Source organism: Asticcacaulis biprosthecium C19, assembly GCF_000204015.1.
Taxonomy (GTDB): domain Bacteria; phylum Pseudomonadota; class Alphaproteobacteria; order Caulobacterales; family Caulobacteraceae; genus Asticcacaulis; species Asticcacaulis biprosthecius.
Window position 1 is genome coordinate 1,496,789 of record NZ_GL883077.1, and the last position, 113,627, is coordinate 1,610,415.

Below are 113,627 nucleotides of genomic sequence, written 5' to 3' on the forward strand. Positions count from 1 at the left end.
GTTTAGAAAGACCTGCTGCACCTATGGCGCAAAAGCCGACCATCCTCAGTGAACCGTTCAAGAAGGCGCTGATCCATTCGACCCGCGCTCTGGCGGAAGATGCCGAGCTCGAGGTCGTCTTCGGCTCGGATGGACCGCGTCTGGATGGCCAGAAGCTGATCCTGCCGCACCCGCCGCGCGACCTGGCGCCCAAGTTGGCCCAGCGGGTGCGCGGCCAGGCCGACCGCATGGCGCTGCGCCGTGCCCACCATGACGCCGCCGTCGATGCTCGCGCCAGGCCGCGCGATAGCCTGTCCGGTGAAGCCTTCGATGCCCTGGAAGCGGCGCGACTGGACGCCATTGGCGCCCGCGCCATGGCCGGTGTGCGGCTGAATCTCCAGGCGGCGCTGGAGAACGACCTGGAACGGTCGGGCCTCATGCGCAAGGACGACAAGGCCGACCTGGGCCTGCCCGAGATCCTGGGTCTGATGGCGCGCGAGGCCGTCACGGGCGATCCGGTTCCGGCGTCGGTCCAGCGCGTCGTCAACATGCTGCGCCACGAGATCGCCGACAAGACCGGCGACGGTCTGGAGAAGCTGGCGGCCCTGATTCACGACCAGAAGGCCTTCACCCAGCAGGCGCGCAAGGTGTTGACCGCCCTGGACCTTGTCGATGACAGCCTCGATGCCGAGGAGGAAAAGCAGGACGAGGGCGAGGAGGGCGAAAACGACGGTGACAGCCCCCAGGATGACGCCGAACAGGACGAGCAGCCTGACGAAAGCGAGCAACAGCCTGACCAGCCCGAACCCGACCAGCAAGGCCAGGAACAGGCCCAGGAGGGCGAAGACGATTATACCCAGATGTCGGGCGATCCGCAGATGGCGTCCGAAAGCTCGACCGACGAGGTGCCCGATGGCGAGGCCGGCGAGGCTGATGTCCGCGACGAGCCGCCTTTTGCCGACAAGGTCAAGAAAGATTACGACGTCTATACCCGTCAGTTCGACGAGGTCGTCGCGGCCGAAGACCTGTGCGAGCCCGAGGAACTGGAGCGGCTGCGTGGCTTTTTGAACGCCCAACTGGCCAATATGGCGACGGTGGTGTCGCGTTTGGCCAACAAGCTTCAGCGCAAGTTGATGGCGCAGCAGAGCCGGTCGTGGTCGTTCGACCTCGAAGAAGGCGTGCTGGACGCCGCCAAGCTGACCCGGGTCATCGTTGATCCGTCGGCCCCCTTGTCGTTCAAGCAGGAAAAGGACACCGAATTCCGCGACACGGTGGTGACGCTGTTGCTTGACAATTCGGGTTCGATGCGTGGCCGTCCGATCATGGTGGCCGCCATCTGCGCCGACGTGCTGGCGCGGACGCTGGAACGTTGCGGCGTCAAGGTCGAGATTTTGGGCTTCACCACCAAGGCGTGGAAGGGCGGGCTGTCGCGTGAAAAGTGGGTACGTGAAGGCAAGCCGGCCGGTCCGGGGCGGCTGAACGATCTGCGTCACATCATCTACAAGGCGGCGGATTCGCCGTGGCGCCGGACGCACAAGAATCTGGGCCTGATGATGCGTGAAGGCCTGCTGAAGGAGAATATCGACGGCGAGGCGCTGCAATGGGCGCATTCACGACTGGTCAACCGTCCCGAGCAGCGCAAGATCCTGATGGTGATTTCCGATGGCGCGCCGGTCGATGACTCGACCCTGAGCGTCAACAATGGTCACTATCTCGAAAACCACCTGCGTCGCGTGATTGCCGAAATCGAAGGCGGGCCCAAAAAGCAGGCCGATCGCGTCGAACTGGTCGCCATCGGTATTGGCCACGACGTGACGCGCTACTACAAGCGCGCCCTGACCTTGATCGACGTCGAGCACCTTGCCGGTGGGTTAATGGATAAGCTCACCGAGCTCTTTCAAGAAAAATGACGTGTGGCGCCTAAGCGCCCTTGGCGACCAAGCGTTCCTTGGCGCGTTGCGACGCCTTCTGCGCATCCGCCCAGTTGCGTTCAACGCCGGTGGCGACGGGGGTGCCGCCGGCTTTAGGCCAGATCTTCCATTGGCAGCTATTGGGACCGCGCGGATAAAGACCGATTTCGTATTCTGTAGATTCAGTTTGCATCCACACATGATATCAGCAAGCCACACGGATTACAAACTGAGACCGACCATGAGATGGCTGAACCTGACGATCGCCGCACTTTTGCTGGCCTGGCCTGTCCACGCGGAGTTGCGCCCCTATGGTAGCGAGCGCATCGCGCTCGTGCCCTTGCCAGCCGCCGCCGCCGCCAAGCCGCTGAACGCCAAGGTGCGCTATGCCGGTGGCTATCAGGTCGTTGCTCAAGGCACGTCGCAGGTCATGGGTCTGTCGGACCTGGAGATTGCCGACGGCCAGGTTACGGCGCTGAGCGACCTTGGTGCGGTGGTTCGGTTCCCGCTGGACGGGGGAGCAGCGAAGATCGACCTGCTGCGCGATCGTGACGGCAAGACCTCGATCAACCGCGATTTCAACGACGCTGAAGATCTGGCGACCGGTCCGGACGGTACGCGCTATGTCAGCTTTGAGCGCCTGCATCGCGTCATGGTCTATGCCCCCGGTGCCGCCTGGAGCGCGACACCCACGCAGCTTTCGCTGCCGGGCCTGCCGGCCCTGCCCAACAATGAAGGGCTGGAAGGTCTGGCCTGGCTGGATGGGCAATTGTTGGCGGGCGCGGAGTCGGGTGGGTTCTGGCTGTGTGGCGTGGCAAGGCCGGGCTGCAAGGCCGTAGCCGGGCCGTCGGTGCCGGGCTTTATGTACAAGCTGGTGTCGCTGGCGCCGGTGCCGGGGCGCAGCGACGAAGTTCTGGCGCTGTATCGCTTCTATTCGCCGTTCAGCGGGCCGCGTTCAGTGTTGACCCGGCTACGGTTGACGGACGGCGTGCTGGTCAAGGTCGAGGACATGGCGGCTGTGGCGCCACCCCTCGCCGCCGACAATTACGAAGGCGTGGCGGCGGTGAAGACGGACGCCGGCTACCGTCTGTACGTGATCTCCGACAGCCTGGCCGATGACGGCAAGCCGCGGCTGCTGATGTTTGACTGGACGCTCTAAGGTTTTGTTCCAGGCACAGTATAGCCCTTGGTGGCATCGTCCAGGACGAGAACCCAGTCGGGACCGGTGGGCGGGCTTGTCACCTTCAATGTCGGGCCGGTGTGCTCTCCCATCGGACGGGCAAAGCCGGTGCGCGGATCATACCACCAGGCCTTCACGGTTTTCGCCTTCAGTCGGGTTAGGTCGATGGTGGCCGGACGGTCATTGAGCGGGAAATAGACAAAGGCATAGGTGCCGGCGGCGTCTCGCGTCGCCGTCATATGCAGGTTTCCGCTGTCCTGACCTTCGAGGATCAGGCTGTCGTCGGGAATGCGGTCCAGTTGCGGCCGTGATTCGATCAGGTCGCGCAGAAAGACCATTTGGCGGCCACCCGGGCGGTGCAGGGCGGTCACCCAATCCATCCTGGCGTGGTTGATGACGTCGTTGCGCGGGCCGACCATGCCCCATATCGAATGGTGGCCATAGGTGACGCCGGCCGCGCCGGCAAAGACCGAGCGATAGGTTTGTTTGCGGACATCGTAGTCATCGAAATAGCCGGTGGCAGCGTCCCAGCGCGGCCACGAATTGTAAGGATGGTCCTCGTAGTTGGGTTCCAGATCGAGGGTCGGCTTGGGCTTGGGAAGGGCGAAGTCGTGGGCGACCATCTCCCACACTGGGACGTCGTGGCCGCCGCCATGACCGCTTTGCATGCCGTGGATATCCAGCCAGGCGGCATTGGGCAGGGTGTAGGACGTCCCTTGCGGCCCGCCGCTCGGGTGGTAGGCGATCAGCGGGTCGTGGCCACAGGCTGTGGTAATCCCTTTGGCCATGGCGGCCCAGACGGGGCGATAATCGACGCCGTCGTTCTCAGGTGGCCGATCTCCGCCCAGCATCCACACGATATTGTCACGGCATTTCAAATGCCCGGCGAGGAAGCGGCCATAGGCTTCAGCGCGGGCGGGATCGGAAGGCGGGAAGATCTGTGGGCCCAAGCCCCACATGGCGGTGACCTTGTCACCCCAGGTCGGTAGCAGGGCGACATAGAGACCATCGCTTTCGGCGCGTTCCACCACCTGCGCGACGCGGTCGAAATAGGCCAGGTTGGGTTTGGACGGGTCGCCATCCTGAAACGGCGTCAGGCCATCGGGAGTCGGTTTGCGCAGGCCGTCGACCTCGCCCAACACCACCGTTTGGATGATGGTATAGCCCTGTCGGCTGCGGGTCTTGAGGTAGTAGGCCTGTTCATCCGGTGTCGCGGCGTGGATGAGTTCCCAGGCCGTGTCCCCCAGCCAGAAGAAGGGCTTGCCGTCTGGGGTGACGAAGTAATGGCCATTGGGCGAAACTGACAGAGGCGGTAGCGGCTTGGCCGCAGCGGGGACGGCTAAGGCCGCGAGGATGGCGGCGAGGGCGATCAGGCGCATGGTTCTCTCCCGGTGTTTTGGGCGAGCCTATCCGGAATTACGGCAACAAAAAACCCCGGACCTTGCGGGCCAGGGTTCTTTGTGTGTTCGATCAGAAGTCGGAAACTTAAGCCTTGGCGGCCAGCTTGTCCTTGATCTGCTTCTTCAGGCGACGAGCGCGCAGCGACAGATCGGCGTCGTCGGCCTTGACCAGGAAGGCATCCAGGCCGCCACGAAAGTCGAGCGTGCGCAGGGCAGCGTTCGAAATCTTCAGCCGATAGGCCTGACCCAGCGCTTCGGATTGCAGGGCGGTTTGACGCAGAGACGGCAGGAAGCGGCGCTTCGTCTTGACATTTGAGTGGCTCACGCTGTGGCCGACCATGGGACCGACACCGGTGAGTTCGCAACGACGCGACATGGGTTCTACCTTCGAGTAAAGATAATAGGATGCGGCGGCCAGAGGACCTCGGGCCGCCAAGAGGGCCGTTCCATAACGAAAGCCCGCTGACAGGTCAAGGGCTAAACCACTTTTTTGCTGTCTTGGGCTTCTGTTGCTTATACCTCTCACCGCAAGCGCGCTAGACGATTCACACAAGTCCGCGCAGGTTACCTCTCTCTTTTTCCTCCCCGCTTGTCGGGGAGGGGACCGCTCGAACGAGCGGAGCCCGGAGGGCGCAGTGAGAGAGGTGCGGTGGTGGGGTTTCTTACTTTACTTTCAACAGCTTGACTTTATCCGAGTACGCAAAGATACCCCACCACCATTTCGCTGCGCGTCACTTCGCTACGCTGCGTTTTGCTTCGCTCATGGTCCCCCTCCCCAACAAGTGGGGAGGAAAAAGGAAGTTATTACAAGGCATTATCGTGGGTAGAGAGGTCGAGCGGCTTGTCTGCAAACCCTAGAGCGCACGCGGGGAGGTATCAGCTTAGTGAAAAAGCCCCCGGCACATGGGGCCGGGGGCTGGCTCAATGGTTGCGGCAGAAGCAACTCAGAAGAAGCCCAGTTTCTGCGGGGCATAGGAGACCAGCAGGTTCTTGGTCTGCTGGTAGTGACCCAGCATCATCTTGTGGGTTTCGCGGCCGATACCCGACTGCTTGTAGCCGCCAAACGCCGCGTGCGCCGGGTAGGCATGGTAGCAGTTGGTCCACACACGGCCCGCCTGGATGCCGCGGCCGGCGCGGTAGGCCAGGTTCATGTCGCGCGACCACACTCCGGCGCCCAGACCGTAGACCGTGTCGTTGGCTATTTCGATAGCTTCCTCGACCGTCTTGAAGGTGGTTACCGACACGACCGGGCCAAAGATCTCCTCCTGGAAGACGCGCATCTTGTTGTGGCCTTCGAAGACCGTCGGCTGGATGTAGAAGCCGTCATTGAGGTCGCCGCCCAGCCGGGTGATATCGCCGCCGGTCAGGACCCTGGCGCCTTCATTGCGACCGATTTCGAGATAGCGCCGGATCTTGTCGTACTGCTCCTGTGATGCCTGGGCGCCGATCATTGTGCCCATATCCAGCGGATCGCCCTGGGTGATCGCCTTCACCCGGGCCAGGGCCTTTTCCATAAAGCGGTCGTAGATGGATTCGTGCACAAGGGCGCGCGACGGGCAGGTGCAGACCTCACCCTGGTTCAGGGCGAAGAAGGCGAATCCTTCCAGCGCCTTGTCGAGGAAGGCGTCGTCTTCGGCCATGACGTCAGCGAAGAAAACGTTAGGCGACTTGCCGCCCAGTTCGAGGGTGATGTTGGTCACGTTGTCGGCGGCATAGCGCATGATCTCCTTGCCCACCGCCGTCGAGCCGGTAAAGGCGACCTTGGCGATGCGCGGGCTCTGGGCCAAAGGCTTGCCGGCTTCAATGCCGGTACCGTTGACGATGTTGAGCACGCCGGGCGGCAGCAGATCGTGGATCAGTTCAGCCACCACCAGAATCGAGGCCGGGGTTTGTTCAGCCGGTTTCATGATGACGCAGTTGCCAGCGGCCAGGGCGGGCGCCAGCTTCCAAGCCGCCATCAGGATAGGGAAGTTCCACGGAATGATCTGACCGACGACGCCCAGGGGCTCATGGAAATGATAGGCGACGGTGTCGTTGTCGATCTCGCCGATCGAGCCTTCCTGGGCGCGAATGCAGCCGGCGAAGTAGCGGAAATGGTCGATGGCCAGGGGAATGTCGGCGACCGTGGTTTCACGCAACGGCTTGCCATTGTCCCAGGTTTCGGCCTCGGCGATCAGCGGCAGATTGGCTTCGATACGGTCAGCGATTCTGAGCAGGATGTTGGAGCGTTCGGTCACCGAAGTTCGGCCCCAGGCATCCTTGGCGCGGTGGGCGGCGTCCAGGGCGAGGTCGATATCTTCCGACGTGGAGCGCGGGACTTCGCACAGCTTGCGGCCGTTGACCGGGGACAGGTTGTCCATGTAGCGTCCCAGGACCGGCTCGATCCATTCGCCGCCGATATAGTTGCCATATCGCGTGCGGAATGGGGTGCCGGCGTCGATCAGGCGTTCGAACTTGGTCATCTGTGATCCTCCTGCGGGTCAGTGTGGCGGGTTGCGCCCCGTCCAGCTTGGCCATCAGGCTGCGCCCGAATGGCCTGATCCGGCAACAGCGGCAGGAGGTGCGAGCGGCGGATTGACAGGGTTTTTCGCAGGCTTTGCGCCTGGGTGTCGCGCCCCGCGGCGGTTGTCGCGGTGGTGTCGCAAATTGCGACGGTCGGGGCGTGTGTCCGGATCAATCTTGCTGTGATCCCGCTTGATTTGGCTTGCACCGGCGCGCTTATGGGCATTCAATCGGTTGCAATAATCATAAACCAGGGAGGCGGGACTTGATCCCTGCCCAGCCGTCTCAGATCGAAGCCGCCCGCAAGACCTTCTTTGCGGGTAAGGGCCTGCCTGTCGACCAGATTGGCCATGCCATTCTGCGGTCATGGATTCGTTGCGCCGACATGGGGTTGAACGAGTCCGCCACGCCCGATTTTGCCGCGCCGACGCGATCGGAGCTGAAGGTGCTGCAAGAACGTCATGAAGCTTTGCGCCGGATCTGCCGGCCCGAGTTGGACGCCCTGTATGGCGAGGCACGTGAGCTGGCGGGCATGGTCGTTCTGACCAACGCCAAGGGAGAGATCCTCGATGCCGTGGGAGATCCCGCCTTTGCTGGTCGGGCGGCGGAAGTGGCTTTGCGGCCGGGCGCCCAGTGGAGCGAGGACGGCACTGGCACCAATGCCATCGGAACAGCGATCGCCGAACGCCGTGCCGTCGTGGTCAATGGCGCAGAACATTATTTCCGCGGACATCAGAATTTGAGCTGTGCCGCCACGCCGATCATCGATCCGCGCGGCGCGACCCTGGGCGTGCTGGATATCTCGACACCGTCAACCCTGCCGGCGGGACAGATGCTGGGCATGGTGCGCATGGCGGTGGAGCAGATCGAACACCGGCTGTTTCGCGGTGGCTTCGAAGGCTGCCAGACCCTGCGGTTCCAGACCGATCCGGCGCTTCTCGGCGCCGCGCGCGAGGGCATCCTGGTGTTTCGCGACGGCGTCGTGGTAGCGGCCAACCGGCGCGGCCTGTCCCTGGTCGGGCGCAGTTGGGATGGCCTGGACAGCCTGCATCTGGAAGACCTGTTCGACGCTGCGTCCTTAAGCAGCGGCCCGCTGCATGGGCGTGACGGGCGTGAGTTCGTAGCTCGCCTCGATGATGACGGATTGGCCTCTGTGCCGCTTGCTGTGTCGACGTCGTCGCTCGTGGACCTGGAACTGGCCACCATCCGCAATGCTTTGGCTGTCCACAATGGCAGTGTCAGCGCGGCGGCCCGACAACTGGGTATTCATCGCAGTACGATTTACCGCCGGATGGCGGGACAGTGATCCATTATACCTCCCTGCGCTTGCGTGGGGAGGGGGACCGCTCGAATGAGCCAGGCCGTAGGCCGCCAGTGAGTGAGGTGCGGTGGTGGGGCGACTTTCTTTCGAAACGCCGTGGTCCGCAACTTGGACGGCAAGTCGCCCCACCACCATTTCGCTCCACTTCGCTTTGCTCGTTCCCGCTCATGGTTCCCCTCCCCGCTCGCGGGGAGGTATCAAAAAAGCCTCCCAGGTTTCCCCTGAGAGGCTCTTCTCGTATCCGACAATCGGACGGCTTACGCCGCCTTGGTCAGGTTCTTGTTGAGCAGGGCGACGGCGGCGTCACGGTCGATCTTTTCGATCGCGGCGACTTCGCGGGCCATGCGGTCCAGGGCCGACTCATAGAGTTGGCGCTCGGAATAGGATTGTTCCGGCTGGCTGTCCGAACGGTACAGGTCGCGCACGACCTCGGCCAGCGACACCAGGCAGCCCGAGTTGATCTTGGCTTCATATTCCTGGGCGCGGCGCGACCACATGGTGCGTTTGATACGGGCGCGGCCCTTCAGGGTGACCAGGGCCTGCGACATGACGGCTTCGGCGGCCAGGTGGCGCAGACCGGCGGTCTTGGCCTTTTTGGTCGGGACGCGCAGGGTCATTTTCTCGTGGTCGAAGGTGACGACGAAAACTTCCAGAGCGTAACCAGCCACTTCCTGAGTCTCGACCGCCGCGACGGTGCCGACGCCATGCGCCGGATAGACGACCTTGTCGCCTACGGAAAAATCAAAACGGGAGAGGGTGAGGGTGTCTGCGGACATGTGTACGTCCCTTTCGCTCAAGGTTGTGACCGGACGCGGATGTTAACCATAGTCTCAATAGGGTGTCAGAAGCTGGCAGGCCTGCTCCGGGGAGGGGGCAGACATGTCGAGAGCGCACAAGAAATTAGACCGGGAAGGTAGGTCCTTCTGGTCTCTATGTGCGCGTCATTTCCTGACTAAGACAAGGTTGGCATCCGACCTGCGTCGATGGCGCGTCACAGGCCCGAAGGAGAAGCCCGGTTCTGGACGCATAAAACAAAAGAAGATATGCGCGGATCGTGAAGGCCCCGATTATGTCCGCAAAGACATGGGAGAACCCGTTCGACTCTTGCAATACCGAACTTTATATCACAAATTTGCGACAAGATAAAGGCTCTGTAAGTCACGGGTCTTCGCGACCGCAAACAGGCCGGATTCAACCGTTTACACAGATTGCGCGGTATTTATTTACCGTCTCCGGGCTTTTCGGAGAAATATTTTTCGTACTTGCCGGTTTCGCGTTCATACTCTTCACGGTCGGCGGGCGGTGTACCCTTTTCCGAGATGTTCGGCCAGACTGCGGCATATTTCGTGTTGATTTCCAACCACTTGGTGCCTTCATCCTCGGTGTCGGGCTTGATCGCGTCGACGGGGCATTCCGGCTCGCAGACGCCGCAGTCAATGCACTCATCCGGATTGATAACCAGGAAGTTTTCGCCCTCGTAGAAGCAGTCGACCGGGCACACCTCGACGCAGTCCATGAACTTGCACTTCACGCAGGGGTCGGTGACGATGTAGGTCATAACGGGTAAGCCTTTTTGAACAGGTGCGTCATGCAAACTTAAGGTCCTAATGTCAACCCTATCCCGCTGACGGGAAAGCCATTTGTTCTAAACGGAAGCGTTAGCGCGATAGAGTGTCCGGGCTTCTGCTGCCGGGCCGCGCCGTTCACCGGTATCGAGGATTTCGATGTCGATAAGGCGCGCGCCTAGGGCGAAGATCAGCCGGTCGCCGGGTTTGATGGCCTGCGACGATTTGTCCACCCTGTTAACAAGGCCGAAGCGTTCCAGGCGGACATGGCCTGAGTCGCACATTTGAGCCGACAAGGCGCGCGTCTTGAAGAAGCGGGCGCGCCATAACCAGACGTCAAGACGGACGGATTGTGCGGGTTCGGACATGGGCCCGATATGGTTGGCGGTGGCGGAGTTGTAAAGCTGTCGGTGGTCTGTTCAGAAGCTTTTAAAGGGGAACCACGGAAAGCACGGAAACGCCGCTGCGCGGCGGCACGGAAATACTCGGATTTCCGGTCGTTCACTCTCCCGCGCGAAGCGACTTCTTATTGAGACCCGCAGTAAGGCGCTTCGCGCGGCTCAACGCGAATTTCCGTGTCGACGGCCGAAGGCCGGCGTTTCACCGCCTTCCGTGTTAAATCTTACTTCCTTTACGAAAAAGCCCCGCCGAAGCGGGGCTGATCGGGATCGATCTTCAGGCGCCTATTTGGGTGCCAAAATCATGATCATCTGCTTGCCTTCCATCCGAGGCTCGTATTCGACCTTGGTGGTGGGCTCGAAGTCAGCCTTGACCTTGTTGAGCAGTTTCATGCCCAGTTCCGGGTGCGCCATTTCACGGCCACGGAAACGCAAAGTCACCTTGACCTTGTCGCCTTCCTCGAAGAAGCGGGTCATGGCCTTGGCCTTGACCTCGTAATCGTGGATGTCGATGTTCGGGCGAAGCTTGATTTCCTTGATTTCGACGACCTTCTGCTTCTTGCGAGCTTCGGCCTTTTTCTTCTGCTCTTGGAAGCGGAACTTACCGTAGTCGAGAATCTTGCAGACGGGAGGATCAGCGGTGGGAGAGACCTCGACGAGGTCCAGACCTGCTTCTTCTGCGGCTTCGAGCGCGGAAGAAGTGGGCATGATGCCTTGCTTCTCACCGTTCTGGTCAATCAACAATACGCGCGGGACCTTGATGTCCTGATTGATGCGGGGGCCGTCTTTGGGAGGCGGGGCTTGGATCGGGCGACGAATAGGTCGTTCTCCTACGATAGTTAATGGTAACGGGTGAGGCTCTGAAAGAGTCGCGCGGGATTATGCCGAAAGGCAGGCCCGACCGCAATTCCTAATATGCCGAAACGGTTAAATTTTCAGGAATTGCTCCAGGGCACGATGATCTCGCATCATCCCGCCTTGGCAAGGCCAACTGGCCGACCGAGCTTGCGCGAGGAGCCATGCGGCGTTTGAGCTGAAAAAATGCGAATATCAAGCGTCATTCTTCATGACGGTTGATATTCGCTCGGCTGTTGTATTTGCGCGAAGTTAATATAAGCAGCGCCCGATAGACATCAAGGGTGCGTTCGCACATCACATCCAGGCTGAAGTGTGCCTTGACATGGGTGCGGCCGGCCACGCCCATGTCAAAACGTTGCTCATCCGACAATGCCATGGCGGTCTTCATCGCCTCGGCCCAGGCGTTCGCGTCGCCCGGTTTTACCAGCCAGCCCGTTACCCCGTCGGCCACGGTTTCGACCGTGGCGCCATGAGCGGCGGCCAAAGGCGGGCGCTGCATGGCCTGGGGCTCAACGGCTGTGCGGCCGAAAGCTTCGGGGTCCAGCGATGGTGCCAAGGCGAAGTGGCACATACTGTAGGCGCTGGGCATATCGCTGACGTGGCCGACCAGCTTGACCTGGTCCTGAAGGCTATGGGTATCGATCAGCTTTTCGAGTTCGGCGCGGTACTCGGTGCGGCCTTGGTCGTCGCCGGCGATCAGGATGAGGAAGTCGGTTGTGCCCTGTTGTTTCAGCAGGTTGGCCGCTTCGATGATCAAAACCTGGCCCTTCCAACGCGTCAGGCGTGCCGCCAGCAGAAAGCGGTTGCGCGTGTCGTTATCGCCGGTGCCCCAGGCCTCGTCCAGCTTCATGATCTTTCGGACGTCGAAGCCTTCCGGATCAAAGCGCAGCAGATCCACGCCGCGCGGGATGCTGATCACGCGTTCGGGCAGGGCATGGCTGTAGGTCTTCAGGATGTGGTCGCGGGTATAGTCCGAATTGGCGATCGTCATGTCGGCGCGCGTCATCTGGCTATTGTACCAGCGCTTCAGGCCCGATCTAGCGTTGTAGATGCCATGGTAGGTGGCGACGCTGCGGATCTTTTCGGCGCGGGCGGCGCCGATGGCGGCCATGGCCGGTGCGCGCGACCGGACATGGACGATGTCGACCTTTTCGCGCCGGATCAGGTTACGCAGAGCCGAATAGTTCTTGAGTTGTGTGAACGGGTTCTTGCTGTGGACCGGCATCAGCACGACGGTGGCACCAGCCTTTCGCAGGCTATCGACCAGCCGCCCGCCCTTGGTGGCGACGATCGAGCGGCCGCCGGCCTTCAGGATGGCGGCGCTGACGTCGAGTACGGTCTGTTCGACGCCGCCGGTATCCAGTTCGGGGACGACCTGCAAGACGCAGCCAGTGAAGGAGGAGGTGGTCATAATGCCTTGTGTGCCGTCTCCGGGCGTTTTAAGTCAAGACCATGTTGACTCCTTCCTTTTTTGATACGCCCTCTTTTCTTGAGTCGTCTGGGGGCGACCGCATCGCCTATCGTCATCTGCGCGGTGACGGCCCGACCATCCTGTGGCTGGGCGGCTTCCTGTCCGACATGAACGGAAACAAGATTGCCGCAATCAGTACCGTGGCGGCGGCGCGCGGCTGGGATTTTCTTTGTTTCGACTATTTTGCCCACGGTGAGACCGGTGGCGCCTTCGAAGAGGCCCGGGTCGGTAGGTGGCGTGACAATGTCCTGGCCGTGGCGGATAGCCTGACGCAAGGGCCGGTGGTGGCGGTGGGCTCCAGCATGGGCGGGCATATGCTGTCGTTGCTGATCCGTGAACGCCCTGGCAAGGTGCAGGCGGCGGGTTTCCTCGCACCGGCCGCGGATTTCGCCACTAAGTTGATGCTTCCCTCCCTGTCACCGGAGGACAGACAGCAGTTGGAAGCCACAGGCGTCCATATGATGCCGGGTTATGATCGGCCGGTGCCGTTGAGCCAGGCGTTTTTTGATGAGGCCGCAGGGCATGAGGTGCTGAATGCGCCGATCGCTTTCGATGGCCCTGTGCGTGTTCTGCACGGCATGAAAGATGCTCTGGTGCCGTGGCAGCATGGCGTGCGGTTGGCTGAGGCCTTCTCGACATCAGACGCGCAGATCCGGCTGGTCAAGGATGGCGATCACCGGTTGTCGCGTGAGCAGGACCTGGCCTTGTTGGTGCAGATGGTTGGCGAATTGCGGGCAGATTGACATTTTAGAGTAAATTTGTCATGTTGCATCAGAATTGACGATTTGGTGCTGACATGTCCAAGGCATATTCTTTTGGGCCGGGTTTTGATGAGACCCCCTTTACGCCATCAAGCCATTTTCCTGTGCAGATAGGTCCTGATGGCCGGATTCTGATCCCTGTCGAAATACGGCGCGCCATGATGATCGGCGAAGATCGCCGGCTGACCGGAGAACTGGTCGATGGCGAACTGAGGCTGATCTCACCGGCCATGGCCTTGAAAAAGTTGCAGGATATGATCCAGGCCGTCGATACCGGCACGGGCTCGATCGTCGATGAACTGATCGCCGATCGGCGCGCCGAGGCCGCGCGGGAATGACGGCAGTCTTGGATTCGTCCGCGGTCCTGGCGATGCTATGGCGGGAGAAGGGCTGCGACATTGTCGAGACCTATCTCCCGGAAGCCCTGATCAGCAGTATCAACCTGGCTGAAGTCTATACCAAATGCACCGAGCGCGGCATTGATCCCGACGCCGTCGCTGCGGTCGTGGCGAAGCTGCCCGTGACGGTCGTCGATTTCAGCGCGCCCCAGGCCTTGCTGGCCGGCAAGCTGCGCCCGCAAACGAAGGCTCTGGGGTTGTCGCTGGGCGACCGTGCCTGTCTGGCCGTGGCGATGATGGAACGGGCGACGGTGGTGACGGCCGATAAGCCATGGGCCAATGTCGGCCTGAATCTGAAAATCGTCGTCATCCGCTAAGCCAGCGCCCTCAGGCCTTCGCGGTAGGTCGGATAGCGCGGGAACCAACCCAGTTCAGCCTTGGCGCGGGCGTTCGACACGCGTTTGTTGTCACGGTAAAACCGCTGCATAGCCGGATATCGCGGATCGTCCCACGCGGTCGGGTCGGGCAGGGGCAGGCCGGTCAGTTGCGCGGCATACGCCAGCACCTGGTCCGCCGGGGCTGGTTCATCGTCGCACAGGTTATAGGCGCCACCAGGGCGCGGGCGGTTAAGGCTGGCCACCAGGGCACTCGCGCAGTCGTCGTGGTGAAGGCGGGAAAAAACGTGCCCTGGCTTGTGGATGCGCCGGGCGGTGCCGTCCCTCAGTCGCTCGACGACATTGCGGCCGGGACCGTAAAGGCCGGGCAGGCGGAAGACCTGGGCGCCAGCCGACAACCACTGGCTCTCGGCGAGTACGCGGCGCCGGCCTTCGGCGGAGGTCGGGCAAAGTTCGCTATCTTCCCACACCCAGCCGCCGTCACGGTCGCCGTAGACGCCGGTGGTCGAGAGGTAGCCGATCCATTGGCCGCTGCGCACAGGTTGCAGGGCGGCGAAGGCGGGACAGCCGTCGTCGCCGGGCGCCGGCGTAATCAGGACGGCGTCGGCGGCTTCGAAGGCCGAGCGGCTGTCGGCGGGATCGATGGCGATTACACCCTGGCTCTGGAGCCTGGCGCGCTTTTCTGGATCACGGGCGGTGGCGGTAATCCGGGCACCCGGCACGGCAAAGGTAAGGGCTTTGGCAAAGGCCTCACCGATGAAGCCATAACCGAAGACGAGCAGATTCACTCGACGCCGGCGCTGTCGGTGACTTCGGCGACGACGGAGGATACGGTCGCGCTCTCGGTGGCCTGTTCGGCGCGTCGCGCGGCCTTGTCCGCCGCCTCACGCTTCAGGCGGGCGTCGCGTTCCTTGACCATGCGGTAGTAGTCGGGAAGTTGCTCGGCGTGGCCGAACGGTGGCGGCGAGCGCGTGCCCAGGCCCTGCGGCCACGACATGGCAAACGCGATCATGGCGATCGCGATGACGGCAGCCAGGGGGTAGAAAATCTTGTCATCCAGCAACTTCATGCCGGTTTTATAGTCAGATTGTGCGGCGCACGCCAGCGATTTTAGACCTGCGCACTTGTGTGACGTGAATGCCACACCATATCCCGTGACGTGGCGGTTGCTTGTTTGAAAAGGGCCGCTCCAATCATCCGCCGACAGGGGAGCCCCTTATGAATATCGAGAAATATTCCGAAAAAACCCAAAAGCTTATCCAAAGCGCCCAGAGCCTGGCCCAGGCCAGCAGCCACCAGTATTTTACCCCGGTCCATGTGCTGAAGGCCCTGACCGAAGACAAGGACGGGCTCAGTTCGCGTCTGGTCGCCCTGGCCGGCGGCAATGCCGACGCCTTTGCCGGCGCCGTCGATGCGGCGTTTAACAAGATCCCGTCGGTCAGCGGCGGCAATACCCAGCTCTATATGAACAACGACACCGCCAAGCTGTTCAATGAGGCGGAAACCGAGGCGCAAAAGGCGGGGGACAGTTTTGTCACGGCTGACCGCCTGCTGGTCGCCGCGCTGAACACCGGCGACGGCGCCGCGGTGCTCAAGGCGGCCAATCTTAATCTGAAGACGCTCAAGGAAGCGCAGACGGCGTTCCGTAAGGGCAAGACCGCCGATACGGCGTCGGCTGAGAACGGCTTCGATGCTCTGAAGAAATACGCCCGCGACCTGACCGAAGCCGCCGAAAGCGGCAAGATCGACCCGGTGATCGGCCGCGACGAGGAAATTCGCCGCACCATTCAGGTGCTGGCCCGCCGTACCAAGAACAATCCGGTGCTCATCGGCGAACCCGGCGTCGGCAAGACCGCCATCGTCGAGGGGCTGGCCCAGCGTATCGTCAACGGCGACGTGCCGGAATCGCTGAAGAACAAAAAACTCTTCTCGCTCGATATGGGCGCCCTGATCGCGGGCGCCAAGTATCGCGGCGAATTCGAAGAGCGACTGAAGGCCGTTCTGAATGAGGTGACCGCGGCCGAGGGCGAAATCGTCCTGTTCATCGACGAGATGCACACCCTGGTCGGTGCCGGCAAGGCGGACGGCGCCATGGATGCGTCCAACCTGTTAAAGCCGGCTCTGGCGCGCGGTGAGTTGCACTGCGTCGGCGCCACGACCCTGGACGAGTATCGCAAGCACGTCGAGAAGGACGCGGCCCTGGCGCGGCGTTTCCAGCCGGTGTTTGTCTCCGAGCCGACGGTCGAGGACACCATCTCGATCCTGCGCGGCCTGAAGGAAAAGTACGAGGTTCACCATGGCGTGCGGATTTCCGACTCGGCGATCGTGTCGGCGGCGACCCTGTCGAACCGCTACATTGCCGACCGCTTCCTGCCGGACAAGGCGATCGACCTGATCGACGAAGCCGCGTCGCGCGTGCGTATGGCGGTCGACTCCAAGCCGGAAGAGCTGGATGAGTTGGATCGGCGTGTCGTGCAGTTGAAGATCGAGCGTGAAGCGCTGAACAAGGAGACCGATGCGGCGTCGCGGACGCGGCTCGACAAGCTGACCGACGAACTGGAGGACCTGGAAGTCAAGTCGATGGACCTGACGACCAAATGGAAGGCCGAAAAAGACAAGGTCGGTTCGGCGGCGCGGGCGCGTGAAGCGCTGGACCGGGCGCGGATAGAGCTCGCCAATGCCCAGCGCGGCGGCGACCTGCAGAAGGCGTCGGAGATCCTGTATGGCCGCATCCCGGCTTTGGAAAAGGAACTGGCCAAGGCCGAGGTCGCGTCGCAGGAAACGCCGCTGACACCAGAAGTGGTCGATGCCTCACAGATCGCCCAGGTGGTGTCGCGCTGGACCGGGATTCCGGTCGACAAGATGCTGGAAGGCGAGCGCGACAAGCTGCTGCGTATGGAGGACCAATTACGCAAGCGCGTCGTCGGTCAGGATGAAGCTCTGGCGGCGGTGTCGGATGCGGTCCGTCGGGCGCGGGCAGGGTTGAAGGATCCCAACCGGCCGATCGGTTCGTTCCTGTTCCTGGGGCCGACGGGCGTCGGCAAGACCGAGCTCAACAAGGCCCTGGCGGAATTTCTGTTCGACGACGAGACGGCGATTACGCGCTTGGACATGTCGGAATATATGGAGAAGCACTCCGTGTCGCGGATGATCGGCGCGCCTCCGGGTTATGTCGGTTATGATGAGGGCGGGGCCCTGACCGAAGCTGTGCGGCGTCGGCCGTATCAGGTGGTCTTGTTCGACGAAGTCGAAAAAGCGCACCCGGATGTGTTCAATGTGCTGTTGCAGGTTCTGGATGACGGGCGTCTGACCGATGGTCAGGGACGGGTTGTCGATTTCCGCAACACGCTGATCGTGATGACCTCAAACCTGGGCTCGGACGTGCTCGTCAATATGGATGAGGCCACATCGATCGAGACGGTGCGGCCTCTGGTAATGGAAGCGGTCCGGCGGCATTTCCGGCCGGAGTTCCTCAACCGGGTCGATGAAATGATCCTGTTCCATCGTCTGGACAAGGTCCACATGCACGACATCGTGCGGATCCAGCTCAAGGGCCTGGAGAAGCTGATGGCCGACCGTGAAATGACCTTGAGCATCGACGATGCGGCGCTGAACTACCTGGCCGACAAGGGCTTTGACCCGGCCTACGGGGCGCGGCCGCTGAAGCGGGTGATCCAGAAGACCCTGGTCGATGGGATTGCGCGCAAGATCCTGGCCGGGGAGTTCGGCGATGGCGACGTGATCCAGGTCGGGTTTGACGGGGAGGCGCTGCAGATCGGGCGGCCGACTGTGAACTAGTAACGGGGCGTGGGGCCCGTGGCCCCACATTCTTTCCTATTCCTTCCCTAAGCCCTCGCCCCAAGGGGCGGGGCGCAGGGAAGGAAATAAGGAAGACTGGGGCCTCAGGCCCCAGACCCCGTTTATCAGCTCACAGTGCGGCTCGCGATCTTCCCGGCCAACCACTGCAACCCGGCCAGATGCTGCTGGTCGTGACTGCACAGATAATGGACCAGGCCGCGCAGGGTCGTGACCCCATAGTCTTCAAAGTCGCAAGTCCGCCGCCATTGTTCGGCCGAGACCGTGGCTAATAACACCAACGTCTCTTCCCGTGCCTGTCGGATGTCCGCGAGCACTTCGGGCGCGAACGACTCAGAATAACTCCGCAAAACTTTCAGCCGGTCGCCATCGACGCCGGGCAGGAAGGGATGATCCTCTTTCAGTGTCCGCACAAGACGGACATGATACCCTTCGATCTCGATGTCGCGGATATGGCAAAGCTGTTCCAGCGCCGAATAGGGCTCACTCGGACAACCGACCCAGGACGCTGGCGCCCACAGCTCGAAACCGTCAGGAATGGCGCCATAATGCGCCTCCAACTGGTCCGGAAACCGGGCCAGAGCTTCGAGTGTGGCACTGTCCATCAGTCCCTCAGCAGCTCATTGATACCGGTCTTGGACCGAGTCTGGGCATCCACCCGCTTGACGATGACGGCGCAGTACAAAGACGGCCCGCCCTTCGGATCGGGATAGGCGCCCGGCACTACCACCGAATAGGCCGGCACGCGACCGCGGAAGACCTCGCCTGTCGCGCGGTCGACGATGCGCGTCGAAGCCGACAGGTAAACGCCCATCGACAGCACCGAGCCCTGCTCGACCACCACGCCTTCGGCCACTTCGGACCGCGCGCCGATGAAGCAGTCATCCTCGATGATGGTCGGATTGGCCTGCAACGGCTCCAGCACGCCGCCGATGCCGACGCCGCCCGACAGGTGGACGTTCTTGCCGATCTGGGCGCAGGAACCGACGGTCGACCAGCCGTCGACCATGGTGCCCTCATCGACATAGGCGCCGATATTGACGAAGGACGGCATCAGCACGACGTTCCTGGCGACATAGGCGCCCTGACGCACGATGGCGCCCGGTACGGCGCGGAAGCCGGCCTTCTGGAAGTCCTCGGCATTCCACTTGGCGAACTTGTTTGGCACCTTGTCCCAATAGGGCCCCAGCGGCGCCTGTTCGAACAGGCCGCGGCCGGTGTGCATCAACTCATTGGCGGCCAGGCGAAAGGACAGCAGCACGGCCTTTTTCAGCCATTGGTTGGTGTGCCATACGCCATCGACCTTGTCGGCGACGCGGAAACGGCCGCTGTCCAACAGTTCGAGCGCGCCCTGGACGGCTTCACGGTAAGGACCGCGATAATCCGGGTTCAGGGTGTCACGGACCTCCCAGGCGGCTTCGATATCATCCTTGAAGGCGGCGAGGTCGGACATTGGTGGGCTCCACAAGCAGATTTTGGGGGTTCCATAAAGCCCTAACTCTCGCGTTGCAACACGTAGTTTGTCTTGACCTGCCCGTTGGCTGTCATGAAGCTGGCGATGCTGTCATAGGTCGTCGTGATGATCGGTCCGCGCTGGTCATCCATCTTGAGCAGCGGGTTGACCAACGGTCCGAAAAAGCGCTCGAAGCCGTTGGCGCGGATGGTCGTCGGCGTGAAGCTTTGCGCTAGTTTCGACTTGATAACGGCGTAGTCGCTTTCGCCCCAGGTCGCTGTCGCCACCACATCCAGCACGAATTCGGTGCAGTTCTGGTGCTTCGGATCGAACGGGTTGGAGACCAGAGAATAGCTCGGCACATGCAGCCGGGCATAGGCCGGCGACATGATGACTGCGATCAGCTTCTGCTGCATTTCCGGTGTCGGGATGATGATACCGACGTCATCGGCCTGGTTGCCGGAAATAAAGTCGATCGGAAAATCCTGGGCTAGGTAGGACTGGTCGGCAGGCAAGGTCTTGCCGTCGCTCTGATACAGGTTCCACGAGCTGTAACCCTTATAGATCTTGCCATCGCCGCCCTGGATGTCGCCATAGACCCAAAAGGCGCCGTGGGTGTAGGACACGCCTTCAGGCAACTTGTTGCGCGGCTTGCCGGCGCGGAAGACGATGGCGACACGCGCGCCCTTGGCGGCCAGATCGCGCTCGATCTGTTTGGCGAAGGCGGCAGCTTCCGGAGCGGAATAGTGTGCCGTAGCGGCGCGACCACTGAAACCGCTGTCGGCCACCGGCTTGGACGGATCGGCGGCAAAGGCCGGCGTGCCCAACAACAGAAGGGCCAGGGTGACGGGCAAGAGGCGGCGCGTCATGATCCGACCGCAGCCTTGCCCGCTTGAACGGGTTGAATTGTTTTCACAGGTTTGGCCGACATGGTCTCAGGAGAGATCTCCAGCGGCTCGTCGGAAAACTTCTTCAATTCAATGCCAGAAAACAGCAGGACCAGGCCGGGTGAAGCCGCAACAATGCCCGCGCTCATCGCGCTGCCGTTGTCATTGTCATAACCGGAAAACCCTAAGGCTGCGCCGGGCAGGGCCAATGACAATCCGCCGGCCATGAGGGGATATGCGGTTGCTCCGGCCACCAGCTTGACGCCGGACTCGGCCAGTTCGCCCGTGGCGACGGCCGAGTCGTTGGACGCCTTGGCGGCATTGGCCAGGCTGTCGGCGTGGGCCGCTCCGGTGCTGAGCGCCAGGAGGCCGGCTGTGAAATAAATAGCTTTCATGATTCCCCCTCGAACTTGAACGGTGTTCAAAATGAACATTGTTCAAATTTATGGCGGAGTCAAGCGCCAATCGACCAGCGCGGAGTCTAGCCGAGGTGGTTGCGCAGGAAGCTTTTGAGATTCAGGTCGCGAAAATGGACCCACGGATCGGTATTGCCGTCCGCCTTCGGCCCGACCAGGATGGTCTTCATGCCCAGTTCACAGGCCGGCTTGAGGTTCTTCGGGCTATCTTCGAAGAAGGCAGCGGTGTTCGGATCGACGATGTGCGCCTTCATCATTAGTTCGAAGGTCAGGAGGTTGGGCTTGGGAATGTAGTTGGCGTGCTCCAGATGAAAGACGCCGTCGAACAACGCGGTCATTTCCAGCTTTTCGAGGATGCGCACCGCATGCGGTTCGTCGCCGTTGGTGAAGACGATGCGGCGGCCCTTCATGCTGGCCACCATCGCATTAAGTTCCGGATCTGGCACCAGGGTATCCAGCGAAACGTCATGGACTTCATCCAGGAACCGGCGTGGCTCAACGCCATGATGCGCCATCAGTCCGGCCAGGGTGGTGCCATGCTCGAACAGATAGGACTTTTGAAGGGCATAGGCGTCGGGCTGGGACAGACCTGTCTCGCGCGCTACGAAGGCGGTCATCTTGCCCTCGATCAGGGCCATGACCTCGGCCTCGTGCGGATACAGGGTCTGGTCGAGATCGAAGATCCAGGTGTCGACGTGGGCAAGGGCAGCGGGAAGGGGCAAGTTTCGGTCCGTACAACAGGTTCTTCAACGGTTTGCCGCCGAAGTCTGATCAGGCTATCAGAAGCCGGCCGCCGTCACAAGCTCGCCGGCCGCCTTACCCCGCCTTGATCAGCGTTCCGGCGCCGTGTTCGGTGAACAGTTCCACCAGCATGGCGTGAGGCCGGCGGCCATCCAGGATAACCACCGCTTCGACCCCGGCTTCGACAGCGGCGATGGCGGTTTCCAGCTTCGGGATCATGCCGCCTGAAGCAACGCCGCTTTCGATCAGGGCGCGCGCCTCGGTCACGGTCAACTGACGGATCAGTTCCTTGTTCTCATCCAGAACGCCGATGATGTCGGTCAGCAGCAGCATGCGCTTGGCTTCCATCTTGGCCGCCACGGCGCCGGCGACGGTGTCGGCATTGATGTTGAACGTCTGGCCTTCGTCGGACACGCCGATCGGGGCGATGACCGGAACATAGTCGTGATTGACGTCGCCGATCAGGGTGCGGATCAGTTTGTCGTCAACTTGCTTGGGTTCGCCGACATAGCCGAGATCGACGATCTGCTCGATCATCGAGTCCGGGTCCTTCTTGACCCGCGTCGCCTTTTCGACCGTGATCAGCCCGGCATCCTTGCCCGACAGGCCAACGCCGCGGACGTCGGCTTCCTGACCGGCGCGGGTGATCCAACTGGCGATCTCCTTGTTGACCGCGCCCGACAGCACCATTTCGGCGATTTCCATGGTGGCATTGTCGGTGACGCGCAGGCCGTCGACGAAGGTCGACTTGACCCCGGCGCGGCCCAGCATGGCGGAGATCTGTGGCCCGCCGCCGTGGACCACGATCGGGTGGATGCCCAGCAGCTTTAGCAGAACGATGTCCGACGCGAACAGTTTTGCGGTCGCTTCTTCGCCCATGGCGTGGCCGCCGTACTTCACCACGACGATTTCGCGGTCATAGATCTGGATGAAGGGCAGGGCTTCGGCGAGCGTCCGGGCCGTGGCCCAGCCCTTTTCTTCTTCTTCGGTGTAGGTGGTGGCGGAGGTGATCTTGGTCATGGCGCGCGCCATACCTGAGAAGTGTTATGCTGTCATCACAGAATAGTACGAAAGCCATAGTTATAGTACGAAAGCCATAGTTTCGCTGTCCGCTGCGACGGTCCGGGTGACCTGCGCCGAAACGCCCGGCGAGAACAGCCTGGTGGTTGAAGACCTCATTCGCAACATCCGGGCGCGCAATGTCGGGAATCTGCCGCGGTAAAGGAATCTTAATCCTGTGATAACGCGCCGGCAGTAGGGTCGCAGCGTTCCTGTAACGCTTAGGGAGACCGGAATGATGCGCTTTCTGGATGACGACACCGGCGGCGTCTGGTCGCGAACCAACGACGTCTATCTGACTCCGTTGGAGGCCGCGCCGGCGCTGATCACAGAGCTGGCGGTTCCGGTGGCGGCCCAGCCGAAGGCGCCACAGACCTTTGTCGTGCGCCCGTTTGCTGGTGCTGCTGAAACAGTGGTCGCACCCGATGGCCCGGTCAAATCCGATGATGACGGCGCGCCGTCCGGTTGTCTGTGCGGCGGCAGCCACAGCCAGGGCGAAGGCAGCCCCACACCGTCGGCGGGCCTTCGCGAGGGCTCGCATGCCGGCCTGTCCGAGGTCATGACCTATAATCAGGATCTGATCGACGGACGCTACGAATATACCGGCAACCAGCTGGTCGACGCCGTCCTGTTCGGTTCGCGCTGGACGGTGACCAACATCACCTTCAGCTTCCCGGCCACGGCTGAGTTTTATGAGACGCCCTATTACGAACCCGGCCACCTGACCAACCACATCCCGTTCAACGCCGCCCAGCAGACCGCGGCGCGTTACGCCTTCAGCCTGGTGGCCGGCTATACCAGCGTGACCTTCACCGAGGTCACCGAAAGCGCCGAGACCCACGGCATCATCCGCCTGTCGCAAACCGACAACGACACCGCCCTGGGCTCGGCGGAGGGCAATTTTCCTGGTTCGGACGCCTCCGACGGCGACATCTGGTTCGGCAGCACCAATCAACCCTTTTACCTGACCCCGGCCATCGGCAACTGGGGCCAGGCGACCATGATGCATGAGATCGGCCACACCCTGGGGTTGAAGCACGGTCAGGACAACTACACCACCCTGGACCTGACCAATGGCGGCTACCTGGACGGGCCGGGGCCGCACTATGGCACGGCGGCGCTGCCGGCCAACAGGGACGGCTGGGCGTGGTCGCTCATGACTTATCGCTCGGCGCCGGGGTTCACGGCCAGCTTCCAGGGCGACCGCTACAACCAGCCCCAGACCTACATGCAGGCCGATATCGCGGCTTTGCAATTCATGTATGGCGCCAACTTCACCAGCCATGCCACGGACTCGGTCTACACCTTCAGCACCACCACCGGCGAGATGTTCATCAACGGTGTCGGCCAGGGCACGCCGGAAATCAACGCCGCCACGGGGATCGGCAAGATCTTCCGCACCCTCTGGGACGGCGACGGCGTCGATACCTACAACCTGGCGAACTTCAGCGACAACCAGACGATCGACCTGCGTCCGGGCCAGTTCTCGACCTTCAGTCAGGCGCAACTGGGTGACTCGCGACCGCTGGTGACAGGCTTTACCGCTCAGCCGGGCAATATCGCCAATGCGCTTTTGTATCAGGGCGATGTCCGCTCGCTGATCGAAAATGCCATCGCCGGTGTTGGCAACGACATCCTGATCGGCAACCAGGCCGCCAATGCCCTGACTGGCAATGACGGCAACGATGTCCTCGACGGCGGCGCCGGCGATGACGTCATGACCGGTGGCGCAGGCGACGACACCTTCGGCGTGGATTCGTCAGGTGATGTGGTCACGGAAGCGTCCGGGCATGGCACAGACCTGATCGCTGCGACCGTCAGCTACACCCTGGGCGAGGACGTCGAGCACCTGACCCTGACCGGCACCGCAAACATCGATGGCACCGGCAATGGTCTGGCCAACCAGATCACCGGCGGCGCTGGCAGCAACGTGCTGAACGGGCTGGACGGCAACGACACTCTGACCGGCAGCTACGAGTACCGTACGGCGGCCCAGACAATCGATGAAACCACCCTGGCCTCGCATGCCACGATCGCCACAGCCCTGGCTTTGGCGCCGTTGGGTTTCGGCGTCAACAGCGATCCCGACATAGCCGACGCGACCACGGTGCCGCATGTCACCGTCATTGGCAATGGCGGCGGCAACACCTACGACATGTACAGCTTTGTCGTCGAGGCAGCCGGCGTGGTCGGTACGTTCGACATCGACCTGACGGCCGTCCTGGACAGCTTTGTCGAGCTCTACGATGCCTCAGGCACGCGACTGGCCTATGACGACGATGCCGCGGTCACCGAAGGCGCCGGTGGCAGCTACGCCGCCAACGATTCCCTGCTCAGCTACACGTTTGCCGCGGCCGGAACCTATTATTTGCGGGTCGGCCGGTTCGCGACCGCCACCACCTCGGCAGCCCTGCAGGCGGGACATAGCTATGTCCTCCAGATTTCGCTGGCGGGCAATGCTCTGCCCCCGCTGCTGGATGGCAACGACACCCTGGATGGCGGTAGCGGTGAGGACAGCCTGAGCGGCGGGCTGGGGAATGACTGGCTGGACGGTGGCGCGGGGATGGACGCGCTAGACGGCGGGACGGGTAATGACACCTACGTGGTCGACAGCGCTGACGACGTCGTCAGCGAAGGGGCGGGCGCCGGTACGGATACGGTCATCTCTGCTGTTACCTGGTCGCTGGCCGGACGTGAGATCGAACATCTGACCTTGACTGGCGCCGGCGATATCGACGCCACCGGCAATGCCATGGCAAATCTGTTGACCGGCAATAGTGGCAACAACCAACTTGATGGCGGAGACGGCGCGGACAGCCTCACCGGCGCTGCGGGCAACGACACTTATGTCGTCGGTGCCGGCGACGTGGTGACCGAACTGGCTGGCGAAGGCACCGACATTGTCCTGTCGGCGGTCACCTGGACTTTGTCGGACGGGGTCGAGATCCTGACCTTGACCGGCAGCGAGGATATCGACGGCACCGGCAACAGCCAAGCCAATACGGTGACCGGCAATGGCGGCGCCAACCATCTGAACGGGGGCGGTGGTGATGACGCCCTGAGCGGCGGGGCGGGAAGTGACAGCCTCGCCGGTGGGACTGGCAATGACACGATGTCGGGTGGTCTGGGCGACGATACCTATGTCGTCGACGAGACCGGAGATGTGGTCAGTGAACTCAGCAGTCAGGGTAGCGATACGGTTCGCGCCTCGGTCACCTTTACCCTGGTTGGTAAGCAGGTCGAGACGGTGATTCTGACCGGTGTGGCCGCCATCAATGCCACGGGCAACAGTTTCAATAATCTCCTCTCAGGCAATGACGCCGCCAATGTCCTCAACGGTAGCGCGGGCAGTGACACCTTGAACGGGGCGGCCGGCAACGACTCGCTGATTGGCGGAGCAGGGGCCGACAGTCTGATGGGAGGACTGGGCGACGACACCTATGTCATCGACGATGCCGGCGACATGGTTATCGAAATCGGCGCCGAAGGCATCGACCTGATCCAGACGGCGATAGGCTGGAGCTTGGGCGACCAGATCGAAAACCTGACCCTGACCGGATCGGGCGCGGTCGGTGCTACCGGCAACGGGCTGGGTAACGTCTTGACAGGCAATTCGGCTGCCAACCGCCTGGACGGCGGGCTGGGCGCGGACACTCTGGCCGGCGGCGGCGGTAACGATACCTATGTCATCGACAGCGCCTCCGACAGTGTGATCGAAGGCGCCGGTGCCGGTACCGACCTGGTCGAAACCGACCTTAGCCATACCCTTGCCGCAAACGTCGAGGGCCTGACCCTGACCGGTAGCGCCGCGATCAACGGGACGGGCAATGGTCTCAACAATGTGTTGACCGGCAATGGCGCCAACAACGTCCTGACCGGCGGGGCGGGCAATGACACCTATTATATCCAGAACGCCGGTGACAATGTCGTCGAATTGGGCGGCGGTGGCACCGATGTCATTTACTCGGCCGTAACCTACAGCCTCAATGCCCGTTACGCCGAGATCATCAACCTGACGGGGACGGCTAATATCAATGCCACTGGCAACAGCCTGTCTAACACCCTGACCGGCAATGACGGCATCAACACGCTGAACGGCAAGGGCGGGACCGATATCCTGACCGGCGGACTGGGCGCGGACATCTTCCTATTCGAAACGGGCGCGGGCAGTGACACGATTGCCGATTTCTCGGCGTTTCAGAACGACAGTATTAATGTCAATGCCTATACTGGCGGGATTGCCAATAACGGCCTCGTTACCCAGGCGGGCGGCAATGTGCTGATCACCTTGGGCGGCAGCAATGTCATCACGGTGACCGGTGCTGTCGTGGCCGATGTGCTTGCCCACATGGTCTGGTAAGGGTCGTTTCGCCAAATCCACGAACCGGTATCCGGCCCGTCGAATGGGCAGGATGCTGCCATGTTATGTGCGGCACATCTATACCGTGACAAGGTTTCAGGAGTGTGCCATTTTATCCTTTTTTAACGGGCTGCTCGGCGGCAGCGTTTTTTAGAGGGTGCATTATGCGCAATTTATTCGGTAAATTTGGTGACGATTCTCTCTGGCTTGAGGCTACCGATGCGCAGGTTTCGCTGCTGCATGCCGCTGCGCCGGCTCCGGAATTGTCGCCGCTTAAAATTGTGACGCTGGCGGACGCGGTGTCTTTGGAAACAACCGCAATTGATGCAAAAGATGTCGCTTCGGGGCATGCCTTCCTGCTGAAAGCTGAGACATTTGTGGCGCGGCCATTTGCCGGCCAACACGACAGCACGACTGTTGGCGAGTCCAAGGACATATCCGATTTTTTGGGTGATGCGCCGACGGGTTGCCTGTGTTGCGGCGGTGGGGGCGGCTTTGGTGGCGCGGGCGGGTCGCAGGGCGCATCAAGCGGCATACGCGATGCGTCCCAGCCCGGCATTTCCGAGGTCATGACCTATACCTATGATGCGGTCGACGCGCGCTACGAATATACCGGCAACCAACTGGTCGACGGCGCCCTCTTCGGTTCGCGCTGGACGGTGACCAACATCACCTTCAGCTTCCCGACGACCGGCGAATTCTACAACACGCCCTATTACGATCCCGCCTATACGGCAGAGCAGGTGCCCTTCAACGCGGCCCAACAGTCTGCGGCGCTTTATGCCTTCGCTTTGATCAGCAGCTACACCAACCTGACCTTTACCCAGGTGACGGAAAGCGCCGAAACCCACGGCATTATCCGCATGTCCCAAACGACGGCCGACGGCGCTGGCTCGGCCGAAGGTAACTTCCCGGGGTCAGACGCCTCGGACGGCGACATCTGGTTCGGCCAGACCGGTCAGCCCTTCTATCTGACACCCCAGATCGGTAACTGGGGCATGGCGACCATGATTCACGAAATCGGCCACACCATGGGGCTGAAGCACGGTCACGACAGCTACACCACCTTCGACCTGACGGTTGGCGGCTATCTCGACGGTCCCGGACCGCACTTTGGTACCGCCGCTCTCCCGGCCGACAAGGATGGATGGGCCTGGTCTGTCATGACCTACCGGTCAGCGCCGGGGTTCACCGCCTCCTTCCAGGGCGAGCAGTTCAATCAGCCGCAAACCTATATGCAGGCCGATATTGCGGCTCTGCAATTCATGTACGGCGCCAATTTCAACAGCAACGCTACGGATTCGGTCTATACCTTCAACGCCACGACCGGTGAAATGTTCATCAATGGCGTGGGCCAGGGCGTGCCGGAATTCGATGCCGTCGCCGGCGTCGGCAAGATCTTCCGCACCATCTGGGACGGGAACGGCACCGACACATACGATTTCTCGAACTTCACCAATAACCAGACGGTCAACCTGTCCCCCGGTGGGTTCTCGACCTTCAGCCTGGCGCAACTGGGTGATTCCCGGCCGCTCCTCGCCGGCTTTACGGCTCAGCCGGGCAATATCGGCAACGCCCTGCAATACCAGGGCGATGCGCGGTCTCTGATCGAGAATGCCATTACCGGCTCGGGCAATGATCTGCTCATTGGCAACCAGGCCACCAACACCCTGACCGGTGGTTTGGGCAACGACACCTACGTTGTCGACAGCGAATCCGACGCCGTCGTTGAGGCGCTCGACCAGGGCACGGACCTGGTGTTCGCCACCAGCAGCTTTACCCTGGGAGCCAACGTTGAAAACCTGACCTTGCTCACCACGACGGATGCGACCGGTAACGGTAACGACCTGGCCAATGTCATCTATGGCGGTACCGGAAGTTACGACGTGCTGAACGGATTGGGTGGCAATGACTTCATCTACGGCGCGACCGATCTGCCCGGCGCCGCGCAGACCCTGAATGAAACGGGCCTGCAACAGCATGACACCATCGCTAACGCGATCAATTTGCCGGCGGCCTCGTTCGGCCTGAACAGCGATGCCAATATTGCCAATTCGACCACGGCGCCGCACACGACGGTAACGGGCACCGGCGATGGCTTCTATGACATGTACAGCTTTGTTGTCGATGCCGCAGGCGTCGTCGGTACGTTCGACATCGACGCCTCGGTTAGCCTGGATTCCTTCGTCGAACTGTTTGATGCGGGCGGTACGCGTCTGGCCTTTGACGACGATTCCGGCACGTCTGAGGGCGGTGGTGGCAGCACGTCAGGAGCCGATTCCTTCCTGAGCTACACCTTCACAGCCGCCGGCACCTATTATATCCGCGTCGGCAAATATTCTACGACGACCACCTCCCTGCCGCTCGACGTCGGTGACGGCTACACGCTGCAAGTATCTCTGGCCGGTAACGCGCTTCCGCCGGCGTTGCCCAATCCGGCTGACGGGGTCGATGCCATGGATGGCGGAGCCGGCGATGACACTCTTATGGGCGTGGCCGGGGATGATTATCTGACCGGGGGCGCCGGAGATGATAGCCTGGATGGCGGCACCGGCAACAATACGGCAAGCTATTTCGCGGCGTCGGGTGCGGTGACTGTCTCCCTGGCTCTGCAGGGCACGGCGCAGAATACTATCGGCGCCGGTACCGATACCCTGGTCAATTTCCGCAATCTGGCAGGATCGTTCCACGACGACAGCCTGACTGGCGATGACAACGCCAACCTGATCAATGGTCAGGGCGGCGCCAATACTATGGCCGGCGGCCTGGGCAACGACACCTACTGGATCCAAAGTGCGGGTGATGTCATCATCGAGGCAGCCGGTGCCGGAACAGATCTGGTCCTGTCTCTGATCGACTATTCGCTGGCTGGCAAGCAGATCGAAAATCTCTACCTGGCGGGTAACGGTAATCTCAACGGCACCGGCAACGGCCTGGCCAATGATATCCGCGGCACTGAGGGCAACAACATCCTCTCAGGCAGTGGCGGGCACGACACCCTGGACGGGCAAAACGGCGACGACCGGCTGGATGGCGGAACGGGCAACGACAGCCTGATCGGCTTCGACGGTAATGACACCTATGTTGTCGATGCGGTCGGCGACGTTGTGAATGAAAATGAGTATATGACCGGTACCGACCTGGTCGAATCCTCGATCACCTACACGCTGGGTGCCTATGTCGAAAACCTGACCCTGACGGGTTCGGCCAATATCAACGGTACCGGCCATGCCGGTAACAATGTTCTGACCGGAAACTCCGGTACCAACGTCCTGACCGGCGGTGCAGGAGACGATACCTACGTCATCCAGAACGCCGCCGACAATGTCGTCGAAGCGAACAATGCCGGTATTGACCTGATCGTATCCTCCGTAACCTACAGCCTCAGTGGCAAACAGGTGGAAAACCTGACCCTGGCTGACGGCGCGGGCAACATCAACGGCACGGGTAACGGCCTGGCCAACACTTTGCGGGGAACGCCGGCAACAATATGCTGGACGGTGGCACCAACAGCGACTCGATCACCGGTGGCGCAGGCGACGATACCCTGATCGGCGGCAGCGGTAATGATACGATCATCGCCGGACAGGCCTCGAATGGTAATGACTCGGTGGATGGCGGCGACGGCAATGACGTCATCACATCGTCCGGCCAAGGCACCTATAATGCCGGCGGTGGCAATGACTACGTATTTGCCGGGTTGACAGCGACCAGTGAGGTTATCGACGGCGGCACCGGAACCGACACGATCGATACGACATCGGTTTTTGCCGAGTACAGCGTGAACCTGGTGACGGGCGCCACCAATTATGGCGGCGAAAGCTACGTCAATTTTGAAAACGCCATCACCGGCGACGGCAATGACACGGTAATCGGCACGGCGGTTGCCAACGCGATCACGACGGGCGACGGCAATGACTCGCTGGACGGCGGCGCAGGCCTTGATACCCTGGTTGGTGGCGAAGGCAATGACACCTATATTGTCGAGTCGGCAGGCGACGTCGTGACCGAGCAGGCCGATGATGGCGAAGACAGGGTCAATTCGACCGTCAGTTATACGCTGGGCGATAATGTCGAAAACATGTACCTGCAAGGCAGCGCCGACCTCAGCGGAACGGGCAACGGTCTGACCAACTTCATCTTCGGCCAGACCGGTAACAATACGCTTGCCGGTTTGGGGGGCGACGACTATCTGGATGGCGGGACCGGCAATGACAGCCTGGTGGGGGGCATCGGCAACGACGCGTATGTCATCGATGCCATCGGCGATACGATCACCGAGCTGGCAGCCGAAGGTATTGACCTGGTCTATGCGGAGATCAGTTTCACCCTGGGCGCCAATCTGGAAATCCTGAACCTTACCGGCATCGGCGGCACGTCAGGCACCGGCAATGACCTGGACAATGTCCTGGAAGGCAACGGCAGCAACAATACCCTGACCGGCCTGGGCGGCAATGACCAGTTGACAGGCGGCGCTGGCAACGACACCCTGCTGGGCGGATTGGGCAATGACACCTATGTCGTCGCCGATGCCGGCGATGTGGTCACCGAGATCAGCAATCAGGGCACCGACGAGGTCCGTTCGACGATTACCTATAACCTGGGTGGAAAACAGGTTGAAAACCTGACCCTGCTGAATGGGGCGGCCATCAATGGCACGGGCAATACGTTCAACAATGTGCTGGCCGGCAATGACAGCAACAACGTCCTCAACGGCAGCAGCGGCAATGACACCTTGTCCGGTTTCGGCGGCAATGACTCGTTGATCGGCGGTGTTGGTGCCGACCTGATGACCGGAGGACTTGGTGACGACACCGTCGTCATCGATGATGCACTTGATCTGGTCAGCGAAACGCCAGGCGAAGGCACCGACACGGTCCAGTCCTCCCTGACCTGGACCTTGACGGACGGTTTTGAAAACCTGGTTCTGACCGGTTCTGCGGTGATCGATGGCACCGGCAACGGAGCGGCCAACATCCTGACCGGCAATTCGGCCAACAACGTGCTGAGCGGCGGAACGGGCGACGACAGCTACTATATCCAGAACACCGGCGACAATGTCGTCGAAGCCAGCAATGCCGGCATCGACACCATCATATCTTCGGTGACCTATTCGCTGGCCGGCAGGCAGGTGGAAAACCTGACCCTGACCGGGGTAGCGGCGCTCAATGCCACTGGGAACAGCCTGGCTAACACCCTGATCGGCAATGACGGCGCCAATACGCTTGACGGCTCCGGCGGCCATGACCGGCTCGACGGTGGCCTGGGCGCTGACAGCCTGATCGGCGGCACCGGCAATGATACCTATGTCGTCGACAACGCCGGCGACGTGATCACCGAGGGTGCGGCAGCCGGCACCGATCTGGTCGAATCCTCGCTCACCTACATACTGGGCGCCAATCTCGACCAACTGACCCTTACCGGCGCATTGGCGATCAACGGTACCGGCAATGATCTCAACAATATCCTGGCCGGCAATGGCAGTAACAACATCCTGACCGGCGGTCTGGGTAACGACACCTACTATATCCAGAACACGGGCGATAACGTCGTTGAAGCTGGCGGCGCAGGCACGGACATGATCTACTCGACGGTCACCTACACCCTGAATGGCCGTTTCGCCGAAACGCTCGTCCTGAATGGTTCAGCTAATATCAACGCCACGGGCAACAGCCTGGCTAATACTCTGCTCGGCAATGACGGCATGAACACGATCAACGGCAAGGGCGGGGCGGATATCCTGAGCGGCGGTCTTAATGCGGACCTCTTTCTGTTCGAAACCGCCAGCGGTGCCGACACCATCACCGACTTCAGCGCGATCCAGAACGACAGCATCAACGTCAACGCCTACACCGGTGGCGTGGCCAATGCCGGTCTGGTAACCCAGTCGGGCCTGAACGTCCTGATCAGCCTGGGCGGCGGCAATGTCATCACAGTGACGGGCGCTGCCGTTGGGGACGTGCTGGCGCACATGGTCTGGTAAACGCCTCGCGACACCTTGTGATCTGAGATGAATGCGAAGCCCGGCAGATAGTACTGCCGGGCTTCGTTTTGCCGTGTTACTGACGCCGCTATGATCTGCGACAGCGAGGCCCAGGAGGGTTGATTGACGTCAATGCGCTAGCCGGTGCCGCCGCGTATTGTGCTGCATGGGATAGTAAACGCCTGATCGCGCTCCGGCGGATCGCAATATCTGCGCGTTCGTAGGGGGTGGCTTTATTGGAGGCAGCGGAATGTCGAATTTCAGAGACCTGACCGACGGTGACGACAGCTATCGGGCGACCGAAGAAGATGACTGGGTCATCGGTGAAGACGGCAACGACACGATCCGTGGCCTGGGGGGCAATGACACACTTTGGGGCTCGGACGGCAACGACCTGTTGTATGGCGGGGCAGGCAATGACCGCCTGCTCGGATGGTTTGGGTATGATCGCCTCTATGGCGAGGCCGGGAACGACTACCTGGATGGCGTGGTCATGGTCGGGGGCACCGGCGACGACACCTACGAGTTTGACGTCGGCGTCGATACGGTGGACGAGCGCCCTGATGGCGGAACGGACACGCTTATCGTGGGAGAGTCTTATTCCCTGTATGGACTCAATATCGAAAATCTGGTGCTGCGATACTACGGCGACTTCGAGGCGACGGGCAACCTCTTTGCCAATTACCTTACTGGAAACAGCGGTCGAAACCGACTCGATGGAGCGGCTGGTGCCGATAGCCTGGCCGGTGGGCAGGGCGACGACACCTATGTCGTCGACGAGTCCGGTGACGTGGTGCTCGAAGATGCCAATGCCGGCGTGGATACCGTCATTGCCGGTGTGAGTTATTCGCTCGACGGGCGCCATATCGAGATCTTGACGCTGTCGGGCTCGGCAAATCTGGACGCCGCGGGCAATGACCTGGCTAACACCCTGACAGGAAACAGCGGCAACAACCTGTTGGACGGTGGCCTGGGTAGCGACACGATGGCTGGTGGACTGGGTGACGACATCTATTTGGTCGATCATGCCGGTGATGTCGTCAAAGAAGCCCGCGGCGAAGGCGCTGACACCATCCTGTCCTCGGTCAGCTTTGGGCTGCGCGGCGTGCATGCTGAGGTGCTGACGTTAACGGGAACGCAAGACATTGATGTGACCGGCAACTCCCTGGCCAATCGCCTCAATGGAAATGCCGGTCACAACCGCCTTGATGGTGGCACTGGCTATGACACCCTGGCCGGCGGTGCGGGCAACGACACCTATGTGGTCAATACAGCCGGCGATCAGGTGATCGAAGTCGCCGACGGCGGCGCCGACCTGGTCGAATCCGCGATCAGCCTGATCCTCGCCGCTGAGGTCGAGTCCCTGACCCTGACCGGCTCGGGCAATCTCCATGGCACCGGAAATGGCGGCAACAATCTGATAACGGGCGGCGCCGGTGCCAATCGGCTGGACGGTATGGCTGGGAACGACACCCTGATCGGCGGCACGGGCAACGACACCTATTACATCGACAGCCTGTCCGACCGCGTGGTGGAACTGCACTACGAAGGCACCGACCTGATCTATACATCGGTCAGCTATTCCCTGTTTGGTCGCGCCGTCGAGTCGCTGATCATGACCGGTGACGGCGATCTGGTTGTCACCGGGAACAGTCTGGCGAACACGATCACGGGCAATGGCGGCGACAACCAACTGAACGGTGGCGGGGGCAACGACACACTGATCGGGGGCCTGGGCGACGATACCTACTATGTCGATAGTCTGTCGGATCGGGTAGAAGAATTGCACTACGAAGGTACCGACCTGATCTATACCTCGGTCAGCTACTCCCTGTTCGGTCGTGCCATCGAGTCTGTGATCATGACCGGTGACGGTGACCTGGTTGTCATCGGCAACAGTCTGGCGAACAGGATCACTGGCAATAGCGGCGACAACCATCTGAACGGTGGCGGGGGCAACGATACTCTGATTGGCGGAACGGGTGACGATAGCTACACCGTGGATGCAGCCGGCGATATCGTGACGGAAGCCGCGAGCGAGGGCACCGACTTAGTGTTGGCCTATACGACCTACACCTTGGGCGCCGAAATTGAAAATCTGACTATGATCGGTTCGATATACTGGGGTCAAAGTGGCACGGGTAATGCGCTGAACAACGTCCTGGCCGGGAATTCCAACCACAATATCCTGGATGGCAGAGCCGGTGATGACACTCTTGTCGGGGGCGATGGGCACGATACTTATTATGTCGATTCCGTCGGCGACAAGGTCGTCGAAGCCTACCTTCAGGGTACCGATGAGATTGAGGCAAGCGTGTCCTACTCGCTGCATGGCACCCATATTGAACTTCTCCGTTTGGCAGGATCTGAGGATTTGACGGCGACCGGCAATTCGATGGGGAACGTTCTGGTGGGCAATTCCGGCAATAACGTGCTGAATGGCAAAGGCGGGAGTGACTATTTGTACGGCGGGCTTGGCAGTGATGTCTTCCTGTTCGAATCCATCAACGCCCACGAATACATAGGTGACTTCACGGCGGCGCACGCCGATATTATCAATCTCAATGGATGGACAGGCGGCGTGGCCAACACCGGCGCAGTTACCCAATCCGGAGCCGATGTCCTGATCACCGCCGGTGGTTGGAACGATATTAGGGTCGTGGACGCTGTCGTCGACGACGTCCTGGCGCATATCGTCTGGTAGCTACTTCCGCTTCGAAAAGCGCAGGGCCGTCAGCACATCCGAAACGCCGCTGGTCTTGGTGTCGACATAGCCGACCCCATGCAGGTGTTGACGGACGACGGCTTCGGGCAGGGCGGACTTGCTGCCCTTGGGATAGATGATCCACAGCGCCGCCGCTGGCAGGAGGGCGGTCAATTCCGACAGGGCGGTGGTCAGGTCGTCTTCGCTCAGGGCGACGATCACACCCTGAGCGGCCTGCGCCGGTTCGACGGTGACGGCACCGTCCAGCGCTTCCGCCAGGGCTGGATCAGAGATATCACCGCGCACCAGCACCCTATGTGCCGCATCGACGCCCAGCTTCGCAGCCAGAGTCGGCAGCGGCGTCGTCAGCTTCTTGACCCAAGTGTCCGCCTTGCCGGGCGGCAGGGCGAGGGTCCAGGTCCCTCCGCCATATTCGAACAGTACGCGGTCGTCCTGGCCGCGGGGATGCAGAATATCCTTTCGCGCGAACGTCTTGCGAAACCCGCCCCGCAGGATCAGCTCATGGGTCTCCAGCAGAGCCTTGACGGCGACCTGGCCATCAGCGGTGATCAACACGCTGTCGGCTTCCAGGCCCATCTACGGCGTAACCTCGCACACGCGCATGATTTCGGCGCGCAGTTCGGCGATTCCGAAACCGGTCTCCGACGAGGTCGCCAGCACCAGGGGGTGGGCTGCCGGGCGTTTCTTGACCCCGGCCTGGGTGGCCTCGATGACCTTGGCCAGTTCCGCCGGCTTGATCTTGTCGGCCTTGGTCAGGACGATCTGGTAGGACACGGCGGCGACGTCCAGCGCGTCCATCGGCTCCTTGTCGACCTCTTTCAGGCCATGGCGGGCGTCGATCAGCAGATAGGCCCGTTTCAGGTTCGGCCGTCCGCGCAGATAGTCTCTGCCCAGGTTCTGGAACTTCTTGACCGTGACCTTGGACGCCTTGGCCCAGCCATAGCCCGGCAAATCGACCAAATGAAGTTGGCCATTGACGTTGAAGAAGTTGACCTCGCGCGTGCGGCCGGGCTCGTTCGAGGCCCGGGCCAGCGCCTTCATACCGACCACGGCATTGATCAGCGACGACTTGCCGACATTGGAGCGGCCGGCGAAGGCCACTTCCGGCTGAGACGTGTCGGGCAGTTGTTCGACCTTGGCCGCACCCATGACGAAGGTGGCTGCGCGGGCAAACAGCAGCCGTCCCGCCTCCAGGGTTTCGTCGTCGTAAGGGGATTCGGTCACGCGGCCTTCTTCCTGTCAAGCAAGGCCCGTACCTTGCCGATGCCGGTGTCGATGGGGTTTTCGACCTTCAGGCGGTGCATGATGGTCCATTGCTGGAAGATGGTCAGGATGTTCGACCAGATCCAGTAGATGATCAGGCCGACGGCAACCTGGGCCATGAAGAAGGTCAGGATAACCGGCATGAAGGCCAGCATTTTCTTCTGCATCGGATCGACATTGGCTGTCGGGGTCATCTGCTGGCTCAGCCACATCGAGAGGCCGTACAGGATGGCCACCACGCCCAGATGCAGCGGACCGGCCAGGATGCCGCCGATCAGCGGCACGGTGGCCGGCTCGAACGGCAGCAGGCCGAACAGGTTGACAAAGGAGGTGGGGTCGGGCGCCGACAGGTCCTTGATCCAGCCGAAGAAGGGGGCGTGGCGCATTTCGATGGCCAGGATGAGCACCTTGTACAGCGCCCAGAAGACCGGGATCTGCAGCAGCATTGGCAGACAGCCGCCCAGGCCGGCCATCGGATTGACCTTCTCGTCCTGGTACAGCTTCATGGTCGCTTCCTGCTGCTTCTGCGGATCGTCCGGGAAGCGGCTCTTGATGGCGTCCAGCTTGGGTTTCAGGCGGTCCTGAACCTGCTTCATCTTGGTCATCGACTCATAGGCCTTGTGGGCCAGCGGGTAGAAGACGATCTTGACGATGACGGTCAGGGCCAGAATGGCGAAGCCGAAATTGCCCAGGAAGCCGTAGAGCTTGTCCAGCAGCCAGTACATCGGATAGGTCAGGAACTGCAGCGAACCCCAGTCGGTGGCGTAACCGAAACGCGGAATCTTCAGGTCGTTCTCATAGGCCTGGAGCTGCGAGTTCAGCTTGGCGCCGGCGAAGATATGCGACTGGCTCTGCCAGGTCTGACCCGGGGCGACGGTGACGGTTTCGTCGAGATAGCCGGCGCGGTAGATCGGCTTATTGTTCTGGACATTGGCCTGGGTGGTGAAGCGCACCGGCTGATCCTGGGCCGGAATGACCGCCGCCATCCAATACTTGTCGGTGAGACCGAACCAGCCGCCGACTGACGCAACGTCCTTGAACACCTTCTTTTCCGGCTCCTTGGCCATGTCCTTGTATTTCAGGGACTGGGTCTTGTAGCGGTCGATCTTGCCGGCCTCAATCTTGTTCGGGAAGGTGGCAATGGCGCCTTCATGGACGACACCCGTACGGTCCAGTCCGGCCGGCATGTCAAAGCGTATCACGGTCGAATAGGGTGAGAAGGCGACCGGACCAGCGCCCGTATTGGCGACAGCTTCCGCCACCGTGATCATGTAGTTGTCGTCGATGGACAGGGTGCGGGTAAACATCAATCCGGCGCCATTGTCGTGGGTCAGGACGACAGGCTTGCCGGGCGACAGGACGTTGCCGGACTGCAGGTTCCACATAGTATTGGCGTCGGGCAGGCCGGGGATGTTCTGGCCGATATAGCCCGACTGGACATAATAGGCGCGATCTGAACCGGCCGGACGAAGCAGTTCCACGTCGGGCGATCCCGCCTTGGTGGTTTCCTTGTACGACTTCAGGTAAAGGTCATCGACCAGGGCGCCCTTCAGCGACAGGCTGCCGCGCAGCGACGGGGTGTCGATCTTTACGCGCGGTGCGGCGGCAATGGCCTGTTCGCGGGTCATGACGGCCGCCGCGCCGGTCACGGGCAGGCCCGCGGCCACGGCGCTGCTGGACGACGCCGAGGCCTGAGCGGCGGCAACGGCGCGCTGTTCCTGAGCCTTCTTCTGTTGCGGACCGGTGACGAAGTACTGATAGCCGAACAGCAGAACCATGCTGGCGATCAGGAAATAGATCATGTTCCTGGTGTCTTGCGAATTGTTGTTCATTCGAACGGTCTTTTTCCTGATGGCGGCCGGAGGACTTAAGGCTCCGTGCGGGCCGGTTTATTCGCGCCGAGCCTTATCAGGGCGGCTTTGACATCGTCAAGTAAAGCCTGCCAGGGGCGCTCGAATGTACCGGCGCGGGCGATGAAGACATAGTCGTGGCCGGGACGGCCGAGATCGGGCAGCAAGCTTCGTGCCGCCTCACGCAAACGCCGCTTGACGCGGTTGCGGACAACGGCGTTGCCAATCTTTTTCGTTGCTGTGAACCCCACCCGGACATCGGCGCTGTCGTCGTCGCGCAGCCTGGCCTGGACCACAACACCGGTGCGGGCAGCGTAGGCAGCCTTGGCAGCCCTGAGGAAATCGGCGCGGTGTTGGAGGCGGATCATGCGCGAAAGAGATGGGTGTGGCGTTTAAACATGCAAGAAGGGCCCCCAAGCGAACTCAAGGGCCCTTCTCAAAACAGATTCGGATTCTTGACCGATTAGGCCGTCAGGCGCTTGCGGCCCTTGGCGCGGCGGCGCGCGACGATCTTCTGGCCATTCTTCGTGGCCATACGGCTGCGGTAGCCGTGACGGCGCTTGCGGACCAGGCGGCTCGGCTGATAGGTACGCTTCGTTCCCATGAGGGTAACTCCGGATGATATCGGGGCGCCCATACGGACGCCGAAAATTGCAAAGAGGCGGGTGGATAATCCAGCCTACCTGGCTTGTCAATCTTATTTGCACGTTTTGCGCCCTAATTCAGTTATAGTATAGTGGGCGGCCAGAATCTTGGCGCCTAAATCGCAGCGTCAAAATCGCGGCTCATGTTGACGGGAACCAAGCCCAGTGTTCGACCACGGCAAATCTGGTCAGAGTAAGTCTGGCAAGCTCGACGCCGGCCCTTCACGCCGCAGGCGCAAGATCTCGCCGGAGACCCGCAAGGCGCGGATGGGTTTCTACGCCGACCGACTGGCGCGCGCCCTGAACCTTCTCGCGGCGTTGTCACTGAAATACGGCCTGACCGGATTCGATGCCGCCCGCCGCTTCGCCTTCAGCCTGTCGGGCCAACTGCTGGTCATGACCTTCGGTTTTATCCTGATCGTCGAGGCGGTGATCGTGATTCCGTCCCTAGCCGCCGATCAGAAGCGCTGGCTGGACGACACCATGCGCCGCGCTGAGATCGCCTCCCAGGCCATCGACACCTCCGTCGAAAATACCGTTTCGAAACAGATGTCGTCGCAACTGCTGAGCAGCGCCAATGTCCTGTACCTGGCCATCGAGGACGGGCCGCGCAACTATCGTCTGTTCGACCCCAACACAGTGGTGCCGAACCAGGTCATGCAGTTGAACCGGCCGCGCGACAATCCCATCGAGGACCTGCGTTACCTGTGGGCGCCCTGGCGGACCCTGATGGCCAGCGAAGACCGCCTGATACACGTTCAGGCCGTGCCGCGGGTTCGTTCGGGGCAGTTGATCCAGATCGTCGTCAAGGCCGAGCCGCTGAAACAGGTGCTGAAATCCAGCCTGCTGGACATGCTGCGGGTCAGTCTGGGGATTTCGTTTGCCGCCGGCGTTCTGGTGTTCGCCGCTCTGTCGGGCTTTATCGTTCGGCCGATCCGGCGCCTGACCCGGGTCATCCAGACCTTCCGGTCGAATCCCGAGGACCCGCAACTGAAGGCGGCGCATTCGAACCGTCGCGATGAGATCGGCCAGATCGAGCGCGAACTGGCCTCGATGCAGGAAGAGGTGCGCAACTCGCTGCGCTCACGGGCGCGGCTGGCGGCGCTGGGCCAGGCGGTGTCGAAGATCAATCACGACCTGCGCAACATGCTGACCTCGGCCCGGATGGCGTCGGACCGCTTGTCGGCCGTCTCGGACGACCCGACCGTGGCCAAGGCCCTGCCACGCTTGGAACGGGCGCTCGACCGGGCTCTTTCGCTGGCGACCAACGTGCTGACCTACGGCAAGTCGGATGAACACGCGCCGCAGATCCAGATCATCAACCTGAAGGATCTTGCCGAGGCGGCGGCGGAGGATTCCGGCCTGGGCCTGACCGCGCAATCGCCCGAGCCCGTCAAGTTCACCCTGAAGGCCTCAAAGGGCTTCCATCTGGAAGCCGACCCGGAGCAACTTCACCGTCTGCTGGTCAATCTGATGCGCAATGCCCGCCAGGCCATCGAACTTCAGCCCAACCGCAAGTCGCGGGGACGGGTTACGCTGACGGCGATCAAGACGGCGGACGAGGTGCTGTTGCTGGTGGCTGACAACGGTCCAGGCATACCGGAAAAGATCCGCGAAAAGCTGTTCCAGCCCTTTACATCCTCTCTGACGCCGGGTGGTTCGGGCCTGGGCCTGGCGATTGCGCGCGAACTGGCGCAGATTCACGGTGGCGATGTCCGCCTGGCTGCCACCGGCGCCGGGGGCACGACGTTCGAAATCAAGCTGCCGCTGAAGGGCTGATGATTCTCCACCACGACTTTACCTCCAGTTTGTCGGAGTTTTGAAAGTCAGATCGAGAATGGCTCTGCTCACTTTAGGTTGAAATTCGCGTACCACTTTATATACCGCTGGTACGATTCAAAATGACTGGAAAACGCTTTATTTCACCCCCAATTTCCTTTGTTCTGACGAGATGCAAAGAGACAAATTCTCCCTTGAACACTGTAAATTGGAACCAGACGCCGTCCATGCCATCTAATTGAGTTGGCTTGTTAAGATCATGAACGCTTTCTTTATAAAATCGGTTCGCAATTAACTTCGAAACTCTCGGAAGGTAGTTTTCTTTGTGAAACGCTTTCGTCCATGTCCGTAGAGCCATAATTTCATCTTCAGCTCGAACTTGTTTGACAAAGCTACCCCCGTCATAGGCCATAATTATTGTATATAAAAACATCTGGTGACCTGTAGATTGATACCTCTTGGTGTGGATTTCAGATATTCTTTATTTCTCCTCCCCACGCGTTGGAGCTATCGTACGGTCACATCTCGTTCGGGATTGGAATTCCTTACTTTTTATACTCCCCCGTTATACGGGGGAGGTGGCCGCAAGCGATAGCGCGCGGCCGGAGGGGGGATTTCCAGGGTCAAAACTGACAGAGCTTGATGTAGTTGACGTCCGCAACTGCAGAGCATGTCGCACGCCGGCTAACTTGCAAAACAAAAAAATAAGGCGGGCGATTTTCTTTCGAAAGTGCTTCCTACACGACCGCCAACAGCCGCTCGACATATTCCGGCACGACCTTTGTCGCCGGCCCCAGAATCTTTTCATCGAACAGCGAATGGCCCAGCGAAGGCTCGAGGTTCAACTCTACAGTATGGGCACCGGCGCGGCTGGCCTCCTGGACGAAACCAGCGGCAGGATAAACATTTCCCGAGGTGCCGATCGACAGGAAGAGATGGCTTTTGCGGAGAGCGCGGTAAATCACGTCCATATCCAGCGGCATCTCACCGAACCAGACGATATGCGGGCGGACATCGCCGTCGGCCGCCATATCGCCCGACCAGTCCGAGACGTGGCCGGTTTCCAAATGCCGCGCTTTCAGCAGTTCGCCATGAAGGTGCAGCACACAATCCGCCGTCCTTGTCACAGCATGGGCGCGATCGTGCAGGTCATCGACATTCTGGGTCACGACCAGCACCTCGCCGCGATCCCATTCCGCCGCCAGCCTGGCCAGGGCGTGATGGGCGGCATTGGGTTCGACCTCGGCCAACTGGCGGCGGCGCTGGTTATAGAAGTCCTGGACCAGCGCGGGATTGGCCTCGAAACCTTCCGGCGTCGCGACCTCATCGACGCGATGGCCGCACCACAGCCCATCCGAGGCCCGAAAGGTCGGCACACCCGACTCAGCCGAAATACCGGCACCGGTCAGGATGACGATGTTTTGAATCACTGTCATTTTCGTTGCCCTAGCGCCGAACGTCGGCCCGGTTCGCTTCTTGAGGGCTGTCCCCCCTTCATCACGATCCCGCTGCGGCGCGGATCGGAACCGCCATCGAAGCGGCCGTCCTTTTTGCGCAGGATACCGTTCAGGCCCGATTCCTCACCGGACACAGCCGTGATCTGGTAACCCATGGCCACCAGCCCGTCCCATACCTTGGGCTCCATGCGCTCCTTCTCGATGCGGATGGACTCGCCGCGCGCCACAACATTGGGCAGGTTGATAGCGTCCTGCATGGTCAGTTTCCAATCCAGCACGCCGATCAGGGTCTTCAGGTTGTAGCTCAGGATCGAATTGCCGCCGGGAGAACCGACGGCCGCTACGACCTTGCCCTTCGCATCGAACACGATCACCGGCGCCATGGACGAGCGCGGATGTTTCCCGCCGGCGACCGCATTGGCGGCTGGCGTGCCGTCCGCTGCTGTCGGGTTGAACGAAAAGTCGGTGAGTTGGTTGTTGAGGAAAAACCCGCCGACCATGCGGCCGGACCCGAAGACGCTTTCGACCGTCGTGGTCATGCTCAGCACATTGCCGTAGCTGTCGCGAATGACGAAGTGGGTTGTCCCGGCGGGCTCCAGAGTCGCATCGGCACCGGGCTGAACGCTCAGCACAGGCAGCTTGCCAGCCTTGGGCGCCGCATTGGCTTTGCCAACCGTGATGGTCGCCGCACGCGACAGGGCGTAGTTGCCATTGAGATAGGCGGTCTGCTGAGCGGCAAACAGCGGCGTGTCGCCTTCATAGTAGTCGCGGTCGGCATACATCAGCCGCTCGGCTTCGATCAGCACCTGCCAGGCGCGCGGATCGTGCACGCCCCATTGCCCCAGCGGGTATGCTTCGGCGATCCGCAGCCCCTGAAGCACCGCGATGCCGCCGGACGGCACATTGGTAGTGCAGACGATATAGACGCGATAGGGTACGCACAGAGGCTTGCCACGGAAGTCACTGGTGACACTGTACGGCTTGATCGTGGTCGACTTGACCCGGTAGCCGGCCAGGTCTTCGAGTGTCATGCCGCCGGGCAGGGGCGCGGCATTGGCCTTGGCGACGATGGCCTCGGCAATCGGGCCGGAACGGAAGGCGTCGCTGCGTTGCGCCGCCAGGGCACGCAGCGTGTCGCCATAGGCCGGGTTGGTCAGCACGTCGCCGGTCTTGCGGTAGCCGCCTTGGCCGTCGCCAAAATACGCGAACGCGTCGGGCGTCTTCTTCTGCGGGAAGTTGCCGGTCTGGAGATAACGCCCCAGCCGCTTCGACACCGTAAAGCCCTTGTCGGCCAAACCGATGCCGGCGTCGAACAGGCTGTTCCACTTAAGCTTGCCGTGGTCCTTGTGGGCCTGGTCCAGCATGAACACCGCGCCGGGCACGCCGGTGGCGCGGCCAGAAGTGACGGCATCAGGCCAGGGCAGGGTCTTGCCGTCAGACCCGAAAAAGCGGTCGGCGGTGGCCGACGCCGGCGCCCGTTCGCGGCCGTTATAGTCGGTAATCTCGCCGGTCGCGGCATCGTAATAGAGCATGAAGGCGCCGCCACCGAGCCCTGAGCTTTGCGGCTCGACAAGGCCCAGGACGGACTGAACGGCGACGGCGGCGTCGGCAGCGGTGCCGCCGCGCTTGAGCGCAGCCATGCCGGCTTCAACGGCTACGGGCTCGGCGGCGGCGATGATCGGCTCGACCTTTTGCGGCTTCGCGTAAGCGGGTGCGACCAGGGCGACCGCGACCAGGGTCACGACATGCAGGGTTTTGACGACAAATCGCGGCACTGTGCACACTCCGGGGAAGGCGGGCCAATAGTTAGGCGAGCCTTATATGGGTTCGATTAGAGCGCGGCGCTGCCTGGGGGAACAACAAAAATCGCGAATAGTTGTGAAAAAATGCGCGATTTCGCCTTGCCTTTGCCGGGAAGCTCAACTAAATGTCCCGCCTCCTCGCGGGGCTTAAGGCCCTGCGGCTTCTGGAAATGCACTCGTAGCTCAGCTGGATAGAGCATCAGACTACGAATCTGAGGGTCGGGCGTTCGAATCGCTCCGAGTGCGCCATCCAAATATCCAAACAAATTCAGCGCCTTAAAGGCGCTGTTTTTGCGTCTGGAGGGTGAGCCAGGCAGGGGCTGTTACAGCCTTGTTACAGGTCTTGTTACAGCTCAGGTTTCCGATGCGTTCCGCCGGGCGGTTTCGCGGGCCTTGCGCAGTTCGCGCACGTTGTCGACCTGGTCCTGGGCATGGTCCGACATCACACGCCTTTGAGCCTGCCGGCGGTAGATTGCCGCCGCGCGCGTCGTTGCATGGTCAAGCTGGGCCATGATGCCGGCATCGCTGGCGTTCGATTGTGCCAGTTCGACGCCGCGGGAGTGCTTCAGGCCGTGGATCGTCAAAGGGCAGAAGAGTTCGCCGTCCTGATCCATATCGGCGCGGACCTTGCCGGCACGCGCCAGGCTGTTCATCAGACGATCGAAGGCATGGCCCAGGGCGCGTGACGTCCAGGCCATGCCGTCAGCGTTGTAGGCCAGAGTGTAGGCCCGATTCGGCGTGGCATCGAGCACCGCGGTAAGGCGTTCATCTTCGCGACGGTCGGCCAGGACCTTGCGCTTTTCGGTAATCCAGTTGATTCGCCGTTCCGGTAGGCCGTCTTCGTTGTAGCCGACCACCCGGGCGCGCATCGGGACGGTTATGATGGTGCCTTTGCGGAAGCCGCCATACCGGCCAAGGGCGATGGCACGCGCCAGGCCTGGGTGTTTTCGGGTGATGGCGGCCGATATGGCGGCTTCGACCTCGAAGTCTTCCCAGATCGGGTGGCCTTCCGGGGTGTCATGCGGCCGGCGGACATTTTCGACCGACCGGAACGGGTCGCCCTTGATCCGGTTGTCGGTATCGTCAGCGATGATGGGCGCCAGGGCATTTTTCAGCAGTTGCAGGCGCATGTTGGCGGCGCGATAGCCGCGGACGGCCCAGGCGTCGCGCAGTTCCATAATCCAGCTGCGGGTGATATCGGCCAGCAGGACGTCGCCGCAGTCGTCGGTCAATTCGTCGATATAGTCCTGGTAGCCGTTCTGAGTGGACCGGGCGAGGGTGATGAAGTCGGCAGACCGGTTATAATCGTTCAGGGCGCCGGCCAGGGTGCCGGTTTTCGGCTTGGCGACGGCCCTGGACGTGGCTTCCAGCCGCTTCAGGATGGCGTCGACCTCATCTTTCAGGGCCTGGGTGCCGTCCGGTGACGACAGAGGGCCTTCGCGGTAGTCGCCCTTGCGAAAATACAGATCCGTGTTGCCCTTGGCGCGTTTGACGCGCTGGACATGCTTCACCTCGATCCAGTCAGGGCGTGCGGCGGCTTCGTCCATGTCGTAGGCCTCCTGTTCTTGCCTTGACGCGCTCGATCGAGCTTTCGCGCCGGATTTCGGGGGTTTCCAAGGTAGTTTCGTCGGTCGGGACGGAATCATTAACCGCCGGCGTGGGTGTCTTCAAGCGCGGCGTCAGTGTCGCGGTCCAGTCGTCGATGTCCGGTCGGCGGTAGCGCAGCAGATTTGCCGCCATTTCCACGGGCTGGACAGGGCAGACCTTGCGGAAAGTGCGATCGTCCATCCCGCCCAGATAGGCGCAGGCCTGCTCAAGGGTCATGAGCATAGGCCAGGCTTCAGGAACGGGATGGAGACCGCGCGAGGACATCAGATTTTGACGTCCTCGGGGCGCATCAGTTCGGCCTTCAGGCCGGGGGGCAGGTTCACCACGGTCGCATGGCCGGTGTAGCCGCGCTGATAGTGGAACCACGCGAATTCCTGGGGCTTGTTCGCCGCCGGGTCATAGAAGCCCAGGACCATCGGCGTGCGTTCGGTGCAGGGAAGGAAGGTCTTCAGGTTGCCCAGCGGGTTCCTGTGGTGCAGTTCGTAGCGTTCCTTGCCGCAGATCAGACCCAGCCGTGCCAGGATGATGACGTTGTCGCAGGTCTTTTGCGCCTGGCGGACGATGGCGTCGGCCAGGGTGAAGGGCGGGTTGGTGCACATCACGCTTTTCTCGGACGGCGTCACGGCTTCGAAGGCCAGGGCATCGGCCAGGGGGAAGCCACGGCGCCAGTCCTCGATGTCGGAAGGGCGGACATCGGGGAAATATTCGCGCAGGGGCGCGACCTGGTGGCCCAGGCCTGCGCAGGGTTCATAGATGACGATATCGGCCGGTACCGTCGGCCAGGATCCGAAGATCAGCGGGCCGAGGGTCTGGATCATGGCGCGAACATTCCAAGGCTGGGTTGGAAACAGTTCGCGTTCCTTCATCCGGTCCTTTTCTTCCTGCGACAGGAACATGTCGAACTGTTCGTGCTGATCGGCGTAGCGGTTGGAGCCTTCGTTGACGGCGGCGCCACGGGCGGAACGTTGGGCGTCGGAGAGCTTCATGGCTGCGCCTCTGCCGATGTATCCGTCCTGTCGAAAAAATTCGCCTGACTGGTTTCCTTATCGATGCGGTCGCGCGCAAGTGCGAAATATTCGGGGTTGAGGTCGATATAGACCGCTTTTCGTCCGTGCTTATGGGCAGCGATTGCCGTCGTACCGCTACCGCCAAACGGATCGAGGACAATGCCGCCTGCAGGGCAGCCGGCCAAGATGCAGGGTTCAATCAACTCGACGGGGTATGTGGCAAAGTGGGCACCCGAGAAGCCTCGCGTTCCGATCGACCAAACCGATCGTTTATTCCGCTTCGTCGGCGGAACCACCAGGTGCGAGTCGAAGTTCTCGTTGCTCTTGTTCCGTATGGCGCCCGGATCGAATTTCCGTCCTACAGCCTTCATCGGAACTGTTGCGCGTGTGCCCCCGTTTGCGCGTGCGCTTCCGACCTGGTTGATGATGTCTTGCGAAAACCGGGGATTTGTCGACGGGCTGCAGGGCTCAAGAATGGCTTCCTGGTCGAAAAAATAGCGGGCCGACTTCGACAGCAAAAAGATGTATTCGTGCGACTTCGTGCACCTGTCCTCGACGCTTTCCGGCATCGGGTTCAACTTGTTCCAGATGATGTCCTGGCGCAGATACCAACCATCTTCCTGCAGGGCGAAGGCCAGACGCCAAGGCATGCCCATAAGGTCTTTGTGTTTCAATCCAGTAGGGCGGGCGGTCTTACGCAGGGCATTTGTACGGCGGTACTCGGATTGCGAAGACCTGGAACCTTGAAGCGTTGTAGCTCCGATGCTGCCGTTCGGCTTGCTGGCATAGCTATCGCCAATATTGATCCAAAGCGTACCGCTGGGCTTCAGAACGCGGTGCACCTCGCGGAAGACTTCGACAAGGACTGCAATGAAGGCCTGAGGCGACGCTTCCAAGCCAATCTGCCCAGCTACACGGTAGTCACGTAGTTGGTAATATGGTGGCGAAGAAACACAGCAATCGACGCTGTTGTCAGGGAAGGTCCGAAGGACGTCGCGGCATTCGCCCAGATACATTGAAACGCCGCCGATCATGAGACTATTTGTCTCTTTCATGCGACACCGCCTTTGACGCGGGCGCGCCAGTCGAAGAAGCCCAGCTTGCCGACGACAGGGATGTTGGGCTCGACCAGTTGAACGTCGGCCAGCACAAAGCCGTAGGAACCGAAGAACCACGGGCTGTCGTGTCGGCTGACACATTCGACGAGGTCGGCCGTGGCGATGATCTTGCCTTTAGTGCGGGTGTAGTCGTCATAGGCCGAGCGGCGCATGCCTTGTTGCGAGACCGTGTGTTCGAAACTCGATTTGCCCAGTATTTCGAAGATGTCATCCATAGCATCGTCGAATTCGGCGGACTTCATGCCCAGAGAAGCGTGCAGGCAGATGCGACCGCGGATCTTCGTCGGCCAGCTGCGGTTCTCGATCGTCTTGCCGTGATTGATAATGGCGTGAAGCCAGGGTTGGCGGATGGACAAGGCTTTTCGCGGGAGGTGGGAAAAGGTCATGCCGGCACCTGTGAGGTGTCGACGGCCAGGGACACGGCCAGGGGGCGGACCCAGATCGGGGTGTTGCTCAAGAGAAAGGTTTCGCCGGTCGAGGCCAGCAGCAAGGTCATGGCGAAACAGTCGCCCATGGCCTTCGCCGACAGCCGTGGGACACCGTTGCCGATCTGCTCGCGCCACTGGCTGTCCGAACTGCCGTGAAGCCACCACGAGTCCGGATGATCGAGGTCGATCAGGCTTTGCAGCGCGGCAAGTTCCAGCGTCGTGAAGGGGCGGTGCCACGTGCCGTCCTGGGCGGTGATGACACAGGTCAGGCGGTCAGCCGCTGCCGGCATGATGATCGGGTTTTCGACATCGAGGACGGCCGGGCGATGGTCTGCCACTGACCATGCGCCGTTGTCATGGCTGGCGAAGCCCGGCACGGCCAGGCTGGTGTCGGTATAGGCCAGGACGCCGTAATGCCGCTGGCTGTTGTAGTTTTCGCGGTCCTGCGTCATGCCGTTGGGGCGAGGATCCGCGACGGCGAAGGCGCCGTTGCCCGTGGTGCTGGCGGCGATGACTGTGCCGGCGGCTTCTTCCATCGCCGTGACGCGGTATTTGGTCTGCTTGTAGTCTTCGCGCTGGCTGGGGCGCGGATCCTGGACGCAGGGGGCGCCGCTGCCGACACGGTCGCAGCCGGTGACCGTGCCGGCCGGGCCGGAATAGGGCACGATGCGGAATTTGTTGTGGTGGGCGCCTGGGCCTTGCGTCGGTCGGATGTCGGCGACGGCGTAGCGGCCTTGGCCTGGGGATTTGACATTAATGACGACATCAGACGGGTCTTCCCACCGCTTGACGCCATATTGAGCGTATTGGCCGGAATCGTGCGGCATTCGCATGTCGGCGATTGAAAAGGTGCCATTGTTCGGGAGGCTGCTCCCGGCAACCGTACCCATGGGTTTGTCCCACTCTTTCACGCCCAAGAAACCATTGTGGCGCTCCGGCACGATCAGGAAGTCTTTCAGGTAGCCGTCCTCGACCTGGAGCTTATTCAGGCTGCGCCAGTCGCTTCCGGCTTCGACGAAGGCCAGGCGAACCCATGTCTTCCATTGCAGGGACGGAATGCGGTGCATCGGGCCGCCGGCGGGGTCGCCGGGCAGCGGCATCAGGTCGAGGACCTCGCCGACACCGCGCAGCTTGTGCTTCGGCGGCTGATACAGGAACGGCGGCACCTTTTCCGGGTGGCGCGCCACCATCAGGAAGCGCTTGCGGCTCTGGGCAAGATTGCCGATTTCGCCGCAGTCGTGTTCGGTCTCGGCATACTGATAGCCATAGGCGCGGAACAGGGCCTGGATCAGGTCGAGCAGGCGACGGCCACGCGTGCGGATCCGGGGGACGTTTTCGAAGATGATCAGCCCGGGCGGGTCGTTCTTCCACGTTTCCAGCATCAACCAGACGCCGCGCAGGGTCAGTTCGTTGAGGGCCTGGTACTTATCCGTCAGCGACGTCGTTTGTGACAGCAGACCGGAGAAGCCCTTGCAGGGCGCGGACAGGAAGACGATGTCGGGACGTTCGAAGCCGGCGGCGCGCTGGATGTCGGCCGGGGTGGCTTCGCGCCAGCCAGGGGGCGGGGCTTTGCCGTGGAAGGCGATGTACTGTTCAAGGGTGAACAGGTCCATGCAGGTGCCCTTCACGCCGGCAAAGCGGTCGAAGTTGGCGATGGCGTCTTTGTCGACATCGATGCCGCCGATGCAGCGCAGGCGGGCTTCGAGGTTGCCCAGGCGGGCGGTGCCTTCGTTGAAGCCAGCCGCGCCCATGCCGATTCCGCAGAAGAAGTGAAAGTGGGTGTATTCCCGGGTTTCTATGCGCAGGCTCATGCGGCACCGCCGAACACGCCATAGAAGACGGCGCTGGCAACCCAGAACCAGGTCACGGCTTTGATGTAATACCAGTAGCCGCCGCCGTTCTTCGTGCGGTTGGCTTCGTTGCACTTTCCGATGTGGTAGATGGTTGCCAGAGACATCAGGACCGCCAGGGCGGTGATGCCTGTGGTCGCGGCGATCAGAGTTAAAATCAACATGCTGTTTCTCCTCAGCAGTGAGTGAATGGTCGCCTAAGCGGCCTTGGATTTGATGGTTGCGGAAATGTCGGTCTGGGCGGTGCGAAGGTCGGCGAAGCCGATGCCGTCGAAGACCGTGGCCAGGGTGACCAGGGCGTTCTGCTGTTCCCAGCTGCGGGCCTTCACCAGGGTCTGGTCGGGGCGGTGGCCGCGGAACTGTTCGCCGCCGTCTTCCAGCAGCAGTTCGTTCGGGGCCATCTCCAGCAGCTGGGCGAGCCGCCACATCACCTGGGACGGTGTCGGTTCAGGGATGACGGGCCAGCGGCCGAAGTCGCTGCCCGGCAGGGTGTCGCAACCGGGTGCCGCGCTGGTGAGATGGATCCGAACGAAGGCCATGGTCAGAACGGCAGATCGTCGATGCGTTCAAAGGCTTCCTGCCCCTTGCTGGTCAGGACGGCCATGACGGTGTCGGCATCGTCGGGCGTAGACGATTGCAGCATGACGTACTGGCGTTCGACCAGTTCGTTGACGGCAGGTCCCAGCTTTTTGTGCTGCACCTTGCCGTCACGGCCCAGCCGCATGATGATGGCGATTTCATCGTCGAACAGGCCATGGGCAGGGCGTTCGGGCTTGTCGGGCTGCGCCTCGATCAGAAGCGGCGGTTCCTCGGGCAGGGTTTCCTTTACCGGCGGCGGAAGCTGGTATTCGTACTTGGCCTGCCGGCGCTGGGCGGTTTCGCGGCTGCACGGTGTCAGCTGGTAGATGGACGCGCCGCCGACCAGGAGCTGAGGCAGCAGCTTGTCGGTCCAGACCGGTTCGATACCGACGAACTTCGCGCCGAAGCGTTCGACCTCGGCGACCCGGCCGATCATGGTGCGGTGGCCCATGACTTCGACGATGGCATATTCGCCGTCGGGCAGTTCCAGGACATCGGCGACGGCATTGGCCTGCGCCATCTTGTCATCGAGTGACATGGTGGTTTCCTTTTCGTGGTGAGAGGGGGAAGGGGCGGCCATCGGTCACATGCCGATCGCGGAAATGTAGAGGTCGAAGACGGCGTCCTCTTCCTCGCGTTTGACCTTGTCCATCTTGCGGAAGGTCACGACACGCTTCAGGATCTTGGTGTCAAAGCCTTCGCCTTTGGCCTCGGAATAGACTTCCTTGATGTCGTTGGAGATGACTGCGCGGTCTTCTTCCAGGCGCTCGACGCGTTCGATGATGGTGCGCAGGCGGGACTGGGCAGCGCCGGTTATGCCGTCGTCGGCCGGGGGTGTTTCGCCGGCGGCGATAGCCCGGCAGAGGGCTTCATTTTCGCGCTTCGGGCGGTCGCTGTCGCCGCACGGGCGGCAGACCAGGTATTCGCCCAGTGACACGCTGCTGCGGGTTTCCCAGCCGTGGGGCAGGCCGTGGCTGTCTTCAGTCGTGTCACAGCGGGCGCATTCGAAGGTCGCCAGTGGACCGGTTGGCTTGTCTGGTGCGGGCGTTGGTGCCGGTGAAGAAGACCCCTCCACCGCTTCGCGGTCCCCCTCCCCATTGCATGGGGCGGAGAAGGAAGTGGGTTCTTCTGTTGGACCTTTGAGGATGTCGCGCTTGCCGACGTGGTTGCAGGGTCCGACGACGCCTTCGCGTTCCATGCGTTCCATCAGAGAGGCGGCGGAGTTGTATCCGATCTGAAGCTTGCGCTGGATGTAGCTGGTCGAGGCCTTGCGGTCCTGGGTGACGAAAAAAACAGCCTTGTGGTAGAGATCATCGGCCATGTCAGGACGCCTTGACCAGGGTCAGGATGACCGTGTTGACGTCGGTACCGCTGGCCTTGAAGCTGCCGGCGGGCAGGGCTTCGAACACAGGATCGTGGGCGGCGATGGCTTCGCGGAAGGCCTGGGTTTTGCGGTTCTCGCGGAAGGTCACACCCGCCGCCATTACTGCGACCAGCCGGCCACCGGGCCGAAGGAACGCCAAGGCGCGCAGGACATGGTCCATGTCGACCTGTTTGGCGAAGGGTGGGTTCATCACCACGCGGTCAAACAGGTCCGGAATGTCCAGGGCCAGGAAGTCGCAGCAAAGGGCGACCAGACCGTCACCTGTGATATTCATCGCCAGCTGTTTGAAGTTGCGCGGCAAAAACTCGACAGCCAGGACGCGGCACCCGGCGTCGAGGATGCGCTGGACCATGTTGCCGGTACCGGCGGACGGTTCGAGGACCGAAAGCCCCGGTTCCAGGTGGGCCAGCGCGATCACGCGATCGAGGGTGGCGCCGGTCGTTTCGAAAAAGCCGATGTCCTGGGCCGTCGTGACTTCGCCGGTGTCGATCAGTTGGCGCAGGGCGGTTTCGGATTCCTCGCTTTCGTGCTGATGGCACTTCGGACCTTTGGCCCACTTGAAGCCGGCGGCAGCCAGGGCCTTGTTGACCTCGGCATAGACGCCGCGTTCGAGCTGTTCGACGATGCGGATCCCGTTGGGCAGGATTTCGGCCCGGCGCAGGATGTCGATCACATGAGGTGCTACCTTCATGTCAGTTTCCTTTCTTCTTTTCAGGGGAGCGGGTGAAGACCCAGCAGTGCATGTGCTTGCCGGGGATCACGGTGTTGACCGTGGTGGCCTCTTGGAACGGTCGGGACTTCGAGGATTTCAGGTGTTTCTTCAGGTCATCCAGCGACGGGCACTGGATGCCGGCGTTGCGGCAGGCCGCTTCGAAAGCCATCAGGTTGACGGCGATCTTTTCATCCGGCGACCGGTGCAGGTTGACCGGCGGCTTCTTCTGCAGGTCCTCGCCCTCGGCGAAGGTTTCGCGGCTTTCGAGGTAGTCGAAGCGTTCCCAGAATTCGGCGACAACCGGGTGGTCGGACTCCATCGACCGGTCGCGGTTGGCGGCCATGCCGTCGATGTGTTCGTGGACTTCGAACAGGACGCTGTCCGGGATCTTGATCACAGCGGCCAGGGCATCGAGGCCGGCGTGCAGCTGGGCATGGCATTTGCGAACGCGGGCGTGACGGACCTTTTGTTTGCCCAGTTCGGCCTCCCACTTTGTGAAGCCGGCGCGGAAGGCGGCCATGTAGTCGGCCTCGCGCTTGATGATGTGGATCATCACGCCGGAGACGTTCTCGCGCGGCCACTGTTCGATCTTTTCCGCTGCGGACTTGGTGGCCTGCGACCAGCCAACCTTCGTCCATTCGGTGGACATGATGCGCGACATTACCGGTTCTTCGGAATTCACCGGGTTGTTCTGTTCGATGATCAGGGCGCCGCGGAAGGGCGGGTCGTAGGTTTCGTTGCCGCTGCTTTTGACGCCTGTGGCACGGCCGATCTGGCCGTTGAACAGGCCCTTGATTTCGGACCAGTCGAATTTCTTGGCGTGCGGGACGGTGTCGCTTCGGTCGGATTCGACGAAGACGACGGGCAGGTTCGCCACGCGTGACAGGGTGCGGATGTAACCGACCATGGTGGACTTTGAAGGGTCGATGCCTTCGTAGGCGTCGTTGATCAGGCCCGTAAGCTTCCAGAGAAACAGAATGATGGTCGATTTGCCGGTGTTGGCCTTGCCGTGCATTTCGAGGTAGCCGAGAGACGCGTTTTCCGCGCGGATCTGTTCTGCGAAGAAGGCCATCACCCAGAAGACGACGGTGACGATGCCGTTGCCGCGCCAGGCTGTGAAGATGACGTCGAGCCAGGACATGTCGAGGTTGTCCGGGTCGTAGCGGTGCGACAGCATGCGCTGGGGCGACTTGATCTTCAGCTGGTGGCCGCCCAGGTCGTAATAGTCCTCGGCATTAACCTTGATGTCGCGGCCCTTATGGACGGCGTAGTCGCCCAGGACCCAGGCCTGGTGTTCGCGGGAATAGCCGGTGAAGGGCAGGGCCTCGATCTTCTTCGCGACCTCGATCTGGCGGGCCATGATGCGATCGAGCTGGAAGGTCGAGCCGATCCATTGACCGGGCGAGACGGACATCAGGCGCTTTTTGAATTCGCCGGCGGCGGACAGCATCGAGCCGGTGAAGGTGGCCTTGGTGTTGGAATGATCGCGGGGAAAGGTGAGCTGAAGGAACCACTGACCTTCGTCGGTGTTCTTGTCGTACTGGAAATACAGGACCTGAAAGGCGCAGTTGGCGATCTGGGCGACTTCGACGCAGGCCTTGGCGGCGGCACGGGGCGTGATGCCGTCCTTCTGCATCATCTCTTCCATGCGTGACGTGTTGAAGGAGGCCCAGTAGGTGCGGGCCTTGTGCACGAAGCTGAAGGACGTCCACTGGTGCTTTTCGTAGAGAAGCAGGGCCTTTTCGGTGGCGTTTTCGGCCAGCAGCACGCGGCCGTTCCACAGGTAGCCCTTGATGTCGTCGGGGGTTAGTTTCCCGGCCAGCTTCAGGTCGTTCCAGTCGACCTTGTCGTCTTCGCCTTCCGGCCGGGGCTGGGCGGCGGTGGCGCGCCAACCCTCTTCGATCGCCTTCGCCACGAACTTGCGGGTGTATTCGGTACCGGCGCGGCCGACATCGAAGGCGAAAACCAGGCGCGGGGCTTTTTTCAGGCCCTGGTCGGCGACTTCCTTGCGCAGACGGGCGAGGAAGTGTTCCGGCCAGTTGTTGCAGGACATGGCCGAGACGGCGTGCAGACCGGCGCCGGGGGTGGAATCGCGCAGGGCCCAGGCGTCGAAGATGCCTTCGGCAATCCAGATGTCATCGGCGCGTGCCAGGACACTGAGGGGCTGGTCCGGAGCGTGCCAGACATGGCCGGCATGGGAGCCGCCGTATTTGAAGCGGGCCTTCTTGTCGAAGCGGCCGGGCTGATCGATCAGGCGTTCCCACCAGGTGTCGTTTGGCAGGGCGAAGCGGACGGTGGCTGTCGTCAGGCGGCGGTCGCGGTCGGCGTAGGTTTCCTGGGTGTAGCTGCCACGCATGCCCAGCAGGTTGAGGCCGCGATTGTGGTAGAGGTAGGCGTCGGCGGCGGCGTTCGGTTCGGCTTCGGTGGCCTTGAAGCGGTTCGACCAGGTGTCGAAGATATCCGGGTAGTGCTTGCGGACGGATATGTCCTGGCCGCAGTTGTCGGCGCGACCACAGCGCAGGATCCATGGGGCGTCTTTCTTCGTGTAGAGTTCGCGCTTGCCGCAGGCTGGGCACAGGCCTTTTTGCAGCCAGCCGCCGTTGCCCTTCAGCCCGAACTCGGCCGTGATGCGTTGCACCACTTCTTCGAGGATTTGTGCGTCGTCGGGTCGGGACATCAGGGTCTTTCAAGTGAAGGCTTGGCAGGTGAAGGCTTGGCAAAAGACAAAGCGGTAGCGTTCGCGCGGACAGGAGCGCGTCGGGTGGTTCGGTTGTTCCGGGGGGTTGGCCGGCTATCCGGGCAGGGGCGGCGGGTCGGCGCCGATGCGGGGATGGGTTATGTTTAGTTCCGTTCCGGCCAGCGGCGGGGATGGTGGCCGGCGCAGGGGCGCCATGTGACTGACTGGGCCGAAGGCGGACGGGGACAGCGTCTTGACGAAGGACAGGTGCGCTTCCCAGGTGTGGCCGCATTCCAGATCGGTGCACTGGAACCAGAAGGTGCGCAGGAGGTGCGTTTCCTTGTTCGAGGTGCGTGAACGGGCGGCGGCGGTGCAGACAGGGCAGTGAAAGGTGATACCCTTGCTGATCCCGGCTGTGGCGGTTTTGGGCTCAGTCATGCGGCTGTGCCTTGCTGGTCGCGCTTGAGGCGGGACATCTCGGCCAGGACCTGGGTCACCTGTTTGGCGGTGACCTGGTCGTTACGGCCCAGGGCGGCGTTCAGTTCGGCGGCGATTTCGTCCGGGTTAAGAAGCTGGCCGGACATCCTGAGGGCTTCGGCGCCGATTAGCTTGGCGAGGCGGGAAGCCGTGGCTGGTGGCGTTATGCCGGAGGATTCGGGCGACAGGCTGGCTTTAGGTTCCTGCGGTTTGGGCAGGTTGGCGGCTTTGAGGGCTGACGCATTCGTCCGGTTCAGTTTCAAGACCGTGATGCGGTTGCGAAGGGTCGCCCGGTCGATGTCCGAACCCGTGGCGACAACCCGGCTGTGGATGACTTCGAAGTTAACGTCGGCGGGATAGTCGCGGTGCAGTATCTTGTCGATGTCGGTCCAGTCGCGTCCGACTCGGCCAGGCTTACGTGGCGTGGCGTCGATGGTCACCGGAACCGGGGCGGGGGTTTCCAGCGCCATGGCCTGCTTTTCAGCTTGCCAGACCAGGCGGTCGTTGGTTTCCTTGGCGGCGTTTTCCAGTTCGGCGACGCGGGCCTGGGCGGCGGCGAGTTCGTCATGCAACCAGGTAGACTGTTCAGCATGGTCGGCTTCGAGCTTTACCAGCCGCGCGACTTCGTCGATTGCTTCCTTGGTGCCGGTGACGACGCCGCAGGCGCCCAAGGCGTGCATGTAGGTGCGGTCTTGGGCGCCCGCGCCAAAGAAGATCGGCTTCGACGGCGGCGCGAAGGTGTCAGGTCCGAGAACGGATTCGCACAGCGCCTTAAGTACGGGCGTCATATCGAATATCTGGAAGCCATGACCCGCCGGAACGCCCATAATGCGCGCGGCGTCTTCGAAGCTTTCAGCGACACAAAGCCGGCTGCAGAACTGATAGATTTTCCGGCTCATGACATGCCCTTGAAACGCGGGTTGAATTCATGGCCGGCGGGGACAATGCGCTGGTCGCGGCAGGCGTCGAAGACCAGGCGCGGCGGCACCTTGCAGCGGACGGCGGCGACACCGGCGAATACACCGGAGCGCACCAGGTCGACAGCGGCCTGGACAGGGGAGACGATGACGGCGTTCATTGGTGCACCTCGCTGGCGACGGGAAGGGAAGGAATTTCGTGCGCGGTCAGGGCCTTCAGGATCCTTTGGCCGATTTCGCTGCTGGCGTCGGGCTCGACCTCGCCACTGGCGATCTTGCGGACCCATTCGCGGGAACAGCCGAATAGGACACCGGCGTCACGGAAGGTGAGGTGGTTTTCGTGCAACCATTTCTCAAAAGCAGAGCGGGGGCGGTGGCGATTCGTCATCATTCTGTTGCGCTTCACGTGATTTGTTGCTTTTGTCAACCAAGATGCTTAACACCGGGTTAACAAGGAACTGGCAGCAGGTTTCCAGCGCAAACTATTTTGCGCCCATGATGAAACGCGCCACCCAAGACCCGCACCTTGCCCAGGCCATGAAAATCCTTCGGATGAAGGCCGGGAAATCGTTGAAGGAAATAGAGCCGTCGGTGGGCGTGACGCGCCAGGCGGTCAGTCGATGGGAGAATGAGTCGGCTTCCTTTCCCGAAGACAAGGTGCCTCTCTATCTGCGCGCCATTGGCAAAACACAGGCCGACCTGGACAAGGAGATCCTTGGCCTGTCAGAGGATGGCCCATCCTATACCGGTCCTGGCGCGTACTCGGATTTCGCGGCGCTGCTTAAGCAGCAAGTCATTGATGAAAGCATGTCGCCCTGGGTCGAGCCCGGCGAATGGGTCTGGTATCAGCAAGGCTTGCACCCGCGACGGTCGGAAGGCTGTGTCGTCGAGCTGGTCGACGGGACGCTGCTGGTTCGGCTGTACCTGCGGGAAAAGGACGGTTACGTCTTCTTGCAGCGGATCAATCCGGAATCGGTCGAGCAATATCTTCACTCAGACGTGAAGGCGATCCACAAGGTCAAGGTGCGCGGAAACTAAATCTGTTTCCTGTCGGTTGACAAATGCAACAATGAATGAGACATCATGCAACCTATGGCGATGCCCGCCATGGGAGAAATTTGCATGTCGAACGCGAGAGATAACGGCCCTGACCCCATTGACGTTCATGTGGGCCTGAATATCCGGCGCATCCGCCGCGACCTGAATATGTCGCAGCAGGTCCTGGCCGACCGGATCGGACTGACGTTTCAACAGGTCCAAAAGTATGAGCGCGGTGCCAATCGTGTCAGCGCGTCGAAGCTGGTCGCCATCGCAAAAGCGCTGGGCGTGTCGCCGGCTTCGTTGCTGCCGGACAGCCAGGCCGCCGCGGCGGAGCCCTGGCAGACGGATGCCCAGGCGCTCTATCTGCGTTGTCCGAAAGTGTTTGAGGTCCTGCTCAAGCTGCCGAAGCGCTTCCTCGACTACATGATCCGGACGGCCGAATGCGTCACGGAGCAGCAGGCGGAAAAGCTTGATGAGGCCGAAGCGCCCAAGCTGCAACGGGTCGCGTGATGACCAGTTCAGACCATCCCGCGAACATCAAGGTCGGATCGAATATCAGAAAGTTTCGGCGCGGCAAGGGTTGCACCCTTTCCGCTGTCGCGGCGGCAGTGGACATGAGCCTCGATGAACTGGAGGCGATCGAGGACGGTGAGGCTGCGGCCACCGTGCCGGAACTGGTCGCTATCGCCGGCGCGATCGATGTCGGCGTCTTCCAGCTTGTGGATGGTCTTTAATGGGCCAGGTCATCCATCTTCATCATGCGGGGATCTTCGGCCGGCGCGTGCCGGTCGAGGCCCCTTTTGTACGGCGGGAGGTCATCACCACACCTTCAGCCCAGCCGGCGGCGGTAACCCCAGAAGCCGCCGGCGTCTATCTCGCCAGCCTGCCGCGCGAATCCCTGACGCCGCGGCAGGCGCGCGAACTCGCCCTGATCACAGCCAGCTACCTCGCGAAGGACGAAGACGCCCGGGCGCTGCTGTTGCGCAAGGCCGATCAGGTCGCGCTTGGCATTCCTGCGCCGATGTCCTTGCCGCCGGTCGAGGCCATCGATCCGGTGTGTTCGGTCCAGGCTGTAGCGGACGGCGGCGGCATCGATGTCCGTCGCAAGCCGGTGACCCTGGTGCCGTGGATCCTGGGTCTGCTGGCCGTCGCGGCGCTCCTGTCCGTTCTTCCCCCTTTGTTTTCCTGAGGTTCATCATGCAAGCCATCACGGCCGAGCAAGGCCATATCCGCGCACACCCGATCTTCGTTGTGAAGGAGAAGCGCCCGGCGGCCTTCATTGCCCTGCGCTGCATCAAGACGATGCCAGAGCATGGGCTGGTGTTCGGTGATATCTATGGCGGAGCGCCATCGACTCGCGGGGGCGGGCAACACCGTCACGCCGGCAATGCCACCTTCCTGGTCCGGGTGGGGCAGGGCAAGCCCCAGGACATCAGCGCCAACCTGTTCGAGCCGGTCAATCCGGAGCGGCGTTACCTGTGGCCGGGTTTGAACTGAGGCCTGACTTGACTCAAGGTTGTGTCCCGTGACACCCCTTCCAAAACGGAAGGGGTGTTTTTTTTATGGTCGACGAAGACGATTCCCGCGTCAGAAAGATTTTGGCCTGGGCGTACCGGCGGATACGGCCGACGACATTTGTCGACTTCGCGGCGCTGGCCAGTTCCAATTTCGAGGCTGGGCAAGCGTCGATGCGGCAGCCACCGGTACCGCCTGCGCCCTCACGAGCGCGGCAGAAAAAAGGACAGGATCCCCGGTTTTTTGACGGGCAATGGGGCGAGGCCGCGACGTTCCGATATACCGATGCCCAGGGCAACCAAACCGTCCGGGCTATCCGGAACTGGACCAGCGCAGACGGAAAGATCAAAGGGTTCTGCCTGAAGGCCCGGCAGTCGCGTTCTTTCCGGCAAGATCGCATAGAGGACTGGCAGGAGGGCTGACGGTCTGGTTTTGCCAGTTTCTGTCAGCATGTTCGCGCATAACGTTAATATCGATTAACGCGGCTTGACTCGTTCATAAAAAAGAACATTATGAGAACATTCGCAGAACACGAGAGGAGAAACTCATGCACGTCCAGCCCAAACCCGAAGCCATGGAAGGCACGGAAAGCCTTGCCAGCAAGGTTATTCCGCCGCGCTTCGTGACGATCCGCCAGCTTCCTGGGCACGTCATGGTCACGTCGCGGTGCACGGATTGCGGAACGGAAAGCCAGTACAGCGTGACGCAGCTTTTGCGGGAGAAGGTCGGCGCGATGTCGGTCGATGATCTGGCAGCGAAATGGCGTTGCCGGCGCGAGTCGTGCCACGGGCCGCTGGAGATGGATGTGGACGAGGCGGATTGATCGGCGCCCTGGTGATTCGAGTTTGTGATTTAGATGGGGGTGCCGATGAAAGATATGACGTCGATCGATATTCAGGACGCGGCCAGCGATGTGCAGCGGATTAGCCTGGCCATTTCGCAGGCGGTCGGGTGCGTGGTTGATGGGCGGCCAGTGGCGTTCAATGAGCTGATGGTCCTGGTCGGCGCCGCGGCGGAACTGGCCAGCGATCGGGCGGAGTTGATCCGGGCGAGCGCCGAACGGGCGGCTTGACTCAGGGTTGAGACTTATGACACCCCTTCGTTTCCGGACGAAGGGGCTTTCTTATGCGCGGACTGTGGGTTTTGGCGGTTGTTGTGGCTCTGGCCGGGTGCGGGGAGAAGCCGGACGGGCCGAGTTCGCCGGGGCCTACCGCGGATGACGCTGTGGCGTCTTCGGCGCTGGCCAAGCTGGCGCACGATAGCTCCGAAAAGCTCCCGCCGTATGACAAGCTGCCGCCTGTGCCGGTTGATGGGTTCTGCGCGGATAGTACACGCGCCTGCGACCCTGTGCGGCTGGAGATGCTGCAACAATGGCCCAAAGCCTGGGCCGGCGACTATCAGTCACAACGCAACGTAGCTTATATGCAAAGCGAGAGAATGGCGGGCGTGCCTTACAACCCGGTGCAGGGTTGTGCGTGGCGCATGGTCATCCTGGCGAGTGGCCACACTCAGTCAGACAGCACGGACATTGCGAACTACAATTTCGAATGCCGAGCGTTGACGCCCGTGGAACTTGTGACGGCAAAGGCGTCGGCGGGTCAAATTTTCAAAACCATCGCAGGCAACACGTTGCCCGACTTGCCGCCGCCGTCCTAGCCGCACTGCCGGGCGACGGTCTGTTTGTTATCCCATTTTTTGACGTAGACCGCCTGGCCGGCTTTGAGCTGGGCGCAGGATAGGCTGGTGCCGCCGGCGCTGACGTCGGCAATGGTGCGGCCATAACGGTCTTTGCCCAGGCGGGTGATGGTCAGGGTTTTGCCGCCCATGGCGGCCGTCAGGGCGTCGCGGCTGGCGTAAGGATCGCCCTTGACGCAGATGCGGCCGGATGCGCAGTGGCCGGGCATTTCCGGGGCGTCGATTCCGACTAGGCGGACGCGTTCCTGGCCACAGCGCAAGGTGTCGCCATCGGTTGCAATGCAGGTCAGGGCGGCGAGTAAGAGAAGCATGGCCGGGAGGGTAGGGTGATTTGAGCGTCATAGGATAGCCCCTCACCCGATCGCGTTCACTTCGTTCCGCTCTCGTCCTCTCCCCTCAGGAGGGGAGAGGGAAGAATAGTTGGAATTCCCTTTTCGGGCGAGTTGTTATCTGGTATTTGTTAATCTTGGTTAACAGTAGAGTTTAGAAATGTATACGACGAACACAGCCACCAAAAACCTTGTCGCCACTTACGGACAGGTCAAAAACGATTGTGAATCGATTTTGGAGATGGCGCGCGAGTTAGACGAAATTGCAAAAACAGATACGAGCCGTATTGATACGATGGACTTCTTTCATAAGAAGCAGGCCATGATCATGAAGTTGCACAGCGCCATTCAACTCTTATCCTGAGCGCTTTCCATCCGCAGGCGCGTTGTCAAGCCGCCGTTGCCATCCATGGTATGGGTGGCCTCCTCGATCAGCCATTTTTTGCGCCATCAGCTCGGCCTTGTCTCCGGTCAAGGTCAGCTTACGGCCGGGATACCAGTCCGGACGGCCCAGGGCCAGGGTGGTGTCGTAAGTCCATTTTCCGCGCGCGGTCCTGGCGTGTTCGGCCTCGGCCGCCTGGGTGGCGTCGGCTTCGTTGTGATAAATCCTGCGCAGGCGTTTCGGCGTGCCAGATCCGCTGTGTCCAATGGTCACCGAATGCTGCTGGGCGCCGGCCTTGTCATGCCAGACAGCTTTGACGCCCGCCGACTCGCTCTGTTCGGCACAGGACCAGGTCCGTTGCGGGGCTTCGCGGCGATCGAGGGTGACGCCGTCGAGCGGGACGCCGCCGGCCGTGGTGTCGGATCCGGACGGTGCGAAGACCAGGACGCCCGCCTTGACCGTGGCGGTGGCATCGAATCGGCGCCCCAGCTCACGCAGCATGGCGCTATCGCTCTTGGCCGCATGGCCCAGGGCTGGGATGACCTTACCCGTGAGGGATGGTGCCACGCTGGCCTTCAGGCCATTTGCCGAGGCAATGGCGGTGATGACGTGGCCGACAGTTTGGCCGACATAGCTGCGTTGCCGGCGGACCCGGAAGGCGTCGGTAAAGTCGGCAGACCTGGCGCGCAGGGTGATGGTATCGAAGGGTCCGCCGCCGCCGACTTCGTCGACCTTGAAGGCGCCCTTGTCGATTAGTCCTATTGGCAGTCCGCTGGAGAGGTTGTCACCCTGAAGCCAGCCCATAGAAACGCGCAGGACGGCGCCTTTACGTGGGATGGCGACCTTGCCGTCTTTGTCGTCCAGGACGATGTCCAGCTGGTCGGCGGCCTCGCTGCGTTTTTCGGTGATGGTCAGGGCGATCAGGCGCGGGTTCATGACCGGCGTGAGATTGACGCCGTCCAGGAAGACCGACCAGGCCGCCTTTGCTACGGTCATTGGGCCACTGTCATTCGTCGACCAGCTCAAAGTGCGGGGAATCGGTTTCACCACGCTCACGCCGTTTGCCGTCACGGTCCCAGTCGCCGCCCCAGCGGATAGGAATGCCCAGCTCGATCGAGGCGGCCATCATGGCGTCGGCGACCTGGTTGAAGGGGCGCAGGTCTTTCCAGTCGTAGGGCGCGGCCAGCAGGTCGACGGCGTGGCCGAAGCCGGTGCGCGGATCCACAAAGTGCTTTGACCGAAGCGTCCACGTGACGACAGGCAGTTCCGGGCGGGACAGGTCGGGCTTGATGCCGACCTTTCGCAGTTCGGCCGGGGTTCGCCCCTGGCCATAAAGCTGGTGCTGCCGGTGGACGGTGCGGACGCCTTCGATGACCTTATAGTCGACATCGGTCAGTTCGATGCCGCGATGCACCACACGGACCAGTTTGGGGTGGACGCCTTCGAGTTTGGCGTGGGAGGCGGCGGACAGTTTGAACATGACAGGCCTCAGATCGTGACAGGTTGAACGGTGGCGGGAGATGCCGGCGGGACGTCGGAATCGGGGGCGCGGCTGAGTTCGAGGGTGAAGGCGACCTTGCGCGGGGCGCCGTCCTCGAAAAACAGCGACTGGGTTTCGTCGAGGCTCAGGATCAGCCACTCGCCCAGGACGTCGCCGTAGCCGGTGCAAAGCAGTTGGGCGTCTCCGGTATTGCCCATTTCGCGCAGGCGGGAGATGGCGCTGTAGTCGCCGATCTGGCCGGGATACAGGACGCCGGGCAGGCTGATGGTGTCGTCGCCTGGGCCGAGATATTGGGCAGTGGCCAGGGCGCCGAAGCGTTCGCCGCGGGCGTGACGCCACGCGGTTTTGCGTTGCAGCTCCTGGTAAGCCAGGGTGCCGATTTCAAAGATGAACATCCCCAGCGACATCATATGCATCAGTCATTGTCCCCGTAGCTGGAGCGACGGGCGGCGGCGGATTCGCGGGCAAGCCTGTCGAGTTCTTCACGAACGGCGCGCGCAATGGCCTGGGCGTCCTGACCGGGCGCGGCATAGACATTGATGGTGACGTTGCCGAGGCCAGCGCCTGCGCCATTGCCAGCGGGCATGGATGCCAGCCCAGGCGTTGCCGTGCCGACGGCGAACGCGCCCGCTACGCCGGCGGCCATGGCCTTGGCGGTGCGCATCGGGCGGGACATAGACTTCTGCATGCCGATGGCCAGGCCGTTCGAAATATGCCCGCCAAAGCCCATGAAGACGCGCGATGGCGATTTGATGCCGAGCACGCCCTTGAACCAACCTATCACCTTGCCGGCGACGCCAGTGATCATCGATTTGATGGCGTCAAGTTTGGATCGAATGCCAGTGATGAGGCCATCCATCAGCTGGCCGCCCACCTTGAGCATCCCCGGCAGGGCGCTCAGAACCCAGCCCATGGGCGTGAACTTCATGAACAGACTGAAGGCTGTCCGGATGCCGGAAGCGATGGCGGTTTTGATGTTGCCCCAGACCTCGCCCATCCACAGGGCGGCGCCGTTGAAGGCGGCTTTGACATTGGCCCAGACCGATTGCATGTAGGCCCAGCCCTGGGCGAGGGCGACCTTGATCTTATCCCAGTTCTTGTAGATCAGGTATGCTGCCAGACCAACGGCGGCGACGACGGCAACGATAACCAGGATGATGGGGTTGGCAAGCATCATCATGCCGGCCTGCATCAGGCCGCGCGCCAGGAACAGCGCAGCGGTGCGCATGATGCCGAAGGCCGTCGCCATCATGGGGCCTGCGCGCGCCAGAAGCGAGGCGACAGGTCCGAGGTTCTTCAGCCAGATAAACGCGTTGTAAAGCTGCACCATGGGCCCGATGACAGAGCCCAGGGCGAAGCGCACAGCGCCCAGGGTAACGCTGAAGGCGGCGAACAGGGCGATGCCCTTGACGATCATGGCCAGGGTTTCGGGGTTCTTTTGTGCCCAGGCGGCGAATTTGTCGGTGACCCGGATGGCGGATTCCGCCAGCTTGTTGAGGCTGGGCAGGAGGGCAGAGCCGATATTGACAGCCAGGGTCATCAGGTTGCCCTTCAGGGCGCGGGCCTGCACGCTGGCGTCCTGGGATCGGATGGCGAAGTCACGGTCGACCGTGCCGGAAGCCTTCATCGACGCCTCGCGAATCTCGCGATAGAGCGCCATGTTCTGGATCAGCGGGCGCAGGGCGGCCTGGGCCTGCATGTCCTGGAACAGGAAGGACAGTTTCGACAGGTCGCCGCCAACGGCCTTGTTGCTGAGTTCTGCGATGGCTTCGAGCGGGGTCTTGCCCTCGGCGTAGGCCTTTTTCATGGCCTTGGGCAGGTCGATGCCGAACTTGGCGAACTTCTTCTGGGTCTCTTCGGTGTTGATCTTGGCCAGCAGGTTGGTGACGTTATTGGCGGCAACCGACGCGTCGGCCGTTCCCTTGCGGGCGATCTGAAGAGCGGCGGACAGGTCGGCGACGGCGTTGACACCGGTCTGGCCGAAGGCTTGAGACTGGGCGGTCAGGGCCGGGAAATAAGTGGCCATGTCCTTCAGTTCGAAGCTGCCCATCTTACCTGCCTGGGCCATGGCGTCGAAGGCGCGCGCCGTGTCCTCGATGGGGACCTTCAAATTGCTGAAATTGGAGAAGGATGTCGCGGACAGGTCGGCGATGTCGGCGCGATAGGCCGTCGCCGTCTTGCCGATGGGCGTCGTCATGGCCATGGCCGATTTCGGGTCGAGGCCTGCACCGATCAGGTTATCGACGCCCTGGCGCATGTTTTCTGGCAACTGATGGGCGGCTTTGGCTGCGGCTTCGATATTGCGCTGCATCTGGGCCGTCGCCGAAGCCGTCATGTCGGCCTTAAGGCGGATGTCCGTCATGCCGTCTGTAAAATCAGATGCCTGTTTCGCCAGGACGAACAATCCCGCGCCCACGCCGGCGCCGACCATCATGTTGTTTTGGCCAGCCGCCCGCATGTTGCTGCCCGCCGTGTCGGCGCGTTGCTGGCGGGCCATAGCGGCGCGCTGGCGTTCCATCTGCTGGGTGGTGCGGCGGATCTGGTCTTCGAGGGCGCGTTCACGGTTCAACAGATCCGTCAGGTTGCCGGTACCGGCGCGAATTTGGGACTGAAGGTCGCGGAGTTCGGTGCGCTGGGTTCGCAGTTCGTTGTTGAACCGGCGCAGGCTGTTCTGAGCACTGCCGCCGGCGCCGGTCAGGCCGCGCAGGGCGTTGTTGAGGTTTCCGCCACTCTGGAACAGGACCTTGAGGCTTAGGGTGCGGGTGCTCACGGCTATTTGTCCTTGATGCCATTGGCGGCGCGGTATCGGTCCATTGCGCGCGCGTGTTCGTCGACCAGGTCTTCAGCCTCCATCTCCCACAGCCTTTCGGGCGGCCAATGGTAGATGAAGGCGATATCGCTGATCAGGTCTTCGACTCGGTCGGGGAGAGTGCGTTCTGGGGTTCCGGCTGGGCGAAGGTCCCCGCCTGGGCGTTCTGTTCCTTCGTCAGAAAAAAACCGACGACACCGTCCATGACTTCGCTGAGATCGTCGGCTTCGAGGTCGGCGATATCGGCTTCGGTGACCATCGGCGAAGCGATGCGCGGGATCAGCTTGATGTGCGTGGTGACGTCGCACATCTGAATTTGCAGCAGGGACAGACCGCGCAGTTCGCCCGCCTTCGGCTTGCGGAGCATCAGTTCTGTGATGCTGGTGTCGCCGCGCTTGATGGGCGTTGACAGGGTAACTTTCACGGTCTGTGACATGGTGCTTTCTCCAGGATGTCAGGTTTAGCGCCCAGATAACTGGGCGCTTGATAATGTGGTTTAGAGAGCGACGCCGACGGTGAAGGACGGACCCCCGCCGATGCCCAGGATGTCGCGCATTTCCTTCAGGCGATCGACGCCGCCGACGACGAAGATGGGCGGCAGCAGGCCATATTCGAGCTCGATCACGCCGTTGACGGCCAGGCGGTAGTAGGCAACGTTGGTCTTGACGGACCATTCGTTCTTGTCGCCGGTCTTGGCGGTGCCCATGTCGACCTCTTCGTGACGGCCGCGGACCAGGACTTCGAGCGAATCCCACTTGCCGCTGCTGTCGTTCTGGTAGGCGCCGGAGAAGCGCAACTGGGTGCCGCTGAGGGTCGGCAGGCCGATCTGACGCAGAACGGGGGTCATCAGACCGCCGGGCTTCCACTCAAAATCCATCGGCGACACGCCCATGTCGAGGCGCGCTTCGGACAGCATGCCGCCGCCTCGGTAGCCCTCCATGATCATCGTGATTTTCGGCAGGGTGACTTCGGCGACCTGGCCGAGGTAGGACTCGCCGTTGCCGTGGACGTTGAAGTTCTTCAGTACGCTGGGGAAGCCCATTGGCTAATTCCTTCTGATTGGATTTAGCCCAGTTGGGCCAGTTGCGTGCCGAGGTCGGCGTAATAGCGATCGGTGATGCGGCCGGTCAGTCCCAGGTCTTCGAGCGGGGCGCACGGGGTGAAGTCGTAGTCGATCTTGACCTTACCCGCGGCCAGGTCGGCGGGGGTATTTGCGTCCGGGTCGTACCAGAAACGCAGACCGATCACGCGGCCGGCCGTGATCATCTCGCGTGCCACGTTGTTGAGGCTGTCGATGATGTCCTTCACCAGTTGGGCGGTGATGGGCTTGTCGATCGCCCACAGCAGCCCTTCGTCGATCGTGTCCTGGATGACGAAGTTGGTGCGGGTGGCGACTTCGAAGGCGTAGAGCGGTTCATCGGAACAGGTGCGGTTGCCCCAGAAGCGGTAGCCGTTGTTGCGGATGATGGTGGTGACCGGCTCGTTGTTGAGCGTTGCGGCATCGGTGCCGCTGCCCTGCATGTTCCAGCTGATCGGCGTGCTGATACCGGTGACGCCGGAAACGATATTGTTGGACAGGCTGTGGTGCCAGCCCTTGGTGTGATCGAGAAGGGCGCGCAGGCCCAGAGCCGAGGCGACGGCTTCGCCGGTATATCCGGTGAAGTCGGGATAGATCAGCATCAGTTCGCGATCGCCAAAGCCCTCGCGATAGGTGCCAACTTCGGCCAGGGTGTCGGCGCCACTGCAACTGGCGTAAACGAAAGCACGCAGCTTTTTTTGCGGTGGCAACCAGGGCCGTTGTCACGCCCAGATTGTCGTAGCCCGGAACGCCCAGGATCCGCGGCTTGACGCCGGTGACGCTCTGGGCGCTTTCCAGCAGGGCGATGCCGGCGATGATGTTGTCTTCGGTGGCGTCGGCGTTCAGACCGGCGGCCACACGCACCACGACGATCTGAGGCGAGCAGAAGGTGGTGATGGTCTTCAGGCACTTTTCCAGGTGGGTGCCGGCGCCGGCGTCAGCGATGGCGGCGCGCGGATTGGACAGCAGGACCGCCGTGTTGAGCGGGAAGGTGTCGGTTTCAGCCGTGGCCGAGATGGCGACCAGGCCAATGACCGCCGTGGCGGCGATCACCAGAGGGCGTGGACCGACAAGCGATTCCGATTGCGAGATACCGTGATTGACGGGCATGGGCGGGCCTTCAGAAAGGGATGGTCAGGGACAGGGTTTGGGCGTTGACGGTTCCGGTCGGCAGGACGTCGAGCGTCAGGGCGCCGCGACCGTCGGCGGAAAAGGCGGGCTGGCAGCGCAGGACGCGGACATTGCGGATCCAGCGGCTGATCGCGCCGGCGGACGCGGCGACCAGCAGCATGGCGGTTTCGCGGTTCTGCGGCCTGTCGACCAGGTCGGGAAGGTCAGAGCCGTAGGCGCGGCGCATGACGCGGCTGCCCTTTGGCGTGGTCAGCACGTCGCCGATGTCCTGGACGATCTGGTCCAGGCCTGAGATGGGCGCGCCGGTATTGCGGTTCATGCCGGTCATTCGGGCAATCCCGTTTTGACCGCGCCGGCCTGGACGCCGCCGTGTTTGTGGTTCTTCAGGCTAATGTCGCCTACCTTGACGTCGTCGTTCGATGTGATTTCGCCCGTGGCGCTGATTTTCGCGCCGAAGGTGGCGTCGCCGGTCGCTTCGAACTTGCCAGTGACCTTGGTGTCACCTTCGAATTCGAAGCCGCCCGGCGCGATGATCTTGACGGTTCCAGACGCCGGAAGCGTGAAGGTCAGGGCATGGGCGGCGGCGTCGTAGACGAAAGTGGCATCGTCGGGCGCTTTCAGCAGCGCCGACAGCAGAGATGTGACCGGCGAGGCGAAGGCGTCGGAATAGATGCCGTTGAGGATGATGCCGCCGGCAATGTCGCCGTCCGGGCAGATCACGGTGACCTGGGCGCCCTGCGAGGGCGGCAGCCAGACCAGCCAGGCGCCGACAATAGCCAGCCAGGGCAGGGGTGGGGACACGACTTCGCCGCAAAGGACCACGGCGCGCTGACCATCGACCGACTGAATCGTGCCGAAGCGGATCATGTCCGTGATAGTGTCGTGTGCAGCGTCGGGTGTCATGCCGGGCATGATGGGCGCAGGCTTGGTGCAGGCCAGCGCAACGCCTTGTAAATCCCCGATTTACAAGGCTACAGAACGCGGATCAGATACCAGATCGCGGTGTGATCGGGGACAGATTCGTCGCCGCCGGAAGAACCTGTCTGGTTGCCGCCGGGGTTGGTGCCGCCTTCGAAGGGTTCCGCGCCATAGGCTCCGCCATTCGTGCCGGCGAAGGGATCGCTTGCGTGGGTGTGCAACTTGTTCTGGTTGGCCTTGCGGCGGCCCAGGGCGGGGCGGGTGACGCCATCGACAAGGTCATCATGCCAGATGCGCGTGAACTGGCCGCGCAGGTCCGGCATGTGCACATGCGATCCCGGCGAAATATACCACATCGAGGGGTTGGCGGCCTTTTGCTCGATCGTCGTCGCCAAGGCGGGATCGCCGGCCAGGGCGTCGGCCAGGTCCTGATAGGCCGGCAAGGGCAGCAAGTGACCTTTGGGATATTTATAGTAGTCCGATTCCGGCCAAGAGCGGTGGAATGTCCTGCCTTCGCCCAGTTGGGTGCGGTGCGGATCGGCCTCGATGCCGGCGACGACGGCAGCCACCGCGGCCGAGATGGCGGCTGTCATGGCCGCTGGCGTGACAGCGCGGTCGGTGTCTGTTCCGGCCAGGGCCTCGGCATCGGTGGCGAGCTCGACCTTGCCCGCGACCGTATCGGAGGCGGCCGGAATAGCGGCGATTGCAGCGGCGAGCCCCACCGAAGTGACAGCGCGATTAGGATCGATGCCCGCGACGGCCTCGGCCACGGTCGCCAGTTCGATGACGCCGAAAATGTCTTCGGTGCAGTACGGGATGGCGTCGATGGCGGCAGCGACGCCCGCCGGCGTGGTGGCGCGGGTGTTGTCGGTGCCGGCGACGGTTTCGGCGTTAGTGGCCAGTTCGACGACGCCCTGCACTGTCGTGCTGGCAGGCGGCAGGACAAAGTCAAGGTCGCCGAAAGTAATGTCGGCGGCAGCTATATCTGCCAGGGCAATGTCCAGCGCCATCAGCATGACGATGGGCGCCGTCTTCTCCATGATAACGCCGGGCTGGCCGTAAGCCGCAAAGAGGGTTCCGTCGTCGAGATACAGGGCGAAGCTACGCAGGCTATAGGCGTCGGACGTGGTGTCGCGGACGGTCAGGTGGATCTGATCAGCAGCGATGGCAACGCCTGCGACGGTGTCGATGCGCTTGATTTCGCCGGTTAGGACAGTGGTGGCTTCAGAGACGACGACATGGGACGCTGTGACACCGACTTCGGAGATAACGACGGCGTCGGTTCCGCCCAGGGCGGCGATAGCGGCGCGGCCGGCTGTGGTAACGATCAGTTGCAGGGCCATTTTAGGCGTCCTCCGGGACTTCGAAGCTCAGGCGGGTGTAGGCGGTGGGGCGAGCGGCGGCGGCAAAGGCGATTCCTGCCGTAGCTTTTTGCTTTTGCGTTACCGTGAAATGGGCGCCGACCGGCTTGGTGCGGCTGGCTTCGCGCAGGATCGAGAGCAGGTAGGACGGGGCCGGCGGCGAGCCTTCGTCATCTTCGAGATCGAGCACCAGGCAGAAGGTGCGCGGCGTGCCGGCCGGGTCGCGGTCGAACCATTCAACGATATCGACGACTTCACCGCCCAGGACGGCGATGGCATCCGCGACACTCTGTCGGGTGCCCTTGATCCGTTGCAGGGCGATGGCCTGGCGGATGCGTTCGCGGCGGATTGCAACCGACCATGCCGGGTTCCAGTTGTCGATCGAGAGCGACCAGGCCAGCCACGGCAAAAGCGCTTCCGGGCAAAGGTCGGGGTTCCAGAGGTCGCGCATCGTCGACGGCAGGGCCGGCAACTGGACGGCGGCGGCCAGGGCGCGTTCCAAATTGGTGGCGTTTGGCGGCAGCAGGCTCATTCGGCGACGCCGCCATGGGTGATGGTGATGGCGGTGCAGTGGCCAGCCTGGGTGTCGTCCATGACGATGTCGGCGGCTGGCGACGGCAGCAGGACATTCTGTGCGCCATCGGCGAACAGGGCCTGATAGAAGCCTGCGCGGGTGACATCGCGACCCAGGCGGCGCAGGGACTGGCGATAGGCTTCGGCGCGGCTGGCGGCATTGGCCAGGACAACCGAACTGTCGGGGCCGTCATAGGTGTAGACCGTGGCGGTGACAGCGTAGTTGACGATGGTTGCCGACTGGACGGTCACCTGGTCTGTCAGGGGGCGGACGGTAGCCGACGACAAGGCCGCAGAAATGATTTCTAGCAGTTGTTCCGAGGCGGTGCCATTGCCGACGCGTGACAGGATGGTGACCAGGACCTGACCGGGCGCGGGGCTGGTCGCCGTGGCGTCGAGCACGTCCGGATGTGCCGACAGGGCATGGAAAATATAGGCAGATTCCGGGCCAGCGACCGAATAGCCATCGGGTGCCAGCACGATGCGGCGGCGGAAGGCGGCGTCTGTCTCTCCGACCAGGCGTTCGACCTGGAACAGAGCGGCGAGGTTATCGAGATCCGCACCGGTGGCGTAGGCGACCAGGCAGGCCTTGGCGTCGTCGTTGGCCTTGGCACGATCCAGCATGCGGCACCAGGCGGCGACCTGAAGAACCTTCACGGCCGGGTCGGCTTCGTTCGTTACGTCGAAATCGGGGATGCCTTCGAAGACACCGGCCACGCCGGTCTGCATGAGGTCGACCATCTCGGCCAGGATGGTTTCGTAATCCAGCGCCGCGATGACGTTCGGTGCGGGCAGCTGGGACAGGTCGATGGCGTTGCTGGTGGACATGGTGGGCTCCGATAGCGCGCACTGTGCCGCCGGTGGCTTCGCGCGCACCCGTGCGGCTTTGTAAATCGGGGTTTTACAAGGGCTTGCGCTGGCAGTGCCACGCCGCGGCGATGAACGTGCGGGGCATGAGTAAGCTCGAAATCGCGATCTTCTGGACCCTGGGATTTGCCGGTGCGTTGACCATGGTGGTCGGCAAGCTGGGCATGCTCCTGTTCGGCCTGGGCTCGGCCCCGCCCGAAGACCCTGCGCAGGCGGCGCACTGGCACCGCAAGCGGCGCTGGCTGGCCATTTCCGAAATGTCGGCGCTGCCGGCGTTCGCGACGATCGGCGTCACCGCGACGATCTACTGGAACCTTCCGGCGATCACATCGGTTCTGATTTCGATGGTCCTGGGCGCGCTCGGCTTCGGCTTCCTGCTCAACGCTGTTCGGTATTTCGCCAAGCGCAAAATCGGAGAGATCGAATGATGGGCCTCTTCTGGATCCTCGCGGCTGTTTTCGCTGTCCTCAGTCTGGCGGCGCTGTATCGCGCCTGTCGCCACCAGGTGAAGGAAGTTCACGCCCAGCATGACCTGATGCGGGAGCGTCGTCGTGGCGGGCAGTAGATCACCTCTCAATCGCAATGATATCCTGCACGCGCTGGGGGCGGAGCCGATTGTTCCGCTCACGGGCGGAAAGGCAAAGTATGCCAGCTATGTCGGCGGCGTCCTGCGCTCGCTGGAAGACCGCGCGCCGAAGCTGCGGCTTGAGCTGGCCGACTTCCCGCGACCGGAAGGCCAGTCCTTCCGGCTGTGGATGCAGAATGCCGTCAACGCGCTGAAGGCCATGGCCGCCGGCAGCGCCGCGACCCTGGTCGTGGCGGGTTCCGCGATGGCGACCGTTTCGGAGCCGTTCGGGCCGGACATGGGCGGCACGGCCGTCACGATCAGCAACTGCAATATCACCATCGACATCGAAGGCTGCGCGCTTCGGCATACCGGTCCAAAGGCCTTCGAATTCACGGGCTGCACCGGCGGGGGTATGGTCGGCAATGGCACGCTGACCGGGCCGCATAATACGTCGCAGTATCAGATCCGGGTTGTGGACAGTCCGGGCCTTCAGTTCCGCGGACTTAACTTCGCGACCGGGAATTCCGGCATCGAGGTCTACAATTCACCGGCCTGCAAGTTCAACGATATCACCTTCCGCGAAATGTACGCGGTCGGCATCAAGGCCACGCGCTACAGCGACGGGTGCGAGTTCGTCAATGTCACCGGCCGGAACCTGGCCGGCTTCCTGCTGTATGGTGAGCGCTGGGCGAACAAGGGCGTGGTGGTCAATCCACGCAAGTATCTGGACGAGTCCAAGCTCACAACCTACCTGCTGACGCAGGTCGAGCATTCGGCGGCAGGCTCCGATGATCGCGGCGACTATCCGGCCACCACCTATATCGGCGAAGAGGGTGTCGGCCTGACGGTCGATGTCCAGGGATGGAGTGTCACCGGCGGCGAGATCGCCAATGTCGGCGACAATGGCATTTCGATTTCCGCCAAGTTCTGCCGCATCAGCAATATCCTGCTGCGCGATAACCGTCACGACGGGCTGCATTTCTACGGCAGCTTCAACGTGGCGGTTAACGTCACCGGGCTCAATAATGGCAAGTATCGCCAGGAGATCGACCCGGAGACCGGGGAGGTTATCAGCAGCACGCCGACCAATGGCTATTGCGTTGGCGTGCGACCGAATGCCGGGGCCTGTGCGCTGGGTAACCGCATTCTGGGCTGTATCAGCATCGGCAACCGCCTGGGCGATTTCAGCGATGGCGATGCGCAGCTTTACCGCTGGTGGGAGCCGCTTAAGGCTGATGTGCCCAATACGGCCCCTCCGGGCCAGCCGAGCAACGCGGTCGACAATGTCAAGCGTTACGCCATGTTCAATATGGGCGCCTGGACCACGGTGTGGACGGCCGAAGGGTCGACCGTGCCGACCGCCATGGGCGGCGTGTCGCCGGCGGACTATGGCATCATTATCGACCAGGCTACCGGCCTGCCGACCAATGCAGCGTCGACAACCGACAATGAAGGCTATGTCCGCTGGTTTGACGGGCTGAGGTGGTATTATTTCCGGTCTTCGGTGAAGATCGGCAAGGGGCCGTGGGCGTGCGAGACGTCGTGGCGCGGCTGTTATGGCGACCATCCGACGCGCAACTATTATCAGAGTTCTTTCGTTCCGGACGGCGCCAATAACAGCTTCGAATCGCCGGCCATTTCGGTTTCGGACGCCTATGTGTTCTCGAAGGAAGAGGCGATCGACAGCGCGCCGGGCGGCGTCCTGACCTTGCCGGCCAGCGGCATCGCCAAGCTGAATGCCGACGGACAGCAGACCGTGACGCGGATCGTGACGCCTTTGGGCTTTGCGTATCATCGCATTCTTCTGCGAAACGGTAACAGCCAGCCATGGACCTTTACCTTCGACGCCGCAAAGATCCGCCTTTTTGGCGGTGCCAATGTCACCCTCGGATACAACGACACGATCGAGCTCTTGCAGATTGCCGTCTCAGGCAGCCAAATCTGGCTGCAGGTAGGCGGGTCGGTAAGATCGGCGCCGACTTCGCTTGGGGCGGGCTGGACGGCTGGCAGTGGCGCGTGTGTTCTCACCGACGCGGGCAACGGAACGATCCAGCATACCGCCGTAGGGGCTACCGCAACTCCGGACTTCAACCAGCGCGTTGCACGCGGAACGCCAGAGGCGCCCGCCAACGTGAGCACGGGCACTATTGTGCAGAAGTGGGTCGGCGGGGCGTACTGGAACGGCAGCTACCGCCTGATTGGTCGCGTCTACAGTGTCGTTTCGGCTTATGACGAACTCGGTGAGCCACGGCTTTCCTACCGTTGGAATTTCCAGCCCTATGCGCACGCGGCGGGCGGCGGCGAAGCCGATAACAACGACTACATCGGCTTTGTTTTGGACCATGACGGTAACATGGGCCTGGGCACGCCCAACACCATTATCACCTATCCCAAGGCCCACCTCGAAGTCACCGAAGATATCGCCGCCGACATGTTCGCGCTGCGGTCAGAAACTGCCATCGTCGACGCGGGGGTCGTTGGCAACTCGGTCACAATCGGAGAAGTTGGACTGGTGAAGATCACGACGGTCGCGCCGGCATCCATCTCTCAAGTCAGCAGCGTCAGTCAACTACGGCCAGAGGTACTGATCTACAACGGCGGCAGCCAGGCGCTGACCTTTGTCCATGACTTGACCAAGTTGCGTTTGCATGGCGGTCAGAACTTCGTTCTGAAGGCCAATGACTACATCCGGCTTCAACGCCTAACAACTGCCGCGCCGCATTTATGGCTGCAGGTTGGCGGCTATTCAACGCCCTAGAACTTAAGGAGAGACCGCCATGCCCCCAGGTATCACGACTGAGAACTATACCGACAAGTGGAACCGCGCGCGGGTCCGCCGGATCGCGTCCAGCGACGACACCGTCAATGGCGAGATCAATGACGTTGTCACCGTCGTCAACTCCGCCGGCATCGAGGCGCCGCTGGGTTCCGCAGCGGATCCGCAGTACGTGACGGCCGGACGGGTCAAGGGCTTCACAGTCGCGCCGCCTGTGACGGCCGGCGCCTATGCCGCCGGTGAAGTGGTTGGCGGCAAGCTGACCTTCACAGCGGTGATGGGGGCGCTGTTTTCCGGTGTGATCCAGAGCATCCGGGTCAATGCCAAGACCGTCCAGTCCACGGGCCTGAAGCTGTATCTGTTCCGCGACGATCCGACCTCTTCGACCTTCACCAACAACGAAGCGCCGGTGATTCACGCCAATGATTTCGCCAAGTTGATCGGCGTCTTCACCCTGGGCGCGCCAGACAGTGGGATGGGCGTCCACACGATCTGGGAACTTCAGAATATCGGCCGCGCTGTGGCGGCGGTGACGTCCAACCTTTACGGCGTCCTGATCTGCACCGGCACGCCGACGCTGGGGTCTGTCAGCGACATTTCGGTGACGGTCAACACACTGACGGACGCCGGCTGATGCATATCGGTGTCCGGCGCGCGCTTCTTGCTTCGGTGGCTATCCCGCTGTGGGTGGCGGCCGCGGCTGCGTTTCATATTAAGCCGGCGGACGGCCTGTCGTGGATCAACGGCCAGGCGCGGACCAGCTGGGCCAACCTGATGGCTGCGCCGACCTCGGCGACCTTTAGCCGAGCTTCGGTGCAGTACGCCCGAAATTCGGCCGGGATGTTCACGGCGTTTTCTTCGGGCAATGCGGCGATCACCGACCGCGGGCTGCTGTATGAGCCGTCCGAGACGACGGTTTCGAACTATACCATGAGGCCGTTATCGTGGGGTGGCGGCACCAATGTCAGCCGCACAACGGGCCAGCCGGACACTTTTGGCGGGTCGACAGCGGTTTTGTACACGGCGAACGGCACGGCGGCTGTGGCGCATTATGCTACGGCCGGCAGCGCCACCGTGGTCAATACGACATCGTACATCACCCAGGCCATTGTCAGCGGACTGAGCGGCGGATTTGTGCAACTGGCGTGCCCATCGGCGGCTTTTGGTTCGAACGCCTGGGGGAATTTCGACCTGACGGATGCGGGTACACCCGGCACGATGGGCAGCGCGGTCACAGAGTACGGTATCGAGCGTCTGAGCGTCGGAAAGTACCGGATCTGGATCAAGGCGCCGGCGACGGCGTCTTCGTCGGGCACGCCGATCATTGCCTTTATTCCGTTGATTAATTCGACGCGGTTGGCGACATCGTCATCGACCGCCACAATGGTCATTCATGCGTGCATGGTTTCGGCGTCTTCGAAGCCTGGGTCACCGATCGATAACACCACGTCTGCGGCAACGCGGGCGGCCTGCGCCCTGCCGCTTTTTCCGCCGGCAGGAACCTACACCGTTACGTTCAAGTATGGCGACGGCACGGCCGACCAGACGTTCGCCGGCGTGGTCGTGACCGGCAGCGGCTACACACCGGACCCGACGACGTTGAACGGGCGGTATATTGTGGACATCATAGGCGTGCGAACATGAGCTGGTTTAATCCCTCCGTGATGGACGGGCCTGTGGCCGTACCCATGTCATGGGGCCCGGAGCGGATCGACGAAGAGTCGGGCGAGACTGTGCGCGATGTGACGGCCTGGGCGCCCGGCTATCATCTCAATGTCGCGCCGTCGGCCATCGAGGGCCGCGAAATCCCCGAAGGTGTCCGGGTCTATCCGGAATCGCCCAGCCAGGCCTTTGCCGGGGCGGACACGGTGTTTCTGCGGTTTGCCGATGAAGCGGCGGCGGCGGAGTTTTTCGGTTAAGGGAACATGCCGGCCAGGGCGTCCATTATTTCGTCCTCGGCCTGTTGCGAAAAGCCCAAGAGACGGCGCACCGGATAGCGGGTGCGGATGCGGCCTTCCTTGTCAACAGCGCCTTCCAGACCGAAATGATGGATCGAGGCGATGTCGGACACCTTGCCCGGCGGGAAACCTATTTCGATTTCTGTGTCACTGGTTTTCAGGCGCAAATTCCGCAGCTGGCGCAGCGCCTTGAACATCTTTCCCCGTTTGGCGATCGAGCCGCGCGGGCGCTTTTTTCGTTTCGGCATCGGCTGGCCGTCCGGATCGACGTTCCCGGCGATGTTCTTCTGCTGGCGCTTTCGCAGGGTCTGGCCCATCTTCCGGGCCAGCTTCCGGCGCATGGCCGGCGTCTGGTTGAGGGACCAGGCGTCCAGGACATCGATCAGAGGGGAAAGATCGTCCGTCATACGGGTGCATTCGGGTCTTTGGTCATGACGCTGCCGTCCGGGTGAAGGCGGATTTCACCGTAGTCGTTGACGATCAGGACAATGTCTTCGGGAAGCAGTGCCAGGCCTTCAGCGCCTTCCATGCCGCATTGCGGCGGTTCCCCTCGTTCCGTCATGCGATAAACGCCGTTCGGGTGGCGACTAACGTCAACGGCTTCAGTGAGGGGCAGCTCGATCGAGAGGTCATAGGTCGAGCGGTCGAGAATGTCGACTTCGAAGGCCAGGGCGTTATCGGCCTTTTCGTAGTTTTGCAGCAGGTCGATCTGGTTTGTGCGGATCCAGATCATCACCGGTAGAAGGACGCTGTGGATGTGTTCGGTCAGGCCCAGGACCAGGATGTTGACGCGGTACCGCATTTCAAAGCCCAGATTTTCGCCATGGCGCGCGACCAGGTTGCCGTCAACGACCTGCATGCTGATCCGGTTCGGGTCGCGTTTAAGCTCCGGGCAGGAATCGAGCAGGAAGGTGTAGAGGGACTGGGGTTTGCGCATGATTTCAGTTCCAGAGCTGGACGATTTCCAGTTTTTTGGCGGGGGCTGTAACCAGGACCGGCAAGGTGACTTCGTGGCCTTCGGGCAGGGCGTCGGCGATGGTGGCCAGGCCGGGGTTTAGGCCGAGCACGGTTTCGACGACTTCGGCCGTGGCACCCAGGACACGCCAGACCAGGGCGTCGAGGGTTTCACCTTGAAGGGCGGTTGCGGTTCGGGTGGCCATCAGATCAGGCTCGATCTGGTACGTTTCAGCCCCTGAAGCGAGCGCAGGGCCTGGGTGGCATTGCGGCGGTAGTCGCCGGCGGTCAGGTAGGTTTCCTGGTCGCGTGTCGCACCGGCGGGCGTGGCGGTGATGTCGCCATGCGTTTCCGAAAGGTCAGCCGCGGCGGTTTGGTACACGGCACGGCGCCACAACATGACCAGCTTGGATTCGTCGCCTATTTTTGGCGATGGGACCTCGATCAGGAGGTCATGCCCGGCTTCGACCTGAAGCGCGGTCCAGTCGGTCAGGTCGAGGTCGACGGACAGCATGGCCTGCAGAAGGGCTTCCTTCATGCGATCGTTCGGGATCGAGGTGCCCCCAATACGCATGGTGTCGCGGAAATGGTTGACCGAAGGCTGTGGCCAGAAGGACCCGGCTTCCATGGCGACGGCATCGCATTCGGGCGACAGGGCCGGTTCGGGGGAGAAGGAAACGCCGTTGGTCATAGGTCACCGTGAAAGAGAGTTCCGGGGGTGGGGATCGGGATCCGGACGGGGGAGAAAATCCCGCCGGATCCTTCACCGCCCCCGGGCGCCGCGGGGGGCAGCTGATCAGGCGTCAGACTTGGCCACGATCCTTTTCAGGGTATCGAGGTCCTGTTTGACGCCAACCTTGTCATGAAGCTGGATCGCGCGGGTAAAATGTTCGACGCCGGCTTCGGCGGCGGCGCGCTTTGCGCCGGCCGGGCCATCGGCTGTCGGTTCCGTGTTCTGGGCGCGGCGCAGATATTGCTGGCCCAGGCCCTTTTGCAGCTTCGCGCGGACGATGTCGTTGACGTCGTGGCCTTCGGTGAGGGCAACGGCGCGGTTGAGGACATCGATGTCAAAGTCGAGATCCAGCGCCTTGGCGGCGATGGCGGCGTCGGCGACCAGGTCGCCGATCAGGGTTGCCGGTGTGCGGTTGTAGCGTTCGGGCAGGGTCAGTCCGTATTTCAGGACGTGTTCGGCCATTTGCAGGCCCAGATCGAAGTCACCGACATCGAGACGCCAGATCATCAGTTCGACAAAGACTTCGTCCTGAGACGCGCGGCTGGTTTCTTCGGCGGTGGCCAGGACGGCCACGACGTGATCGTCATAGTCGGCCAGCATGGTCTTTTTCGCCTCGATCTTGCGTTCGATCGATTTGATGTCTTTCAGCCGGGCCATGTGTTCGCCCAGCTGGGCGCGCAGCAGGTCATAGGCCGAGGCGGCGGGGCCGTCGAGGTTGCGGTCTGGGGCGGTTTCGCCGACAATGGCGGCGGGCGTGGTGGCTTTCAGCAGGTGGCGCTGGGCGGGTGACAGGCGATCCTTGCGCTCACGATTCGGCGCCAGGGTCTGGGCGAACTGCGGAGGACGGGGCGTGCGGGCCTTTTCCGCGCGTTCGGTTTCGGCGGCCAGGGCTTCGACGCCGGCGGCGGTGACCTGGGCAGTGTAGCGTTCACGATGGCGCTGGGCGGGTGTCATGGGTCTTTCTCCTTCAAAAAAAGGGATGGCGCATGACACCATCCCTTTTCACGTTTTGGTGCTTGCCTGCGGTTAAGCCGCGTTTTTCAACTCGATATTCTCGATCATGCAGGCCAGTTCGAGGTCTTCGATGACGTAGGCATAGTTGCCCGATTGATAGTCCTCGTACTGGTCGCGCTTCGCGTTATCGACCAGGGTGCGGCGGTGGGCGCCTTCCTGTTCGTAGATCGACAGGTTGTCGTAGGTGGTGATCAGGATCGTGCCGGCGGGGAAGAAGGGAACGGTAACAGCCGGCAGGCCGCCCAGGCGCTTGGTCGACATGACGATGTCGCTGGCAACCATGTTTTCGCTGTCCTGGTCGCGATTGATGATCGGCAGATACTTATCGTGCAGCAGCTCACGCGAGACGATGACGATCAGGTTCGGATTGTCGCGATGTTGCGCGGGCAGCAGGGTGTGCACCGCGTCGTAGACCAGGGCGTCGAGGTTGGCGTAGTCGGCGGCGGCGTGGGTTCCGTAGCTGACTTCGTCTTCGACAGCGCCTTCGGTCATGACGCGGGCGGCGTTTTCGACGCGCATCTTTTGCAGCCAGCCGATATTGACGTCCTGGAGCAGCGGATAGGTGCCGCGGTTGGTGGCGGCGGCGGCCGAGGTACCGTTCCAGCCAATCATAATCATGTCGAGCGCGATGCGCTTGATGATTTCGTTCTGGATCCGCACCTGGAAGTCCGGGAACTTGGCCCAGAGGTCCAGCTTCGCATAGGTCAGGGCCGTGTCGAAGTTGGTCTGTTTACAGTCGTAGCTGCGATCGTCGAGCGCCGACGGGTCCTGTACCGGGCGATCCGTGGTCGCAGTGTTGACGCGGCCGGCCAGGGTCGAGGAGATCGACAGGCCGATGATCTGGGCAGACTTTTCGCGGACCAGCGGCATGTTGATGCGCGAAAGGAAGTCGCTCGATTCCTGAAGCTTGGTCACCAGGGTCTGCTGGACCTCAGGGGCCGCGACGAACTTTTGCGTCGCGTCGGGAACACCGTTGATCAGGGCGATGTGCGAGACGTACATCAGCATCGCCGCGCGGGTGAGATTGTTCATGGTCGTTTAGGCTCCGGTGGCGAGGAAACGAGAGGCGGTTCGGTTTAGGGCGATCAGCAGACGGCGAGGACGCGGCCGTCGCCGCCCGAGGCGGTCGGGCGGGGCGTGTAGGAATTGTCGGGGGTCTTCTCGACAATGGCCTTCAGCGCGTCGAAATCGCGGCGCTGGGTGTCGAGATCGGTGCGCAGGGCGCCGAAGGATTCGGTGACCGACTTGGCCAGGGCTGCGGTGGCGTCGGCCTGGGCCTGCATGCCGGCGGCGAACAGTTCCAAGCCCTGGGGCGCGGGGACGTTCGGGGTGATGACCTCGACCTTCGGCACGTCCTTGTTGCCGCCGGTCAGGGCAGTGACGGCCGCCGACAATGTCGACAGGGCGAGCGTCAGGGCGCCTTGGGTTTCGGTCGGTTTGTCTTCGTCGAACTTGAAGCTGTCGTGTTCGTGCGGGTCGGTCGGGATGGTCGCGAAGGCCTTGGAGAATTGCAGGCGTTCGGTGCCGATCGAAGCCGGCGTGTCGGTGACGGCGATACCGGTCAGGCCATATTTGCCGGTCTTGGCAAAGTCGGGATAGAGTTCGATCGAGGTGTAGACCTTCTGGTCAGCCTTGTTCAGATCCTTGGCGCGATCGTTCGGCAGGATTTCAGCGTAGAGACAAGTGCGCTTTTCGGGCTTTCCGCCGATTTGCAGGGTGTCTTCCTGGACGGACAGGCCGACAACGTCGCCGACCATGCCGAAGGGCTTGTCGCCGCTGATCCCGCGGATGTGTTCGACGTTCACGCGGACGCCATAGGTGTTCGGGTTGAAGGTTTCGGCGGCCTCGCGCAGCCAGTTCGGATCGATCGTGCGGCCGTCGATGGTCGGGCCGGAAACGGCGACGCGGAACTTCTTGGGCTTCATGGGACGGGCTCCAGGGGCGAAAAGGTGGCGTCTGAAACGCCAGAATTGAGCCCTATTGACGCGCGCAGCCGGGTCGGATTGGCAACCTGACGGCTTTGTAAATCGGGGATTTACAAGGCGTTGCTGTCATCAGAGCACGGGCGCGCGCGTAACCATGGCCGGCATGAAGCAGAAGCCGGCAACAACCAGGGAAAGGGCTGTCAAGCCATTCGATCCGAAGCGGCATGCGCGGACGCTTTATTGGTGCGGATGGTCCGTTTCGCAGATTGCGGAAGAGATCGAGCTTCCGCGCACCACGGTCCAGTCGTGGAAGGACCGCGACAAATGGGATGACGCTTCGCCTTTGATGCAAGCCGAAACCTGCCTGACCACGCGGTTCAACCTGCTGGTCATGAAAGAGGAAAAGACCGGCCACGATTTCAAGGAAATCGACCTTTTAGGCCGCGAGATGGAGAGACTGGCGCGGGTGCGCCGGTATGAAGCACCTGGCGGGCATGAAGGCGACCTCAATCCGAAGGTTCAGAACCGGAACAAGGGCGAGCGAAAGAAGGCAGCGCGCAACCTGATCAGCCGAGAGACGGTCGAGAAGCTGGACGCGGCCTTCCGGGAGGCGTTGTTTGGCTACCAGGAGAACTGGTTAAGCACCACGGGCCGCCGGATCCGGATGTTGTTGAAGTCGCGCCAGATCGGGGCGACCTGGTACTTTGCGCGCGAACGGTTGCTGCGGGCGTTGGAGACCGGCAACAACCAGATCTTCATTTCGGCGTCGCGCGCCCAGGCGAACATCTTCCGAAACTACATCGTCGATTTCGTCTACAAGGTGTCCGGCGTCCAGCTGACCGGCGACCCGATGGTCATTGACCGCGGCCAAGACGCCGACGGTAACATCCTGGAGCCGGTGACCCTGTATTTTCTGGGCACCAATTATCGCACCGCTCAAGGTTACACCGGCGACGTCATCATCGACGAATACGCCTGGATCTACGGCTTCGACGACATCTTCAAGGTGGCGTCGGCGATCGCGACCCACAAGCGCTTCACGATCACGCTGTTTTCGACACCTTCGACCATTGCGCACCCGTCCTATCCGATGTGGACAGGCGAGCGGTTCAACCGCAAGCGCAGCAAGGCCGACCGGGTCAAGATCGATATCAGCCACGAAGCGCTGAAGGCCGGGGCTGTCGGGCCGGACGGGATTTACCGGCAGATCATCACGCTGCAGGACGCCATCGACGCTGGTTTCGACCTGGTCGATATCGAAGAACTGCGCCTGCAGTATTCCATCGATGAATTCGCCAACCTGTTTGGCTGCGAGTTTGTCGACGACAGTAAGTCATCGTTCCCGCTGCACCTGATCAAGCCGTGCATGGTCGACAGCTGGGATGTGTGGGACGATTTCGCGCCGCTGGCCATCCGTCCTTACAAGGGCGAGACCTGGATCGGTTACGATCCGGACGCCAGCGAGCAGGGCGACGGCGCCGGCGTGGTGGTATGCGCGGCGCCGAAGAACAAAAAAAGACAAGTTCCGCGTCTTGGAGCGGAAGAAGTTTCGCGGTCTGGATTTCGAGCAGCAGGCCGACGAGATCAAGAAGCTCACCCAAAAATACCACGTCACTGAAATCGCCATCGACTGCACCGGCGTCGGCAAGGCGGTCTTCGACCTGGTGGTGAAGTTCTTCGTGCGCGCCCGCCGCATCGACTATTCGGTGCACGTCAAGAGCCTGATGGTTCTGAAGGCGCAGAACGTCTTCCGCAACCGCCGCATCGAGTTCGACCTGGGCTGGACGGACCTGGCCGCGGCGCTGATGTCGATCCATCCCGAAATCACCAAGGGCGGGCGTGAAATCACCTACGTCGCCCGGCGCTCGGCCGAGACCGGGCACGGCGATATCGGCTGGGCGCTGCTGAATTGTCTCTATTGCGAACCGTTGGACGCCGGCGAAGGCGGACAGAAAGCCAAAGTGAGGGTACTCCATGACGAATAAGGCCAAAGCCGCCCCAGGCAAGGGGCGCATGTTCACTTTCGGCGAGCCGGAGTCGGTGCTCGATCGGCGAGACGTGGCACAGTATGCCGAAGCCTGGCGCAACGGGCGATGGTATGAGCCGCCGGTGGCTATGCGCGACCTGGCACGGCTGTTGAACGTCAATCCGCATCACCGGTCGGCGATCGATGTGAAGCGGAACCTGCTGGTGTCCAGCTTCGTGCCGTCGACGATGTTAAGCCGCGGAGAGTTTTCGAAATGGGCGTTCGACTTCCTGTGGGCGGGCAATGGCTTTATCGAGCGCGTCGATAATATCGGCGGCCGGGCGATGGCCCTGAAGCATTCGATGGCGATCAACACCAAGCGCGGGGTGAAGGACGGGGAGTATTTCTTCGTCAATAACCGGTGGCAGGTCCACGACTTCAAGCCGGGGTCCATCTTCCATCTGATCGAGCATGACGCGACCCAGGAGATTTACGGGCTGCCCGGATATCTCTCGGCGATGCAGAGCGCGCTGTTGAATGAGGAGTCGACGCTCTTTCGGCGCAAGTATTTCAAGAACGGCGCGCATGCCGGGTTCGTGTTCTATCTCAACGAAGAGACGATCGATGACGAGTCGGCGGATGAGATCGAGGAAAGCCTGAAGGGGACGAAGGGGAAGGGGAACTTCCGGAACATCTTCATTCACGCGCCGAAGGGCAAGAAGGACGGGGTCCAGATCATCCCGATCGGGGATGCGTCAGCGAAGGACGAATTCCTCAACATCAAGAACACGACGCGCGACGATATCCTGGCGTCGCACCGCGTGCCGCCCCAGCTGCTGGGCGTGGTGCCGTCGAACACCGGCGGCTTCGGCGATGTCGAGAAGGCCGAGAACACGTTCATGCGTGTCGAGATCCTGCCGTTGCAGGCGCGGCTGCTGGAGCTGAATGAGTGGCTGGGCGTTGAGGTGGTGCGGTTCGTGCCGTGGGCGCCGCCTGCGGCTGCTGCCAGCGGGGGCTAAGCGACCAGGACATAGGGCACCAGGTGCCAGCATGTGAGGCCGGTAGGGGTAACCCTGCCGGCCTTTGTCACGCCTGTTGCGCGAATGCCACACAGGGCAGACCGAGGCGCGCGCAGACCCCGGGCCGCGCGCTAGGCCCCGCGCCTCGCCCGCCCACTTCTTGTATGGATTTTGACGCAGATAGCCGGAAACGGCGCGAGGGGAGACACGGGCGCTTCGATCGACAAAACAGGGCGTTAGCTGCCACAGGCGAAAACCGAGGCTGTGACGCAGTTTGACGCGCAAAAGGTGCCATTTTCGGCGGGGTCGAAGTCGCGATTTTCTCCACGCGCCGGCCAGATATTCAGGTGCCTATGCGGGAAACGTCTTACCTGCCAAAAGTAACGCCGTTCGCCTTTTTGGTATAGGCAAAAACCTTATGAGTTTCAGATACTTGCGCTCTTGGGAAGTGGTAAGGCAGGGCTCATAACCTCGCCTTACCTAGAAGGGCGAATTTCCTTACCTCTTTGTTTTTAAATAATAAAATAATTCATAAAAGTAAGAGTAAAGACGTCTAACCCGGTAATGTCGAGGTAAGGCGAAAATAATATGCAAAACCGTTTAAAATCAATGAGGTAAGGCAGGTAAGATTTTTCCCGTGTGCCCCCTCACATTTTGGCCATTCCCTCCGTTCAATATAGTGCATGCGCTGTCGGTGACTTGTGGTAGTCTTTGGACTTCCGGATTTAGATGAAACGTGTTGTATGCCGCATGTGCTGCACATGTGGCCTTGTTACAGCCTTAGATTTTTATGTAGTTGGCCTGTATAGTGTTTTAGGTAGACTACGAATCTGAGGGTCGGGCGTTCGAATCGCTCCGAGTGCGCCATCCAACAAAAAAGCCTCCCCTCGCGGGAGGCTTTTTTGTTGGATATCGCCCCTCGGACCGAAAGAACGCCCTTGCTTTCGGCGCGACAGATGCGGGAGCGCGACGCCGCAGCGCAGCGGAGGCTGCCCTGCGCTCAAGTAGCGAAGTGTTAGCGCACCGCGAATGCGGTAAGCGGCGTTAAAACGCCGCGCATCAATCGCTCCGAGTGCGCCAGCACCGGCGGTGAGAATTGTGTAATTGAAACGCCGTCACCGTAATTCTGAGGCATCGGCCTTTGTGTCTATTTGACTGTGCAATCGCGGCGTTTGTGATCAATATAATGGACACAATGCGGTGTTTGAGATGCGCTTGTCGGCACATAATGTGCATCTTGATGCACGAAAGATTCGACAAATAGTCGAGTTTAATGCACATAAAATTGATATTTAGTGCATTATCATGCACAATTATTTTCAAGTAGGTGCATTATGTTCGACGGAAACAATCGAGAAGCCTTGGCGCGCAAGCATCTGGATCGGATATTCCAGACCGCGCGGCTTGACGGGTTGCGGCAGCGACCGCCCAAGGGGTGGGTTCGCGCCATCCGCGATGCCCTGGGCCTGACTAACAAGCAATTATCCGCCCGTCTGGGCAAGGCCCATTCGACCTTGGTGCGCCTGGAAAGCAGCGAAATGGCCGACACGATTTCTTTGTCCACCTTGCGTGCCGCTGCCGAGGCCATGGACTGCACGCTGGTCTATGCCTTGGTCCCAAACAAGCCGCTTGAGCAAACTGTCAGGGAACGTGCCGGCGCTCTGGCTGATCAGCAGCTTGCCCGCGTGCACCACACCATGGGGCTCGAAGATCAGGCCGTGCGCGGCGAAGATTTGACGGATGAGCGCGAAAGGCTGATATCGGCGATCCTGGCGCGCGGCGGACGTCATCTATGGGAGGACCAATGAGCGATCCCCTGTTTGAGGACCACGACGACGCCGCAACGCCTCTGTCGCCTGACGAGCGGGCGCAACTGATTCCGACCTACATCACAACGTGCGCGCAGTTGAACGAGGCCGAGCAACAAAACATCACCGAGGCTGACTTTTGGGCGTTTCAGCGCAAACGCAACGTCTTGACCGAGGATTTCCTGTTCGGGCTGCACAAGCGCATGTTCCGCAGCGTCTGGAGATGGGCGGGTAAGGCTTGCAACGATAGCAAGCCAAAACTGAGATTTAAGCCTTTATCTTTTTCAGGTGTCTGGAAGCTTCCTCTACCATTCCCGGCTTACCCTCCAACTTGGACATTTGGTTATCAAAAATCCGCTGGGCCCATTGCGGATGCGTCTTCACCGAGGCCTTGATAATCTCAACAATCCTTCTTGGGCTTTGCCGACGCAGAGCTGTCGACAGGCTCTTTATCTGATTGGGATCACGAGCGAGAGCGGCTGTGACTAAAGCAATACAAGAGTTTGTGCCGGCCAGAACCCCTGCCACATGATGTTGAACGAAGGGCATAGTAATATAGGTAGCCCCCTTCATCCTGACCGCATGCTGATGGTCAGGGCCGTATCTTGGATCCGCAAACACAAACGCCTCCGCGCAAAGGTCCTGGCCTTCAATTGGCGTTCCTGTCCGACCAGGAGTAAAGTGGTCAACGTAGCGCTGATCGAACTCTCCGACCAGACTGGGGTCAATTGACCATTGCGGACAAAGCGCGAGCGCGGCATCTGCGTTCAGCATACGAGAATACTTCAAGGCACCATAGCCCCCCATCGAGGACCCATAAGTAACCCGATGTGCGAATTTTGACAGATCTGGTTCTATTGACCGTATAGCGCTAGCCATCTGCGCATCAGGGTACCAATTCGGACGTTTCGCCATAAAGCCGATTACAGTCATGTTGGCTTTCTGGCCGACAATTTTCCCAAAAAAATTTACGCCGTCGGCAAGGGAATTCAAGGAACCGAAGGTCACCAAGGCAAAATCAGACTTTCCGTCATACTTCAGGACCTGCACTTCACTGTCGTCATAGATAATCATCAAAAGACTTCTCTGAACCGCTCCGGGACGCGTATCATTCCGCTACGCGCAGGCGTCTCCGACTTGTACCTGCCCGTCGTCGATTGCTTCATACCGTCCATGTGTTTAGCGAGGTGCTTTGTGAAATCCCACTTCTCTATGACGCCCATATTCTGAACGTTCATATAGGTGCCGGTGATTACGTCGTCGTCCGGCCGCCTTTGATGTGCGCCCGCACCGTCTCTCGCGAACTGGATGTTTCGCGTAATGGCCATCCTTTTGAGTGCTTGGTCCATGTCAGCCATGCGGAGATGGAATAGATAAAGGTCATCAAATTCCGGGGGATGCTCGCAAGCATGAAAGCCCCCGCCCCAAGAGATTGGCTTTCTTAAAAGCAAAGGTTTGCACATCGGCGTTACAAACTGGACTCTCGTCCGCTGGCGTAAAATCGGCTGCTCATTTGTAAGTGGCGGCTCAGAGGTAGGATCATGCCGGATGTTTAAGCCAATGGCATATGCCACGGGCCGCTTTAGCTTGTGAGCATAATCCACGAGATTTGTATAAAGTCCTGGGTCGGCCACTAACATTTCGTCACAGTCTGAGTAGACCACGGCGTCGTAGTACTGCAGCAGGTCGTTTGCAAAATTGTTTATGAGCCGCATTCTGGCGCGTTCGTCAAACAACCTTCCTCTGGGCAGACGGACACGGTTGGCCCCACCGAGGTCATCCGTCGACCCGTCGTCGCTTCCATGATCCAGGATGATACAATTGTGGATTCCGACTTGTCGCCCATAGTGCCCTAGCCAAATCGGAAGGTTGAACTTTTCGTTGTAGACCATCGTGAGGGCGGCGACCGTAAACGAGTCATCCGAACGAAGTCCTGCGGTGTGAAGCTCGAAATCAAACGGCAAACCAGCCTTTGAAGAGATCGCTTCTATCTTGGCTATAAGCGAATCTCTCTTCTTGGGATCTTTCGTGGTGAACAAAGCGTGCTTCAGATGGTCAACAGCCCCGCGGTAGTCTCGCTTCCAATTGCAGTATGTGGCATTGATCTTCGCTAGGCTTAGGCTCTTGGGATACAGTGCTGAAAGATCAGAAACGAGTTGAATAGCTGCTACTCGATCAACTCGGTATGCCTCAATGAGAGCGGCCTCTAACGAAAGTCCCTCGGGAAGAGGACTGACCCGCAGCAGTTCCCGAAGCACCGAGATAGCCGATTCTTTGCGCTGCAAAGCGTAGACCCGTCCGAGTCGGATGATGAGCAATGTTGAGTTAGGCCACAGCGACGTACCGTCTACCGCCAATATCTCAGCTTCGTCGATAGAACCAAACTTTATAAGATAGTCGACAGCCTCAGCAAAAAACTCAACAATCGGTTTGCCGTCAGGATACGACGCTTTTGCTTCGTTAAGCGCTTGAAGTGTGGCGGAATAATCATCGGTTTTTCGAAGATTTCTAAAGTTCTCGAACTCTTGTGTAATTTTCTTAGGCGTAGACCAAGCCATTCGGATGCAATCCCCAGTGTAAATGGCAAGAAAAATCCAGAGACCGGGATGCTGGGGGCGGCGGCGACATGAATGCTGGCACTGAGACTGCGGGGGCCAGGGCGCCCGGTAGCCATAATGACAACCAATCGGTAACATACGACCGGTTTTCGCTTGGTCCGCCGACCGTCACGGTTTTCATGAAGTTACTTGCATAAAAACGACGATAAAACTCGACTCGGGGTTTAATCAACCACTTTATGGTAACGGTGTTATTTTAACTGTAAAGAAAAAAAAATGAGTCTTTTGAGTCTCTTAACGCCGCGGCTCGCGACATTTCTTTGACTCGTAATACGTGTGCAATCGTTTTCCGCTAAAAAATGTAAGCCAAAACAATGCATTAGGTTACCGTCTTTTTGAACAACCTTAAGGCTATTTTTTGGTTTGAACGCATGCACAACGCCGCCCGATCCAGGCAAACGGGTGAAATGCGGTTCGGCTTTTTTTTTAGAACGACATGGCGGGAGTTTGGATCGCCGGTGACGGCGGCTTAACCGCAGTATCGCGGCCACACCATGCTCGAGGGTGGCCGCGACCGCTTGACACAGATTCCCGCCAATCTCTGGGCCGCTCAGGCAACGCCTTGGATTTGAACTCGGATATCCATGCCACCCAAACCCACTTGGAAGCCCGCGGCGTGGTCTTCATCAATGCGCCGCACATGATTCACAAACACGACAACGGGATCGAAGAATGGATGGCCTTCTTCAATGACAACGAAGGCCGGCCTCTGGCGCTGATGGCGCAGGTGACACCTACGCCGTAGCGCATTGGATTTTTACCGGTGCAGCGTTTAGGAACAGCCCATGACCCTCCGCATTTCGACCGCTTCCGCCCTACTGTCTGTTGGCCTGCTGACCGCGTGCAATCCGCCCGCATCCGACAAGGCCGAGACAAGCACAACCACCGTGACGACGGTGGTTACCCCTTCCGCAAGCACACCGGCTCTCGCCACATCCGAACCGATCTCCTGCGCCACCGAGATCGGCGCGGCCGCAGCCGAAAAGCTGGTCAATGTCTGCCGCAATGTTTCCCCGGCGACCCATCCGCCCTGCAATGCCGCCAATAGCTGCGCCATGATCGAGGACGAAATCGCCCGCAGTTGCGCTCTGTTCGACGACAACGAACCGATGGCTGGCTGCGGCCCGGCGCCCAAAAGCTCACAGGCCGCCGCCGCTGTGGTCACCCGTTACTATTCCGCGCTGAATGCCAGCGACTTCGACACCGCCTGGCGGCAATGGGGCGAGGACGGCCAACCCAACCAGACCCGCGACACCTTCCAGGCCGGCTTTGCTCACACCCAATCGACGCGCGTCACCATCGGCAAGCTGGAGCCCGCCGAAGGCGGCGCCGGATCGATCTACCAGACGGTTCCGGTGACGGTCGACGCGATGCTCGACAACGGCCAACGTCAGCGTTTCACGGGCGACTATGTCGTGCGGCGGGTCAATGGTGTCGACGGGGCTTCGGCGGAGCAACTGCGCTGGCATATCGACTCCGCCCGCCTGAAGGCCGTAACGCCCGGCTGATCGGCTCTTTTGCTTTGGTCGGCTTTGGGCTACAGATCGTGCGGGCGGAGCCGGCTCAATCAAGGCCGGCCGACAAGAACTCATATGCCGAACCACACGCATGGACTGGAAATACGCAGTGTTGTCAAACGCTTCGGTGACCTGTGCGTGTTTGACGGCCTGTCTGTCGACATTGCGCCAGGTGAATTTTTTATCATTCTGGGCCCATCGGGCTGCGGCAAGACGACCCTGTTGCGTCTGATCGCTGGGCTCGAAACGGTCGATGGTGGCGAGATCCGGCTGAACGGCCGTCGCATCCACGACCTGCCGGCCGGCGACCGCGGTGTCGCCATGGTCTTCCAGGACTTCGCCCTCTATCCCCATATGACGGTCGAGCGAAATCTGGCGTTTGGCCTGCGCAACATGCAGGTGCCGCCGGCTGAGATCGACAGCCGTATCAAAGCCACCGCCGGCGCCCTGGCTATCGACGGTCTGCTGGACCGCAAACCCGCCACCCTGTCCGGCGGCCAGAAACAACGAGTCGCCTTGGCGCGGGCCTTGGTCAAAAAGCCCGACCTCCTCCTCCTGGACGAACCCCTGTCCAGCCTGGACCCATCCTTACGCCTGCACACCCGGCGCGAACTGGCGCAACTCAGCCGCAGCCTCAACGCCACCTTTGTGATGGTCACCCACGACCAGGTAGAGGCCATGACCCTGGCCAGTCGCATCATGGTCATGCACGAACACCGCATCCAGCAGGTCGGCACGCCGCTGGAAATCTTTACCCGGCCGGCCAATCTGTTCGTTGCCCGCTTCGTCGGCGCCACCCCGATGAATGTGCTGGACGGCGCGGTCTCCAAAGGCCGGGGTGGCAAGACCGAAGTCACCCTGTCCGGCCATACCGTCCGAACCGCCATTGCCCATGCCGCTCTGCCGGCCATAGAAGGATGGAAGTTGGGTCTGCGCGCCGAACATGTTGCCATCTCCGCGCCGTCCGATACCACCATCCCCGCCACGGTCGACTATGTCGAGCGCCTGGGTGAACAGTCCTGGATCCATGTCCGCCTGGCCGATGGCCGTGAGATCGTCGCCAACGAAACCGGCATCAGCCCCCATCAGCCCGGCGATGCCGTCGGCCTCATCCTCGACGGCGCCCGCGCCCACCTGTTCGACGCCGAAGGCCGCGGTTACCACGCGGAGCCGGCATGACGGGGTGGCTGGGGCGCCTGAACCGCCAGGGCTGGCCGAACCTGCTATTCGCCCTGCCATTCCTGGCCGTCTATGCCTGGCTGTTGATCTATCCGCTGCTGGCTGGGATGGGTCTCAGTCTGCACCGTGCCAACCTGTTCGGCGGGGCGCGCTTCATCGGCTTTGAAAACTATATCCGCCTGTTCCGCGACGCCACCTTCCTGCAGGCCCTGGCCAACAGCCTGCTATTCGTCCTGATGTGCGTGCCGGTCCTGGTGGTCCTGGCGCTCGGCCTGGCCCTGGCACTGAACCGCGCCACCCGGTTTGCCGCCTTCATGCGCAGCGCCGTCTTCGCCTCGTCCGTCCTGTCGGTGACGGTGATGACCATCATCTGGCGCCAGATCCTGGCCATCGACGGCGGCCTGCTCAGCCATGGCGCCCATGCGATCGGCCTGCCTGCGGTCCCCTTCCTCAGCGACCCGAACCTCGCCCTGCCCAGCCTGGCCGCGGTCACCGTGTGGTGGAGTCTCGGCCTGCCGATGATGCTGTTCCTGTCCGCGCTGCAACAGGTGCCGCGTTCGGTCTATGAAGCCGCCGCCCTGGACCGCGCCACACCCTGGACTGTGTTTCGCCAGATCACCCTGCCGGCCATCACTCCGGCCCTGGTCCTTGTCACAGCCTATGAATGCGCCCTTCAATTCCAGGTCTTCGGCCAACCGCAACTCCTGACCCAGGGCGGCCCCAATGGCGCCTCGCGGCCGCTGGTGCTTTACATCTATGAAACCGGCTTCAACCAGTGGGACATCGGCTATGCCGCCGCCGCGTCGCAGATGCTGTTCGCCCTGATCCTGGTCGCCGCCTTCGTGCCGCAACTGGCCCAGCGTCTGTGGAGGCGGGCATGAGCGCCCTGGCATTACCGGTCGTGCGCGGGCGCCAGGTATGGGCATGGGCGCGGATCGCCTTCTGCGCCGTCATGCTGGCCCTGGTGCTGGCGCCGCTGCTGTGGACGGTGTTTCTATCATTCCGAACCAATATCGACCTGCTGCGCCAGGCGCCGCTGGACCTGCGTGGGCCTTATACCCTCGACAACTATGCCGAACTGCTGCGCAACCAGACCCTGTTTCGCTGGTTCTTCAACTCGCTTGTGGTCTCGACGGTGACCGTCGCCGGCGTCCTGACCCTGTCGTCCCTGGCGGGTTACGCCTTCGGCAGGCTGGAGTTTCCCGGCCGCAACTGGCTCTACCTGATCGTCCTGGCCGGGCTGGCCATACCTGATCAATCCGTCATCCTGACCCGGCACCAGATATTCTCCGATCTGCACTGGCACAACACCTACCGCGCGCTGATCTTGCCGGGTTTGTCGGCGCCGCTGGGTGTCTTCCTGATGACCGAGGCCTTCCGCGCCATTCCGCGCGCCCAGGATGACGCCGCCCGGCTCGATCGCGCCAATGCCATAGCTACCTTCTGGCATGTCCTGCTGCCGCAAACCGTACCGGCTCTGGCCAGCCTGGGTATCTACACGTTTCTGCTGTCGTGGAACGACTACTGGTGGCCGCTGATCTCGGCGACCCGCCCGTCCATGTATACCCTGACCGAAGGCATGGCCGCAGCCCAAAGCAACTATGTCGAGGTCCTGGGCAAGGGCGTGCTGATGGCCGAAGCCGTGGTCGCCGGCCTGCCGGTACTGATCGTCTACATCCTGTTCCAGAAGCACATCGTCAACGCCGTCACCGGCATGGTGAAGCTATGAGGCGGCGCGCGCTCCTGGGCGGTCTGGCGGGTCTGAGCCTTGCCGGTTGCGCGCCGAAGGACCCGCGTCCCGCCATCACGGTCCAGCGCATCTTCGGCGATTGCCGCGCCCACGTGCCCAAGGGCGGCGCCCCGACCCAGAACCTCAACGGCGAATGCGAGATTATCACCGGCCTGCTGGACCGCTTCGAGGCAGAAAACCCCGACATCCGGCTGAACGTCAACGCGGTGGCCTGGCCAGGCTATGACCAGTTGTCGGCCCAGATCGCCGCCGACGATGCGCCGGACCTCGTCACCATGCATATGGCGGTCATTCCCGACTATCAGATCCACGGCCTGCTGACCCCCCTGGACGCCGGCCTCAAGGCCCAGGGCGTGACGCCGGACCAGTTCACGCCTGTGGCGCGGCGGGCGGTAACCATGGACGGCGAGGTCTACGGCCTCCCGTTCGACGCCTGGACGCAACTGTTCCACATCAATATGAACCTGTTCGCCAGGGCTGGCCTGGTGCGCGGCGGCGAACCTGTCTTGCCGCGCAATGCCGCCGAACTGCTGGACCAGGCGCGGCGGTTTCGCGCGGCGACGGGCAAGCCCTATCTCGTTCAGTCCTCGGTCAATGAGCGTGCAGCCTTCGCCCGCAACCTCTATACCTACCTGTTGTCGGCGCATGAGGTCATCTTCCCCGACCCGCACCATATCCGGCTGAACACGCCGCGGGCGCGTGAGGTCGTCGGCCTGTTCAAGCGGATTCACGACGAACGCCTGACCACGCGTGACCTCGACTATGTCGCCGCCACCACGGCCTTCATCAACGGCGAGGGCGGGGTCTATATCGTCGGCACCTGGATGATCGGCAATTTCGACAACGAAGCCGCCCAAGCTGGCCGGCCGCTGTATCGCGGCTATCGCGTCAAACCCTATCCGGCGCTGTTCGGCGATCCGGTCCTGCCGGCCTTTGTCGACGGCCATGCCTGGGTGATGCCCAAGCGGCGCCGTACCCCGGAGCAGGAGAGGGCGGCCTTCCGGCTGCTAAAGTTCCTGAGCGTGCATGAGGGCGACTGGACCCGGTCGGGTCACCTGACCTCGATGGCGGCCGTGGTCGGCGACCCGGTCTATCAGGCCCAGCCGCACCGCCGCGATCTGATGGCGATCACCAGCTATGGCCAGGGCCTGCCGACCGATGTCCAGCGCCAGTTCGCCATCCAGGCCATGCTGAGCGAGGAACTGGCCGCAGCGATTACCGGCATCAAGCCGATCGATCGCGCACTGACCGACGCCGAGCGCCGCATCAATGATATGCTGACCAACCTGTCGTGAACGGTAGCCTGGCTCTCCTCGACCGAGATGGGGTTTGCTGAAATCGCCCGCCCCGCTTGCGGGGAGGGGGACCGCCGAAGGTGGTGGGAGGGGGCTACCGTCAGTGGAATAGCCCCTTCCGTCTTTTTTTGCTTTCGCAAAAAATCCACCTCCCCCGTAAACAGGGGAGGCGAAGGTGGTCCATGCTAAACCCTACCTGCGTGACCGAAAATCTTCCGGTTTTCCGGCATCATCGAATTGCAGATACGCATCTTCTGATCTTGCAATATCGGCATTGACGTGTCTGACACCATGTGGCAGTTATTTATCTTATAAATCGGATAAATATAGTCCACAGGGATGAACCATGCACAAACTAGCCCCCGTTTGGGTCGCGCCCGTTCTCATGCTGCTGGCTGTGTCGGCTCAGGCCGCCGACGTCAAACGCGCGCCCTTCGGCCAACTTGCTGACGGAGGACCAAATGGCGGAAAAGTCGAGGCCATTACCCTGACCAACGCCAGAGGCACCTCGGCCACCGTCATCACCTATGGCGCCGGCCTACAGGCCCTGATCACGCCCGACCGCGACGGAAAACCCGCCGACATCACCCTGGGCTATGCGGATCTCGCCACCTACATATCGACGCCGCAATATTTTGGCGCCACCGTCGGCCGCTTCGCTAACCGCATCGCCAAGGGCCAGTTCACCCTCGACGGCAAGTCCTACCAGACCCCGGTCAATAATGGTGTCAATTCGCTGCACGGCGGCACCAAGGGCTTCGACAAGGTCAACTGGACCGTCGTCTCGGTCAAGTCCGGCGACACCGCCTCGGTCGAGTTGGAATATGTCAGCCCCGACGGCGATATGGGCTATCCCGGCCAGATGACGGTCCACGCCGTCTATGCCCTGAGCGAGGCCAATGAACTGACCATCCGCTACACGGCGACGACGACCAAGACGACCATCGTCAACATCACCAACCACGCCTACTGGAACCTGGCCGGTGAAGGCAGCCACCGCTCGATCAATGAGCACAAGCTGACCCTGTTGGCTGATGCCTATCTGCCGACCGACGTCGGCGCGATTCCGACCGGAGAGGTCCGTCCGGTTGCCGGAACGGTCTTTGACTTCCGCACCCCCACCGCGATCGGCGCCCGGGTGCGGGATGCTTCGGACCCTCAGATCGTCTATGGCCGGGGCTACGACCACAACTGGGTCGCCAGTCGCACCCGGACCGCCCAGCCACGCCTGATGGCCGTGGTCGAGGACGACGTCTCCGGCCGCAAGCTGGAACTGCGGTCGGACCAGCCGGGTATCCAGTTCTATTCCGGCAACTTCCTCGACGGCACCTCGTCGGGCAAGTCGGGCCATATCTACCGTGAGGGCGACGCCTTCGTGCTGGAGCCGCAGGTCTTCCCGGACACGCCCAATCAGCCGGACTTTGGCTCGGCCGTCCTGAACCCGGGCGAAACCTATTCCAATACCCTCATCTATCGCTTCAGCGCGCAATAGCCGACCTGACGCGACCAACATAACTCCAAGGATTCAGAAGGATAAGACATGAAACCGATGAAGTTCTTCCTGATCGGAAGCGGCATGGCGATGGTCTTCGCCACCCAGGCCCTGACCATGGCCCATGCCGAAACCCAGCGCTGGACCGAAGCCCAGGCCCATGCCTGGTACGGCAAACAAAGGTGGCTGGTGGGCAGCAACTACCTGAACACCTCGTCCATCAACCAGTTCGAGATGTGGCAGGCCGACACCTTTAATCCTGTCGAAATCGACCGCGAATTCGGCTGGGCCCAGTCGCTGGGTATGAATACCATGCGCGTCTACCTGCATGACCAGCTCTGGGAGCAGGATCCGGAAGGATTCAAGACCCGCATCGATACTTTCCTGACGATCGCGCAGAAGCACAAGATCAAGCCGATGTTCGTGCTGTTCGACTCGTGCTGGGATCCCGATCCGGTGACCGGCAAACAGCACCGCCCGACGCCCGGCACGCACAATTCCGGCTGGGTCCAAAGCCCTGGCAATGCCGGTCTGATGAATGAAGCCGGATGGGGCAGGTACGAAGCCTACGTCAAGGGCATCGTCGGGGCGTTTGGTAAGGATGACCGTATCCTGGCCTGGGACGTGTGGAACGAACCCGACAACCGTGGTGGCGGCAATTACAAGCAACTGGACGAACAGGTGAAGATCGCCCAGGTCGCCAAGCTGCTGCCGCAGGTCTTTGCCTGGGCGCGCAGCCAGGATCCGAACCAGCCCCTGACCGCCGGCCTGTGGCACAATCCCGACTGGGATAAGAAGGAGCGCCTGAACGCCGTCGAACGCGTTCAGGTCGAACAGTCCGACATCATCACCTTCCACAATTACGAGTGGCCGGAGAACCTGGAAGCGCGCATCAAGTCGTTGCAGGTCTATGGCCGTCCGATGATCCTGACCGAATACATGGCGCGTGGTAACGGCTCGACCTTCGATTCGGCCCTGCCGCTGGCCCGCAAGTACAATGTCGGCGTCATCAACTGGGGCTTTGTGCTGGGCAAGAGCCAGACCAACATGCCGTGGGATTCGTGGGAGCGTCCCTATACCCTGAACCAACCGACCCTGTGGTTCCACGACATCTTCCATCCGGACGGCACACCCTACCGCAAGGCGGAAACCGACCAGATCAAGGCCATGACGGCCGAGGCCGAAAAGGCCTTCAACCAGAAGAAATAAGCCGAAGCCGGGGAGGGCGACCTCCCCGGTTTTTTATCGACCCGCCGCTTTCATACCAGCGCGTGCAATGAATTCGCCATGGTCCGGTAGCGTTTCGGCCGCTCCCTCGATCACCGAACGGAATTTCGTCAGCCAGGCCGCGCCATCGGCCTCGCGATAAGCCAGCAAAGGATCGTTGCGTTCGGGAAAATTCATCTGACCGATATGAACCGCCAGCCAGGACGGGTCGCCGAACAGATCCAGTTCCCGGTGAGCTATCTTGCCGTAGCGCCGAAACAGCGCGATGGTTTCGCGCAACGAGTCCGGAATGTCCATGGCGGCGCAGTACCGCCACAGGGGCGAATCGTCGCGCTGGGTGAGCTTGTAGTGCAGGACGATGAAGTCGCGGATGCGCTCGAACTCGGTGCGCGTCAGGCGGTTGAACTCATCGACCAGGACGGGATCGAAGTCACGGTCAGGAAAGAGGATCAGCAACTTGGCGATACCCGACTGGATAAGATAGAGGCTGGTTGATTCCAGCGGTTCCATGAACCCGCTCGACAGGCCGATGGCGACGACGTTCTTGTTCCAGAAGTGGTTGCGCCGGCCCGTGGTAAAGCGCAGGGGCCGCGGATCGGCCAGGGGCGCACCGTCGAGATTGGCGATCAACACAGCGGCCGCGTCCTCGTCGCTGATATATTGGCTGGCATAGACATGGCCGTTGCCGGTGCGATGCTGCAGCGGTATGCGCCATTGCCAGCCGGCCTGGTGCGCGGTGGATCGGGTATAGGGTGTGAAGTCGGCAGAAGAGGTGCAGGGTACGGCCAGGGCCCGGTCGCACGGCAGCCAGTGCGTCCAGTCCTGATAGCCGGTTTTTAGCGCGCCTTCGATCAGCAGGCCGCGAAAGCCCGAGCAATCGATGAACAACTCGCCGGCAACGCTACGGCCGTCGTCTAGCGTCAGCGTCTCGACAAAACCGGTTTCGGCATTCTGCCCGACCGCGACAATCCGGCCTTCGAGACGCTTTACGCCCTTGGCCTGCGCATACGTGCGAAGCATGGCGGCGTAGAGGCCGGCGTCGAAATGGTAGGCATAGTCATAGGTCGACAGGACGTGGCGCGGATCGGCCGACGGCGGAGCGAAGCGGTTCCGCTTCGCGGCGGACCAGGCCATGCAGTAGTCGTCAAGCCCGCCGGCCTGTCCGGCCTCGAACGCGGCCTGCCAGTAATGAAAGACGCCGGCCATGTCGAAGTCGCGGCCGAAACTGCCGAACGGGTGGAAGTACGCATGATTCAACCTGCCCCAGTTGACGAACTGGATGCCCAGTTTGAACGAGCCCTGGGTGGCGCGGACGAATTCAGCCTCGTCGATGCCTAAAGTCTTGTTGAAGCGGACGATGGGCGGGATGGTGGCTTCGCCGACCCCAACGGTACCGATCTCTTCCGACTCGATCAGGGTAATGGTGCAGTTCCGCTGCAGGGCATTGCTAAGCGCGGCAGCCGCCATCCAGCCGGCCGAGCCGCCGCCGGCAATGACGATGTTGCGGATATGGCGATCCATGCGTTTCTCCCGGCGACATCCGGCCTGATTGCGGTATGCTTTGACGTCAACGCGAGCCCGCGCCAAGTCCTGAATACCGCCAAAATCCGAAAAGCCAATTGAATTATATTATAATACTGATAAATCTTATAATGAGCCATGACGCGCTTCGTTGCATCAAAAAAATTAAGGTGGAGTCACATGAAAAGGACACAGGTAAACAAGGCTATGGCGGCTTTGGCGCTCGTCATCACTGGCTGTTTCGGCGCGGTTCATGCGGCTGAGCCGGTCCAGCGCCAGCCCGTGCTCGATGTCAATTTCCCCGACCCCTTCGTCCTGGTGACCAAGGATGGACTGGCCGCCTATGCGACCAACGGCGGTGTCGGTAACCGGCACCTCAATGTGCAGTTTTCCCGTTCCGCCGACGGCCTGACCTGGAGCGCGCCGGTCGACGCCATGCCGCGGACACCGTCCTGGGCGCGGCGCTACGGCCCGGATATCTGGGCGCCGGAGGTCATGAAGATCGGCGACAAGTACGTCATGTATTTCAGCGCCCGCCATGCCCGAAAGCTACGTCCCGACGGCCTGACCTTATGCGTCGGCGCCGCTGTGGCCGACGCACCGGAAGGTCCGTTCCGGCCGCAGAGCGAGCCTTTGACCTGCGGTGGCGACATCGGCGCCATCGACGCCAACCCCTTCCGCGACGGCGATGACCTGTGGCTATACGTCAAGACCGACGGCAATTGCTGTGGTGTGCCAACCGGCATTGTCGCCCAGCGCCTCAGTGCCGACGGCCTGTCCCTGACGGGCGAGCCGCACCTAGTCTCGGGTGTCATCAACGACATGCCGTGGGAGGGCGGCGTGGTCGAGGCGACCCAGATGATAAAGCGCGGACCAATCTACTGGATGTTCTACGCCGGCAACGACTACAGCAACGAAAAGTACGCGACCGGCTACGCCATGTGCAAGACGCCGATCGGGCCATGCCTCGACGCCAAGGAAAACCCTATTCTGCAAAGCGAGCCGGGCAATCCGCCCCTGACCGGACCTGGTCACCAGAGCCTTTTCGAAATCGATGGCGATATGTGGATCGCCTATCACGGTTGGTTGGGCAGCGACGCGGACCGAAACCGCCGCCGCGTCATGTATATCGACCTGGTCGACTGGAGCACCGGCCTTCCGGTCATTGTGGCCAGATAGCTTTCACTCAGACAGGCGCACGGTTCCGAAGCGGGCCCGGCACTTGCCATCCGAATAGTCCGTGACGATCGACAATATCGACGCGCCATCCTCCGACGCCAACACCGGCGACGAATAGTTCTGACAGACATTGCCGTCCGCCGGGATATCCCGCACATCGACCGGGGCAGGGGTCATCCGCCACGGTCCGGCGCCAGTGCCGCTGTCATCGACAAACAGCGTCACCGCCGCATCCTTCTGGTGAACGCCGCCGCGATAGACGCGCTGGCCCGTCACGATCAGTCTGCCCGACCCGCGCGCCAGCGCATGGGTCGGGGTGGCTCGTAGGGTAAAGCCGTCGGGTGTTACCAACTGTTGCCCGGCATCGGCCGGATCGCCCCAGTCGACGCCATCGGCCGAAAAGCGGGTATAGACATCGCAATTGTGGCCGGGGCCGCAAATCTCATAGGTCATAAAAAACCGCCCGTCGCCCAGCCGCGAAACGACCGGCATGCCAGGCCTGTCCCCGGATGGCGCCAACTTCACGATCGCCTTTGGTGCCGACCAGTGGATGCCATCTGACGACAGGGATTGCTGCAGGATCTGCGAATGACCCGGGACGGTTTCATCCGAGAAGAGGCACCCCAACTGTCCGTTCGCGGTGAGGAGGAATTCAACCTCCCACAGCCCGCCGCCCTTGCGTTGAACCGGCGCCGTATAACAGATCGACAGATTGGACCAGGTTACGCCGCTATCGTCGCTGCGATGAATCTTCAGTCTCATGGGCTGATTGTCGATGCCTTGTCCGACCGAGCTGGCATACAACAAGGTTCCGGCCTTCAAGGCGCCGACCGCCACCGGCAGGGCATAAAGACCGCCGCAACACAGGCCGCCGGCAAAATCTGGATCGCGGATCTCACTCACCTTGGTAAAGGTGACGCCATCGTCGTCGCTGCGGAAGATATCGGCATGAGCGCCGCCTTCAAAAGCGGTGACACTGGCCACCAATGGTTTGGCCGGGGTTGTCGTCTGGCGCACGACTCGCGGATACATGGCCGTTCCGTCGCCAAGTGCCATGCCCTCCTGGGCACAGGCCGGGACAAAGGCCAGAAGACAGCAAAACGACAGCAGGCCTATCAGGGGCCGTTTGGACTGAGTCTGCATCCGTCATCCTCCATTGAGCGCATATCGTCGCTTCAAAAGTACGATAAATAAGAAGAAGGTGATAGTCTTTGTCGTCGACGCTTTCAACGAATTTGGCTCCCTGTACGCAAAGATGTCCGTTAATAAATTGAAATTGTTCAATAAATTAAATTGTATCATAATTGCACCATTTGGGATTTTCTAACGCTCTCGCGAAAAAAGCGATTGATCTCGTGATCATATAAATCATATATCATGCTCAAGAACGTCGCCCTGCCACGAGGCGCCGAAACCGACAAACAAGAACAGAGGGAAACCGGATATGAAACTTAAGGCCATTATACTGGCAACCGCCTCGACCATTTCGATGATGGCGTGGGGTGCGTCTGCCAATGCCCAAACTGCGCAGGATCAGGCCGCGCCGGAGACGTCGGCAGATGCCGCCGCTGCGCCGGGCGATGCCATCGTCGTTACCGGTCTGCGCCGCAGTATGGCGTCGTCGCGGGCTCTCAAGAGGAATTCCGACCAGATCGTTGACGCCGTCGTCGCGGCGGAAATCGGCAAGCTGCCCGATACGGCCGTGTCGGACTCGCTGGCCCGCGTGACCGGCGTCACCGTCGGCCGCAATGGCGGTGAAGCCGACAGCGTTCTGGTGCGCGGTCTGCCGAACATCGCCACCAGCTATAACGGTCGCGATATCTTTACTGCCGAGGGCCGTTTCGTCGCCTCCCAGGACTTCGCCGCAGGCAACGTCGCCGCGCTCGAAGTCTTTAAGTCGACCACCGCCGATCAGGTCGAAGGCGGGATTGCCGGTCTGATCAATGTCCGCGGCCGCCGTCCCTTTGATTTCAAGGGCCGCGAAATCTCGGGTATGGCCAACTACCTCTACGCCAACCAGTCCAAGGACTACGCACCTAACGGCAACCTGCTGATCAGCAACCGCTGGTCGACCGGGGCCGGCGAGTTCGGCGCGCTGCTCAACGTTTCCTATAATCGCTTCCACTTCCTCGACTCGAAGCGCTTCATCGGGTCCTTCGTCAGCGCCACCCTGCCGGGCGGCGCCGGAACCCCGGACGCGTCGAAATATGCCGGCAAGCGTTTCGGCGACCTGATCGGCATCAACTATGCCGAACACGACCGCGAGCGTCCGTCGGCCAATGCCGCCCTGCAATGGCGCCCGAACGAGGAACTGGAGCTTTATGCCGACTTCCTTTACCAAGGTTATCGCTCCAAGGTGTATGACCGCAATATGGAGGTCCCCCTGTGGGGCGGCAGCCAGTATAACGATATCGAGCTGAGCCTCGACAACAGCCGCGTCGAAAGCATGACGGTCGACAATCCTGTCCGCGTTCAGGGCTGGCAGGCGGCCACCACGGGCCGCACTGACACCTATCAGGTCGCAGCCGGCGGAAAGTGGAAATCCGGCCCGTGGACCGTGTCAGCCGACCTGGCTTCGACCCAGTCCAAATTCTTTCTTTCCGTTTATAGCTGGGACTTTGCCTTTACCAGCAGCCCTTCGGTCCATGTCGATTACGACGCCGGCTCGGACGGTGGCGTGAACTTCACCTTCGAGAATTTCGACACGACCAATCCGGCCAATGGCAAGTTCCGTGGCTTCTTCGACCGGCAATTGTCGGCGCGTGGCCGTGACATTCAGTTCCGCACCGATGCGGAATACCGCACCAACCTGTCCTATCTGCCCCGCGTCCGTTTCGGCGTCCGTACGGTCGACCGCAAGGCGGCCTTCGACAACGGCGAACGTTACAACAATGTGGAGGGCGCCAATATCCTGCTGGCAAGTACCGGCCTGGATATCCGCACGACCACGCCGGGTTTTGTCGGCGAAACCTACCCGTCGGTGCGTAGCTGGGCGGGCCCGACCTCGGCTTCGATCCGCGCCAAGGCCAACTCCCTGCGGGCCCTCGTCGGTTTCCCCGACGGACCGCCGCCTTACAATCCCAACCAGCATTTCACGGCCAATGAAAAATCGACCGCGGCCTATGGCCAGATCGACTACGCCTTCGACTGGGGCATACCGGTGGACGGCATCGTCGGCGTCCGCGTGGTCGACACGGATGAAAGCGTCACCAGCAGCCAGCGCACCCTGACGAGTGGCTATACCGATACCCTGCCCACGGCCAGCATGCGTCTGCATGTGACGAACGACACGCAGATCCGTATCGCTGCTAACAAAACGCGCACGCGGCCGAACTTCGGCGACCTCAACCCGAACTACGTCGTCAATTCCGGCACGCGTATCGAATACGACTCGGTTGCCAACGAATATTTCCGCTGGGGCGGCGGGTCGGGCAATATCGACTTGAAGCCCTATACCTCCGACAATTTCGACGTGACGTTCGAACACTATTTCGGCGCGACGGGCCTGTTTGCGGCCAATGTCTTCCATCGCAAGGTCGACGGCTTCATCAACTACCAGGTCATCAAGATCACGGACGACCAGTTTACCAACAATCCGGCGCCCGATCCGAACAACAACGGCTATGCCACCGATACGCAGAACGTCCGCATCAGTGTGCCCTACAACGCCAATACGGTAAACTTCAAAGGCGCGGAAGTTCAGTTCACCACCTTCTTCGACTATGACTTCCTGCCGACCTGGGCGACGCAATTCGGCATCCAGGCCAACCTGACCTACATGGAAAGCAACTCGCCGTCCTCCTACAAGCAGGACAAGAACCAGCCGGGCGTTTCGCGCCTGACCGGCAACCTGACCGGCATGTATGAAAACGGACCGTGGTCGGCACGCCTGGCTTACAACGCCCGCAGCAAGTGGCTCAATGTCTGTGACGCGGTTCAGGACTGGGGCGGCAACCCTGGCTGCGAATACACCAAGGGGACGGCCCGGGTCGACGTCTCGGCCAGTTACCGGATTTCGGACAATCTCTCGATTGCTACCGATCTGAACAACCTGTTCCCCAAACCCCTGCGCGTCTATCGCGTCTACATGAACGACATCGCCGGCGGCGGCAACGGTATCTACAACACGCAAATCCGCAACGAAGAAACCGTCTACTCGGTCGGTATCCGCTTCCGCTACTAGTTTTTCCTTCCTCTGCGACCCTCCTCCCTGGAGGTTCTAACCTTGCCTCCCTTCTCTTCCCGAGAGGGGAGGCTTTTTCTATCTTCGCAATCCTTGTCCCACGGCGTTGACCATTGGCCGCAGGTGTGGAAGATTTCTTCATATAAATCTTATTTAATCGCAGTCTTTTGGCGCGATCAGTCCGGGTTAATCGTCATGGTGTCATCCAATCAGGCGCGATCCTCTCTCGATGCGGAGGAAACGCGAATGCGCTGGACTGCCGAGGCCGCGCAGAGCTGGTATGACCGGCAACCCTGGCTGGTCGGTAGCAATTTCATACCCTCCACCGCAATCAACCAGTTTGAAATGTGGCAGGCCGCCACCTTCGATCCTGTAACGATCGATCGGGAACTGGGGTGGGCCGCCGGGATCGGTATGAACACCGCCCGGGTCTTCCTTCATGACCGGATCTGGGCCGATGACCCCGATGGACTGATTCGGCGTATCGACAACTTCCTTGGGATTGCCGACAGCCACCGCATCCGACCGATCTTCGTGCTGTTCGATTCGTGCTGGGATCCCAATCCGCAGCCGGGACTGCAACGCGCGCCCCGCCCCGGAACGCACAACTCCGGCTGGGCCCAAAGCCCGGGAACCGAAGGCCTGCGCGATGCCGCGCACTATCCGCGCCTGAAGGCGTATGCCAAGGCGGTTGTCAGCGCCTTTGCCAAGGACGCGCGCGTTCTGGCCTGGGACGTGTGGAACGAGCCGGACAACCAGGGCGGCGCGACCTATGACCAGCTCGACGAAGCGGAAAAAATTCGATTGGTGGCCGGCCTGTTGCCGCAAGTCTTCGACTGGGTACGCAGCGCGGGGCCGGTGCAGCCCTTGACCAGTGGCCTTTGGCACAACGAAGACTGGTCCCCACAGGGCCGGCTGAATGCCGTCGAAAGCATCCAACTCGAACAGTCCGACATCATCAGCTTTCACAATTACGACTGGCCGGAAATCCTGGAAGCCCGAATCGCGCAACTTAGGCCCTATGGCCGGCCTTTGCTGCTGACGGAATACATGGCGCGCGGTAACGGCTCGACGTTTGATTCGGCCCTGGTGACGGGCCGGCGCGAAAATGTCGCCATGATCAACTGGGGCTTCGTTGTCGGCAAGACGCAGACGAACATGCCGTGGGATTCATGGCAAAGGCCCTATATCGACACCCAGCCGACCCTGTGGTTTCACGATATCTTGCATGCTGACGGCCGGCCCTACCGCCAGGCGGAGGTGGAACTGATCCGCCGAATGACTCGCGAAGCCAGAAGCTAAAGCGCGCGCTTGTCGGCGTCTTCCTGGGCGTGAATAACCAGCAGCACGTCGTTGACGATCAGGTGCATGGCCGCATAAGCGCGTTTGGGGTCACGATCGAAAATGGCCTTCATGATATTCTCATGGGCTTCGATATTCGGCGTCGCTTGGTTGACGCGGGTGGTAAACTGAATCGACGTCATCAGCGCCGTGCGGATCAGCTCCTGGAATTGGTAGTAAAACGGATTGCCGGAGGCGAACAGGATCGAGATATGAAAGTCGATATCGGCCACGGTCGGGTCGCCGTCGCCGCCATCGGCGCGTACCATGCGCTCAAAAGCCAGCTTCATGCGCTGCAGGTCTTCATAGGCTGCGTTGTGTGCCGCCAGTTCGGCCGCCTTGGGCTCGACCGAAACGCGCAGTTCAGTAAATTGGCGCAGCAGGCGCAGCGAGAATTTGCGCTCCAGAAGCCAGCGCAATACATCCTTGTCGAGCAGGTTCCATTGCAAGGTCGGCTGGATGACCGTGCCCTGGCGCGGCCGCGCTATCAGCAGACCCTTGGCGGTCAGCATCTTGACGGCTTCGCGGGTGACCGAACGGCTGACGCCGTATTGCTCAGCGAGCACGGCTTCGGTAGGGAAAACCTTGTTGTCGTAATGTCCAACAACGATCGCCTTGCCGAGATGGTCCAGCAGTCCGATGGTCAGGTTACGGCCCAAGGAAAAGGTCGAGCCAAACTCTTTTTCAACGTGCATCGATGGCTGCAATACCGAAAGGGTGAAATATCTCTGGTCGCATTGATATGGTCAAACGCCTCAAACGGCAAGTCGTTTGGCGCTTAATTGTATTATAGATCGGATGGATAAGCCGTCCGACAGGCCTCTGACCTCAGAGCCGTTATCCGTAGCAACCATCTCGCCTTCAGGCTGCGGCATAAATTGCCCGGATTTTGGTTGCGTATCCCACGCCTCTCCATTATTATATTATAAATAAGATAAATGTGGGAATGGAGAGATATGCTCAGGTTTTTGCCGCTTTTCGTCGCCTTTTTTTTGGTGTCGCCACAGGCCGGCGCCGCCGAAACCTTCACAAACCCGTTGCTGGATTCGGGGCCGGATCCATGGATTACGCGTGACGGCGACACCTATTACTACATGCACACCATGGGCAATCGTATTGTCATCTGGAAGACCCTCGACATTGCCAGCCTGTCCAAGGCCAAGCGAAAAACGGTTTGGCTTCCACCGCGGCAGGGGCCGGCCGCGATTTCGCTGTGGGCGCCCGAACTGCATCGTATCGATGGCAAATGGTATCTCTATTACACGGCCGCTGAGGCGGGTTTCGACGACGATGCGCATCGTGGTGTCTTCGTGCTGGAAAATGCCAGTGCAGATCCCACCACTGGGGACTGGGTCGACCGGGGCCGGGTCAATACCGCCCTGGCCGGCATCGACGGCACGACCTTCGAATATGGTGGCCAGCGCTATTTCGTCTACTCGCCCTATGTCGGACCGGACAGTGTCCTGAGCATTTCGCGGATGGCTGATCCCTGGACCCTGGCCGGAGGCGAGACCATCCTTGCCCGTCCGGACCTGGCTTGGGAACGCCAGGGCGGTCGTCAGATTCTGGAAGGGCCCGAATTCCTGCAAGGCCCTGACGGCCAGTTGTTCCTGACCTACTCGGCCAGTGCCTGCTGGTCGGATGACTATGCTCTGGGTTTGCTGAGCGCCCCCGCCGGCAGCGACCCGCTTAACGCCGCGTCATGGACCAAGTCGGCGACGCCGGTATTGGCCAAATCGGTATCCAACGGCATCTACGCCACGGGACACAACGGTTTCTTCACGTCGCCGGACGGCAAGACGACCTGGATCATTTATCACGCCAACCCAGGCCCGAATATGGGGTGTACGCCGCAGCGTTCGCCGCGCATCCAGCCGGTCACCTGGGGTGACGATGGCCGGCCACAGTTTGCAGAGCCGCAGAAGGACGGTGTGCCCATCGAAGCCCCATAATAGTTAGCAGTTGCCCGCAAAGTCCGGCAGGGGCGCATGTCAAAAAGAGCGACCACCGCGCGGACGTTCACGTCTTTGGCTAAAATTTCGCGTCAGAACAAAAACTTAGGGCGGGGTTTTGATCCATCAAAACCCCGCCCTAAGCCGAAAAAGCTGGATCGCTCGGGCGGTCCAGCGAAATCCTCAGTATGCGTACTGAGGTAGGTTTGCCGGCCGGCGATGTGTCATCGCAGGCCGGCAAGACCTATTTAGAAATCGAAGCGTACCATGGCGGTGAAGCGACGGTCATTGCGGAACGCCGAGCGCGTTACGCGGGTACCCTTGAAGTCAATGACCTGGCTCGTCTGGGTCACCTCATCCAGCAGGTTAACCCCCTGGATGCCAAGCTTGATCCGCGGCGAGTAGCTGTAGAAGAGCGACCCGTCCAACTGCCCTGTGCTCTCGACGTAGATCGGCGAGAACGGGAAGATCACGTCTCTCGGGGTTTGCAGGAACTCTGAGCGCCAGTTGTAGGCCAGGCGCACGGCAAGCGGACCCTTTTCATAGAACCCAACCGCGTTGAGCGTGTGCTCAGAAACCCCGGCCAGAGGTAAGCCGCCGGCGAAGGGGCTCTGCTCAGCGCCCAGTCTGGAGTTATCGAAATCACCGGCATCGACGTAGGTGTAAGAGAACTGAGACCCCAAACCGCTGAGGAAGCCCGGCAGGAAGTCATAGGTCTGAATATACGACACTTCATAGCCGGTCAGCGCACCGCCATCACTGTTGACGGCCCCGTTCACCAGGACGTCGGTCGAGACACCTTGCGGTGAACTGAAGTTGCGCACATTGGCGCCGCTGTTCACGATGCCCTGGATGTCCTTCATAAAGGCGGAGACCGAAACCGACCCCACCCGGGCGAAGTACCATTCATAGGACAGGTCGTAGTTCCAGGACTCAATCGGCAATAACAGGCGATTGCCCGTGTTGATGGCGAACATGGGGCCGGTTTCCAGGGTCCCACCCGACCGCAAGGCGGAGGTATTGTCGTAGATACTTCCGCCGGTCGCAAAGGCAGACAGGTCCGGCCGGGAAATGCTTTTTGAAGCTGCTACGCGCACAAGCATCCCGTTGCCGAAGTCGAGCTTGGCGTTGACACTGGGCAGGACGTGCTCGAACTCGATATCTGCACTGTCGTCCAGAACTTCCCCGGTGAACACGGTGGCAAATTGCGCCAGTCGCGCCGTCGAGAGACCGCAATAACCCGGCGCAACCTGTCCCGGCTGGACATTGGCGCATGAGGTCTGCAATTCCGCTACGCTGACGACGCCATCGCCATTGCCGCCGGCGGACACAGCGTCGAAGAATTCGCCCGTCGGGAAGCCAATCTGGCCGCCGCTCTTGACCCGGGTGCTGACATAGCGGACGCCGACATTTCCGCTCAGTTTGAGCGTGTCCGAAAAGTCGTGGCCAAAATCGGACCGCACATAGAAGGAGTTGGTGAGTTCTCCGACGTCGGAAATTTCGCCGGCATTCCACACGCCGCCGGGCAGATTATTGCCGCGCGCGGAGATCGGGAACCAGGCGTTGGGCGACAGGGTTGACGCCGTGATGGCGGCCGCCTGTTGCTGCGTCAGGCCGCTGAGGTATTCCTGGACGCTGTTGTCACCGCCGAAGAAGAAGGCCGAGCCGTTGCCCAGGGGAACGGGCACATTGTTGCGCTGGAAGTTGTCGCCGAAAGGATTGCGCACATTGGCGGCATTGGGGAAGTCCTTTACGTACGCACCGCCGCAGCCAAAGGCCTGGTAATCGCCGCAATTCCAGTTTCCGCCACGTCCGGTCCAGGGTGCGCCCAGGTTACCCCAGTTTGAGAAGTTGGAATTACGCGTGATGCGACTGCGGTTGCTCCAGCGCGCGCCAAAACGCACGTTTTGAAAGAAGCCGTCGTCGTCGAAGGCATATTTGCCATCTGCCCTGACGCTTTTAAGTTCACCTTCGTTCTTGGTCTGGCTGTCGAGGAGGAACCAGAACAGGCTCTTCGAGGGATCGTTGAAATAGCTGGTAGGCGACGTGGCCGTATTGGGCTGGAGGAATTGGACGACCGGTGTATCGCCGGTATTGTCGATATCGATGTCGGTATAGGTCTGCATCGCCGAAATGAAGCCGGTGTCGCGGCGGTCGGACTTAATATGCTGCGCTTCGAAGTTCAGCGCGATCCGGTCGGTTGGGTTGTATTTTATGGCCAGCGACAGGTCTTCGGTGTCGGCGGCGACTTCCTGCTGGAAACGCAGCATTTCCGTCGGGATACCAAAGCCGGCCTGGGTCAGTCGGCCTTTGACAAACTGATTGCCGTCATAGGTCGCCGTGGTGCCCGGCGCCAGGATCGGGAACAGGGCATCGTCGTTGACCAGGGCCAGAATCGAGTATTCTTCCAGCGTGTGTTCGGTCTCGGCCTTAAGATATTCGAGTGTGGCCAGCACGGTCTTGTCGTTGCTTTCCCATTGGCCGACCAGGGAGATGGCATCGCGATTGCGCGTCAGGTCCGTCGTGCGAACCCCGGCGCCCTTCGGGACAAAAACGGCGTTGGCCGGGGGGAAGTTCGACGAGTTGAAGGCGGTCGAACCCGAGAAACCACCCGAGCCCACCGGACGCACCCGGATACAGCCGGTTGTCAGAGACGCGTCGCGGTAGCACGGGTCGGTTATCTGAGAGGCATCCGTCTTAGTGATGAGCTCCGAAGAGGCGTAGGCCATCTGAAGGCCGAACGTGCCCTTGCTGGTCTCATAGGTATTGGACAGAAGGAAGGAATAACCCGGCGCCCACGTCTTGGCCATGTCGCCATAGTTGGCCTCGACGGTACCGGCGAAACGGAAGCCCTTTTTGTCGAGAGGCTTGCGCGTTACCAGATTGACCGTGCCGGAGATGCCGCCGTCGATCATATCGGCGGTATTGTTCTTGAACACTTCAACGCGGCCCAGCAACTCCGAAGACACGTCGTTAAACGAAAGCTCGCGACCGCCATTGGCCGAGAAGATATCGCGACCATTCAGTTCTGAACGGACATAGGGCAGGCCGCGAATGATCACGCCCGTGCCTTCCACCGAGAAGCGGTCCGGATCTTCGCGCTTTTCAAAGCGGGAGATATTGACCCCTGGGACACGCTGTAAGGATTCGGCGACAGAACGGTCAGGCAGCGCACCAATGTCGTCGGCCGTAATGACGTCGACAAAGGTATCCTTGTTGCGCTTGATCGTTTGCGCGCTCTGCAAGGCCTTGCGGAAGCCCTTGACAATGGCGACGTCTTCGGGAGCCTCCGTGGTTGCGGCGGCAGTTTCTGCAGTTTCTGACGCCGTGTCCTGAGTCTGCGCCCAGGCCTGCGACGATAAAGCCACCATCGCGATGACAGAAGCTGTCGTCAATATATTTAAGCGATGCACTTTAAAGGTGTTAGCATTGCCCGTGATGTTTTTCATTACATGTACTTTCCTGCGCCACCCTGGTTAAGGGTTCGATTGTTTATACTTCAGACAATTCTATAGTTTTGAAGAGCTTCACAGAGCCGCATACGCCACAATATTCGCGATGCACTTGGCTTTGATCGCGTCCCGACATAGCTGTGACCAAGCCAGGTTTCTCTTGGGTAACGTGATGACGTGTCCGTTCCCTCAATTAGCGCTTCGCTCGTCGGCACGATGTGTCGGCTCTCGTTGTCTGCTTTTTGACAGGGCAACGATATGTCCTGTCGTTTTTGTCAAATCGGACAATGCGGTACAATTCTTAAGATGCTTATTCAATAGCTTGTTTTAATTGAATAAATATCCATGACATGCCTTTCATTCGCTCGGATAAATGAAAGGTACATTGCTTTCTGACAAAAACGTGGTCGCAAGCGGGGGCAAGATTGTCAAGAAAAATGGCCGCTATGTCGGAATTGTCGCTATTTTTGTCCTGACTGTGTCTTGTCGGACAGCCTGTGGCGTGTCAAACCAATGTGGCGCAGGGCTCATAAAACACGTCCGGAACCTGTCGCGTCAGTATTTGAAGGGAATGATATTCAGAATGCCGGCTGTTGGTGTTAATTTGAACCGGGCAGGTCGAGCAACCTTCTTGTTTGACAATCTGGCGATCTGGGTAGGGGCGCCGGGCTGTCTGACTGGGTGGCGTGAGGCGTATGACAAAGGACAGGCCAATTCGGAGTGCCTTTGCTCATGACGGTAGGTGGAGGGACCTGCCGCAATACGACTTTGATAATCTGTCGGCCCCGCTGCGTGCCCGGGGTAGGTCGAGATAAATTTTCTATGCGAAGACAAGAACCTGAAGAAGTTGGGATCAGCTATGACAGCCATTGAAACAATCGTAATCGTCGGCGGTGGTACGGCAGGATGGATGGCGGCGGCGGCGCTCTCACGCCTGCGGTCTGGCCGACCGGTCAATATTGTTCTCATCGAGTCCGAAGAGATTGGAACCGTGGGTGTCGGCGAGGCAACGATACCGCCGTTCCTCGATTTCAATCGCCTCCTGGACATTGACGAGCGCGAAATGCTCGCAGCGGTCCAGGGCAGCTTCAAGCTCGGCATTCAATTCGTCAACTGGGGTAAGCTGGGCGATAGCTACATCCATCCGTTTGGCAACTATGGCTATCAGGTCGACGGGGTGTCGTTCCACCATATCTGGCACAGATACAAAATGGCCGGCGACAAGCGGCCCATTCAGATCTTTAACATCGAGACCATGGCTGCCCAGTTCGGCCGCTTTGCCAGAACGGATGACTACAAACACGAAGATCTGCCGCCGATAAATTACGCCTATCATATCGATGCCGGGCGCTACGCGCGCTATCTGCGCGGCTATGCCGAAAAGCGCGGCGTTGTGCGTCTTGAGGGGAAGGTCACGGATGTCATCTGCAATGCGCAGACCGGTTTTGTGGAGTCGCTGTCCCTGAACAATGGCGACTCGCTCAAAGGCGACTTCTTCATCGATTGCTCGGGCTTCCGCGGCCTCCTGATCGAGCAGGCCCTGAAAACGGGATACGACGACTGGTCGCATTTTCTGCCGTGCAATCGCGCCGTGGCCTTGCCTTGCGAGCGGGGGGACGGCTCGGGTCCCTTGCCCTACACCCGCGCCACCGCGCACACCGCCGGATGGCAATGGCAGGTGCCGCTGCAACATCGCAATGGCAACGGCCATGTCTACTGCTCGGCCTATATGGAGGACGAGGAAGCCCTGGATATCCTGGTGAACAACATCGCCGGCAAACCCGGGGCGTCACCCAATTTTCTGCGCTTTGTCACGGGGCGGCGGAAGAAGTTCTGGAACAAGAATGTGGTGGCCCTCGGGCTGGCATCCGGCTTTATGGAACCTCTGGAATCGACGTCGATCCACCTGGTCAACACAGGCATCAACAAG

Annotated in this window: 112 protein-coding genes, 2 tRNA genes and 1 pseudogene (1 of these 115 cut by a window edge); 47 read left to right on the top strand and 68 right to left on the bottom strand. The window is 61.2% G+C overall.

The genetic code is table 11. The features are described 5' to 3' along the window. Positions 1-23: 23 nt before the first annotated feature. Entirely contained in the window at positions 24-1,889 is a 1,866-nt protein-coding gene (gene cobT, locus ABI_RS07140) for a cobaltochelatase subunit CobT (RefSeq protein ID WP_006272216.1), read from the top strand. Between the two features lie 10 nt (positions 1,890-1,899). Here the strand turns inward: cobT and ABI_RS07145 are convergent, their stop codons facing one another. Beyond that, positions 1,900-2,082: a hypothetical protein gene (locus ABI_RS07145; RefSeq protein WP_006272217.1), complete on the bottom strand. Its 183-nt coding sequence runs from the start codon at positions 2,080-2,082 to the stop codon at positions 1,900-1,902. 48 nt (positions 2,083-2,130) lie between these two features. On the opposite strand from ABI_RS07145, the gene ABI_RS07150 reads away from it, so the two are divergent. After that, positions 2,131-3,048 (top strand): esterase-like activity of phytase family protein, encoded by a 918-nt coding sequence (locus ABI_RS07150; RefSeq protein WP_006272218.1) that lies wholly within the window; start codon positions 2,131-2,133, stop codon positions 3,046-3,048. On the opposite strand, the gene ABI_RS07155 is transcribed toward ABI_RS07150, so the two are convergent. From ABI_RS07155 to exaC, 3 genes are all read right to left on the bottom strand, one after another. After that, positions 3,045-4,448: a glycoside hydrolase family 140 protein gene (locus ABI_RS07155; protein WP_006272219.1), complete on the bottom strand. Its 1,404-nt coding sequence runs from the start codon at positions 4,446-4,448 to the stop codon at positions 3,045-3,047. The two genes, ABI_RS07150 and ABI_RS07155, sit on opposite strands and share 4 nt — an antisense overlap. 106 nt (positions 4,449-4,554) lie before the next feature. Further along, positions 4,555-4,845: a 50S ribosomal protein L28 gene (gene rpmB, locus ABI_RS07160; RefSeq protein ID WP_006272220.1), complete on the bottom strand. Its 291-nt coding sequence runs from the start codon at positions 4,843-4,845 to the stop codon at positions 4,555-4,557. 568 nt (positions 4,846-5,413) lie between these two features. Further along, positions 5,414-6,931, bottom strand: coding sequence for an acetaldehyde dehydrogenase ExaC (exaC, locus tag ABI_RS07165; protein ID WP_006272221.1), 1,518 nt, complete (start codon positions 6,929-6,931; stop codon positions 5,414-5,416). A 305-nt stretch (positions 6,932-7,236) separates the two neighbouring features. On the opposite strand from exaC, the gene ABI_RS07170 reads away from it, so the two are divergent. Next, a complete protein-coding gene (locus tag ABI_RS07170; RefSeq protein ID WP_006272222.1) occupies positions 7,237-8,277 on the top strand; it encodes a sigma-54-dependent Fis family transcriptional regulator in 1,041 nt (346 codons plus the stop codon). A 272-nt stretch (positions 8,278-8,549) separates the two neighbouring features. Here the strand turns inward: ABI_RS07170 and ABI_RS07175 are convergent, their stop codons facing one another. The 5 genes from ABI_RS07175 to ABI_RS07195 all read right to left on the bottom strand — a co-directional run bounded on the left by ABI_RS07175 (position 8,550) and on the right by ABI_RS07195 (position 12,524). Continuing rightward, positions 8,550-9,068: a CarD family transcriptional regulator gene (locus tag ABI_RS07175; RefSeq protein ID WP_006272223.1), complete on the bottom strand. Its 519-nt coding sequence runs from the start codon at positions 9,066-9,068 to the stop codon at positions 8,550-8,552. Positions 9,069-9,511: 443 nt separating this feature from the next. Continuing rightward, on the bottom strand, positions 9,512-9,850 hold the full coding sequence (gene fdxA, locus ABI_RS07180; RefSeq protein ID WP_006272224.1) for a ferredoxin FdxA: 339 nt from the start codon (positions 9,848-9,850) through the stop codon (positions 9,512-9,514). An 87-nt stretch (positions 9,851-9,937) separates the two neighbouring features. Continuing rightward, positions 9,938-10,225 (bottom strand): RNA-binding S4 domain-containing protein, encoded by a 288-nt coding sequence (locus ABI_RS07185; RefSeq protein ID WP_006272225.1) that lies wholly within the window; start codon positions 10,223-10,225, stop codon positions 9,938-9,940. A gap of 315 nt (positions 10,226-10,540) precedes the next feature. After that, the gene (gene infC, locus ABI_RS07190; protein WP_031234966.1) at positions 10,541-11,062 is read right to left on the bottom strand and encodes a translation initiation factor IF-3; all 522 of its coding nucleotides are present in this window, start codon (positions 11,060-11,062) and stop codon (positions 10,541-10,543) included. A gap of 250 nt (positions 11,063-11,312) precedes the next feature. Beyond that, a complete protein-coding gene (locus ABI_RS07195) occupies positions 11,313-12,524 on the bottom strand; it encodes a glycosyltransferase family 4 protein (protein WP_050808214.1) in 1,212 nt (403 codons plus the stop codon). Positions 12,525-12,565: 41 nt separating this feature from the next. Here ABI_RS07195 and ABI_RS07200 point away from each other — a divergent pair, with 41 nt between their 5' ends. From ABI_RS07200 to ABI_RS07210, 3 genes are all read left to right on the top strand, one after another. Further along, a complete protein-coding gene (locus tag ABI_RS07200) occupies positions 12,566-13,327 on the top strand; it encodes an alpha/beta hydrolase (RefSeq protein ID WP_006272228.1) in 762 nt (253 codons plus the stop codon). Between the two features lie 122 nt (positions 13,328-13,449). Further along, positions 13,450-13,683, top strand: a complete 234-nt coding sequence (locus ABI_RS07205) for an AbrB/MazE/SpoVT family DNA-binding domain-containing protein (protein WP_157138738.1) — start codon at positions 13,450-13,452, stop codon at positions 13,681-13,683. A gap of 8 nt (positions 13,684-13,691) precedes the next feature. Then, complete coding sequence (locus ABI_RS07210) at positions 13,692-14,060, top strand: type II toxin-antitoxin system VapC family toxin (RefSeq protein WP_157138739.1); 369 nt, start codon at positions 13,692-13,694, stop codon at positions 14,058-14,060. Here ABI_RS07210 and ABI_RS07215 read toward each other — a convergent pair. Beyond that, the gene (locus tag ABI_RS07215; RefSeq protein ID WP_006272231.1) at positions 14,057-14,866 is read right to left on the bottom strand and encodes an SDR family oxidoreductase; all 810 of its coding nucleotides are present in this window, start codon (positions 14,864-14,866) and stop codon (positions 14,057-14,059) included. The genes ABI_RS07210 and ABI_RS07215 overlap by 4 nt on opposite strands. Beyond that, a complete protein-coding gene (locus ABI_RS07220; RefSeq protein WP_006272232.1) occupies positions 14,863-15,147 on the bottom strand; it encodes a hypothetical protein in 285 nt (94 codons plus the stop codon). The genes ABI_RS07215 and ABI_RS07220 overlap by 4 nt, the downstream gene beginning before the upstream one ends. 149 nt (positions 15,148-15,296) lie before the next feature. Here ABI_RS07220 and clpB point away from each other — a divergent pair, with 149 nt between their 5' ends. Continuing rightward, positions 15,297-17,876 (top strand): ATP-dependent chaperone ClpB, encoded by a 2,580-nt coding sequence (clpB, locus tag ABI_RS07225; RefSeq protein WP_006272233.1) that lies wholly within the window; start codon positions 15,297-15,299, stop codon positions 17,874-17,876. 125 nt (positions 17,877-18,001) lie between these two features. Here the strand turns inward: clpB and ABI_RS07230 are convergent, their stop codons facing one another. From ABI_RS07230 to argB, 6 genes are all read right to left on the bottom strand, one after another. Beyond that, positions 18,002-18,499, bottom strand: coding sequence for a DinB family protein (locus tag ABI_RS07230; protein WP_006272234.1), 498 nt, complete (start codon positions 18,497-18,499; stop codon positions 18,002-18,004). After that, positions 18,499-19,347 carry a 2,3,4,5-tetrahydropyridine-2,6-dicarboxylate N-succinyltransferase gene (gene dapD / locus ABI_RS07235; protein WP_006272235.1) on the bottom strand — a complete coding sequence of 283 codons (849 nt, stop codon included), beginning with the start codon at positions 19,345-19,347 and terminating at the stop codon, positions 18,499-18,501. Before dapD ends, ABI_RS07230 begins: the two co-directional genes overlap by 1 nt. A gap of 41 nt (positions 19,348-19,388) precedes the next feature. Then, complete coding sequence (locus ABI_RS07240) at positions 19,389-20,216, bottom strand: DUF2145 domain-containing protein (RefSeq protein ID WP_006272236.1); 828 nt, start codon at positions 20,214-20,216, stop codon at positions 19,389-19,391. Next, positions 20,213-20,629 (bottom strand): hypothetical protein, encoded by a 417-nt coding sequence (locus tag ABI_RS07245; RefSeq protein WP_006272237.1) that lies wholly within the window; start codon positions 20,627-20,629, stop codon positions 20,213-20,215. The genes ABI_RS07240 and ABI_RS07245 overlap by 4 nt, the downstream gene beginning before the upstream one ends. Before the next feature lie 86 nt (positions 20,630-20,715). Next, positions 20,716-21,372 carry a pyrimidine 5'-nucleotidase gene (locus tag ABI_RS07250; RefSeq protein WP_006272238.1) on the bottom strand — a complete coding sequence of 219 codons (657 nt, stop codon included), beginning with the start codon at positions 21,370-21,372 and terminating at the stop codon, positions 20,716-20,718. A 94-nt stretch (positions 21,373-21,466) separates the two neighbouring features. Continuing rightward, on the bottom strand, positions 21,467-22,411 hold the full coding sequence (argB, locus tag ABI_RS07255; RefSeq protein WP_040309020.1) for an acetylglutamate kinase: 945 nt from the start codon (positions 22,409-22,411) through the stop codon (positions 21,467-21,469). A gap of 274 nt (positions 22,412-22,685) precedes the next feature. Here argB and ABI_RS26445 point away from each other — a divergent pair, with 274 nt between their 5' ends. From ABI_RS26445 to ABI_RS07275, 4 genes are all read left to right on the top strand, one after another. Further along, positions 22,686-26,810, top strand: coding sequence for a M10 family metallopeptidase C-terminal domain-containing protein (locus tag ABI_RS26445; protein WP_006272240.1), 4,125 nt, complete (start codon positions 22,686-22,688; stop codon positions 26,808-26,810). Positions 26,811-26,974: 164 nt separating this feature from the next. Beyond that, positions 26,975-30,361: a M10 family metallopeptidase C-terminal domain-containing protein gene (locus ABI_RS07265; protein ID WP_006272241.1), complete on the top strand. Its 3,387-nt coding sequence runs from the start codon at positions 26,975-26,977 to the stop codon at positions 30,359-30,361. After that, the gene (locus tag ABI_RS07270) at positions 30,301-32,793 is read left to right on the top strand and encodes a beta strand repeat-containing protein (protein WP_050808215.1); all 2,493 of its coding nucleotides are present in this window, start codon (positions 30,301-30,303) and stop codon (positions 32,791-32,793) included. Before ABI_RS07265 ends, ABI_RS07270 begins: the two co-directional genes overlap by 61 nt. A 250-nt stretch (positions 32,794-33,043) precedes the next feature. Next, a complete protein-coding gene (locus tag ABI_RS07275) occupies positions 33,044-35,497 on the top strand; it encodes a beta strand repeat-containing protein (RefSeq protein WP_006272243.1) in 2,454 nt (817 codons plus the stop codon). Here ABI_RS07275 and ABI_RS07280 read toward each other — a convergent pair whose 3' ends face one another. The 5 genes from ABI_RS07280 to rpmH all read right to left on the bottom strand — a co-directional run bounded on the left by ABI_RS07280 (position 35,498) and on the right by rpmH (position 39,235). Beyond that, positions 35,498-36,094 (bottom strand): hypothetical protein, encoded by a 597-nt coding sequence (locus ABI_RS07280; RefSeq protein WP_006272244.1) that lies wholly within the window; start codon positions 36,092-36,094, stop codon positions 35,498-35,500. Then, positions 36,095-36,742, bottom strand: coding sequence for a ribosome biogenesis GTP-binding protein YihA/YsxC (yihA, locus tag ABI_RS07285; RefSeq protein ID WP_006272245.1), 648 nt, complete (start codon positions 36,740-36,742; stop codon positions 36,095-36,097). Further along, complete coding sequence (gene yidC, locus ABI_RS07290) at positions 36,739-38,613, bottom strand: membrane protein insertase YidC (protein ID WP_006272246.1); 1,875 nt, start codon at positions 38,611-38,613, stop codon at positions 36,739-36,741. Before yidC ends, yihA begins: the two co-directional genes overlap by 4 nt. A 35-nt stretch (positions 38,614-38,648) precedes the next feature. Beyond that, complete coding sequence (rnpA, locus tag ABI_RS07295; RefSeq protein ID WP_006272247.1) at positions 38,649-38,999, bottom strand: ribonuclease P protein component; 351 nt, start codon at positions 38,997-38,999, stop codon at positions 38,649-38,651. Positions 39,000-39,094: 95 nt separating this feature from the next. Next, a complete protein-coding gene (rpmH, locus tag ABI_RS07300; protein ID WP_006272248.1) occupies positions 39,095-39,235 on the bottom strand; it encodes a 50S ribosomal protein L34 in 141 nt (46 codons plus the stop codon). Positions 39,236-39,440: 205 nt separating this feature from the next. On the opposite strand from rpmH, the gene ABI_RS07305 reads away from it, so the two are divergent. Next, positions 39,441-41,054 (top strand): sensor histidine kinase, encoded by a 1,614-nt coding sequence (locus ABI_RS07305; RefSeq protein ID WP_006272249.1) that lies wholly within the window; start codon positions 39,441-39,443, stop codon positions 41,052-41,054. 737 nt (positions 41,055-41,791) lie between these two features. Here the strand turns inward: ABI_RS07305 and ABI_RS07315 are convergent. Then, on the bottom strand, positions 41,792-42,490 hold the full coding sequence (locus tag ABI_RS07315) for an NAD-dependent deacylase (RefSeq protein ID WP_006272251.1): 699 nt from the start codon (positions 42,488-42,490) through the stop codon (positions 41,792-41,794). Further along, positions 42,487-44,286: a gamma-glutamyltransferase family protein gene (locus ABI_RS07320; protein ID WP_006272252.1), complete on the bottom strand. Its 1,800-nt coding sequence runs from the start codon at positions 44,284-44,286 to the stop codon at positions 42,487-42,489. Before ABI_RS07320 ends, ABI_RS07315 begins: the two co-directional genes overlap by 4 nt. Positions 44,287-44,485: 199 nt before the next feature. Here ABI_RS07320 and ABI_RS07325 point away from each other — a divergent pair. Continuing rightward, positions 44,486-44,562: transfer RNA gene (locus tag ABI_RS07325), tRNA-Arg, on the top strand. A 104-nt stretch (positions 44,563-44,666) separates the two neighbouring features. Here the strand turns inward: ABI_RS07325 and ABI_RS07330 are convergent. From ABI_RS07330 to ABI_RS07405, 17 genes and pseudogenes are all read right to left on the bottom strand, one after another. After that, positions 44,667-45,860 carry a site-specific integrase gene (locus ABI_RS07330; RefSeq protein WP_006272253.1) on the bottom strand — a complete coding sequence of 398 codons (1,194 nt, stop codon included), beginning with the start codon at positions 45,858-45,860 and terminating at the stop codon, positions 44,667-44,669. Next, the gene (locus ABI_RS07335) at positions 45,835-46,143 is read right to left on the bottom strand and encodes a hypothetical protein (RefSeq protein ID WP_006272254.1); all 309 of its coding nucleotides are present in this window, start codon (positions 46,141-46,143) and stop codon (positions 45,835-45,837) included. Before ABI_RS07335 ends, ABI_RS07330 begins: the two co-directional genes overlap by 26 nt. Positions 46,144-46,184: 41 nt before the next feature. Continuing rightward, positions 46,185-46,907 (bottom strand): hypothetical protein, encoded by a 723-nt coding sequence (locus ABI_RS23475; RefSeq protein WP_006272256.1) that lies wholly within the window; start codon positions 46,905-46,907, stop codon positions 46,185-46,187. Continuing rightward, positions 46,904-47,983, bottom strand: coding sequence for a DNA-methyltransferase (locus ABI_RS07345; RefSeq protein WP_006272258.1), 1,080 nt, complete (start codon positions 47,981-47,983; stop codon positions 46,904-46,906). Before ABI_RS07345 ends, ABI_RS23475 begins: the two co-directional genes overlap by 4 nt. Next, a complete protein-coding gene (locus ABI_RS07350) occupies positions 47,980-48,432 on the bottom strand; it encodes an ASCH domain-containing protein (protein WP_040308680.1) in 453 nt (150 codons plus the stop codon). Before ABI_RS07350 ends, ABI_RS07345 begins: the two co-directional genes overlap by 4 nt. Beyond that, a complete protein-coding gene (locus ABI_RS07355; RefSeq protein WP_006272260.1) occupies positions 48,429-50,285 on the bottom strand; it encodes a DNA cytosine methyltransferase in 1,857 nt (618 codons plus the stop codon). Before ABI_RS07355 ends, ABI_RS07350 begins: the two co-directional genes overlap by 4 nt. Then, positions 50,282-50,488, bottom strand: a complete 207-nt coding sequence (locus ABI_RS07360; RefSeq protein WP_006272261.1) for a hypothetical protein — start codon at positions 50,486-50,488, stop codon at positions 50,282-50,284. The genes ABI_RS07355 and ABI_RS07360 overlap by 4 nt, the downstream gene beginning before the upstream one ends. A 33-nt stretch (positions 50,489-50,521) precedes the next feature. Further along, positions 50,522-50,863, bottom strand: coding sequence for a hypothetical protein (locus ABI_RS07365; protein ID WP_006272262.1), 342 nt, complete (start codon positions 50,861-50,863; stop codon positions 50,522-50,524). 2 nt (positions 50,864-50,865) lie between these two features. After that, a complete protein-coding gene (locus ABI_RS07370) occupies positions 50,866-51,441 on the bottom strand; it encodes a hypothetical protein (RefSeq protein ID WP_040308681.1) in 576 nt (191 codons plus the stop codon). A gap of 45 nt (positions 51,442-51,486) precedes the next feature. Further along, positions 51,487-51,756 carry a DUF2312 domain-containing protein gene (locus tag ABI_RS26145; protein ID WP_040309024.1) on the bottom strand — a complete coding sequence of 90 codons (270 nt, stop codon included), beginning with the start codon at positions 51,754-51,756 and terminating at the stop codon, positions 51,487-51,489. 279 nt (positions 51,757-52,035) lie between these two features. Beyond that, positions 52,036-52,218, bottom strand: a pseudogene (locus ABI_RS26150) (DNA translocase FtsK); the annotation flags it as partial. A 7-nt stretch (positions 52,219-52,225) separates the two neighbouring features. Beyond that, complete coding sequence (locus tag ABI_RS07380; protein WP_006272265.1) at positions 52,226-52,978, bottom strand: methyltransferase domain-containing protein; 753 nt, start codon at positions 52,976-52,978, stop codon at positions 52,226-52,228. Position 52,979: 1 nt separating this feature from the next. Further along, a complete protein-coding gene (locus ABI_RS07385; protein WP_040308682.1) occupies positions 52,980-55,676 on the bottom strand; it encodes a toprim domain-containing protein in 2,697 nt (898 codons plus the stop codon). Positions 55,677-55,790: 114 nt separating this feature from the next. Continuing rightward, on the bottom strand, positions 55,791-56,114 hold the full coding sequence (locus ABI_RS07390; RefSeq protein ID WP_006272267.1) for an ogr/Delta-like zinc finger family protein: 324 nt from the start codon (positions 56,112-56,114) through the stop codon (positions 55,791-55,793). Then, positions 56,111-57,052 carry a hypothetical protein gene (locus ABI_RS07395; RefSeq protein WP_006272268.1) on the bottom strand — a complete coding sequence of 314 codons (942 nt, stop codon included), beginning with the start codon at positions 57,050-57,052 and terminating at the stop codon, positions 56,111-56,113. The genes ABI_RS07390 and ABI_RS07395 overlap by 4 nt, the downstream gene beginning before the upstream one ends. Then, a complete protein-coding gene (locus ABI_RS07400) occupies positions 57,049-57,231 on the bottom strand; it encodes a hypothetical protein (RefSeq protein ID WP_006272269.1) in 183 nt (60 codons plus the stop codon). The genes ABI_RS07395 and ABI_RS07400 overlap by 4 nt, the downstream gene beginning before the upstream one ends. Further along, positions 57,228-57,416: a hypothetical protein gene (locus tag ABI_RS07405; RefSeq protein WP_006272270.1), complete on the bottom strand. Its 189-nt coding sequence runs from the start codon at positions 57,414-57,416 to the stop codon at positions 57,228-57,230. Before ABI_RS07405 ends, ABI_RS07400 begins: the two co-directional genes overlap by 4 nt. A gap of 152 nt (positions 57,417-57,568) precedes the next feature. Between ABI_RS07405 and ABI_RS07410 the strand changes: the two genes are divergently transcribed. From ABI_RS07410 to ABI_RS07450, 9 genes are all read left to right on the top strand, one after another. Beyond that, positions 57,569-58,108, top strand: a complete 540-nt coding sequence (locus tag ABI_RS07410) for a helix-turn-helix domain-containing protein (RefSeq protein WP_157138740.1) — start codon at positions 57,569-57,571, stop codon at positions 58,106-58,108. An 84-nt stretch (positions 58,109-58,192) separates the two neighbouring features. Next, positions 58,193-58,621, top strand: a complete 429-nt coding sequence (locus ABI_RS23480; RefSeq protein WP_083811415.1) for a helix-turn-helix domain-containing protein — start codon at positions 58,193-58,195, stop codon at positions 58,619-58,621. Continuing rightward, entirely contained in the window at positions 58,621-58,845 is a 225-nt protein-coding gene (locus tag ABI_RS07420; protein WP_040308685.1) for a helix-turn-helix domain-containing protein, read from the top strand. The genes ABI_RS23480 and ABI_RS07420 overlap by 1 nt, the downstream gene beginning before the upstream one ends. Further along, on the top strand, positions 58,845-59,300 hold the full coding sequence (locus ABI_RS07425; protein ID WP_006272274.1) for a hypothetical protein: 456 nt from the start codon (positions 58,845-58,847) through the stop codon (positions 59,298-59,300). Before ABI_RS07420 ends, ABI_RS07425 begins: the two co-directional genes overlap by 1 nt. A gap of 8 nt (positions 59,301-59,308) precedes the next feature. Then, positions 59,309-59,608 carry a hypothetical protein gene (locus ABI_RS07430; protein WP_006272275.1) on the top strand — a complete coding sequence of 100 codons (300 nt, stop codon included), beginning with the start codon at positions 59,309-59,311 and terminating at the stop codon, positions 59,606-59,608. A 65-nt stretch (positions 59,609-59,673) separates the two neighbouring features. Then, entirely contained in the window at positions 59,674-60,048 is a 375-nt protein-coding gene (locus tag ABI_RS07435; RefSeq protein ID WP_040308686.1) for a hypothetical protein, read from the top strand. 125 nt (positions 60,049-60,173) lie between these two features. Beyond that, a complete protein-coding gene (locus ABI_RS07440; RefSeq protein WP_006272277.1) occupies positions 60,174-60,449 on the top strand; it encodes a hypothetical protein in 276 nt (91 codons plus the stop codon). Positions 60,450-60,494: 45 nt separating this feature from the next. Continuing rightward, complete coding sequence (locus tag ABI_RS07445) at positions 60,495-60,698, top strand: hypothetical protein (RefSeq protein WP_040308687.1); 204 nt, start codon at positions 60,495-60,497, stop codon at positions 60,696-60,698. A gap of 53 nt (positions 60,699-60,751) precedes the next feature. Next, positions 60,752-61,282 (top strand): hypothetical protein, encoded by a 531-nt coding sequence (locus ABI_RS07450; RefSeq protein ID WP_040308688.1) that lies wholly within the window; start codon positions 60,752-60,754, stop codon positions 61,280-61,282. Here ABI_RS07450 and ABI_RS07455 read toward each other — a convergent pair. Then, positions 61,279-61,632 (bottom strand): thermonuclease family protein, encoded by a 354-nt coding sequence (locus ABI_RS07455; RefSeq protein ID WP_040308689.1) that lies wholly within the window; start codon positions 61,630-61,632, stop codon positions 61,279-61,281. The two genes, ABI_RS07450 and ABI_RS07455, sit on opposite strands and share 4 nt — an antisense overlap. Before the next feature lie 178 nt (positions 61,633-61,810). Between ABI_RS07455 and ABI_RS07460 the strand changes: the two genes are divergently transcribed. Next, positions 61,811-62,014 (top strand): hypothetical protein, encoded by a 204-nt coding sequence (locus ABI_RS07460; RefSeq protein ID WP_040308690.1) that lies wholly within the window; start codon positions 61,811-61,813, stop codon positions 62,012-62,014. On the opposite strand, the gene ABI_RS07465 is transcribed toward ABI_RS07460, so the two are convergent. From ABI_RS07465 to ABI_RS07520, 13 genes are all read right to left on the bottom strand, one after another. Beyond that, entirely contained in the window at positions 62,006-63,028 is a 1,023-nt protein-coding gene (locus tag ABI_RS07465) for a contractile injection system protein, VgrG/Pvc8 family (RefSeq protein WP_006272282.1), read from the bottom strand. The genes ABI_RS07460 and ABI_RS07465 overlap by 9 nt on opposite strands. A 10-nt stretch (positions 63,029-63,038) precedes the next feature. After that, complete coding sequence (locus ABI_RS07470) at positions 63,039-63,512, bottom strand: M15 family metallopeptidase (protein WP_006272283.1); 474 nt, start codon at positions 63,510-63,512, stop codon at positions 63,039-63,041. A gap of 8 nt (positions 63,513-63,520) precedes the next feature. Then, on the bottom strand, positions 63,521-63,949 hold the full coding sequence (locus tag ABI_RS07475; protein ID WP_006272284.1) for a phage tail protein: 429 nt from the start codon (positions 63,947-63,949) through the stop codon (positions 63,521-63,523). Beyond that, positions 63,949-66,303, bottom strand: a complete 2,355-nt coding sequence (locus tag ABI_RS07480; RefSeq protein ID WP_006272286.1) for a phage tail tape measure protein — start codon at positions 66,301-66,303, stop codon at positions 63,949-63,951. The genes ABI_RS07475 and ABI_RS07480 overlap by 1 nt, the downstream gene beginning before the upstream one ends. A gap of 2 nt (positions 66,304-66,305) precedes the next feature. Continuing rightward, a complete protein-coding gene (locus ABI_RS26615; RefSeq protein WP_157138834.1) occupies positions 66,306-66,440 on the bottom strand; it encodes a GpE family phage tail protein in 135 nt (44 codons plus the stop codon). Continuing rightward, positions 66,437-66,778, bottom strand: coding sequence for a phage tail assembly protein (locus ABI_RS26155; protein WP_006272287.1), 342 nt, complete (start codon positions 66,776-66,778; stop codon positions 66,437-66,439). Before ABI_RS26155 ends, ABI_RS26615 begins: the two co-directional genes overlap by 4 nt. Positions 66,779-66,838: 60 nt before the next feature. After that, complete coding sequence (locus ABI_RS07490; RefSeq protein WP_006272288.1) at positions 66,839-67,384, bottom strand: phage major tail tube protein; 546 nt, start codon at positions 67,382-67,384, stop codon at positions 66,839-66,841. A 23-nt stretch (positions 67,385-67,407) separates the two neighbouring features. Continuing rightward, positions 67,408-68,130, bottom strand: coding sequence for a phage tail sheath subtilisin-like domain-containing protein (locus ABI_RS25870; RefSeq protein WP_006272289.1), 723 nt, complete (start codon positions 68,128-68,130; stop codon positions 67,408-67,410). Between the two features lie 410 nt (positions 68,131-68,540). After that, a complete protein-coding gene (locus ABI_RS07500) occupies positions 68,541-68,879 on the bottom strand; it encodes a GPW/gp25 family protein (RefSeq protein ID WP_006272290.1) in 339 nt (112 codons plus the stop codon). After that, the gene (locus tag ABI_RS07505) at positions 68,876-69,463 is read right to left on the bottom strand and encodes a phage baseplate assembly protein V (RefSeq protein ID WP_050808217.1); all 588 of its coding nucleotides are present in this window, start codon (positions 69,461-69,463) and stop codon (positions 68,876-68,878) included. Before ABI_RS07505 ends, ABI_RS07500 begins: the two co-directional genes overlap by 4 nt. 59 nt (positions 69,464-69,522) lie before the next feature. Next, entirely contained in the window at positions 69,523-70,812 is a 1,290-nt protein-coding gene (locus tag ABI_RS23495; protein WP_006272292.1) for a hypothetical protein, read from the bottom strand. 1 nt (position 70,813) lies between these two features. Next, on the bottom strand, positions 70,814-71,362 hold the full coding sequence (locus ABI_RS07515) for a phage tail protein I (protein WP_006272293.1): 549 nt from the start codon (positions 71,360-71,362) through the stop codon (positions 70,814-70,816). Continuing rightward, the gene (locus ABI_RS07520; protein ID WP_006272294.1) at positions 71,359-72,231 is read right to left on the bottom strand and encodes a baseplate assembly protein; all 873 of its coding nucleotides are present in this window, start codon (positions 72,229-72,231) and stop codon (positions 71,359-71,361) included. The genes ABI_RS07515 and ABI_RS07520 overlap by 4 nt, the downstream gene beginning before the upstream one ends. A gap of 32 nt (positions 72,232-72,263) precedes the next feature. Here ABI_RS07520 and ABI_RS07525 point away from each other — a divergent pair, with 32 nt between their 5' ends. Genes ABI_RS07525 through ABI_RS07545 form a run of 6 tightly spaced genes read left to right on the top strand, consistent with a single transcriptional unit; the run spans position 72,264 to position 77,533 of the window. After that, complete coding sequence (locus tag ABI_RS07525) at positions 72,264-72,698, top strand: hypothetical protein (protein WP_169313713.1); 435 nt, start codon at positions 72,264-72,266, stop codon at positions 72,696-72,698. After that, entirely contained in the window at positions 72,695-72,835 is a 141-nt protein-coding gene (locus tag ABI_RS25010; protein ID WP_157138741.1) for a hypothetical protein, read from the top strand. The genes ABI_RS07525 and ABI_RS25010 overlap by 4 nt, the downstream gene beginning before the upstream one ends. Next, the gene (locus ABI_RS07530; protein WP_006272296.1) at positions 72,822-75,596 is read left to right on the top strand and encodes a hypothetical protein; all 2,775 of its coding nucleotides are present in this window, start codon (positions 72,822-72,824) and stop codon (positions 75,594-75,596) included. Before ABI_RS25010 ends, ABI_RS07530 begins: the two co-directional genes overlap by 14 nt. Before the next feature lie 19 nt (positions 75,597-75,615). Beyond that, complete coding sequence (locus ABI_RS07535; protein ID WP_006272297.1) at positions 75,616-76,248, top strand: hypothetical protein; 633 nt, start codon at positions 75,616-75,618, stop codon at positions 76,246-76,248. Next, positions 76,248-77,258 (top strand): phage head spike fiber domain-containing protein, encoded by a 1,011-nt coding sequence (locus tag ABI_RS07540; protein ID WP_006272298.1) that lies wholly within the window; start codon positions 76,248-76,250, stop codon positions 77,256-77,258. Before ABI_RS07535 ends, ABI_RS07540 begins: the two co-directional genes overlap by 1 nt. Beyond that, positions 77,255-77,533, top strand: a complete 279-nt coding sequence (locus ABI_RS07545; RefSeq protein ID WP_040308692.1) for a hypothetical protein — start codon at positions 77,255-77,257, stop codon at positions 77,531-77,533. The genes ABI_RS07540 and ABI_RS07545 overlap by 4 nt, the downstream gene beginning before the upstream one ends. On the opposite strand, the gene ABI_RS07550 is transcribed toward ABI_RS07545, so the two are convergent. The 7 genes from ABI_RS07550 to ABI_RS23500 all read right to left on the bottom strand — a co-directional run bounded on the left by ABI_RS07550 (position 77,530) and on the right by ABI_RS23500 (position 82,198). Continuing rightward, positions 77,530-77,979: a phage virion morphogenesis protein gene (locus tag ABI_RS07550; RefSeq protein WP_006272300.1), complete on the bottom strand. Its 450-nt coding sequence runs from the start codon at positions 77,977-77,979 to the stop codon at positions 77,530-77,532. The two genes, ABI_RS07545 and ABI_RS07550, sit on opposite strands and share 4 nt — an antisense overlap. Continuing rightward, complete coding sequence (locus ABI_RS07555; protein ID WP_006272301.1) at positions 77,976-78,509, bottom strand: phage tail protein; 534 nt, start codon at positions 78,507-78,509, stop codon at positions 77,976-77,978. Before ABI_RS07555 ends, ABI_RS07550 begins: the two co-directional genes overlap by 4 nt. Positions 78,510-78,513: 4 nt before the next feature. Beyond that, positions 78,514-78,732: a tail protein X gene (locus tag ABI_RS07560; RefSeq protein WP_006272302.1), complete on the bottom strand. Its 219-nt coding sequence runs from the start codon at positions 78,730-78,732 to the stop codon at positions 78,514-78,516. After that, positions 78,732-79,217 carry a head completion/stabilization protein gene (locus ABI_RS07565; protein ID WP_006272303.1) on the bottom strand — a complete coding sequence of 162 codons (486 nt, stop codon included), beginning with the start codon at positions 79,215-79,217 and terminating at the stop codon, positions 78,732-78,734. The genes ABI_RS07560 and ABI_RS07565 overlap by 1 nt, the downstream gene beginning before the upstream one ends. A gap of 105 nt (positions 79,218-79,322) precedes the next feature. Next, entirely contained in the window at positions 79,323-80,213 is an 891-nt protein-coding gene (gene gpM / locus ABI_RS07570; protein ID WP_006272304.1) for a phage terminase small subunit, read from the bottom strand. Between the two features lie 72 nt (positions 80,214-80,285). Continuing rightward, on the bottom strand, positions 80,286-81,305 hold the full coding sequence (locus tag ABI_RS07575; protein WP_006272305.1) for a phage major capsid protein, P2 family: 1,020 nt from the start codon (positions 81,303-81,305) through the stop codon (positions 80,286-80,288). 53 nt (positions 81,306-81,358) lie between these two features. Beyond that, a complete protein-coding gene (locus ABI_RS23500; protein ID WP_006272306.1) occupies positions 81,359-82,198 on the bottom strand; it encodes a GPO family capsid scaffolding protein in 840 nt (279 codons plus the stop codon). 154 nt (positions 82,199-82,352) lie between these two features. On the opposite strand from ABI_RS23500, the gene ABI_RS07585 reads away from it, so the two are divergent. The 5 genes from ABI_RS07585 to ABI_RS07595 all read left to right on the top strand — a co-directional run bounded on the left by ABI_RS07585 (position 82,353) and on the right by ABI_RS07595 (position 86,991). Continuing rightward, entirely contained in the window at positions 82,353-83,816 is a 1,464-nt protein-coding gene (locus ABI_RS07585) for a terminase large subunit domain-containing protein (RefSeq protein ID WP_006272307.1), read from the top strand. Continuing rightward, positions 83,731-84,183, top strand: a complete 453-nt coding sequence (locus tag ABI_RS26160) for a phage terminase large subunit family protein (RefSeq protein ID WP_245531309.1) — start codon at positions 83,731-83,733, stop codon at positions 84,181-84,183. The genes ABI_RS07585 and ABI_RS26160 overlap by 86 nt, the downstream gene beginning before the upstream one ends. Next, positions 84,173-85,183 carry a phage portal protein gene (locus ABI_RS07590; protein WP_211211128.1) on the top strand — a complete coding sequence of 337 codons (1,011 nt, stop codon included), beginning with the start codon at positions 84,173-84,175 and terminating at the stop codon, positions 85,181-85,183. Before ABI_RS26160 ends, ABI_RS07590 begins: the two co-directional genes overlap by 11 nt. A 757-nt stretch (positions 85,184-85,940) precedes the next feature. Beyond that, positions 85,941-86,050: transfer RNA gene (locus ABI_RS25015), tRNA-OTHER, on the top strand. A gap of 467 nt (positions 86,051-86,517) precedes the next feature. Then, positions 86,518-86,991: a mobile mystery protein A gene (locus ABI_RS07595; RefSeq protein WP_006272310.1), complete on the top strand. Its 474-nt coding sequence runs from the start codon at positions 86,518-86,520 to the stop codon at positions 86,989-86,991. A 267-nt stretch (positions 86,992-87,258) separates the two neighbouring features. Here ABI_RS07595 and ABI_RS07600 read toward each other — a convergent pair whose 3' ends face one another. Together ABI_RS07600 and ABI_RS23505 are read right to left on the bottom strand one after the other, a co-directional pair. After that, entirely contained in the window at positions 87,259-88,065 is an 807-nt protein-coding gene (locus tag ABI_RS07600) for a hypothetical protein (RefSeq protein ID WP_006272313.1), read from the bottom strand. Further along, positions 88,065-89,549: a glycosyltransferase family 2 protein gene (locus ABI_RS23505; RefSeq protein WP_050808218.1), complete on the bottom strand. Its 1,485-nt coding sequence runs from the start codon at positions 89,547-89,549 to the stop codon at positions 88,065-88,067. Before ABI_RS23505 ends, ABI_RS07600 begins: the two co-directional genes overlap by 1 nt. A gap of 622 nt (positions 89,550-90,171) precedes the next feature. Here ABI_RS23505 and ABI_RS07610 point away from each other — a divergent pair. From ABI_RS07610 to ABI_RS07645, 8 genes are all read left to right on the top strand, one after another. Beyond that, the gene (locus ABI_RS07610; RefSeq protein WP_006272316.1) at positions 90,172-90,354 is read left to right on the top strand and encodes a VOC family protein; all 183 of its coding nucleotides are present in this window, start codon (positions 90,172-90,174) and stop codon (positions 90,352-90,354) included. A gap of 40 nt (positions 90,355-90,394) precedes the next feature. Then, entirely contained in the window at positions 90,395-91,117 is a 723-nt protein-coding gene (locus tag ABI_RS07615) for a hypothetical protein (RefSeq protein WP_006272317.1), read from the top strand. A gap of 84 nt (positions 91,118-91,201) precedes the next feature. Beyond that, entirely contained in the window at positions 91,202-92,305 is a 1,104-nt protein-coding gene (locus ABI_RS07620; protein WP_006272318.1) for an ABC transporter ATP-binding protein, read from the top strand. Continuing rightward, positions 92,302-93,186: a carbohydrate ABC transporter permease gene (locus ABI_RS07625; protein ID WP_006272319.1), complete on the top strand. Its 885-nt coding sequence runs from the start codon at positions 92,302-92,304 to the stop codon at positions 93,184-93,186. The genes ABI_RS07620 and ABI_RS07625 overlap by 4 nt, the downstream gene beginning before the upstream one ends. Further along, a complete protein-coding gene (locus ABI_RS07630) occupies positions 93,183-94,034 on the top strand; it encodes a carbohydrate ABC transporter permease (RefSeq protein ID WP_006272320.1) in 852 nt (283 codons plus the stop codon). Before ABI_RS07625 ends, ABI_RS07630 begins: the two co-directional genes overlap by 4 nt. Continuing rightward, the gene (locus ABI_RS07635; protein WP_006272321.1) at positions 94,031-95,350 is read left to right on the top strand and encodes an ABC transporter substrate-binding protein; all 1,320 of its coding nucleotides are present in this window, start codon (positions 94,031-94,033) and stop codon (positions 95,348-95,350) included. The genes ABI_RS07630 and ABI_RS07635 overlap by 4 nt, the downstream gene beginning before the upstream one ends. Positions 95,351-95,696: 346 nt before the next feature. Continuing rightward, complete coding sequence (locus ABI_RS07640) at positions 95,697-96,842, top strand: aldose epimerase family protein (protein ID WP_040308693.1); 1,146 nt, start codon at positions 95,697-95,699, stop codon at positions 96,840-96,842. Positions 96,843-96,890: 48 nt separating this feature from the next. Continuing rightward, the gene (locus ABI_RS07645) at positions 96,891-98,051 is read left to right on the top strand and encodes a glycoside hydrolase 5 family protein (RefSeq protein ID WP_006272323.1); all 1,161 of its coding nucleotides are present in this window, start codon (positions 96,891-96,893) and stop codon (positions 98,049-98,051) included. 33 nt (positions 98,052-98,084) lie between these two features. Here ABI_RS07645 and ABI_RS07650 read toward each other — a convergent pair whose 3' ends face one another. Next, the gene (locus ABI_RS07650; protein WP_006272324.1) at positions 98,085-99,590 is read right to left on the bottom strand and encodes a tryptophan halogenase family protein; all 1,506 of its coding nucleotides are present in this window, start codon (positions 99,588-99,590) and stop codon (positions 98,085-98,087) included. 180 nt (positions 99,591-99,770) lie between these two features. Here ABI_RS07650 and ABI_RS07655 point away from each other — a divergent pair, with 180 nt between their 5' ends. Next, positions 99,771-100,769: a glycoside hydrolase family 43 protein gene (locus ABI_RS07655; RefSeq protein ID WP_006272325.1), complete on the top strand. Its 999-nt coding sequence runs from the start codon at positions 99,771-99,773 to the stop codon at positions 100,767-100,769. A 3-nt stretch (positions 100,770-100,772) separates the two neighbouring features. Here ABI_RS07655 and ABI_RS07660 read toward each other — a convergent pair whose 3' ends face one another. Further along, the gene (locus ABI_RS07660; protein WP_006272326.1) at positions 100,773-101,912 is read right to left on the bottom strand and encodes a sialidase family protein; all 1,140 of its coding nucleotides are present in this window, start codon (positions 101,910-101,912) and stop codon (positions 100,773-100,775) included. A gap of 301 nt (positions 101,913-102,213) precedes the next feature. Between ABI_RS07660 and ABI_RS07665 the strand changes: the two genes are divergently transcribed. Both ABI_RS07665 and ABI_RS07670 read left to right on the top strand, forming a co-directional pair. Further along, positions 102,214-104,952, top strand: a complete 2,739-nt coding sequence (locus ABI_RS07665) for a TonB-dependent receptor (RefSeq protein ID WP_006272329.1) — start codon at positions 102,214-102,216, stop codon at positions 104,950-104,952. A gap of 246 nt (positions 104,953-105,198) precedes the next feature. Continuing rightward, positions 105,199-106,254 carry a glycoside hydrolase 5 family protein gene (locus tag ABI_RS07670; RefSeq protein WP_006272330.1) on the top strand — a complete coding sequence of 352 codons (1,056 nt, stop codon included), beginning with the start codon at positions 105,199-105,201 and terminating at the stop codon, positions 106,252-106,254. Here the strand turns inward: ABI_RS07670 and ABI_RS07675 are convergent. Further along, a complete protein-coding gene (locus tag ABI_RS07675; protein ID WP_006272331.1) occupies positions 106,251-106,988 on the bottom strand; it encodes a FadR/GntR family transcriptional regulator in 738 nt (245 codons plus the stop codon). The two genes, ABI_RS07670 and ABI_RS07675, sit on opposite strands and share 4 nt — an antisense overlap. Before the next feature lie 261 nt (positions 106,989-107,249). On the opposite strand from ABI_RS07675, the gene ABI_RS07680 reads away from it, so the two are divergent. Next, on the top strand, positions 107,250-108,245 hold the full coding sequence (locus tag ABI_RS07680) for a glycoside hydrolase family 43 protein (protein ID WP_006272332.1): 996 nt from the start codon (positions 107,250-107,252) through the stop codon (positions 108,243-108,245). A 248-nt stretch (positions 108,246-108,493) separates the two neighbouring features. Here ABI_RS07680 and ABI_RS07685 read toward each other — a convergent pair whose 3' ends face one another. Next, positions 108,494-111,694, bottom strand: a complete 3,201-nt coding sequence (locus tag ABI_RS07685; RefSeq protein WP_006272333.1) for a TonB-dependent receptor — start codon at positions 111,692-111,694, stop codon at positions 108,494-108,496. A gap of 862 nt (positions 111,695-112,556) precedes the next feature. Here ABI_RS07685 and ABI_RS07690 point away from each other — a divergent pair. Continuing rightward, positions 112,557-113,627, top strand: the 5' portion of a protein-coding gene (locus ABI_RS07690) for a tryptophan halogenase family protein (RefSeq protein ID WP_006272334.1). The gene runs 438 nt beyond the window's last position; only the first 1,071 of its 1,509 coding nucleotides appear in the window; its start codon is at positions 112,557-112,559; its stop codon lies off the right edge, out of view.

Bases quoted from the DNA above. Each gene is read 5' to 3' on its own strand.
- cobT (WP_006272216.1), top strand. From the start codon at position 24: ATGGCGCAAAAGCCGACCATCCTCAGTGAACCGTTCAAGAAGGCGCTG.
- ABI_RS07145 (WP_006272217.1), bottom strand. From the start codon at position 2,082: ATGCAAACTGAATCTACAGAATACGAAATCGGTCTTTATCCGCGCGGT.
- ABI_RS07150 (WP_006272218.1), top strand. From the start codon at position 2,131: ATGAGATGGCTGAACCTGACGATCGCCGCACTTTTGCTGGCCTGGCCT.
- ABI_RS07155 (WP_006272219.1), bottom strand. From the start codon at position 4,448: ATGCGCCTGATCGCCCTCGCCGCCATCCTCGCGGCCTTAGCCGTCCCC.
- rpmB (WP_006272220.1), bottom strand. From the start codon at position 4,845: ATGTCGCGTCGTTGCGAACTCACCGGTGTCGGTCCCATGGTCGGCCAC.
- exaC (WP_006272221.1), bottom strand. From the start codon at position 6,931: ATGACCAAGTTCGAACGCCTGATCGACGCCGGCACCCCATTCCGCACG.
- ABI_RS07175 (WP_006272223.1), bottom strand. From the start codon at position 9,068: ATGTCCGCAGACACCCTCACCCTCTCCCGTTTTGATTTTTCCGTAGGC.
- fdxA (WP_006272224.1), bottom strand. From the start codon at position 9,850: ATGACCTACATCGTCACCGACCCCTGCGTGAAGTGCAAGTTCATGGAC.
- ABI_RS07185 (WP_006272225.1), bottom strand. From the start codon at position 10,225: ATGTCCGAACCCGCACAATCCGTCCGTCTTGACGTCTGGTTATGGCGC.
- ABI_RS07195 (WP_050808214.1), bottom strand. From the start codon at position 12,524: ATGACCACCTCCTCCTTCACTGGCTGCGTCTTGCAGGTCGTCCCCGAA.
- ABI_RS07200 (WP_006272228.1), top strand. From the start codon at position 12,566: ATGTTGACTCCTTCCTTTTTTGATACGCCCTCTTTTCTTGAGTCGTCT.
- ABI_RS07220 (WP_006272232.1), bottom strand. From the start codon at position 15,147: ATGAAGTTGCTGGATGACAAGATTTTCTACCCCCTGGCTGCCGTCATC.
- clpB (WP_006272233.1), top strand. From the start codon at position 15,297: ATGAATATCGAGAAATATTCCGAAAAAACCCAAAAGCTTATCCAAAGC.
- ABI_RS07230 (WP_006272234.1), bottom strand. From the start codon at position 18,499: ATGGACAGTGCCACACTCGAAGCTCTGGCCCGGTTTCCGGACCAGTTG.
- dapD (WP_006272235.1), bottom strand. From the start codon at position 19,347: ATGTCCGACCTCGCCGCCTTCAAGGATGATATCGAAGCCGCCTGGGAG.
- ABI_RS07240 (WP_006272236.1), bottom strand. From the start codon at position 20,216: ATGACGCGCCGCCTCTTGCCCGTCACCCTGGCCCTTCTGTTGTTGGGC.
- ABI_RS07245 (WP_006272237.1), bottom strand. From the start codon at position 20,629: ATGAAAGCTATTTATTTCACAGCCGGCCTCCTGGCGCTCAGCACCGGA.
- argB (WP_040309020.1), bottom strand. From the start codon at position 22,411: ATGACCAAGATCACCTCCGCCACCACCTACACCGAAGAAGAAGAAAAG.
- ABI_RS26445 (WP_006272240.1), top strand. From the start codon at position 22,686: ATGATGCGCTTTCTGGATGACGACACCGGCGGCGTCTGGTCGCGAACC.
- ABI_RS07265 (WP_006272241.1), top strand. From the start codon at position 26,975: ATGCGCAATTTATTCGGTAAATTTGGTGACGATTCTCTCTGGCTTGAG.
- ABI_RS07270 (WP_050808215.1), top strand. From the start codon at position 30,301: ATGCTGGACGGTGGCACCAACAGCGACTCGATCACCGGTGGCGCAGGC.
- ABI_RS07275 (WP_006272243.1), top strand. From the start codon at position 33,044: ATGTCGAATTTCAGAGACCTGACCGACGGTGACGACAGCTATCGGGCG.
- ABI_RS07280 (WP_006272244.1), bottom strand. From the start codon at position 36,094: ATGGGCCTGGAAGCCGACAGCGTGTTGATCACCGCTGATGGCCAGGTC.
- yidC (WP_006272246.1), bottom strand. From the start codon at position 38,613: ATGAACAACAATTCGCAAGACACCAGGAACATGATCTATTTCCTGATC.
- rnpA (WP_006272247.1), bottom strand. From the start codon at position 38,999: ATGATCCGCCTCCAACACCGCGCCGATTTCCTCAGGGCTGCCAAGGCT.
- rpmH (WP_006272248.1), bottom strand. From the start codon at position 39,235: ATGGGAACGAAGCGTACCTATCAGCCGAGCCGCCTGGTCCGCAAGCGC.
- ABI_RS07315 (WP_006272251.1), bottom strand. From the start codon at position 42,490: ATGACAGTGATTCAAAACATCGTCATCCTGACCGGTGCCGGTATTTCG.
- ABI_RS07330 (WP_006272253.1), bottom strand. From the start codon at position 45,860: ATGGACGAAGCCGCCGCACGCCCTGACTGGATCGAGGTGAAGCATGTC.
- ABI_RS07335 (WP_006272254.1), bottom strand. From the start codon at position 46,143: ATGCTCATGACCCTTGAGCAGGCCTGCGCCTATCTGGGCGGGATGGAC.
- ABI_RS23475 (WP_006272256.1), bottom strand. From the start codon at position 46,907: ATGAAGCTCTCCGACGCCCAACGTTCCGCCCGTGGCGCCGCCGTCAAC.
- ABI_RS07345 (WP_006272258.1), bottom strand. From the start codon at position 47,983: ATGAAAGAGACAAATAGTCTCATGATCGGCGGCGTTTCAATGTATCTG.
- ABI_RS07350 (WP_040308680.1), bottom strand. From the start codon at position 48,432: ATGACCTTTTCCCACCTCCCGCGAAAAGCCTTGTCCATCCGCCAACCC.
- ABI_RS07355 (WP_006272260.1), bottom strand. From the start codon at position 50,285: ATGAGCCTGCGCATAGAAACCCGGGAATACACCCACTTTCACTTCTTC.
- ABI_RS07360 (WP_006272261.1), bottom strand. From the start codon at position 50,488: ATGTTGATTTTAACTCTGATCGCCGCGACCACAGGCATCACCGCCCTG.
- ABI_RS07365 (WP_006272262.1), bottom strand. From the start codon at position 50,863: ATGGCCTTCGTTCGGATCCATCTCACCAGCGCGGCACCCGGTTGCGAC.
- ABI_RS07370 (WP_040308681.1), bottom strand. From the start codon at position 51,441: ATGTCACTCGATGACAAGATGGCGCAGGCCAATGCCGTCGCCGATGTC.
- ABI_RS07380 (WP_006272265.1), bottom strand. From the start codon at position 52,978: ATGAAGGTAGCACCTCATGTGATCGACATCCTGCGCCGGGCCGAAATC.
- ABI_RS07385 (WP_040308682.1), bottom strand. From the start codon at position 55,676: ATGTCCCGACCCGACGACGCACAAATCCTCGAAGAAGTGGTGCAACGC.
- ABI_RS07390 (WP_006272267.1), bottom strand. From the start codon at position 56,114: ATGACTGAGCCCAAAACCGCCACAGCCGGGATCAGCAAGGGTATCACC.
- ABI_RS07395 (WP_006272268.1), bottom strand. From the start codon at position 57,052: ATGAGCCGGAAAATCTATCAGTTCTGCAGCCGGCTTTGTGTCGCTGAA.
- ABI_RS07400 (WP_006272269.1), bottom strand. From the start codon at position 57,231: ATGAACGCCGTCATCGTCTCCCCTGTCCAGGCCGCTGTCGACCTGGTG.
- ABI_RS07410 (WP_157138740.1), top strand. From the start codon at position 57,569: ATGAAACGCGCCACCCAAGACCCGCACCTTGCCCAGGCCATGAAAATC.
- ABI_RS23480 (WP_083811415.1), top strand. From the start codon at position 58,193: ATGTCGAACGCGAGAGATAACGGCCCTGACCCCATTGACGTTCATGTG.
- ABI_RS07420 (WP_040308685.1), top strand. From the start codon at position 58,621: ATGACCAGTTCAGACCATCCCGCGAACATCAAGGTCGGATCGAATATC.
- ABI_RS07425 (WP_006272274.1), top strand. From the start codon at position 58,845: ATGGGCCAGGTCATCCATCTTCATCATGCGGGGATCTTCGGCCGGCGC.
- ABI_RS07430 (WP_006272275.1), top strand. From the start codon at position 59,309: ATGCAAGCCATCACGGCCGAGCAAGGCCATATCCGCGCACACCCGATC.
- ABI_RS07435 (WP_040308686.1), top strand. From the start codon at position 59,674: ATGGTCGACGAAGACGATTCCCGCGTCAGAAAGATTTTGGCCTGGGCG.
- ABI_RS07440 (WP_006272277.1), top strand. From the start codon at position 60,174: ATGCACGTCCAGCCCAAACCCGAAGCCATGGAAGGCACGGAAAGCCTT.
- ABI_RS07445 (WP_040308687.1), top strand. From the start codon at position 60,495: ATGAAAGATATGACGTCGATCGATATTCAGGACGCGGCCAGCGATGTG.
- ABI_RS07450 (WP_040308688.1), top strand. From the start codon at position 60,752: ATGCGCGGACTGTGGGTTTTGGCGGTTGTTGTGGCTCTGGCCGGGTGC.
- ABI_RS07455 (WP_040308689.1), bottom strand. From the start codon at position 61,632: ATGCTTCTCTTACTCGCCGCCCTGACCTGCATTGCAACCGATGGCGAC.
- ABI_RS07460 (WP_040308690.1), top strand. From the start codon at position 61,811: ATGTATACGACGAACACAGCCACCAAAAACCTTGTCGCCACTTACGGA.
- ABI_RS07465 (WP_006272282.1), bottom strand. From the start codon at position 63,028: ATGACCGTAGCAAAGGCGGCCTGGTCGGTCTTCCTGGACGGCGTCAAT.
- ABI_RS07470 (WP_006272283.1), bottom strand. From the start codon at position 63,512: ATGTTCAAACTGTCCGCCGCCTCCCACGCCAAACTCGAAGGCGTCCAC.
- ABI_RS07475 (WP_006272284.1), bottom strand. From the start codon at position 63,949: ATGCATATGATGTCGCTGGGGATGTTCATCTTTGAAATCGGCACCCTG.
- ABI_RS26155 (WP_006272287.1), bottom strand. From the start codon at position 66,778: ATGTCACAGACCGTGAAAGTTACCCTGTCAACGCCCATCAAGCGCGGC.
- ABI_RS07490 (WP_006272288.1), bottom strand. From the start codon at position 67,384: ATGGGCTTCCCCAGCGTACTGAAGAACTTCAACGTCCACGGCAACGGC.
- ABI_RS07500 (WP_006272290.1), bottom strand. From the start codon at position 68,879: ATGACCGGCATGAACCGCAATACCGGCGCGCCCATCTCAGGCCTGGAC.
- ABI_RS07505 (WP_050808217.1), bottom strand. From the start codon at position 69,463: ATGCCCGGCATGACACCCGACGCTGCACACGACACTATCACGGACATG.
- ABI_RS23495 (WP_006272292.1), bottom strand. From the start codon at position 70,812: ATGGCCCTGCAACTGATCGTTACCACAGCCGGCCGCGCCGCTATCGCC.
- ABI_RS07515 (WP_006272293.1), bottom strand. From the start codon at position 71,362: ATGAGCCTGCTGCCGCCAAACGCCACCAATTTGGAACGCGCCCTGGCC.
- ABI_RS07520 (WP_006272294.1), bottom strand. From the start codon at position 72,231: ATGTCCACCAGCAACGCCATCGACCTGTCCCAGCTGCCCGCACCGAAC.
- ABI_RS25010 (WP_157138741.1), top strand. From the start codon at position 72,695: ATGATGGGCCTCTTCTGGATCCTCGCGGCTGTTTTCGCTGTCCTCAGT.
- ABI_RS07535 (WP_006272297.1), top strand. From the start codon at position 75,616: ATGCCCCCAGGTATCACGACTGAGAACTATACCGACAAGTGGAACCGC.
- ABI_RS07540 (WP_006272298.1), top strand. From the start codon at position 76,248: ATGCATATCGGTGTCCGGCGCGCGCTTCTTGCTTCGGTGGCTATCCCG.
- ABI_RS07545 (WP_040308692.1), top strand. From the start codon at position 77,255: ATGAGCTGGTTTAATCCCTCCGTGATGGACGGGCCTGTGGCCGTACCC.
- ABI_RS07550 (WP_006272300.1), bottom strand. From the start codon at position 77,979: ATGACGGACGATCTTTCCCCTCTGATCGATGTCCTGGACGCCTGGTCC.
- ABI_RS07555 (WP_006272301.1), bottom strand. From the start codon at position 78,509: ATGCGCAAACCCCAGTCCCTCTACACCTTCCTGCTCGATTCCTGCCCG.
- ABI_RS07560 (WP_006272302.1), bottom strand. From the start codon at position 78,732: ATGGCCACCCGAACCGCAACCGCCCTTCAAGGTGAAACCCTCGACGCC.
- ABI_RS07565 (WP_006272303.1), bottom strand. From the start codon at position 79,217: ATGACCAACGGCGTTTCCTTCTCCCCCGAACCGGCCCTGTCGCCCGAA.
- gpM (WP_006272304.1), bottom strand. From the start codon at position 80,213: ATGACACCCGCCCAGCGCCATCGTGAACGCTACACTGCCCAGGTCACC.
- ABI_RS07575 (WP_006272305.1), bottom strand. From the start codon at position 81,305: ATGAACAATCTCACCCGCGCGGCGATGCTGATGTACGTCTCGCACATC.
- ABI_RS23500 (WP_006272306.1), bottom strand. From the start codon at position 82,198: ATGAAGCCCAAGAAGTTCCGCGTCGCCGTTTCCGGCCCGACCATCGAC.
- ABI_RS07585 (WP_006272307.1), top strand. From the start codon at position 82,353: ATGGCCGGCATGAAGCAGAAGCCGGCAACAACCAGGGAAAGGGCTGTC.
- ABI_RS07590 (WP_211211128.1), top strand. From the start codon at position 84,173: ATGACGAATAAGGCCAAAGCCGCCCCAGGCAAGGGGCGCATGTTCACT.
- ABI_RS07595 (WP_006272310.1), top strand. From the start codon at position 86,518: ATGTTCGACGGAAACAATCGAGAAGCCTTGGCGCGCAAGCATCTGGAT.
- ABI_RS07600 (WP_006272313.1), bottom strand. From the start codon at position 88,065: ATGATTATCTATGACGACAGTGAAGTGCAGGTCCTGAAGTATGACGGA.
- ABI_RS23505 (WP_050808218.1), bottom strand. From the start codon at position 89,549: ATGGCTTGGTCTACGCCTAAGAAAATTACACAAGAGTTCGAGAACTTT.
- ABI_RS07615 (WP_006272317.1), top strand. From the start codon at position 90,395: ATGACCCTCCGCATTTCGACCGCTTCCGCCCTACTGTCTGTTGGCCTG.
- ABI_RS07620 (WP_006272318.1), top strand. From the start codon at position 91,202: ATGCCGAACCACACGCATGGACTGGAAATACGCAGTGTTGTCAAACGC.
- ABI_RS07625 (WP_006272319.1), top strand. From the start codon at position 92,302: ATGACGGGGTGGCTGGGGCGCCTGAACCGCCAGGGCTGGCCGAACCTG.
- ABI_RS07630 (WP_006272320.1), top strand. From the start codon at position 93,183: ATGAGCGCCCTGGCATTACCGGTCGTGCGCGGGCGCCAGGTATGGGCA.
- ABI_RS07635 (WP_006272321.1), top strand. From the start codon at position 94,031: ATGAGGCGGCGCGCGCTCCTGGGCGGTCTGGCGGGTCTGAGCCTTGCC.
- ABI_RS07640 (WP_040308693.1), top strand. From the start codon at position 95,697: ATGCACAAACTAGCCCCCGTTTGGGTCGCGCCCGTTCTCATGCTGCTG.
- ABI_RS07645 (WP_006272323.1), top strand. From the start codon at position 96,891: ATGAAACCGATGAAGTTCTTCCTGATCGGAAGCGGCATGGCGATGGTC.
- ABI_RS07650 (WP_006272324.1), bottom strand. From the start codon at position 99,590: ATGGATCGCCATATCCGCAACATCGTCATTGCCGGCGGCGGCTCGGCC.
- ABI_RS07655 (WP_006272325.1), top strand. From the start codon at position 99,771: ATGAAAAGGACACAGGTAAACAAGGCTATGGCGGCTTTGGCGCTCGTC.
- ABI_RS07660 (WP_006272326.1), bottom strand. From the start codon at position 101,912: ATGCAGACTCAGTCCAAACGGCCCCTGATAGGCCTGCTGTCGTTTTGC.
- ABI_RS07665 (WP_006272329.1), top strand. From the start codon at position 102,214: ATGAAACTTAAGGCCATTATACTGGCAACCGCCTCGACCATTTCGATG.
- ABI_RS07670 (WP_006272330.1), top strand. From the start codon at position 105,199: ATGCGCTGGACTGCCGAGGCCGCGCAGAGCTGGTATGACCGGCAACCC.
- ABI_RS07675 (WP_006272331.1), bottom strand. From the start codon at position 106,988: ATGCACGTTGAAAAAGAGTTTGGCTCGACCTTTTCCTTGGGCCGTAAC.
- ABI_RS07680 (WP_006272332.1), top strand. From the start codon at position 107,250: ATGCTCAGGTTTTTGCCGCTTTTCGTCGCCTTTTTTTTGGTGTCGCCA.
- ABI_RS07685 (WP_006272333.1), bottom strand. From the start codon at position 111,694: ATGAAAAACATCACGGGCAATGCTAACACCTTTAAAGTGCATCGCTTA.